The organism is Paenirhizobium selenitireducens ATCC BAA-1503 (genome assembly GCF_900492185.1).
Lineage (GTDB): Bacteria > Pseudomonadota > Alphaproteobacteria > Rhizobiales > Rhizobiaceae > Allorhizobium > Allorhizobium selenitireducens_A.
Map to the genome: position 1 here is coordinate 1 of NZ_UEYP01000002.1, position 113,069 is coordinate 113,069.

The following is a 113,069-nucleotide window of genomic DNA, read 5'->3' on the forward strand; positions in this document are numbered from 1 at the left end:
CGAGTGCCTGAACGAGACCCTGTTCTCGTCGCTCACCCAGGCCCGCGCCGCCATCACCGCATGGAAGGAGGATTACAACAAAAACAGACCGCACTCGTCGCTGGGCAATATCACCCCCAGCGAGTTCGCAATGAAAATGGCTATGGAAAAACAGGCCGCATGAGGCCAGATTAAAAACCCAAGACTCTCCCGAAAACTGGAGGAAGATTGGGTCTCAGGTCATACCGACAGAACGTACTTCGGCATGAGGTCAGGCGAGGGCAGCCCGGTTTTGGTGTTTCCGGGCAACAAGGATCAGTACCATATATCGGAAGCTCGGAGGGTCGAGAACGCTCACTTCCCTATGATGAGGCAAGTGGCCTATGAACTTGAGCAGTCGCTGATAGCCTTTGGTGATGTCACGTGAGATGGCATGGCAGCCGCTCGGCATGTACATGCGCAACGACGTTGGAACAGGGAGAACTGACCTGCTGCCGGTTTCCTGGGCACCGATTTAAGGTGTTCCGCATGTAACCGGAGAGGATGAATGCAAAGACGGGTATTCAGCCGCGAGCACAAGCTTTAGGCGGTGAAACTGGTCAGGAAATGGGGGTGCTGTTGCGCAGGCTCCTGTGATCTCGATACGCACGATAATGTGTGCAGCAGCTTGAGACCGAACGGCCCCGTCGTGAAGTAACCCGGCTCCCATGGGTCCGTCCCCCCAAACGACCGCCCCCGCTGCAAATTGTCGCCCGTCGATCGAACATGGGATTGACTCATATCAGCGGTTCGTCGGATGTGGCGGAGCGTAGAAAGACACGGAGACCTCATGCGCCGGGCGCTTATCGGAACGGCCATCATCAGCCTGGTGCTCAACCTTCTCGGTTTGACCGGGCCGTTCTACATGCTGCAGGTCTATGATCGCGTCATCCCGTCGCAAAGCGTGCCGACGCTGGTTGCCCTTTCGATCTTCGCCCTTTTGCTGTTTGCCTTTTCCGGCCTGCTCGACGTGCTGCGGGTGCGGATTCTCGCCCGGTTTGCCGGCATCGTCGATGCCTCTCTGACCGAGCGCGTCTTTGACGTGATCGCCGGCGCGCCGCTGAAGCTCAAGCTCGGGGGCGATATCCTGAGGCCGGCGCAGGATCTCGACCAGATCCGCCTGTTCCTCGCCGGGCCGGGGCCCGTCACCTTCTTCGATCTGCCCTGGTTGCCCGTCTATCTGGCCGCCTGTTTCTTCCTTCATCCGGCGATCGGCTGGCTGGCGACGGGCACGCTGGCGCTCCTGCTGGCGCTGAATTTCGCCGCCAGTTTCCAGACGCGCAAGCCGACCGCCGTTCAGGCCGCCGAGCTCTCCGCCCGCAACGCGATCGGCGAGGATGCCAGCCGCAATGCGGAAATCCTCGTTGCGCTCGGCATGCATGCAAGGGCCGCCGGACGCTGGAACGAGGCGGCCGACGCCGCCGCCGAGGCGCAGCGGCGCACGGGCGACATTGCCGGCCTCTATTCCGGTCTCTCCAAGACGATCCGCCAGGTGGTGCAGTCGGCCTCGCTCGGGCTCGGCGCCTATCTGGTGGTCGAAGGAAGCCTGAGCGGCGGCGCGATCATCGCCGGATCGATCATCGTCGCCCGCGCGCTGGCGCCGGTCGAGCAACTGGTGGCCAACTGGCGCGGGCTCTTGTCGGCGCAACAGTCGTGGAAGCGCCTGCAGCGGGCCTTTGCGACATTCCCGCAGCAGGAGGAACGCACGGCCCTGCCGCCACCGAGCCGCAGCCTGAGTGTCGAGGGGCTCTATGTCGGTCCACCGGCCGGCGGACAGCGGCTGACCGTGCAGAATGTCTCGTTCCGGCTGGAGGCGGGCACCGTGCTGGGGATCATCGGGCCGAGCGCATCCGGCAAGTCCTCGCTGGTGCGCGCGATCACCGGCGCCTGGCCGGCGATGCGGGGCAAGGTCTGCCTCGACGGCGCGAGCCTCGACCAATGGTCGGCCGAAGCGCGCAGCCGCCATGTCGGCTACATGCCGCAATTGTCGGATTTCTTCGCCGGAACGATCGCCGAGAACATTGCGCGGCTGGATCGCAACGCCGACCCCGCGCTCATCGTCGCCGCGGCAAAGGCGGCGGGTGCCCATGACATGATCGTCGCCCTGGCGGACGGCTACGAGACACGGCTCGGCGCCGGCGGCGAGGCCCTGTCGGCCGGCCAGCGCCAGCGCGTCGCGCTCGCCCGGGCGCTCTATGGCGATCCGTTCCTGGTCGTACTGGACGAGCCCAATTCCAATCTCGATGCCGAAGGCGAACAGGCGCTCGCCGCGGCGCTGCGTGGCGTCAGGGCCCGCGGCGGCATCGCCATCGTCGTGGCCCATCGCGACAGCGTGCTGGCCGTGCTGGACCGGCTGCTGATCATGGATCAGGGGGCGGTCAAGGCCTTCGGCCCGCGCGACGAAATCATCAAGCTGCTGACCCATGGGCGACCGGCGCCGCAGCGTCCGCCGTCCGCGCCGGCCCTCACCGTCGTCGACAACGAGGGCCAGCCATGATGCCCGTCCAGCGCAACAAGGGCCTTGGCCGCTCGCTCGACCGGCATCTCGCCGCCGGGCTGCTCTCGGCCATCCTGTTTCTGACGGCGATCGGCGCCTGGGCCATGACCACCAGTCTCTCCGGTGCCGTCATCGCCGGAGGCTTCCTGGTGGTCGAGGGCAATGTCAAGAAGGTCCAGCATCCCAAGGGCGGCGTGGTGGGCGAACTGCTGGTCGGCGAGGGGCGGGCGGTGGAAGCGGGCGAAATCCTGCTCAAGCTCGACGACACGGTGATCCGCGCCAAGCTCGATGCGACCAAGGCGACGCTCGACCAGCTCTACGCCCGCAAGGCCCGACTGCTGGCCGAACTTGGCGATGCGAGCGCGGTCGAGGTGCCGACGGCGCTGGTTGGGCGTCTGCCGCCGGATGGCCGCGACGCGATCATGCAGGCCGAGCGGCGGCTGTTTGCCGATCGTCGTGCCGAGCGTCAGGGGCAGAAGGAGCGGCTGGACGGCCAGGCGGTTCAGCTCGAGGAACAGGTGTCCGGCCTCACCGTGCAGATGACGGCGAAGCAGGACGAGATCGCGCTGATCGGCCGGGAGGCGGAGGCCCAGGACACGCTCTATGCGAAGAACCTGACCTCGCTCAGCCAGGTCCTGGCGCTGAAGCGCGAGGCCGTGCGGCTGAACGGCGAGTTCGGCCAGTTGAAGGCGCAGATCGCCGCGACCAAGGCCCGCATCGAGGAGATCGGCCTGCAGAAGATCCAGATCGACCAGGCCATGCGGGCCGAAGTCTCGACGGAATTGCGTGACCTCGAAACCCGCGAGGGCGAATTGCGCAGCGAAGAGATCGCCCTGATCGAAGACCTGCAACGGGTCGACATCCGGGCGCCGGTGGCGGGCGTCGTGCACAAGCTCGCGGTTCATACCGCCGGCGGCGTTGTTTCGCCGGCCGAGGGGCTGATGGAGATCGTGCCGCGCGAGGCGGAACTGGTGGTGCGGGCCCAGGTGCGGCCCGACGACGTCGACCAACTGGCCGTCGGCCAGCCGGCCAGGGTGCGGTTCACCGCCTTCAACCGCAATACCACGCCCGAGTTCGACGGCAAGCTGGTGCGCGTCTCCGCCGACCTCGAGGTCGACGAGCGCACCGGTGCTGCCTTCTACCGGGCCGACATCGGCGTGGACAAGACGGATGTGGCGCAGCATGCGGGCCTTGAGCTGGTTCCCGGCATGCCGGCGGAAGCCTATGTGCTGACCGGCGACCGCAACGTCCTGTCATGGCTGATGAAGCCCATCACCGATCACGCCGCCCGCGCCATGCGGGAGGAATGACGCGGCGGTAAACGGACGTCAGGAGAAAATGTGATGAAGCTGTCGTTCCTGTCCGGGCTCATTCGTGCCGCCAAGGCGCGCTGGTTCTTCCTGCTGGAGATGCCGGAGGGCAACCGGTTCGAGGACAAGGGGGCGGCCGGGCTGAAGGGGCGCGTGATCGTCAAGCGGGGAACCGGCAATACGATCACCATAGGAAGCGGCACCCGTTTCGATGGATCGATCGAAATCCTCGGCACCAAGAACACGGTCGTGATCGGCGACAACTGTCACTTCAAGGGTGACATCGTCGTCAAGGATCACGGGCAGACCGTGACGTTCGGCGACCATTCCACCTGCAAGAGCGTCTACATTCTCTGCCAGGAGGGCTGCAGCGTGCGGATCGGGCGATGGTGCATGCTGTCGCGCGACATCGAGATCCGCACCACCGATGCACATTCGCTTATCGATCGCCAGACGGGAAAGCGGCTCAACACGGCGGCCTCGATCGCCATCGGCGATCACGTCTGGGTGGGCGTGGGGGCGATCATCAACAAGGGGTCGCGCATCGCCGCGGACAGTGTTGTCGGTGCCATGGCCTTCGTCAACAGCGCTTTCGACGAGGAGGGCGTCGTCATTGCCGGCGTCCCTGCCAAAATCGTCAGACGGGGCGTGACCTGGCATCGGGGGAGAAAGAAGGCATTTTCATCCGCCGAAATGGATGCCTGGCGCGGATAGGGCGTCCGTGCCCGAAGCAGGTTCGCGGCAAGGCAATGTCCGGCCCCCTGGAGTGAAGGCCGAACACCGATCGCATTGCAAAGGTCAGTTCGACCGGGAGAGCAACGACTGGGCTTCCTCGAAACGGCGGCGGCGTTCCGGATTCTTTTCGTCTGCCGCATAGCAGGTGCCGTTGAGGCAGAACTTGACGAGCTTGAACGGCGCGGTTGCCTTTTCGAACTGGCACTCGATCGTGTCGGTGATGCTTGCTGGCTCGGCATCCAGTTCGGTCGAATAGGTCAGCCGGACGCCCGGCGGCGTCAGTTCCGGAAAGGACTGGACAACGCCTACCTTCACCGCAGTGGCCATTTCGAAATTGCGCGCAACGAGCGAGCAGGTTTCTTCCAGGCCGGGCGCCTGGGCGAAGGCCAGGGTTGGGGCGGCGAGCAGGGCGGCGGTGAGCATAATGGTCTTCATAGTCCCTCCAAGGGCAAAAGGCTGAGATCCACCAAAGGCTTGCGCAAGGGACATTGTTCCCTTGCATGTTTAGTCTAGCGCCAATTGCCACGCATGTCCTGTTCTGAAATAATCGCAGCCCAAGGATTTGAGTGGCGGATGTATGGCGAATTCGACTGCGAATGAGGTTTGGCCGGCATCCCGCCCAGTCATCGGGCCCGGCGATTTTCTGAAGGTTGGCGGAGCGAGCGGCGAGGAGATTCGTCGCTTCGACTGGGCGGCGACGAGTCTCGGGCCGATCGACGATTGGCCCCTTTCTCTGAAGACCACCATGCGCCTGGTGCTGTCGTCCAGACAGCCGATGTCTTTCTGGTGGGGCCCGGAACTCCTTCACTTCTACAATGACGCTTATGTGCCCATGCTCGGTCAGCGCGCCGGCAATGCGCTCGGACGGCCGTTCAAGGAAGTCTGGGACGACGTATGGGGGATGGTATTGCCGTTCGTGCGCAGCGCGCTCTCCGGCGAGGCGACCTGGATGGAAGACATGCCGCTCACCATGATGCGCAACGGATATCCCGAACAGACTTACTTTACCTTCTCCTACAGCCCGCTCTACGGTGACGACGGCGCCGTCGAGGGCCTGCTCAACATCGTGACCGAAACGACCCGGGCGGTGGCCGACCGTGCTGGGCTGCATGTGGCTTACGAGCTGGCGCAGGAGCACATCCGCGAGCGTGCGCGCCATGAGCGCGAACTCAAGCTCCTCAACGAGGAGCTTGCCCATCGGATGAAGAACACACTGGCGATGACCCAATCAATCGTCACGCAGACATTGCGCAGCGCGGAATCGATGAGCGATGCGATAGCCACCGTGACAGCGCGAATCGGCGCCCTTTCCAAGGCCCAGGATATTCTCACCGGCACGCCGGGGACGACCGCGAGCTTTGAGGAAACTGTCATGGCTGCGCTTTTGCCGCACCGCGACAGGGACGACCGCTTCGTCGTTTCCGGAGGGGAGACCTACCTGACGGCACAACAGGCGCTCGGACTGTCGCTCGCCATCCACGAACTGGCGACCAACGCGACCAAATACGGTGCCTTGTCGCTGCCGGAAGGGCGGATAGAGATCGGCTGGTCGGCCGCCGAAGACGGTTCGTTTTCCTTCAACTGGGTCGAGTGCGGCGGTCCGCCGGTGACGGCCCCTGTGCGCCGTGGCTTCGGCTCGCGCCTCACCGAGCGGATCATTTCTGAGATCTTCTCCGGCGAGGGGCGTATGACGTTTGAGCCGACAGGCCTCATATTCCGGCTCGTCGGCCGGCTCGACATGTCCACCGACGTTCCCGGATAGCGCGGCTCGCCGCACCGCGCCGTCGGTTCGCTCGCCGGTTGCGGCTTTGACAATGATCAAGGCCAGGTCCTGTCGGGTTATCTATCGTTGATCGAGTTTGACAGGGCCGCGCGATGGCAGACGTACTTTTTCAGGTGGACAATGTCACCAAGACCTATCGCACCGGCGATGTCGAGGTCTGGGCCCTTCGCGGCGTCGACCTGACGCTGGAGCGAGGCGAGATGGCGGTGTTGCTTGGCCCCTCGGGCAGCGGCAAGTCGACGCTACTCAACATCATGGGCGGGCTCGATCGGGCCAGCTCAGGCAGGGTCCGTTGCGCCGATCACGAGTTGACCGCGTTCTCCGAGCGGCAGCTGACGCAATTTCGCCGCGACCACATCGGCTTCGTCTTCCAGTTCTACAATCTGATCCCGAGCCTGACGGCCTACGAGAACGTCGCTCTGGTGACGGAGATCGCGGCCAATCCGATGGACCCGGGTGAGGCACTGGAGATGGTCGGGCTCAAGGACCGCATGGATCATTTCCCGGCGCAGCTGTCCGGCGGCGAGCAGCAACGCGTGGCGATCGCTCGCGCCATCGTCAAACGCCCGGACGTGCTGCTCTGCGATGAGCCGACCGGTGCGCTCGATTCGAAGACCGGCGTGCTCGTTCTCGAGGTCCTGTGCCGTGTCAACGCGGAATTCAACACGACCATGGGGATCATCACCCACAATGCCGCCATCCGGCAGATCGCCCATCGCGTCTTCTCCTTCCGCGACGGACGGATCGAGGAGTCCTCCACCAATGCGGTGCGGCTGCCGCCCTCCGCCGTGAGCTGGTAGCGCCATGTCGATGCTCGACCGCAAGCTCTACCGCGACCTGCTCAGGCTCTGGGCCCAGGTGCTCGCCGTTGCGCTGGTCATGGCCTGCGGGGTCGCGACGATCATCATCGCCATCGGCTCCTACCGCTCGCTCGAGGAGACCCGCGATGTCTTCTACGAACGCTATCGCTTCGCCAATCTATTCGCCGAGGCCAATCGTGCACCGCTGCACCTGCGCGACCGGATCGCCGCGATCGAGGGGATCGGCAGCGTCGAGCTTCGAATCGTCAAATATGTGATGCTCGACATCGAGGGCATGGTCGAGCCGGCGACCGGCGTGGCCGTCTCCCTGCCGGATAGTGGCCAGCCGGGCGTCAATCGTCTCTATATCCGCAGCGGCCGCCTGCCCGAACCGGGGCGGGCCAACGAGGCCGCGGTGCTCGACAGCTTCGCCAAGGCGCATCGCCTGAAGGAAGGAAGCCGGTTTGCCGCCGTGATGAACGGCCGCAAGCAGATCCTGACCGTGACCGGCATCGTGCTGTCGCCGGAATATATCTACACGATCGGGCCCGGCGACATGGTCCCGGATCCACGCCGCTTCGGCGTCTTCTACATGTCGCGCAAGGCGCTCGAAGGCATTTTCGACATGGGAGACGCCTTCAACAATGTCGTGCTGTCGACCCTGCGCGGCACGAACCTGGACGTGACGACAGCAGCGCTGGACGACTTGCTCGAGCCATATGGCGGGCGCGGCGCCTATGGCCGCGAAGACCAGATTTCCGACACCTTTCTCGCCAACGAATTGGACCAGCTGAGGGCGATGGCGGCGGTCATTCCGCCGATCTTCCTGTTCGTTGCCGCCTTCCTCGTCAACATGATCCTGACGCGGCTGATCACGCTGGAGCGCGAGCAGATTGGGCTTCTGAAGGCGCTCGGCTACCGCGAGACGGAGGTGGCCTGGCACTATCTCAAGCTCACCATCGTCATTGCATTGATCGGCGTCGCGATCGGTTTTCTAGCGGGAAACTGGACCGGGCGCGAGATGACCAAGCTCTATGCCCGCTTCTTCTCCTTTCCGTTCCTGATTTTCCGCGAGAGCTTCGACCTCTATGCCATATCGGCGGGGGTTTGCGTCGCGGCCGCGTTTGCCGGGGCGATCCGGGCGATCTGGGCGGTCGTCGTTCTGCCGGCGGCCGTCGCCATGCAGCCTCCGGCCCCTTTGCGTTTTCGCTCATTGTTCAAGCGCCGCTTGGGTGGGCCCAAATTCGTGTCGCAGCTCACCATCATGGCTTTCCGGCAGATCATCAGAGCACCGGTCCGCTCGTTCCTGACCTCGCTCGGTGTCTCCTTTTCCGTCGCGTTGCTGGTGGTTTCGATGTTCACCACCGATGCCGTCAGCAACATGGTGGAGGAGATTTTCTTCCGCATGGAACGGCAGGACGCCAGCCTGTATTTCGATCAGGACCGGCCCATCGCCGCGCTCGATTCGGTGCGGCAGTTGCCGGGCGTCCTGCGCGCCGAGCCTTTTCGGGCGATCTCGGTGACGTTGAGGAGCCGGCACAATGAGAAGGATCTGACGATCTTCGGCCTCAACTCCGAGACCGATCTCGGGCGCATCATGGACGCCGACATGCGTCCGGTCCCGCCGCCACCCAACGGCATTCTGCTGATCGGGCGCGTCGCCGATGAATTGGGCGTCAAGGTCGGGGACATGATCGAAGTGGAACTGGTCGAGCGCGACCATCGCAAGGTTGCGGTTCCGGTGACGGGCATCAGCCAGAGCCTGGTCGGCATTGACGCCCATATGCATATCGAGGCGCTCAACCGCCTAATCGGGGATGGGCGGCGGATTTCCGGTGCCCGTATTTCACTCGACGCCTTGCAGCGGGACGCGCTGTTCGCCGAGGTCAAGAACACGCCGGCGCTCGCCTTCGTCATGCTGATCGGGCTGTCGCGGGAACGTTTCCGGGCGACCATCGAGGAGAATATCGTGATGGTCCAGATCGTCTACACGACGCTGGCCGTCATCGTCGCCTTTGGCCTCATTTATAATTCGGCGCGCATCCAGCTTTCGGAACGGGCCCGGGAACTCGCCAGCCTAAGGGTGTTGGGCTTCACCCCGTCCGAAGTCTCCAGCGTGTTGATGACGGAGCTTGCCACCGTCATCCTCGCGGCACAGCCGCTCGGCTGGCTGCTCGGCTATTCCTTCGCCAGCCTTGTGGTCGATGGGATCGAGAGCCACCTCTTTCGCATACCGTTTTTTGTCAATGCTTCGACGTATGCCGTGGCGAGTCTCGTGGTCCTGGGGGCATCGCTTGCCTCGGCGCTGATCGTGCGCCGCAGGATCGACGAACTCGATCTCATCGCCGTACTGAAATCCAGGGAGTAGCCCGATGCAGGGAAAATGGTTCAAGCGTGTGATCGGTGTCGTCGCAGTCGGCGCGATGGTTGCCGGTTTTGCCTATGCACTCAGGGAAAAGCCGCAGATGGTCGACGTGGGCGCGGTGACACGCGGACCGATGCGGGTCACGGTGTCGCAGGAGGGCGTGACACGGGTGCGCGAGGTCTATGCGGTGTCGTCACCCATTGCCGGCCATCTCGCCCGCACGGTGCTCGACGAGGGCGACACGGTCAGGGCGGGCGTGACCGTGGTGGCGGCGATCCATCCGCTCGATCCGCCGCTGATCGACAGCCGCAGCCAGGCCGAGCTCATCGCCGCGCGCGATGCGGCGCGCGCTGCGGTGTCGATGGCCGAGATCGACCTGAAGCGCCTGCAATCCGACTTGCAGTTCGCGCGCGACAACCTGCAGCGGGCGGAGGCGCTGGCCAAGACCAAATTCCTCGCTCAGAGCGCGCTGCAGAAGGCGGGCACCGACGTCGAAGTGCTGGAAGCGCAGATCGGTTCGGCGCAGGCCGCGATCGAGTTGCGCAGGGCAGAGCTTGCCAGCGCCGAGGCACGCCTTATCCCCCCGAACGATCCCAACCGGAAGCCTGACGCCAGTTGTTGCGTCTACCTGACCGCCCCGGTCGACGGCGTCATCCTCTCGGTTTTCGCCAGAAGCGAGCAACCGGTGGCGGTCGGCACCAAGATCGCCGAGATCGGCGATCCGGCCGATCTTGAAGTGACCGTCGATCTTCTGTCGTCGGATGCCGTGCGCGTTGCGACGGGTTCGAAGGCGGAGATCTTCGACTGGGGCGGCGAAAAGGCATTGTCGGCCAAGGTCCGTCGCATCGATCCGGCCGGTTTCACCAAGGTCTCGGCGCTGGGTATCGAGGAGCAGAGGGTCAATCTCGTTCTCGATCTGGAGGAAAGCGATCCGCGTCTCGGCCACGGTTTCCGTGTCTATGCGCGACTCACCTTGTGGCAGAGCGACGAGACGCTGCAACTGCCGATCAGCGCACTGTTCCGCGATGGCCGGCAGTGGAGCGTCTTTGTCGTTCGCGGCGGTCGGGCACAGCAGGTCGCCGTCGAGATCGGGCAGATGAACGACGAGACGGCCCAACTGCTGGGCGGGCTTGCCGAAGGAGAGCGGGTCATCCTGCATCCGAGTGACATGATCAGCGCAGGCACGCTGGTCGAGGAGCGCAAGGAATAGGTCAGCGGCCGCTCCCGCCGTCAAGTTCGGTCAGCAATACATCAACCGTGAGCCAGGCGGGATCAGACGGCCCGGCCGGTTTCGCCAATCACGCGGGTCAGGCTTCCGGTTGCCGGGAAGAGCGGGATGAGGCAGGCCTGGAGCGCGTGGTAGATGTCGCCCTTGCCGGGGAAGAGCGTGGTCGAGGGGGCAAGATCCTCGGTCAGTTCCTCGTGCCAGCCGCCAAAGGCATGATCCAGGCTGTGATTGGCGATGAAACCCCAGATCCTGCGGTAGCTTTCCTCATGGAAGTCGCTCGGCAGATGCTGGTTGAGGAAATGCGCGGCGGCGGCTCCCTCGCAGAGCGGCCACCAGAGCTTCATCCGCTTGTCCGGCACGTTTTCCCAATCGAGCGTGTAGAAAAAGCCGCCCCGGTGCTTGTCCCAGCCGAGCGACATGGACTGGAAGAACAGGCCGCGCGCCGCTTCCGGCATCCAGTCGTGCTTCCTGTCGCCGAGCACCCACAACTGGAGCACCAGGCGGGCCCATTCCAGCCAGTGACCGGGCGTGGTGCCGGCCGGGCGGAACATTTCGTTCGGGTGGTAGTAGATGCGGTCAAGCGTCCAGTTCTCGTCGAAATGCTCGGGCACGCGATAGCCCTGTTCGGCGGCACGGCGACGGATCACGAGGTCGGCAATGGTCGTCGCCTTGTCGAGATAGTGACGCTCGCCGGTCGCCTCGAAGGCGGCCATCAGCGCTTCGGTCAGGTGCATGTTGGAGTTCTGGCCGCGATAGCCGGGCACGGGCTGCCAGTCGGATGAGAACTCCTCGGCGATCGCACCGTGGCGATCTTCCCAGAAGCGGGTCTCCAGTATTTCGGTGATGTCGGCGAGCATCCGGTCGGCAATCGGATGGCCGACCGTCTTTGCGGATGAGGCCGCCAAGAGCACGAAGGCGTGGCCGTAGCCCTGCTTCGAGGCGTCGGCGGCGCCATGGTCGTCGACCTGCCAGAAATAGCCGCCATGGGTCTCGTCGCGATGGCGGTTCCACAGGAACTGCATGCCGTGATCGACGATGTCGGCGGCACCGGGACGGCCGAGAAGGTCGCCGATGGCGAAGCAATGCACCATGCGGGCGCTGGCATGGATGCCACGCACGGGATTGTCGGTGGACAGAGGCTTGCCGTCGCGCGTCAGATCGAAGAAGCCGCCCTTCGGGTTAATGCTGGCATATTGGAAGAAATCGAACAGGCCGTTTGCCTGGTCCAGCAGCCATTTGCGGTGGTAGGGCCGGCCGGTCCAGTTCTCTGCCGGTGCCGAAGTTGCTGTGACCGCGGACATGACGCTCCTCCCGTCGTGCATCTAATCGTTTGAATGCCATAGCGGCAAATGTCGTGCTTGTCACCGCGGCCGGAGGCTTCGTCCACCGATGGCGGCGCGAAGGGTAAATGAGATCGGAATGTCATTCGTATGTTGACATAAACATATCTTTATGTGATTTCGCTGTAATGTCTTTTGTAAGGAAGGGGTAGGCCATGCTTGACACGCTGTTCGGTTCGCACGTCACGAAGCGGGATGGGGCCGAGGTCATGCGGGCACTGCGACAGGCGGCCAGCGAACGCATCCTGATCCTTGACGGCGCCATGGGGACGCAGATCCAGGGGCTGGGCCTTACCGAGGAGGCCTTTCGCGGCTCTCGTTTCATCGGCTGCGCCTGTCACCAGCAGGGCAATAACGACCTTTTGATCCTCAGCCAGCCGGACGCGATCGAGGAAATCCACTTCCGCTATGCGATGGCCGGCGCAGACATCATCGAGACCAACACCTTCTCGTCCACCCGCATCGCCCAGGCCGACTACCAGATGGAAGAGGCGGTCTACGACCTCAACCGCGACGGGGCACTGGTCGCCCGCCGCGCCGCGATCCGGGCCGAGCGCGAGGACGGTCGTCGCCGTTTCGTCGCCGGGGCCATCGGTCCGACCAACCGCACGGCCTCGATCTCGCCCGATGTCAACAATCCAGGCTACCGCGCCGTTTCCTTCGACGACCTGCGCATCGCCTATGGCGAGCAGATCGACGGGCTGATCGACGGCGGCGCCGACATCATCCTGATCGAGACGATCTTCGACACGCTGAACGCCAAGGCGGCGATCTTCGCCTGCGAGGAGCGCTTTTTCGCCAAGGGCGTGCGCCTGCCGGTGATGATCTCCGGCACGATCACCGACCTGTCCGGCCGCACGCTGTCGGGCCAGACGCCGTCGGCCTTCTGGTATTCGGTGCGTCACGCCAACCCGTTCACCATCGGGCTGAACTGTGCGCTCGGCGCCGATGCCATGCGGCCGCATCTGCAGGAACTGTCGGGCGTTGCCGACACCTTCATCTGCGCCTATCCGAATGCCGGCCTGCCCAATGAATTCGGCCAGTATGACGAAAGCCCGCAGGACATGGCGCGCCAGATTTCAGGCTTCGCCGAAGAGGGACTGGTCAATGTGGTCGGCGGCTGCTGCGGCTCTACGCCCGAGCATATCCGGGCGATCGCCGAGGCGGTGGCCGGCAAGGCGCCGCGCCGTCCGGCCGAACACCGGCCCTTCATGGCGCTTTCGGGCCTCGAGCCCTTCGTGCTGACCAAGGACATTCCCTTCGTCAATGTCGGCGAGCGCACCAATGTCACCGGCTCGGCCAAGTTCCGCAAGCTGATAACCGCCGGTGATTACTCCGCCGCTCTCGTGGTCGCCCGCGACCAGGTGGAGAACGGCGCGCAGATCATCGACATCAACATGGACGAAGGCCTGATCGACTCGGAAAAGGCCATGGTCGAGTTCCTCAACCTGATCGCCGCAGAGCCGGACATCGCCCGCGTGCCGGTGATGATCGATTCATCTAAGTTCCCGATCATCGAGGCGGGGCTCAAATGCGTGCAGGGCAAGGCGATCGTCAATTCGATCTCGATGAAGGAGGGCGAAGACGCCTTCGTGGCGCAGGCCAAGCTCGTCCGCAATTACGGTGCCGCCGTCGTCGTCATGGCCTTCGACGAGAAAGGCCAGGCCGACACCTATGAGCGCAAGGTCGAAATCTGCGAACGGGCCTACAAGCTCTTGACGGAACAGGCCGGCTTTGCCCCGGAAGACATCATCTTCGATCCCAACGTCTTTGCGGTCGCGACCGGCATCGAGGAGCACAACAATTACGGCGTCGACTTCATCGAGGCGGCCCGCACGATCCGCCAGAAGATGCCGCTGGTGCATATCTCCGGCGGCGTTTCCAACCTGTCCTTCTCCTTCCGCGGCAACGAGCCGGTGCGCGAGGCGATGCATGCCGTCTTCCTCTACCACGCCATTCAGGCGGGCATGGACATGGGCATTGTCAATGCCGGCCAGTTGGCGGTCTACGAGAGCATCGACCCCGAATTGCGCGAGGCCTGCGAAGACGTGGTGCTCAACCGCCGCAGCGATGCCACCGAGCGCCTGCTGGAAATCGCCGAGCGCTATCGCGGCACCGGCGAGAAACAGGCCCGCGCGCAGGACATGAGCTGGCGCGAACTGCCCGTCGAGAAGCGGCTGGAGCATGCCCTGGTCAACGGCATCACCGAGTTCATCGAGGCCGATACGGAAGAGGCGCGGCTCAAGGCCGACCGTCCGCTGCATGTGATCGAAGGCCCGCTGATGGCCGGCATGAACGTGGTCGGCGACCTGTTCGGCGCCGGCAAGATGTTCCTGCCGCAGGTGGTCAAGTCGGCGCGCGTGATGAAGCAGGCGGTTGCCGTTCTTCTGCCCTATATGGAAGAGGAAAAGCGCGCCAATGGCGGCACCGGCGAGCGCGAGGCCGCTGGCAAGGTGCTGATGGCCACCGTCAAGGGCGACGTGCATGACATCGGCAAGAACATCGTCGGCGTCGTGCTCGCCTGCAACAATTACGAGATCATCGACCTCGGGGTCATGGTGCCGGCGACGAAGATCTTCGAGGTGGCGCGTGAACAGAAGGTCGACATCATCGGCCTCTCGGGCCTCATCACCCCGTCGCTCGACGAAATGGTGCATGTGGCCGCCGAGATGGAGCGGCAGGGCTTTTCCATCCCGCTGCTGATCGGCGGGGCGACGACCAGCCGCGTGCACACGGCCGTCAAGGTCGCGCCGCAGTACAAGGCGGGCCAGGCGGTCTATGTGACCGACGCCAGCCGCGCCGTCGGCGTCGTCTCGGCGCTGCTGTCGCCCGACACCAGGCAGGCCTACAGCGATGGCATCCGTGCCGAATATGCCAAGGTGGCCGAAGCTCATGCGAGGGCGGAAGCCGAAAAGCAGCGACTGCCGCTGGCGCGGGCCCGCGAGAACGCGGCCAGACTCGACTGGTCGGCTTACCGACCGGTTAAGCCCGGCGTCAGCGGAACGCAGGTGTTCGACGACTATGACCTGGAGGAACTCGCCCGCTATATCGACTGGACGCCGTTCTTCCAGACCTGGGAGTTGAAGGGCCGCTATCCGGCGATCCTTGAGGACGAGAAGCAGGGCGAGGCGGCACGGCAGCTCTTTGCCGACGCGCAAGCCATGCTGTCCAAGATCATCGCGGAGAAATGGTTCCGGCCGCGGGCGGTCATCGGCTTCTGGCCGGCCAATGCGGTCGGCGACGACATCCGCCTGTTCACAGACGAAAGCCGAAGCGAGGAGTTGGCGACCTTCTTCACCCTGCGTCAGCAACTGTCGAAACGCGACGGGCGGCCCAACGTCGCCCTGTCCGATTTCGTCGCGCCGGCTGATAGCGGCGTTCAGGACTATGTCGGCGGTTTCGTCGTGACTGCGGGCTTCGAGGAAATCGCCATTGCCGAACGCTTCGAGCGGGCCAATGACGATTACTCCTCGATCCTGGTGAAGGCGCTGGCCGACCGTTTCGCCGAAGCCTTTGCCGAGCGGATGCACGAGCGCGTGCGGCGTGAATTCTGGGGCTATGCGCCGGCGGAGAACTTCACGCCGGACGAACTGGCGGCGGAGGCCTATGCCGGCATTCGGCCGGCGCCCGGCTATCCCGCCCAGCCCGATCATACCGAGAAGGTCACGCTGTTCCGCCTTCTCGACGCCGAGGCCAAGACGGGCGTCAAGCTCACCGAAGGCATGGCCATGTGGCCCGGTTCGTCCGTGTCGGGGCTCTATATCGGACATCCGGACAGCTATTATTTCGGCGTCGCCAAGGTCGAACGCGATCAGGTCGAGGACTATGCGCAGCGCAAGGGCATGGCCATTCGCGAGGTCGAGCGCTGGCTCGGGCCGGTTCTGAACTACGTCCCGCCGGCCAGTGGCGAAGAGACGGTCTGATCGCCGTCTCGCTTGTCGGCCAGCCATCGGGTTCAGTCGATTTGCAAACGTTGTGCGCGTTCAGGAGTCGGTTCAGCGCCTTGAGGCGCTGATTCAATTGCTTCCCGTATCGATTCAGATGGGGCGGGTAAAGCATTGGCGCAGAATCGAAAAGCGATTGCGCGCGTGCGGTTGTCCGGCCGCTCGCAACCCGGGTCTCAAGTTCTGCTGCCTGTGCGCCGTCCGAGCCGTCAGGCCGCCTTGAAGCGCGCCATGAGGTCGGCGCGGCCGGGATCGGTCAACGTCACCGCCGCGCCGAATTCCAGTGGGGTGAGGGCGGCTTCGTCCGGATAGATGATCCGGTTGGACCTGATCTCCTCCGGCAGAAGCTCCATGACCCGGCGATCGGTGGTTGGGGCGCCGTTGGTCATGTGTTCGCGTGCCGCCACGGCGGGGTCCAGCAGGAAGTCGAGCAGGGCATAGGCCGCCGCCTTGTTCGGCGCGGATTTCGGAATGGCGAAATAGTCCGTCCAGATCTCGCCGCCATCGCTTCCAAGGGTGAACTCGATTTCCGGCATGTCACGGTTCAATTGCAGGCCGTCATTGGTCCAGCACATGGTGAGCCATGCGTCACCGGCACGCATGGCGGCCTGATAGTCGCTGTCGATCGCCAGCAGATGCGGTTTGACCGCGAGCAGCAGTTCCTCCGCTTCTGCCAGTTCTGCCGGGTCGACGGAATTGAACGAGTGGCCGAGGGAGACGAGCGCGCTGCCGATGGTCGTCATCTGGTAATCGTGCACGATGGTGCGCCCGCTGCCCTCGTTCATCGCCGTGGCGAAAAAATCCTTCCAGCTGGAAATGCCCGTTCTCAGCTCGCCCGTGTTGACGGCGATGCCGGTCGTTCCCCAGTTCTTCGGCACGGCATAGGTCCGGCCGGACACCTGGCCGGCCCAGGTGAAGAGCAGGTTCTGGCTGGCGGCGTCGTAATGCCTGAGACGGGCGAGGTCGAGTTCTTCTATCAGATTACGTTCCACATAGGTGGAAATCGTATGATTGGTCGGGATGAAGAGGTCCCAATTGGCGGTGCCGGTGCTCAACGCCCTCAACATCGTCTCGTTCGAACTGGTGACGCTCAGATCCACGGCAATCCCGGTCGCTGCGGTGAACGCTTCGAAGGTCGCCGGGTCGTGATAGTTCGGCCATGAGTTGAGATGGATGAGCCGTCCGGCGTCCTGTGCCGCGACTGGACCGACGAAGGGGTTGCCGCAGGCGCCGCCGAGAGCTGCCGTTGCAAGGCCGAGGCCCGTGGCGCCGAGGAAATGGCGCCGGCTGATCGAGCCGCGCTTCAGGCGCATGAATTGGGCCATGAATTGCGTTGCAGAAACCGGCAGATCCTGTCCGTCGTGCTTCCCCATGCGTCGATCCTCACACATCCCGTCGAGCCGATCCTCATGTTTCCATGATTTTGTAAACAAAGTGGATCGCAGGCGTGCAAATCTCACGCGCGGGCATCGGTGTCCCGTGTCCGCACCGGCATGGTGCTCCTGCCCGGGACGCGTGCCTCACGCCTGGAGGATAATGAGATCGGCGGAATCGATTTTCAGCGAGACGTTGTCGCCGATCGCCGGCGGCGCCATGTTCGGATCGTTGAACATGTCGAAGGACACGGTATTGCCGGCGACATCCATCCGCGTCCGGATGACCGAGCCGAGAAAATGGCTCGACACGACCTGGCCGGTGAGCGTTGTATTGCCGGTCGCTCCAGGCAAAATGGAGCCGGCTTCCGGGCGCATGGCCAGTTGCACCGCGCTGCCGGCGGCAAGGTCGATCTTCTCTCTGAGCACAATCATCTGGTCGCCGATCGCGACGGTGCTCTTTTGCGCGTCGACGACCTTCGCCTCGATCAGGTTCAGCGTGCCGACGAAGGAGGCGACGAAGCGGGTGGCCGGTCGGTTGTAGATCTCGAAGGGCGTGCCGATCTGGTCGGCACGGCCGGCATTCATCACGACGACGCGATCCGAGATCGACAGAGCCTCTTCCTGGTCGTGGGTGACGAAGATCGTGGTGATCCCGAGCTGGCGCTGGATGTGGCGGATTTCCTCGCGCAGCGACACGCGGATCTTGGCATCGAGGGCCGAGAGCGGTTCGTCGAGCAGCAGGACCTGCGGCTTCGGCGCCAGCGCGCGGGCGAGCGCCACGCGCTGCTGCTGGCCGCCCGACATTTGATAGGGGTAGCGGTCGGCGAGATGCTCGAGATGGATGAGCTTCAGCATTTCCGTGACACGCGCCTGGATTTCGTCCTTGGGCTTGCCCGCCACCTTCAAGCCGAAGGCGACGTTGTCGAATACGTTCATGTTGGGAAACAGCGCATAGGCCTGGAACACCATGCCGATATTGCGCTGGTTCGGCTTCAGCCGCGACTGGTCCTTGCCGTCGATCGTGATCGTGCCACCCGACGGGGTCTCGAAGCCGGCGACCATGCGCAGGATCGTCGTCTTGCCGCAGCCGGAGGGCCCGAGAAAGGACACGAACTCGCCCTTGTCGATCGACATGTCGAAGTCGTGGACGACTTTGACTGCGCCAAAGGACTTCTGGATATTCGTCAGGGTCAGGAATGCCATAAATTTGTCCTCAGGCGGGGCGTTGGGCGGTCTTTTGCAGGCGCGAGACGAGCTGGATCAGCACGAGGCAGCCCCAGGTGATGCCGAAGGCGATCACTGACAGTGCGAAGGGTTCATAGGCCTTGTTGGCGCCGATCCGTTGCAGGTAGGGACCGAAGGCGGGCCGGTCGAGCAGGGCGGCAAGGGTGAACTCGCCGATGACGATGGCAAAGGTCAGGAAGGCGCCCGACAGGACGGCCGGGATGACATTGGGCAGGATGACCCGCCCGAGAATGGTCACCCATCCGGCGCCCAGGCTCTGGGCCGCCTCGGTCAGCGTGGCGACGTCGATGGTTCTCAGTCCCGTGTCGACCGCACGGTACATGTAGGGCAGGGCAAGGATGGTATAGCCGAAGGCAAGCAAAAGGTTGGTGCCCATCACCGATCCCGTCAGCGGCAGGAAGCTCGACGTGTTGTAGAGTCGGATATAGCCGAAGACGATAACGATGGCCGGAATGACCAGCGGCATCAATGTCAGGAACTCGACATAAGGTCGGGCCCAGGGCATTTTCAGCCGCACCCAGAAGGCGGTCGGCACGACCAGAACCACGCCGATGGCGATGGTGACCAGGGCCATGACCACGGAATAGGTGAAGGTCTGCTGGAACTGCGGGTCGGCGAGAACCTTGGCATAGGCGTCGAAGGAGTAGACGCCGCGACGCGCCTTCAGCGAGAATTCGAACAGGCCGCCGAGCGGCACGAAGAAATAGAGCAGGCCGAAGATGAGGGCGCTCCAACCGGCAATGCGTGTCCACAAGCTCATTTCAGCCACCTTTCGGCGCGCACCCGCAGCCAGATATAGGCGATGTTGGCGATGGCGGTGACGACGATCATGCCGAAGGCCATGGCATAGCCGAGATGCGGATTGCCGAGCACGTCGCCGCGGATCTGGGCGTAAAGCTGGATCGGCACGATGTTGAGGCTCGATCCGGTGAGCGCGATCGCGGTCGCAACCGCGCCGAAGGCATTGGCGAACAAAAGGGCGAAGGTGCCGAGGATCGACGGAAAGAGGATCGGCAGGGCGACCATGCGCCAGTATTGCAGGCCGGTCGCCCCCAGAACCTCGGCCGCCTCGCGCCATTCGCGCCTGAGGCCCTCGAGTGCCGGCGTGATGATCAGGATCATCAGCGGGATCTGGAAGAACAGATAGGTGATCGTCAGGCCCCAGAAGCTCAGGATGCTGAAACCGAGATCGCGCTGCAGGACGATGCCGAAATTGTTGCGCAAGAGCACGGTGACGAGGCCGACAGGACCGAAGGTCGCGAGGAAGGCGAAGGCGAGCGGCACGCCGGCAAAGTTCGAGGCGACGCCGGAAAAGGTCAGCAAGGGGGCCTTGAACCAGCGCGGCACGGCGCCGAAGACGACGGCCGCAGCCATGCCGAAACCGATCACGCAGCCGAGTGCTGCGGAGGCGACGGAGATCTTCACCGAAATCCAGTAGCTCGACGGGATCGTGCCGGAATTGAGGTCCAGGATGTTCTGCAGCGTGAATGCACCGTCACGGGTCTGGAAGGCGCCAATAACGATGTGCATGGTCGGAAGCACCAGGAACATCACGACGAAGATCACAAAGGGCAGCAGCCCTACCCATGTCAGCGGCAGGCGCAGTCGGGGCGCGTGAGGTTCCTGTTTCATGTTTGCGGGTCTTAGCTTGAGGGCATCGATGCAAGGCGCCCCGAGTATGGCCGGCGCTTCTGACTTGGCAAGCCCCGGCCCGAACGAGTCGGGCCGGGGCCTGGTTTTTTCCAGGGTTTACTGGACGTTGGCGCCGACGACGCTGTCCCAGCCGCCGGTCACGACGGTCTTGTTGGCGTTCTGCTCTTCGACGGTCGGGAAGATGGCGGCTTCATAGCTTTCAGCCGGCGGCAGGGCGTCCAGGAGTTCCTTCTGGATCTTGCCGGCCTTGGCCATGGCGTTGAAGCGGGCCGGGTGGCAGTAGCCCTTCAGCCACAGGTTCTGGCCTTCGTCGGAGTAGAGGTATTCCATCCACAGCTTGGCGGCGTTCGGATGGGGAGCGAAGGCGGAAATGCCCTGGACGTAAACGCCGGCGAGAACGCCGGTCTTCGGAACGACGACTTCGACCGGCGGGTTGCCGGCAAGCTCATCGCGCCATGCGAGCACGTTGTAGTCCCAGGCGATGGCGATCGGGGTGGCGCCCTGGGCGATCGTGCCAGCCTTGGCGATGACCGGAACGAAATTGCCGGCCTTGTTCAGCTCGGCGAAGTATTCGAGGCCGGCCTTGCCGGATTCCTCGCCAGCCTTGGCACCCTTGTGCAGGCCGGCGGCGAGAACGCCGAGGATGGCCTGGTTGGAGGCGCGCGGGTCGCCGGCGAGCGCGACCTGGCCGGCATATTCCGGCTTCAGGAGATCGGCCCAGTCGGCCGGGGTGTTCTTGACCAGGTCCTTGTTCACGACGAAAGAGAGAACGCCGTAATAGTCGCCGTACCAATAGCCTTCGGCGTCCTTGATCGTGTCCGGGATCTCGTCCCAGGTGGAGACCTTGTAGGGCTGCAGCAGGCCTTCGGACTTCATCTGCGGGCCGAAGGCCAGACCGACGTCGACAACGTCCGGAGCCTGCGGGCCCTTGTTGTCCTTGTTGGCCTTGATGGCTTCGACTTCGTCGGCCGAGCCGGCATCCGGGTTCAGTTCGTTGACCTTGATTTCCGGGTACTTCGCCTTGAAGCCGGCGATGACGTCGCCATAGCCGCACCAGCTGTGGGGCAGGGCGATCGTGGTCAGCATGCCTTCCTTCTTGGCGGCTTCGATCAGTTCGGCACTCGGCTCGGCGAAGGCGAGCGAGGTGGAGGCGACGACCATTGCGGTCGACAGCGAGAGCATGCGACGAAGATAAGTGTTCACTGGATTTCTCCTTGTTGGTTCTAGTGTACCGATGCGGACTGTTATTCAGCTTGCATGATAGTTATGTGACGGTCCCGGCTGGGGAAAAATCGCGATGAAAATCGTCGCGTCTGGATGCTCCGGGCTCGTCTTCGTCTCTTCTCCACTCCCCTTGCTCTTGGTCAGTGCGGCTTGCGAAACAGCCGCGCCTGCTCGAAAAGCCCCTCCAGCGTGTTCATGCGTTCGCGGGTTTCGTCCCAGGCCGAGCTCTGGACGGCTTCGATCAGCGCTTCTACCACGAACAATGTGACAACCGAGCTGTCCCATGCAGAGGGTGCCTCGATATCGATCCTGAAGCAGTGGCTGGCATGCTTGGCGACCGGCGAGCTCCAGGGGTCGGTAAAAAGGATGATCTCGACCCCGCTGGCCTTTGCCACCTCGGCGAGCGTCTCCATGTCGGCCTCGTAGCGGCGGATGTCGAAGATCACCAGCACGTCGCCGGCGCTCATGTTGAGCACGTTCTGTGGCCAGGCGCTGGTATTCGACGACATCAACGCCGTCTTCGGGCGGATGACCTGCATGTGGGTGAAGAAATATTCGGCCAGCGCACCGGTGATCCGCCCGCCGACAAAATAGACGTTGCGCTTGCGATCCGAGAGCAGCCGCGCCGCGCCATCGAACGACCGCGTGTCGAGCGCGCTCAAGGTCTGGCGCATATTGTTGATTACCGCATCGGCGAAACGGTTGAGGATATGCGTGCCCGGTGCGTTGGATGCCCAGCGATCGTGCTTGGCGATCGGGTTGGAAAGGGTCGCTTCCAGTTCGTGGTGAAGATGGGCCTGGAATTCGGCATAGCCCTTGTAGCCGAGCTTTTGCACCATGCGCGCCACGGTCGGCGTCGAAACGCCGGCATTGTCGGCGACGGTGGTGATGGAGCCGAGACCGGAGACCGGATAATTGTCGAGCAGGCTCTCCGCGAGCTGCCGTTCAGCGCGCGTCAACCCATCGAAATGGGCACGGATCACGTCCGACACTGTCTTCGGCGTCTTGTTCAAGCTCAGCATTTCCCCTCGGACCGATCTTTCGCCGGTCTGTGGCCAAGTTAAACTTCTCTGTCACAATTCTGTCAATGCGCAATTTGAAGAGAAATTTTCAAGACCCCGTTGACAGGGCGTTAATCGTGAAGAATTCTCTTCGCAACGATAAAAGCTGCCGCAAAGGCGCCGGGGGAATTCCGCATGCTGATGAGGTCGGACATACTGACTGAGGCGGACGGCGAAGCCGTGGCCGTCGACAATGCCGAAGCGGCGGGCGCCTGCCTGTTCGTCTGCGAACACGCGTCCCGCCGCATGCCGGAGAGAGTGGGCGATCTTGGTCTGGATGCGCAGGCGCTTGCCAGCCACATCGCCTGGGACCCGGGCGCTTTGGCGGTGGCGCGCCGGCTTTCGTCCCTGCTCGACGGGACGCTTGTGCACCAACGCTTTTCCCGGCTCGTCTATGACTGCAACCGGCCGCCGGAATCCTCTGGAGCCATGCCGGAAAAGAGCGAAATCTACGACATTCCCGGCAACCGCGACCTTTCGCCCGCCGAGCGCTATGCCCGAACTGCTGCTCTCTACATTCCGTTCCACGACAGGATATCCGCCATTCTCGCCGAGCGTCGTGCGCAAGGCCGAGAAACGGTGGTGGTCACGGTCCACAGTTTCACGCCGATCTACATGGGCAAGCAGCGCGATGTCGAGATCGGCATATTGCACGATGCCGACAGTCGGCTGGCCGATCCGCTGCTGGCCGCCGCCGCCGGCGGACCTTATCGGGTTGCGCGCAACGAACCCTATGGACCGGAAGACGGTGTTACCCATAGCCTGAGGCTGCACGCATTGCCCTACGGCCATCGGAACGTGATGATCGAGATCAGAAACGATCTGATTGGCGACGAGGATGGTCAGCGGGTTGTCGCCGGCTATCTGGCGGACCTGCTGCTCCGCGGCCTGGAGGCGAGCGCGCCCGAAGAAGACTGAGACGAAATCTGGCACGGTTTGAACAAAAAGAGGGGAACGGATGCCGATTGAACGCGAGAGGAAGACTGAGCCCCGCCGCTCTGCAATGGGACGCGTGACCGGCGGAGGTGGCGGACATGCCTGACGCCCTCAAGACTTACGTGCGCGTGGTTGACGCCTTCAACCGGCGCGTCGGCCGGATCGTGATGTACGGCATCTTCGTGCTGATGGGCATTCTGCTCTACTCGTCAGCCTCCAAGATGATGTTGCTGCCGGCGAACTGGACGCTGGAGATGGCGCAGTTCGTCATGGCCGCCTATTTCCTGCTCGGCGGCGCCTATTCGCTGCAACTCGACAGCCATGTCCGCATGGACCTGCTCTACAGCAAGTGGTCGCCGCGAACCAAGGCGGCGGTCGATGTCGTGACCATCCTGATGCTGTTTGTCTATCTGTTCTTCATGCTCTACGGCGGCGTATCCAGCACGGCTTACGCGCTGAAGTTCGGCGAAACCAGCTACTCGGCCTGGTCGCCCTACATGGCGCCGATCAAGATCATCATGGTGGTCGGCATCTTCCTGACATTCCTTCAAGCGACGTCGATCCTGATCAAGGACGTGGCAACGGCGATCGGGAGGCCGCTCGCATGAGCTATGAAATGATCGCTCTCCTAATGTTCTCGTCGATGATGATGTCGATGCTGACCGGCCAGCGCGTGTTCGCGGCCATCGGCGTGGTCGGCGTCGTCGCGGCCGCGCTTCTCTGGGGCAATGGCGGCTTCGAGCTCGGCTTCTCCGCCAATATGAAGCTGTTGAAATGGTATGCGCTGCTGACGCTGCCGATGTTCATCTTCATGGGCTACATGCTGTCGGAATCGGGCATCGCCGAGGATCTCTACAAGGCCTTCCATGTCTGGTTCGGCGGGGTCCGTGGCGGCCTGGCGCTCGGAACGATCGGTCTGATGGTGGTCATCTCTGCCATGAACGGGCTTTCCGTCGCGGGCATGGCGATCGGTGCGACCATCGCGCTGCCGGAACTGCTGCGGCGTGGCTATGACAAGATCATGGTGTCCGGCGTGATCCAGGCGGGCAGTTCGCTCGGCATTCTCGTGCCGCCGAGCGTCGTCATGGTGCTTTACGGCATGATCGCCCGCCAGCCCGTCGGCCAGTTGTGGCTTGCGGGTGTGTTCCCGGGCCTGCTGCTCGCTCTCCTGTTCGCGATCTACGTGGTGATCCGCTGCTGGATCAACCCGGCGCTCGGCCCGGCGCTTCCCCCGGAAGAGCGGGACATGCCGCTCATCGAAAAGCTCAAGCTGGCGCAAGCCGGTGTGCTGCCATTCCTGATCTTCTTCCTGATGATGGGTCTGTTCCTCATGGGGATTACCAGCCTCGTGGAAAGCTCGGCCGTCGGCGCTCTCGGCTCGCTGTTCGCCGCCTGGTTCAAGGGGCGTCTCACCTGGGAAATGTGGAACCGCGTCCTGGAGCAGACGCTCGGCATCACCTGCATGTTCATGTGGATCATCATGGCGGCCCTTTGCTTCGGCGCGGTGTTCGACGGACTTGGCGCGGTGAAGGCGATCGAGGGCCTGCTGGTCGGCGAAATGGGGCTTGGTCCCTGGCAGATCCTGATCCTGATGCAGGTCTCCTTCCTGATTATGGGCGCCTTTCTCGACGACACGGCGATGCTGGTGATCGTCGCGCCGCTCTACATTCCGCTGGTGGGTAAGCTCGGCTTCGATCTGGTCTGGTACGGCGTGCTCTACACGATTACCTGCCAGATCGCCTACATGACCCCGCCGTTCGGCTACAACCTGTTCCTGATGCGGGCCATGGCCCCGCCGGAAATTTCCTTGATCGACATCTACCGTTCGATCGTGCCGTTCGTGCTCATCATGATCCTCGGCATGATCATCATCATGGCTTTTCCGCAGATTGCGCTGTGGTTGCCGCAGCATGTCTATGTGCGGGGGTGAGTGGAAAGCAACAATGCAAAGAGGTCCGATCAAACGGTCCCGTCTAAGTGCATGATCCGCCGATGACCGGCGGGGCCAGTTCACACAAACAAAAGAGGGAAACAGACATGAACAGCAGAAGACATTTTCTCAAGAAAGCCGGCCTGGTCGCCGCCGCATCGCCGGTCGCGCTCGCCGCTCCTTACGTCAAGGCGCAGGATAAGAAGATCACCTGGCGTCTCCAGACCTATGCGGGTGCTGCGCTCGCCGAATTCGTCATCCGTCCGGCCGTCGACGCCTTCAACAAGGCGGCCAATGGCGAAATGGAAATCCAGCTCTACACTGCCGACCAGTTGGTACCGACGGGCGAACTGTTCCGCGCCATGCAGGCCGGCACGATCGACGCCGTGCAGTCGGACGACGATTCCATGAACTCGCCGGTCGACATCAAGGTGTTCGGCGGCTATTTCCCGTTCGCCTCGCGCTACAGCCTCGACGTGCCGACCCTGTTCTACGAATACGGTCTCGCCGAGATCTGGGATCAGGCCTACACGGAAGTGGGCGTGAAGTGGCTGTCCGCCGGTGCCTGGGACCCGTGCAACTTCGCCACCAACAAGCCGATCAAGGCGCTCGCCGACCTCAAGGGCCTGCGCGTCTTCACCTTCCCGACCGCCGGCCAGTTCCTGTCGCAGTTCGGCATCGTGCCGGTCACCATTCCGTTCGAGGACGTGCCGGTGGCCATGCAGACCGGTGAAATCGACGCGATCGCCTGGTCGGGCATCACGGAAGTGTTCACCTCCGGCTGGGTGGACGTGACCAAGTACTTCCTGACCAACAACGTCTCCGGCGGCTGGGCCGGCTCGTTCTTCGCCAATGCCGACCGCTGGAACGAGGTGCCGGAGCACCTGAAGACGCTCTTCAACCTGTGCATGGACAGCTCGCACTATCACCGCCTGCACTGGTACTGGGGTGGCGAGGCCAAGCTGCGTGCCGAGGGTGGCCGTCTCGAGCTCACCAGCATTCCGGATGCCGAGTGGAAGACCGTCGAGGATGCGGCGCATGTCTTCTGGGACGAAGTGGCCAAGCAGACGCCGCGCACGGCGAAGGTCGTCGAGATCCTCAAGAAGTACAATGCCGACATGGAAAAGGCCGGCAAGCCCTATCGCTACGGCTGATAGGCCTTCACGCGTACAAGGACCGGGGCAGTCTCTGCCCCGGCTTCCCTTATCGGCAACCCCGCCCAGATCGGCGCAGAGACCGCCCGACAGGATAGACAGATGACCGCGCAATATACGTTCGACGAATTGAAGAAGGATGTCGCCGAGGGGCGCATCGATACCGTTCTCGCCTGCATGGTCGACATGCAGGGGCGCCTGATGGGCAAGCGCTTCCATGCGCAGTTCTTCGTCGACAGCGGCTGGAAGGAAACGCACAGCTGCAACTACCTGCTGGCCACCGACATGGAAATGGAAACAGTGCCGGGCTATGCGGCGACAAGCTGGGAAAAGGGTTATGGCGACTACGCCCTGAAGCCGGACCTCGGCACCCTGCGCCGGGTTCCCTGGCTCGATGGCACTGCACTCGTGCTCTGCGACGTGCTGGACCACCATACCCACGAGGACATTCCGCATTCGCCGCGCGCCATCCTGAAAAAGCAGGTCAAGCGGCTGGAAGCCATGGGCCTGAAGGCCTTCATGGCGACGGAACTCGAATTCTTCCTGTTTGACCAGACCTATGACGACGCACGCGCGTCGGGTTATCGCGACCTGCAGTTGGCCTCCGGGTACAACGAGGACTACCACATCTTCCAGACCACCAAGGAAGAGGATGTGATGCGGGCGATCCGTAACGGGCTTCAGGGTGCCGGCATTCCGGTCGAGAACACCAAGGGCGAGGCATCGGCGGGGCAGGGCGAGGTGAATGTGCGCTATGCCGACGCGCTGACCATGGCCGACCGCCACGTGATCATCAAGAACGCCTGCAAGGAAATCGCCTGGCAGCGCGGCAAGGCGATCACCTTCCTCGCCAAATGGCACTACAACGCGGCCGGCTCATCCTCGCATATCCACCAGTCGCTCTGGAGCGTCGACGGCACGACGCCGCTGTTTTTCGACGACAAGGGCGAACACGGCATGTCGGAGCTGATGAAGCACTACATGGCGGGCCTATTGTCGCACGCCAGCGAGATCACCTATTTCCTGGCGCCCTACATCAACTCCTACAAGCGCTTTATGGCCGGCACGTTTGCGCCGACCAAGGCGATCTGGTCGAAGGACAACCGCACCGCCGGCTATCGCCTGTGCGGCGAGGGCACCAAGGGCATTCGCGTCGAATGCCGCGTCGGCGGTTCGGATCTCAATCCCTATCTCGCCATGGCGGCGCTGCTGGCGGCCGGCATTGACGGGATCGAGAAGAAGATGGCGCTGGAACCCGCCTTTACCGGCGATGCCTACAGCGCGAAGGACGTCAGGGAAATCCCGCGCACGCTGCGCTTGGCCGCCGTGGCGCTCAATGGCTCGGCCATGCTGCGACAGGCGTTTGGTGACGATGTCGTGGAGCACTATGTGCGCGCCGCCGAATGGGAGCAGGAGGAGTACGACCGCAAGATCACGGACTGGGAGGTGGCGAGAGGCTTCGAGAGAGCATGAGAAAATCGCAACGCTCATCCGGATGATTGTCGAAAAATCAATATTGCGCTACCATGGCGCGTATTGAGCTGGAGGCTTTGTGATGGCGATCGACAGCGAATGGTTCTACCGCGAGCTTGACCATAAGGGTGCGTCGGCGCGGGAGTTGGCCGCTTTTCTCGGCCTCGACCCGAGTTCTCTCTCCCGAATGCTGAAAGGCGAGCGTAAAATGAGCGCGGAAGAGCAGGATGGCATTTCGGACTTTCTGGGCGTGCCTCTTGAAACCGTGGCGATGCACCGCCGCGGCGAGAGGGCGGGCACCGGATTTGAGGAGGAGAAGCAGTCCTATGAAGCCTATCCCGGTAGCCCTCCTGGGTGGAAGCCGGCGGGCAGGATGTTCACTGCGGATGACCTCATCTACAAGGACGGCAAGCGATGGATGGAGAAGGAAGACGGCACACTGATTGAGCTCCATCCAGCCTACGGCTGCATGGCGGGTACCATCACGATCATGCCCGGGGTCGATTTGACCGCGCCTTTGGATTGGGACGAGGAATGGGGTGAGAAGCTTTACAATGAGTAGTGGCTTCCTGCTCGACACATGTTTCGTCATCTGGATGTCGCGTCAGGAGATGTTGGCGCCGTTGTCCCTGGAGATGTTGGCTGAAAGCAGGGTGCGTGCGATTCCTTCCTACGTATCCACGGCCACGGCCTGGGAGATGGCCATGTTGCTGTCAAAAGGGCGCATTCGAGAGACACGCGACGTGGACCATTGGTATCGTGACTTTTTGCGGGATGGAGGATTCGCAGAACAACCGGTAACGGCCAGGACCTTCATGGCTTCCTGTTTTCTGCCGCAGCCTATCCACAACGATCCGATCGATCGCATCCTGATCGCCACGGCACGCGAGAACGACTTGACGATCATTACCCGGGACCGCGCCATTCTGTCCTATGGCGCGCTCGGACATGTAAAAGTACTGGCCTGCTAGGCCTATCTGGAGAAGAAAAATGACGATGATCAAATGTATTTCGCCGATCGACGGATCGGTCTATGCCGAACGTCCGGCCATGTCGCTGGAGGCCGCCAGCGAGGCGGTGGCGCGTGCGCGCAAGGCGCAGAAGGCCTGGGCGCGCCGGCCGCTGGAAGAACGCGTACAGCTTGTGCTGAAGGGAGTCGCGCGCCTCAACGAGATGAAGGACGAAGTGGTGCCGGAACTCGCCCACATGATGGGCCGCCCGGTGCGCTATGGCGGCGAGTTCAAGGGTTTCAACGAACGCTCCAACTATGTCGCATCGATTGCGGCCGACGCGCTGGCGCCGCTGATCATTGAAGAGAGCGCGACTTTCGAGCGCCGTATCGAGCGTGAGCCGCACGGCGTCGTTCTCGTCATCGCGCCGTGGAACTACCCCTACATGACGGCGATCAACACGGTGGCGCCCGCCCTGATGGCCGGCAATACCGTCGTCATCAAGCATGCGACGCAGACGCTTTTGGTCGGCGAGCGCATGGTCCGCGCCTTCGTCGAGGCCGGCGTGCCGGATGACGTGTTCGTCAACCTGTTCCTCGACCATTCCACGACCTCGGCGCTGATCGCCACCGGCAAGTTCGACTTCATCAACTTCACCGGTTCTGTCGAGGGCGGGCGCGCCATCGAGCGGGCGGCGGCCGGCACGTTCGCCGGCGTCGGGCTTGAACTCGGCGGCAAGGATCCGGGCTATGTGATGGAGGACGCCGATCTCGACGCCGCCGTCGATACATTGATGGATGCTGCCACCTACAATTCCGGCCAGTGCTGCTGCGGCATCGAGCGCATCTACGTCAACGAGAAGCTTTACGACGCCTTTGTGGAGAAGTCTGTCGCCTGGGTGTCGAACTACAAGCTCGGCAATCCGCTTGATCCAGAAACGACGCTCGGCCCGATGGCGCATCGCCGCTTTGCCGCGCATGTGCGCGAGCAGATCGCCGCCGCCGTCGCCAAGGGCGCCAAGGCGCTGGTCGATCCGAAGCTGTTCCCGCAGGACGACGGCCACGCCTATCTGATGCCGCAGATCCTGGTGAACGTCGACCACTCCATGTCCTTCATGAAGGACGAGACCTTCGGTCCCGCCGTCGGCATCATGAAGGTCAAGAGCGACGAGGAAGCGCTCGCGCTGATGAACGACAGCCCCTACGGCCTGACGGCTTCGCTGTGGACGCAGGATCCGGCCCGCGCCGCCCGCATCGGCCGCGAGATCGAGACCGGCACGGTATTCATGAACCGCGCCGACTATCTCGATCCGGCATTGTGCTGGACCGGCTGCAAGGAGACCGGCAAGGGCGGTTCGCTCTCGGTCCTCGGCTTCCAGAACCTCACCCGTCCGAAATCCTACCACCTGAAGAAGGTCACGAAATGAACATCGTCGCAAACTGGAGCTATCCGACCGCCATCAAGATGGGACGCGGCCGGATCAAGGAACTGGCGGATGCCTGCAAGTCGCTCGGCATGAAGAAGCCGCTTCTCGTCACCGACCGGGGTCTCGCGCCGATGCAGATCACCCAGGCGGCGCTTGATGTTCTGGAGGAAGCCGGTCTTGGTCGCGCGATTTTCGCCGACGTGGACCCGAACCCGAACGAGATCAACCTCGAAGCCGGCATCAAGGCCTACAAGGACGGCGGCCATGACGGTGTCGTCGCCTTCGGCGGCGGTTCGGGGCTGGATCTTGGCAAGTGCGTGGCCTTCATGGCCGGGCAAACGCGTCCGGTCTGGGACTTCGAGGACATCGGCGACTGGTGGACGCGGGCCAATTCCGACGGCATCGCGCCGATCGTCGCTGTGCCGACCACGGCTGGCACGGGCTCGGAGGTCGGCCGCGCCTCGGTCATCACCAATTCCAAGACCCATGTGAAGAAGATCATCTTCCATCCGAAGTTCTTGCCGGGCGTCGTGATCGCCGATCCGGAACTGACCGTCGGCATGCCCAAGATGATCACCGCCGGCACCGGCATGGACGCATTCGCCCATTGCCTCGAGGCCTATTCCTCGCCTTTCTACCATCCCATGAGCCAAGGCATCGCGCTTGAAGGCATGCGGCTGGTCAAGGAATACCTGCCGCGCGCCTATCATGACGGCACGGACATCGAGGCGCGCACCAACATGATGTCGGCCGCCGCCATGGGCGCAGTCGCGTTCCAGAAGGGGCTTGGCGCCATCCATTCGCTGTCGCACCCGATCGGCGCGGTCTACAATACCCATCACGGCATGACCAATGCCGTCGTCATGCCGCCGGTGCTCAAGTTCAACCGCTCGGCGATCGAGGAGAAGATCGCTCGCGCGGCGGCCTATCTCGGCATTTCGGGCGGGTTCGACGGCTTCTACGACTATGTCCTGTCGCTGCGCGCTGAACTGGGCGTGCCGGAAAACCTGACGGCCATGGGCATCAAGTCCGACCGCGTCGATGAACTGACCGCCATGGCGATCGAGGATCCGAGCTGCGGCGGCAACCCGGTGAAGATGACGCTGGAGAATACCAAGGCCTTGTTCCTCGACTGCTTCTGAGGGCTTGCAAAACTGACAATCATCAAGCCTGCGGCGCTCTCTAGCCCGCGGGCTTTTTTCTTATCTGGATCAGCAGGATGGGGGACGGGACTACCATTTTTGGGGAGGCGGGCGCTCGGCGTTCTTTCCGTTTTGTTAACCATAATTAGCAATGATGAATTTACCGGCACCATGAGCCAAGGGTGCCTGCGAGAGCGATCAGACGCTCGGCCCATAGCCTTTCGAGGAAGAAGCATGCCAGTCATCTCATTCGCTAATGCCAAGGGTGGTGCCGGCAAGACCACCGCGGCCCTTTTGCTTGCGACCGAACTCGCCCACCAGGGCTACCGCGTGGCCATCCTCGATGCCGATCCGCAGCGCTGGATCACCCAGTGGCACGAGCTTTCCGGACCGCAGCACAATATCGAGGTGATTTCGCAGGTCTCGGTTGCGTCGATCCAGGGCCACCTGCGCGAATCGTCGCGGAACGCCGACTACACGATCATCGATCTCGCCGGGGCCAGGGATGCCATCGTCACGACGGCCATCGGTCTTTCCGATCACGTGATGATCCCGGTGCAGGGCTGCGCGATGGACGCCAAGGGTGCCGCGCAAATCCTCGACCTCATCACGCTGATGGAAGAGACCGGCCGGTTGAAGATCGCCCATTCCGTGGTGCTCACACGGGTTGCCTCGATGGTAACGACGCGCGCCCTTCTGACCATCAAGGGTCTTCTCTCCGCTCGCGGCGTCAACGTCGTGGATACGCCGATCGTCGAGCGTTCCGCTTTTCGCGAGATCTTCGACTGTGGTGGCACGCTCTACGACATGGATGCGTCACGGATCAGCAATCTCGACAAGGCACGCGAGAATGCCCAGGCCTTTGCCGGGGAAGTCCGACGCCTGCTGCCGGTCAAGGTCATTCGGAGCCAGGAGCCAAGGCGACTGTTCCGCATCGTTCGCGACGCTGCTTGATCCTCCCGATCCTCCCGAGCAGTGCGAAAAAAGAGCCGCCAGATGATCGTCTGGCGGCTCTTTTGTATTCTCATGTGCCGTGGGTGGTGAAGCTGGCGTAAGGTCAGTCGATGAATTCGACCGTCACGCCGGCCTTGGTCATCTTGGCCAGTTCGGTGGCGTCCCAATTGGTCATGCGGATGCAGCCGTGGCTCTGGGTGCGGCCGATCTTCGACGGTTCGGGCGTGCCGTGAATGCCGTAGGTCGGCTTGGAGAGCGCCATCCAGACCGTGCCGACCGGACCGTTCGGACCCGGCGGGATCGACAGGACCTTGTCGTTCGCGCCCTGCTGGAAATTGATCTTCGGATTGTAGGTGTATCCGGGATCAAAGGCGATGCGCTCGACTGTGACGGTACCCGAGGGCGACGGAGTGTCGGTAGAGCCGATGCTGGCCGGATAGGCCGCTATCAGCGAGCCGTCGGCGCCGTAGGCAAAGATCTGCTTCAGGCCCTTGTTGGCGACGATCCGTGCGACCTCGCCCTTCTTCGTCTGTCCAGGATCGACGACCTTGATGATGGTGCCCGGAATGGTGAAGTCGACACCCGGGTTGAGCGCGCGCAGATAGGCCTCGTCCATGTGGAACTTCTCGGCCAGCATTTCGGCAGTCGAGGTGAATGACAGCGCCGGGAGTTGCGCCTTGTGGGCGTAGTCCTCGGGGATGGCCGCGACGTAAGGGCCGGCCGCGTCGCCGGGCGTGATGGTGTAGGACGTGATCGCCAGGCCGCCGGAGAGACGGAGGCGCTCGAGGATGTCCTCGGCATTGTTCGGATCGATGGTCTCCCCGGTGATCTGCTGCCAGGCGACCAGCGCCTTGTTGACGTTCTGGCCCATCTTGCCGTCGATCACGCCGGGGGAGACGCCCTCCCGGTCGAGGAAAACCTGCAGCGCGGTGATTTCCAGTTGCGAAAGATTGCTCTTCACCGGGATGTCGGGGGTCACCGTGCGGGTCGGGGGCTGTTCGGCGGGCGGTGCCATGTCCGGTCCACCGGAGGGCATGCCGGGCAGCGGTTCGTCGAGCGGCTGGCGATCGATCACGCCGGGGCCGGGGATGGCACCGGTGACAATGCCGTCATCCTCCCAGCCGGGTTGCGGCGCTCCGAAATCGTCGTAGGCGTCTGGAGCCCGGGCCTGGCGTTGCCGCGGGAAATAGGTCTCCGCCGGGATTTCCGTGGCAATGAGATTGCCGAATCGGTCGATGAGCACCCGGCGGCCCATATTGTCCCGACTGATCACGACTTCGCCCTCTTCGGGCATGTAATCGAGAAGATCACCCTCAGGGGAGACCAGCAGAACCTGGCTGTTGCGATAGCCATAGGGATCATTGGCAAGGGCGGGTGCGGCGACGGCCGCCAAAAGGGCGGCGACGGAGGCAACCATCACTCCAGCTTTGATCATATCGGCCACGATTCACTCCTTCTTTTCTGACTGAACCTACAACGCGCCAAATTTGACACTAGTGTGGAAAAGGTGAATTCATGGTGAATATTGTTTTAAAATCCGCTCGCTAGAAAGATTTGAAGCGGAGGAGGCGGGGCCGGCTGGGGTGGTACTGCCGTAACATCGTGAGGGGGACGATGCAGAACGATTTCGAGATAGATCATTTCCTGCCGTATCGGCTTGATCGCGCGGCCGAGCGGATGAGTTCGCATTTCATGCGCTTCTGCGGCGAGAGCGAGGAGATTACCTGGGCGGAGTGGCAGGTCTTGTGGTCGCTCGGCGAGAAGGTGCATGCGACGGCAAAGGCAATCTGTGGCCATTCCGGACTGAGCAAGACCAAGATCAGCCGGGCGGTGAAGGCGCTCGAGGATCGCCGCTGGCTGGAGCGCCATCGTGATCGCGCGGACCGCCGATTCGAGCTTCTGACCCTCACACAGGCCGGCATGGAAGGTTATCGGCGGCTCAAGCTTCGCGCCGGGGACTATCAGCGCTGGCTTGAGGGAAGTCTCGATTTGCCGTACCTCACAGCGATCGACGACGGATTGTCCGGCGTCGAGACGATGATCGCCAGCGGGCAGCTTCAATCGCTTCTGCCGCCGGTCGAGGAGCCTGCCGCATGATGAAATTCAATGGGTCCAAAGGGCCGGTGCTTTCGCTGGACGAGGGCTCGGTGCTCGATATCGGCGGCTGCATGGTCGATGGTGTCGATCTCGCGCCCGGCCGCGCCATTCCGGACGATGGCGATCCGCGCATCGATCACTCGCTCGAGGGTTTTCTGTTCACCTGCGGTCCCGATCATATTCGCCATCCTGAACCGATCCGAGGAGGCAAGGCAGGCTCATATCCGCTGCACGGCTCCTTCTCCTCTAATCCGGCGCGTGAGGTGGCGGTCTCGGGCGAAGGAAACGACCTCGAATGCCGCGCCGTCGTCGATGTGGCGTTGGCGGACGGCGGAAGCGCGCGTCTCGACCGCCTTTGGCGCATCAACGGGACCACGGGCGAAGTCGGCCTCGCCGATACGGTGACCAATACCGGGTTGAGGGCTTTCCCGGCCTTCCTGATGTACCATATGAACCTTGGGGCAAAGCACCTTGACGACGGCGTGCGGCTCGAAGGTGCCATGCTCGACGGCGGCGGCTTTCCCTGGGCCTTCGGCGAGGGCGATGGCGGCGTGTTCTGCGTGCCGGCCGGAAAGGGCGGATGGGCCGAGGTCCGGCTCGGACCGATCGCCGCGATCGGCGGCAAGACGCTTCTGGTGCGCTTCCGCACCGATACGCTGCCCTTCCTGCAGGTCTGGCGCAATCAGGCGGCGCCCGCCCATGTGCTCGGCATAGAGCCGGTCTCGCATCGCTGGGAGCCGCGCGCCAAACTCGCCGAGCGCGGCGAACTCGTCGATCTCGCACCGGGCGAAAGCCGCGAATACGCGCTCTCCTTCGCCTTCGTCTGACACTGCCATGGCCCGTGGAACGGGGCGGTCGGCAATTGACGACCGCGCATGCCCATCGTAGATGTTTGCCCCTCGCAAGCAGGGAGCACGCCATGAACATTTCGCAGATCAACGACGAATATTCCGTGACCGGCCAGATCTCAGTCGATGATCTCGACACGATCAAGGCGCTCGGCTTCAAGTCCATCGTCTGCCATCGGCCCGACGGTGAAGAGGCCGGCCAGCCGTCCTTCGCCGAGATCGCGGCGCGCGCCGAAGAACTGGGCCTCAAGATTGCCCATGTTCCCGTCGGCCCGATGGGTGTCACGCCCGAGGCCATTTCCGGCATGGTCGATGCGCTCGACGATTTTGACCGACCGATGCTCGGCTATTGCCGTTCGGGGGCGCGTTCGACCGCAGTTTACCAGAAGAGCCAGCACCTGCGCGGCTGAGCGCGCTAGGACCGCTTTGGCGGGTCGTGCCGCCTTTCCATCCCATCACCTTCAACAGGAGTATTTCCATGACCATCAAGCGTATCGAGCCGGGCGCCCGCATGAGCGGCGCCGTCGTCCACGGCAACACCGTCTATCTGGCCGGCCAGGTCGGCGACGGCACGTCCGTCACCGAACAGTCGAAGTCGGCGCTGGCCGAAGTCGAACGCCTGCTGGCGCTGGCCGGCTCGGACAAGTCGAAGATCCTGCAGACGATCATCTATCTCTCCGACATGTCGACCTTCGGCGAAATGAACGCCGTCTGGGAAGCCTGGATCGACCCGAAGAACCCGCCGGCCCGCGCCACCAGCGAAGCCGCGCTCGCGACCCCGGACTACAAGGTCGAATTCATCGTGACGGCTGCTATCTGATCGCCTTCACTATCCGAAACAAGAAAAAGGCCGGGATCGCTCCCGGCCTTTTTCGTTTGTTCTGAACGACTTGTCAGGTCTTCTCGCGAATCTGCGTCAGCGTCTTCATCGGCGTTATCGCTTCCGGGTCGAGCTTGATCTCGATGATCGATGGCTTGCCGGAGGCGCGGGCGCGCTCGAAGGCTCCGGCAAAATCCTCCGTCGCCTCGACGGTCTCGCCGTGGCCGCCATAGGCGCGGGCGAAGGCGGCGAAGTCGGGGTTGGTGAGGTCGGTGGCGCTGACGCGGCCGGGATATTCGCGCTCCTGGTGCATCCGGATCGTGCCGTAAATGCCGTTGTTCACCAGGCAGACGATGATCGGCAGGTCATAGCGGATGGCGGTGGCGAATTCCTGGCCGTGCATCATGAAGCAGCCGTCACCGGCAAAGCAGATGACTTCGCGGTCCGGATGCAGCGCCTTGGCGGCGACGGCGGCGGGCAGGCCGTAGCCCATCGAGCCGGAGGTCGGGGCGGCCTGGGTGGCGAAGTCGCGGAAGCGATGGAAGCGGTGGACCCAGGTGGCGTAATTGCCGGCGCCGTTGGTGAAGATCGTGTCCTCGGCCGTGTTGGCCTCGATCCAGTCCATGATCGGCCCCATGCGGACCGGGCCGGGGCCTTGCGTCGGTGGCGTCGACCAGGAGAGATAGGCGGCGTGCATGGCCTCGGTGCGGGCGGCCCAGACGGGCTGTTCCGGCGCCTTCAGCGCCTTCAGCGCGCCGACGAACTCGACCGGAGCGGCACAGATGGCGAGGTCCGGGCGATAGACGCGGCCGAGCTCGGAGGGGTCCGGATAGACATGGACGAGCGTCTGCGACGGGTAGGGCACGTCGAGCAGCGTGTAGCTGGAGGACGGCATTTCCGAGAAACGGCCGCCGATCAGCAGCACGAGATCGGCCTCCTTGATCTCCCTCGACAGCGCCGGATTGATGCCGATGCCGACGTCGCCCGCATACGAGGCGTTCAGGTGGTCGAACAGCATCTGGCGGCGGAAGGAGCAGCCGATCGGCAGCTTCCAGCGGTTGGCGAAATCCTCGAACTCGGAAACGGCCTGCTTGGTCCAGCGTGTGCCGCCGAGAATGGCAATCGGGCGCTTGGCGGCGCTCAGCATCTCGCCCAGCCGCTCGATCTGCGACGGTCCGGGATGGGCTTCGACCGGCATGGCGGGTTTGGCTGCCGGCGCCTCGACTTCGTCCACCAGCATGTCTTCCGGCAGCGACAGCACGACCGGGCCGGGGCGGCCGGAGGTGGCGACGGCAAAGGCGCGGGTGACGAATTCCGGGATACGGCGGGCGTCGTCGATCTCGCCGACCCATTTGGCGAATTCGGTGAAGGCGCGGCGGTATTCGACCTCCTGGAAGGCCTCGCGTTCGCGCATGTCGCGGCCGACCTGGCCGATGAATAGGATCATCGGGATCGAATCCTGGCGGGCGATGTGCAGGCCGGCGGAAGCATTGGTCGCGCCCGGGCCGCGGGTCACCATGCAGATGCCGGGCTTGCCGGTGAGGCGCCCCCAGGCGTCGGCCATCATCGCGGCCCCGCCTTCCTGGCGGCAGACAAGCGTCTCGATGCCGCTGTCGTGCAGCGCATCGAGAACGGCCAGATAGCTCTCGCCCGGCACGCAGGAGACGCGTTCGACCCCGTTCGCCTTCAGTGCCTCGACGATCAGTTCCCCGCCGGTCTTTTTCATCGGTCTCTCTCCCTTTCGATCTTAGCCAGTTCGGCGAGTATTTCTTCCTGGTGTTCTCCCACGCGCGGGCTCGGGCGTTCGTAGCGCAGCGGCGTTTCGGACAGTACGATCGGCGTGCGGACACCCGGAATGACGTTGCCCTCGGCGTCCTCGAGGTCGATGCGCAGTTCGCGGGCTTTCACCTGCGGGTCGTCGAACATCTCGGCGATCGAGTTGATCGGCCCGGCCGGAACGGCATTGGTCTCGCAGGCGGTCAGCAGGTCGCGCTTGGCCCATTTCACCGTCTCGCCGGTGACGATGCGGCGGACTTCCACCTTGTTGGCGACTCGGGCCTTGTTGGTGGCAAAGCGTTCGTCCTCGGCCGCGGTTTCGATCCCGAGAATGGCGCAGAGGCGCCTGAACTGGCCGTCATTGCCGACGGCAAGAATCAGGTGGCCGTCGGCGGTCGGTACGACCTCGTAGGGGCTGATGTTGGGATGGGCATTGCCGAGCCGGACCGGGGCCCTGCCGGAGATCAGGTAGTTGAGGTTCTGGTTGGCCAGCACCCCGGACATGACGTCGAGCAATGCCATGTCGACGAACTGGCCTTCGCCGGTCTTCATCGCGTGGATGAGTGCCGCCTGTATGGCGGTCACCGCATAGATGCCGGTGAAGATGTCGGCGATCGCCACGCCCGCCTTCATCGGCTGGCCGTCCGGCTCGCCGGTGATCGACATGAAGCCGGACATGCCCTGGACGATGTAGTCATAGCCGGCGAACTCGGCGTAAGGCCCGTTCTGGCCGAAGCCGGTGATCGAGCAGTAGACGAGCTTCGGATTGACCGCCTTCAGGCTTTCATAGTCGAGTCCGTATTTCTTCAGGCCGCCGAGCTTGAAGTTCTCGATCACCACGTCGGAGGTGGCGGCGAGGCGTCGGACGATCTCCTGGCCTTCCTCGGTCTTCAGGTCGACGGCGATCGAGCGCTTGTTGCGGTTGGTCGAATGGTAATAGGCGGCCGACAGGTTCTCGCCGTCCTTGCCCTCGACGAAGGGTGGCCCCCAGGCGCGGGTGTCGTCTCCGCCTTCCGGGTTTTCCACCTTGATGACGTCGGCGCCCATGTCGGCCAGCATCTGTCCCGCCCACGGGCCAGCCAGAACGCGGGCGAGTTCAAGGACACGGATGCCGGCAAGCGGCGGTTTCTTCGGTTGCGTATCGGTCATGGAATGTCCTGTCATGGCGCAAGCGTGGCGTTCTCGGAGACCGGCTTCGAGGAGAAGCGGCGCTCCCGCCAGATGATGAAGAGGCCGGACCCGACGATGATGGCGATGCCCAGCCATTTGATGGCATCGGGGAAGTCGCGGAAGACCAGCCATCCGAAGATCGTGGTGGTGACGATCTCGAGATATTGCAGCGGCGCGAGCGTCGAGGCCGGCGCCGAGCGATAGGCATAGACGCCGAATATGCCGGAGACCGCCGCGGCCAGGCCGACGCCGGTCATCCACACCAGGCTGGTGAGGTCGGGCAGGCTCGGCGCGAAGGTCGCCGGCAGGCTCCGGCCGAAGAATGCGATCGCCGCAAGCGAGATCAACAGCCCCCAGAAGCCCGTTTCGATCTGCATCGACCAGGGGTCCTCGCGATGGGCGAGCCTGCGGGTGAGGATGGCGAAGATGGCGACGCAGAGCGCCGAGACCGCCGGCAGCAGGGCGATGAAGCCCACCTGCTCGAAGGTCGGCTGGATGATCAGGAGCGCGCCGCCAAATCCCACCGCGCAGGCGCTGTAGCGGCGCCAGCCGATGGTTTCCTTGAGAAATATGCTCGACAGGATGGTCAGGATGATCGGCTCGATGAAGAAGATCGCCAGCGCGTCGGCAACCGACATGACCGAGAGCGCGGTGACGTAGCAGACCATCGAGAGCGCGATCAGGCCGCCGCGGGCGATATGGGAGCCGGTATTGGCCATGGAGAAACGCGGCAAGCGCCTGCGCCAGACGAAGATCGGCAGCATGAAGACCATCTGGAGCAGGAACCGCACCGCGGTGATCTCCATGGGCGAGGTGGTCTCGGTGGCGAGCTTGGAGAAGATGTCGATGAAGGGCGCGATCAGCACCGCGGCGACCATCAGTAGCAGGCCGATCGTCACATCCGGGGACGGGGCGGGCAGGGCCGGCGCGGATTGTCCGGGTGGGGTGGTCATCGCTGCCTTGCTCTTTTGCGGTGCGGCCCGCGTACAGCTTTGCGCCTGCGGTGCTTCGGACAAATTACGTTGAACTATCTATAACTTCGCACCGAGCCGGAAGCACTTGAATTTCTCTCATGGGATCATTCCGTTTCGGCATCGCGAGCGCCTCGGGCCTTAACTGTCGCGGCAGACGCCGTTACCGTGTCACACCATGCGACGAAATCGGCGGTGGCCTCTTCACGTCCGATTTCATTCAGGGTTTCGTGGCGCATGTCGGGATAGATCCGCGTCGTGACCGCCGAAAAACCAAGCCGGGCGAGCCGCCGGCTCAGCCATTGGACGGCCCTGGCATTGTCGGTCGCGGGATCTTGTCCGCCGCCGACCAGATGAATAGGCCTCGCCTCTGGCAGCCGGTTCAACTGCTCGACCGACGCACCGCGAAAGGTCAACGTAAAGACGTCGCGCCACATCGAGACGCTGGCGTCGAAGCCGCACAGCGGGTCGTTCACGTAGGCATCGACTTCCCGTGGATCACGCGACAGCCAGTCGGCGTCGGTCCGGCGGTTGGGGATGCGCTTTCCCCAGGCGAGGAAGGTGGCGCGGGGGAGGATCTGGCTCGGCACGTCGGAGCCCTTGAGCATGCGCTCGATCGCCAGCACCAGCAGGGCCAGCCGTCCGGCGGGGCCGGGATGGAGATTGGAATTCCACACCGCCAGCGCATCGAAGGCGTCAGGATGATCGGTTGCGGTGTTGAGCGCAATGAGGCCGCCCATGGAATGGCCGAACAGGATGACGGGCAGGCCGGGATATTGCCCGGCCGCGAAGTCTCGCAAGGCCAGCGTATCGGCGATCACCAGCCTCCAGCCTTCGCGCCTGGCAAAGCGTCCGGGGGGCGCGTCGGGCGCCGTGGTTTCTCCGTGGCCGCGGTGGTCATGGGAAAAGACGTGATAGCCCGCGGCCGACAGCGCTTCGGCGAATCGGCCGTAGCGGCGTGAATGTTCCGCAAGGCCGTGGCAGACCACCAGGATGCCCCTGGCCGGCGAAGTCGCCGGCAGATGGCGGTAGCTCAGTTCCGCGCCCGTGACGGTCGCGATCCGCCGAGTGGTTTCGAATGCCATTCCCGTTCTCCTTGGCCCGGGGTCAAGGGTTTAATGGCATCGGCCCCTGTCGCAAAGGAAATCTTTAGACAGGTCGGTCAGGATGCGCACGAGCCAACGGGGGAAGTATGATGAACGGCACGAAAGGCGTCGTGGCGGATCGGGCAGCATGGCCGCTCGGTCCCTTCCTGCTGTTTGTGGCCGTCCTTTCCGGTCTGATCGCGCTCGACATGGCCGATGGCAGCTCGATCGTCGCCGACATCGACGACCAGATGCGTTATCTGCAGCTTCGCCATCTGATGGACGCCGGCGCATGGTTCGACATGCGGCTGCCGATGATCACCATGCCGGACGTCTATGTCTCGCCCTGGTCGAGGCTCGTCGATCTTCCTTATGTCCTGCTCACCTCGCTGTTCGGATTGTTCGTTGCGCCCGAGGTCGCTCTCAAGTCCGCGACGCTCGCCTGGCCGCCGATCCTGTTCCTGCCGTTCGCCGCCATCTCCTTCCTGGCGATGCGGCGGCTCAACGGTCGTCGAGAGATGAAGCCTATCGGGCTGATGGCGGCGGTGATCGCCATGGCGCTGGCGGCGAGCGAGTTCGCGCCCGGCCGCATCGATCATCACAATGTCCAACTGGTGCTGATGGTCACCCTGCTCTGGGGACTCGCCGCATGGTCGTCCGCAGGTGCGGTGGCGGTCGGCCTATCCGCAACCCTTTCCGTCGTCGTCGGTCTCGAATGCCTGCCCTTCGTCGTCATCGCCTTTGGCGGAATGGTTGTCGCCTATGGCCTCGGCTGGCCGGGGGCTGCAGGTTTCCTGCGCCGCGCCAGCGCCTCCATGTTTGTCACCACGATCTTCTCGTCGCTCGCCTTTGCCGGGCCGACGGGCATGACATCGGTCCAATGCGATGCATTCTCCGCTCCCTACATCAGCGCGATGGCCGGATTTTCGGCCATTCTGTGGGGGGCGGCGCGCTTTCTGCCGGAGCGGACTCGACCCCTCCCGCGTTTCCTGCTGCTGGGGGGGCTCGGGCTTGTGGGCTGTGGGGCGCTGGCCTTGGCCTTTCCGCTGTGCCTTTCCGGCCCCTATCAGATGATCGATCCGGTCTCGAGGGCGCTGTGGCTCGACCGAGTGGTCCAGGAGCATGATATACTTTATTTCCGTCAGCAGGGACGGATCGGGCTGATCATGCTGATCGTGCTTTCCGCACTCGGCCTGGTCGCCTGGCGAAGTCTGCCGCTTGCGCGGGAAGTCGGGGGAAACTGGCCGGGTTATCTGGTGGCATGGCTCGTTGCGCTGTTGTCGCTGGTGCTGACCATGGCTCTCATCCGCTATATCCGCTTTCCCGCTTCGCTGATGGCGCTTTTCATTCCCGCCGTCGTCGACAGTTTCGTCTCCGGCCGGACGACGAGAACGGCGGGGCAGAAACTGGCCTGGCTGGTGCCGGGCGTCCTGGCGGCCCTCGCGCCGATCCTGATCTTTCTCATTGTGCCGCAGGAAGCGACCCGCATGGACGCCGTCCATCTGATGTCCGCGGATGATTGCCGCGACGAGGATTTCTCCGTGCTTCAGGGTCTTGCGCCCGGCATTGTCATGGCACCCATCGGCCTGTCCCTCAATCTGATCGAGCGGGCGCCGGCGGGCATCTCCGTGGCGGCGGTTCCCTTCCACCGGGCCTCGCCCGGTATCCGGCGGAGCCTGCTTGCCTTCACCACACAGGACCCCGACGTGCGCCGCTCAGCGCTTGAACCGTTCGATTATGTGGCGATCTGCCGTTTTCCGCTCGATCCGGCACAAGAGACGGCGCCGCTCTTTGCCGCTTTGGCTTCCGGCGGCACATGGCCGGGCCTGGTGCCGGTCGCCGGTCCGACCGAAACCCGGCTGCAGGTCTTCTCGATCGACCACGCCGCTTTGAACTAACGCAATTGCGGCCTGGCCGGACGAGAAAAGCGGCTCCTCGACGCCCATGCGCATTGCCCCGTGCGGCGCTTTCGCCTACATAGCGGCAAAATCCCTTTACGCCTGCGGAGCAATTCAACACGATGGCACGCCAGTTCATCTATCACATGTCGGGACTGAACAAGTCTTACGGCGCCAAGAAGATCCTCGAAAACGTCAACCTGTCCTTCTATCCGGATGCCAAGATCGGTATTCTCGGCCCGAACGGAGCGGGTAAGTCGACCGTGCTGCGCATCATCGCCGGCAAGGACAAGGAATTCACCGGGGAAGCCTGGCTCGCCGAAGGCGCGACCGTCGGCTATCTGGAGCAGGAGCCGCACCTCGACCCGACCAAGACCGCCTTCGAGAACGTCATGGAAGGCGTGGCCGACAAGCAGGCCGTGCTCGACCGCTACAACGAACTGATGATGAACTATTCCGACGAGACGGCGGATGAAGGCGCCAAGCTCCAGGACATCATCGACAGCCAGAACCTCTGGGACCTGGAACAGCAGGTCGAAATGGCGATGGAAGCCTTGCGCTGCCCGCCGAAGGATGCCGACGTGACCCTGCTTTCGGGCGGTGAGCGTCGTCGTATCGCGCTCTGCCGCCTGCTGCTGTCGCAGCCGGACCTGCTGCTGCTCGACGAACCGACCAACCATCTGGACGCCGAGACGATCGCCTGGCTGGAAAAGCACCTGCGCGACTATCCCGGCGCCGTGATGATGATCACCCACGACCGCTACTTCCTCGACAACGTCACGGGCTGGATCCTTGAGCTCGACCGTGGTCGCGGCATCCCTTACGAAGGCAACTACTCCGCCTACCTCGCCGCCAAGGCCAAGCGCATGCAGCAGGAATCACGCGAGGAAGCCGGTCGCCAGAAGGCCCTGTCGCGCGAGCAGGAATGGATCGCCTCCAGCCCGAAGGCCCGTCAGGCCAAGTCGAAGGCCCGTATCAAGGCCTATGAACAGCTGGTGGATGCCGCCGAAAACATCCGGCCCGGCGATGCGCAGATCATCATCCCGGTCTCCGAGCGTCTCGGCAACGTGGTCATCGAGCTGGAAGGCATCACCAAGGGTTTCGAAGGCCGCACGCTGATCAAGGACCTGTCGATCAAGCTGCCGCCGGGTGGCATCGTCGGCGTCATCGGCCCGAACGGCGCCGGCAAGTCGACGCTGTTCAAGATGATCACCGGCCAGGAAAAGCCGGATGCCGGCACGATCCGCATCGGTGATACCGTACATCTCGGTTATGTCGACCAGAGCCGCGATGCACTCGACGGCAACAAGACCGTCTGGGAGGAAATCTCCGGCGGGGCCGAAGTCATCAAGCTCGGCAAGTTCGACATGAATTCCAGAGCCTATTGCGGCGCGTTCAACTTCAAGGGCGGCGACCAGCAGCAGAAGGTCGGCAATCTCTCGGGTGGTCAGCGTAACCGCGTTCACCTCGCCAAGATGCTGAAGGCCGGCGGCAACGTCCTGCTGCTCGACGAACCGACCAACGACCTCGACACCGAAACGCTGGGGGCGCTGGAAAGCGCGCTGGAAGCCTTCGCCGGCTGCGCGATCATCATCTCGCACGATCGCATGTTCCTCGACCGCCTGGCGACCCACATCCTGGCCTTCGAGGGCGACGGCCACGTCGAATGGTTCGAAGGCAACTTCGAAGACTACGAAGAGGATAAGGTCCGCCGGCTCGGCCCCGATGCCCTCAACCCGGGCAGCCAGGCTTACAAGCGCCTGACGCGCTAAGCCTGCAAACCCTCACAGAAACCCCGGTTCGCCGGGGTTTTTTGTTGTCGCCTTGCAGGTAGGGCCGGGCAACGCCGCCGGGGTTGCGAGCGCGTTAGTCGTGACCTGTGGTTCACCTCAACCACTGTCTGTGCATTTTGCCCTTGCACAGGAATTTCAGTCGATATAAAGATATCTTTATATCTTGATTGGATGCGACATGGCGGCAAGCATGAAATTCGGCGTCGATGCCCTGGTGGAACTCTTGAAAGCGGCCGGCGAGCCGACGCGGCTGCGCTTGCTGGCTCTGCTTTCCGCCGGCGATCTCACGGTCACCGATCTCACCGATATTCTCGGCCAGTCGCAGCCGCGCATTTCGCGTCATCTCAAGCTCTTGACCGAGGCCGGTCTCGTCGACCGCTATCAGGAGGGGGCCTGGGCCTATTTCCGGCTCAAGCAGGACGGTGATGCGGCAGCACTGGCCAATGCCCTCCTGGGGGCGACCGACGTGAACGATGCGGTTCTGGTGCGCGACGGCGAACGTCTCGCGGCGGTCAAGCGGAACCGGGCCGAGCGCGCCCAGGAATACTTCAATCTCAACGCGTCCGAATGGGACGAATTGCGCCGCCTGCATGTGGATGATGGCGCAGTCGAGGCCAAGCTGCTGGAACTGATCGGCAGCGATACGGTCGATGCGCTGCTCGACCTCGGCACCGGCACCGGGCGCATTCTCCAACTCCTGCAAAACAGCTATCGCCGGGCGACCGGCATTGATGCCAGCCGCGACATGCTTGCCGTGGCGCGCGCCAATCTCGACAAGGCCGGCGTCGTCAAGGCCTCGGTGCGCCACGGCGACATCCTCAACCTGCCGCTCGACGGCAACGAATACGATATCGTCATCATCCACCAGGTGCTGCATTTCCTCGTCCAGCCGGAAATGGCGCTTGCTGAAGCGAGCCGCATGCTGAAGCCGGGTGGGCGGCTGATCATCATCGACCTCGCGCCGCATGCGCTGGAATATCTGCGGGAGGAGCATGCCCATGTGCGGCTCGGCTTCTCGCACCAGACGATGGCCGAGTGGCTGACGAAATATGGGCTGACGGTCGAGAAGTCCGTGGACCTGCCGCCGGAGAGCTCGGCAACAAAGGGACTGACCGTCACCATCTGGCTTGCCCGACAGGGCGCCAATTCCTCCGCAACCCCCATCAACGGGTCCGCCGACCAGACCGGGAGCAGGTGAATGGCTATCAAGCATGATCGTAACGTCCCGCCCGCCCAGCGCCTGCGCTACTCCTTCGAGTTCTTCCCGCCGAAGTCGGAGGACATGGCCGACCAGTTGTGGAAGACGGTGGACGAGCTTTGCCTCTGGGACCCCGACTTCGTCTCCGTGACCTACGGCGCGGGCGGCACGACGCGCGAGCCGACTCTATCGACCGTCAGGCGGCTGATCGCCGAGACACCGCTTCGTACCGCCTCGCACCTGACCTGCGTGGGAGCGACGAAGGAGGAGGTGCATCAGGTCGTCGAGCAATTCCGAGCCGTCGGCGTGAATCATTTCGTGGCGCTTCGCGGCGACCCGCAGGACGGCATGGGTACGGCCTACCAGCCGCATCCGGGCGGTTATGCCAATGCCGCCGAGCTGGTCGCGGGTTTGCGTGAGCTGGGTGATTTCGAGATCTCGGTATCGGCCTATCCGGAAAAACACCCGGAAAGCCCGGACGAGGCAGCCGACATCGACATGTTGAAGCGCAAGGTGGACAATGGCGCCTGCCGCGCGCTGACCCAGTTCTTTTTCGATAACGATGTTTTCGAGCGCTATCTCGAGCGGGTGAGGGCGGCCGGGATATCGATCCCGATCGTTCCGGGCATCATGCCGATCCAGAATCTCAACCAGTTGAAGCGTTTCGCCTCGATGTGCGGCGCGACCATTCCAGGCTTCCTGGACAAGCGGTTCGCCGGTCTCGACGAGCAACCGCAGGCGCGGGCCGAGGTTGCAGCCGAGGTCGCGGCCGAGCAGATTGCCGATTTGTCGGCGCGTGGCATCGCCGATTTCCATCTCTACACGATGAACCGCTCGGCGCTGGTCAATGCGACGCTTCGCAATCTCGGCCTCGAGCCGAAAGGCCGGCGGAGCGAAGGAACGGGTGCCGCGGCCTGATGCGGCGGTCATCGGCGGCAAAAAAAGGCGCATCTCCGAAGGGATGATGCGCCTTTCTTTGTGAAACTGGAAAGCTCTACTGGCTTGTTTCGGGCCTGACCGCTGACGGTTCCTTCGAGGCCTTGTTCAACTCATGTGGTTCAGATGAACAGCATTGTGGCGATGAACACAAACGCCGCACCGACGATCAGGACATTGAGAGAGTTCGTAAGTCCCATGTCTGCCTCCTTGTGTTGACCGTTAGATAATATGTCGGATTTGTGTCGCAAGGAAAGCGATTAATGTGCTGCAGTGCCGTCGAAGACGGTGGAAAACTTGTCGCACCCCCGCGCAGTTGTAGAAAATTCAACCGCTTGGCGCATTTCAGCGTTTGTTAATGTTGCTTAACAAGCGTGATCGGCAGGGCGGGCGACCGCCTCCAAAGAGCACAGTTGGCCACCGTGATCGCCTCTATGCTGCGCTGCGGTGGAATACCGGCAGGCGACCGTCGAGGACCAAAAGGGCGATGCCGATCAGCAGCATTCCGACCAGATCCATAAGCTGAAGAGTTTCCCCGAGGAACAGCGCGCCAAGCAGAATCGCGCTCGGCGGCACCAGCAGCGTGACCAGGGACGCATTGGTGGCGCCGGCCTGCGCCATGATGCGGAAGAAGAGGATATAGCCGAAGGCGGTCGAGATCAGCGCGAGCGCGAGGATCGCGGCTGCCGCTTTGAGCGGGGGAAAGGGGATCTGCCAGGAGTGGTCCACCAGAAGCGCGGTCGGTAGCATGACCAGCGAGGACGCCGTCAACTGACCGGTAGCGGTGACGGGTGCTGGCAGGTCGCGGAAGCGTTTACCATAGGTCGCGGCAAAGCCATAGGAAATCGCCGCGCCGATGGGCAGAAGGACGGCCCAGAGCGGGATGTCGCTGGCGTTCAGCGCACTCGGGCCGATCAGCACCGCGGTGCCGGCAAGTCCCAGCAGCGTGCCGGCGAGCTTGGCGGGCGAGAGCTTCTCGTCCGACGTCAGGCGGTTGGCAATCAGCATGGTCCAGATCGGTGTCGTGGCGTTGAGAATGGCGGCAAGGCCTGCGCCGATTTCCGTCTGGCCGAAGAGAATCAGCGTGTGCGGGATCGCGTTGTTGATCAGGCCGAGCAGCAGGAAGGCCGGCCAGCGTTGCCACAGCGACCGGTAGAGGTCCATGCGGCCATGCAGGTAGACATGCAGTGCCACAGCGGCGATCGACAGACGCAGGAAGGCGAGCGTGACGGGTGGTACATAGGGGACGGCCACCCGGCCGAAGAAGAATGAACCGCCCCAGATCAGCCCGAGCAGGGCCAGCAGCGACCAGGTGGTGGCATTGAGGCGTGGCGGTGTTACGGCGGACATTTTGGCTCCATGAAACTCTCTGGAGCGAGGTTTAGGCGAAGGGCGCTCCTCGGGCCACCCGAAACATGTCGCCTGCCGGCGATCTTCGTGTGGTGGGCTTTGTCGGCCGTTTTGTCCCAAAGCTTGCGTCGATCTGGGCGAGAAGAACCTTCCGCCGGCCGCGATGGATCGCCACGCGGACAAGAAGCGGGCGGCGCAAGTGCTTGTGCCGCCCGTGACCTGGTTAAAGGGCGGCGAGCAGGGCCGGGGTCGCCCAGCCATCCGCCGGCATGCCGAGGCGCTGCTGTTCCTTCTGGATGGCGATGCGGGTGCCGGAGCCGAGAATGCCGTCGATCTTGCCGACGTCATGGCCCATCGCCTGCAGCTTGGTCTGCAGCGCCTTCATCTCGGTATCGGCGAGTCCCGGTTCGGGATTGCCCTTCTGATACGGCTCGGCACCCATTAGCCGGGTGGCGAAATAGGCGGCCGAGGTCGTGTAGATGAACGACTGATTCCATTCGAGATAGATGTTGAAGTTGGGATAGGTGATGAAGGCCGGTCCCTTGCGGCCCTGCGGCAGGACGATCGAGGCCGGCAGCGCGCCAAAGGCGGTGTTGCCGTCGCGCGGCTTGACGCCGAGTGCGAACCAGTCGCCCGCCGTCATGCTGCTGCCGAAGCCGGTCTTCTCCCAGGGCAGGTTGTCGGGTACCACGACTTCCTGGATCCATGGCTCGCCCCGGCGAAAGCCGAGATGCTCGATGAATTTCGCGGCTGTCAGGATGGCATCCGGGGAGCTCTTCTTGACGTTCACATGGCCATCGCCGTCCCCGTCGACCCCGAAGGCGACGATGTCCTTCGGCAGCATCTGCACCTGGCCGATCTCGCCGGCCCAGGCGCCGGTATTGCTGGCCGGATCGAGGTCGCCGTGCTGGACCATGGTGATGAGGTTCAGGAGCTGCGGGCGGAAGAGTTCCGGACGGCGGCAGTCGTGGGCCAGCGTGACGAGGGCGTTGCGCGTGTTGAAATCGCCCTGCACGGCGCCGAAGTCAGTCTCCATCGCCCAGAAGGCGGCGACCACGCCGGCCGGCACGCCGTATTCCTGTTCGGCACGGCCGAAGACTTCGGCATATTGCTTGATCTTCTGGCGGCCGATGTCGAGCCGCGACTGGCTGACGGTGCGCTGCGAGAATTCGAGGAAGGTCTGCTTGAACACGCCTTGCGAGCGGTCGCGCGACAGGACCTTCTGGTCGATCTGCGCGCCGGCAAGCGCCGCATTGGCGGCCTCGGGAGATGCACCCGCGGCGATCGCCTCGGCCTTCACGCCGTCGAGAAATGCGCCAAGGTCACCGCCGCATTGCTGGGCTGTGGCAAAGGAAGTCGTGGCGAGAAGGGCGGTCAGGGCAAGAGCGAGGCGGGAGGCGGTCTTCATGGGGTCATCCTTGCGGTTCTGCGGTGATCTGGCGCTGTGGATCGAGGAAACACCCCGGCCATGACGGCGCCGTGAATGGTTTGACGGAATCCGTACGGTCGCAAACGGCGACCGGCGGAGCGTTCGGGTAACGATATCGGCCGACTTTTTGACCAAAGCGAGATCGTCGCGCGAAAACCGCGGTGTCCGCAGCCTTTTTCGTCTCCAGATCGCGTCGGTCAGCGGTTCGACACGGCCGCCACCCAGTTCTTCCAGTTTTTCTCGGTGCCGGCGAAGACGTTGATGTCGGTGTCGCCCTTGATGCCCGGAACGACACCGGTCGACGTATATTGCCAGAAGGCCCAGCGCCGTGCCGGATAGATTTCTTCCGGATGCTGGGCCACCGCCCGAACCCAGAAGTGATGATCCTGGAAGGCACCCTCAAGATTGTCGCGGTGGAAGTCGACCGAGGTGTAGATGATCGGCCGCTTTCCGTAATGCGCCTCGATGCGGTCCATGAAGCGTTTCATCGCGGCCCTGACGGTCGCCTGATCCGGGCGCAAGGTGCAGGTGGGCGAGGTGGGGTTCCACTCCACGTCGAGCACCGGCGGCAGGTGCATCGACGCCTTCGGCACGTTGCGGATGAACCAGTCGGCCTGTTCGTCGGCCGTCGAGCAGAAATAGTAGAAGTGATAGGGTGCATGCGGAAGGCCGGCGGCGGCGACCTTGCGCCAGTATTCATCGAAGCGCGAATCGATCCTGTCCTTGCCCTCGGTCGCCTTGATGAAGACGAAGGAAACCCCGGATTTCTTCACCTTCACCCAGTCGACGTCGCCGTTCCACTTCGAGACGTCGATGCCGTGCACCTTGTGGTGATGAGGCGTCTTGTCGCCGAAATCCTGCGGGTCCTTGTCCGCAAAGCGCGGAGCCTGGACCGACGCGGTTTCCATCAGGTCATAGCTTGCGGAGGTGCAGCCGCTGACGGCGAGCGCGATCGGCAGGAGGGCAGGGAGAAGCCACCGCATGGAACATCCATTCTCGATTTCGAAGTCATGCCAATCATGCGACGCGCGCATGCGATCGGAAGGGAGCCGACGCATCCCTTCTCTTTCATCATCCTTAAATATCCGTGATTTTCAACTGGCCTGTTGGCAGTTCAGGTGCGAATGACCGCATGCCAGGCGTAGCCGTGACCGATCGGCTCGAATTCCAGCCTTCCATTCACCGATTCTGCCTTGGCCGCCAGAACCCGTTGAAGCGTCGCGCGCGGGGTCACATGGAAACGGGCGAGCCAGCCCTGCAGCAATCGCTTGAACCAGCGCGGAAGCCGTTCCTGCTGGCCGAAGTCGACGACGTGCAGCGATCCGCCGGGCTTGAGTGCCGCAAGCGATGCGTCGATCGCCTTCTCCCAGTCGGGTATCATCGACAAAGCGTAGGAGATCATGATCCGGTCGAAGCCCTCGACCACAAAGACGGCCGGGGTGAAGGCCGTGGCATCCGCCACCTCGAGCTTCGGCATGACCGGCTTGCCGCGGAAATTGGCCTTGGCCGAGACCAGCATTTCGGCGGAAATGTCGAGCCCGAAGAGCCGAGCCGTCGGATAAATCTGGTGAGCCAGCAGGAGATTGCGGCCCGTTCCGCAGCCGACTTCCAGAAGGGTGCCGTCACGCGGCACGTCGAGACGGCCGATCATCCGGTCGCGGCCGAAGAGATAGTATTTGCGCGTCAGGTCGTAAATGTGCCGCTGATAGCGATACATCCCGTCCATGCGCTCGGCATGTTCGGTATCGATGACGGGAGCGACGGTCGGCTCGACGGCCATCAGGCCGTCCTTTCGTAGATATGGAAGCCGCCGTAGATCGCCGACCGGTCCTGCTTGTTGAGTTCCTGCGACCGTTCAGCGTGATAGGTCCAGCGGCTGAGCAGGCCGTCGGCTAGGCGCCCGTCGAGCACGCTCTTTTCGGCCGCGGTGCGGAAGATGACGCGGGCGCCAGGGGCGGCGGTCCGGGTGATCTCGGTCCACAGGTCGGCGAGTTGATCGTCGTTCATCCAGTCCTGGGCGTCGAGCAGGATGTAGCGGTCGACACTACCGGCTGGCTTCGAGGCCAAGAGTTCGGTGAAGCTGGCATGATGAACCGTGACACGCTGCGCATTGGCACGGATCGCCGGGTAGTTCTCCGCCTGGAGATAGGTCGGCAGAATGCCTTCGTGCGGCTTCGGATAGCGCCGGGCAAAGGCCTGCCAGGCAAAGTAATTGTCCTTCATCGGGAAGTGACAGGTGAGCTTTTCCAGCCGGTGACGCAGCACGGGGGCGATCGTGCCGCCCTCGGAAAGGCTCGCCAGTTCGTCATATTGCTGCGGCGGAATGCCGAGCCCGAAGAGAGAGCTCTTGCGGCTGGTCATCCAGCGGATCAGCGGCTTCTCGAACAAGGGCGCGATGCGGTCATCGAAGAACTGGCGCTGCTCGCGCAGCGATTTGGTCCTGGTGATTTCGGTGAGGTCGACCCCGTGCAGCCGTGCCACGAGGTGCCCTGCGCCGATGAAGCGGCCGAGCAGGCCAGTGCGGCAGAAGTTGTGGTCGAAGGCGGTGATCCGGCGCTTGCCGTCGAGGCCACGCCGGTTCCAGTAGGATCGCGTCCAGTCATCGAGATTGGCGGCGATGTAGCGGTCGAAGTTGCGGCTGTTGGTGCGGTTCTTCTCGCCGGCGAACTGGCGCACCACGGTTTCGTGGTCCGGCAGGTGGCGGAACGCGGCAAGCTTCAGACGGTTCAACGCCACATGGTTCGGATTGAGATCGACGACGTCGATGCGGGAGGGGTGGCGCGACAGGTAGGCGAGCATGTTGCAGCCGCCTGAGCCGATCGCGACGATCGAATGGCCCTCGGCAAGCTCCATGGCCTCCATGTCGACCACGGGGTCCTCCCAGATCTGGGCATAGACGAGACCGGAGAACAGCAGCTCGAACAGTCGCTCCGAAAGGCCGTCGCGGCTCAACGGCTTGTGCTGGAGAAGAGCATTCTTCAGCTTGTGGTTCTTGCGAAAGCCGGCATCGGGCGCAACATCGGTCATCTTTGTCAGCCATCCATTGAACGTTGATGGCGTTTAGCCGGGCACTGCTACAGTTTAATGACGTGGCCTGTTGGCCAAGGCCGACCGCTCTCGCTTCGCCAAGAAAGGCGTGCGCAAGCGGTGCGCAGGTGGCTTTTCCGGCTTTCGTGCTTCGGCAGTTCCATGCTTCCATGGCCCAAGACAGGCGGAGGAGACGCGCATGCGACTGTTCGGGAGCATATTGAGGGGAGCCGCTCTTGCGGTCTTCATGCTGGTGGCGGGCGTCATGGTCTGGCTGTCGGTCGCACCACCCGAGCTGCTTCGGGTGGGCACGGGCTATGCGGCGAAGATCGTCTGTTCCAATGTCTTCCTCGCCGGGCGTGATCCCGAGGCGGTGCTGGCGCTCGACGTGCAGGCGCCGGGCCACCCGCTGCTCAGGCTGGTCGGCGTCGATGTCGACACAAAGAGCGGAGTGGTCACGGCGCGCATGCTGGGCGCATTCGCCAGGGGAACCGCGGTCTACCGCGAAGGGCTCGGCTGCGCCAGCGTGCCGGACGGTAACGTCGAGGCGGCACTCGCCTTCTCCGCGCCGGCGGCCGGTTCACCTGCCGTGACGGATGCCGCTGCCACCTGGCCCGAAGGGGAGAAGACCCTGCCGGCCGACCCGCGCATTGCTCCGCTTCTGTCCGACCCGGCCCTTGTCGGTCCCGGCATGCGCGCCGTCGTTGTCGTCAAGGACGGGCGGATCGTCGGCGAGACTTATGGTCCGGGCTTTTCCCCCACGACCCCCTTGCTCGGCTGGTCGATGGCGAAGACCGTCAATGCGGCGATCCTCGCCCGGCTGGTCGAGGAGGGACGCCTCGCTCTCGACGATACCCGGCTTTTGCCCGAATGGAGCGACGAGCCCCATGCGTCGATCCGGCTGCGCGACCTTCTGGCGATGGAGAGCGGGCTCGAATTCAACGAGGACTACGGTGACGTCGCCGATGTCACCCGCATGCTCTATCTCGAACCGGACATGGCGGGCTTCAGCCTGGCGAAGCCGGTGCTCGCCGGCACGGGCCAGCGATTCGGCTATGCCTCGGGCACCAGCGTGCTGCTTGCCCGCATCTGGATGAGCCGGTTTGCCGATCCGGCGCAGGCGCTCGCCTATCCGCGCCAAGCCCTGTTCGATCCGCTCGGCATGACCAGTGCCGTGCTGGAGGCCGACGCCTCGGGCACCTTTGTCGGCAGTTCCTATCTCTATGCCACGGCCCGCGACTGGGCGCGATTCGGCCAGTTGCTCGTCGATGACGGCGTGTGGAATGGGAAACGCCTGCTGCCGGAGGGGTTTGTCGCGGCGATGCAACGGCCGACGGCCGCATCCGGCGGGCGCTATACCGAGATCCAGGCCTGGCAGGTCGGTCCGGGCGACGAACCAGACGAAAGCTTCGGCCTGACGCCCGAGACCTTCTGGCTGCAGGGGCATGACGGGCAGGTGGTCGCCGTCATCCCATCGCAGCGGCTGGTCGTCGTTCGCCTGGGCCTCACCCCGTCTCGGCTCGGCTACAGGCCGCAGAATCTGGTGAAGGCGGTTTCGGATACGACAAGATGATCGGCGGTGGGCAGCACCCGCGCATGGATCGATCGCGCGACGAGGAACCATCCGGCGTCAGCGGGAGGTATCAAAGGCGCGCACCGGCCGGGACCGGTGGCATGGCGCTTACATGAAGTCCGGCTGGAGCACGTGGAGCATGCCCTTGCGCTTGGCGTCGTAGTAGAAACCGCGCGAATAGTGCCGCACCGCGCCATCGGGGCTCTTGTCGGCGACCAGCCAGGCACCCTTCAGGTACTTGATCGCGTATTTCAGATTGGTTTCGGCGTCGAACAGGCCGGAGGCCGGGCCATCGTAGCCCATCGATTTGGCAGTCGCATATTTGATCTGCATCAGGCCGTAGTGGCCGTTGTTGTAGGCGGTGGGCTTGTAGGTGCTCTCGCGGTTGACGACGCGGTGGATCAGCGATTCGGGCATCTGGTAGATCGCGGCATATTTCTTGATCAGCGCATTGATCACCGTCGGACCTGAGGTGGCCGGCTTGGTCGCTTCCATTAGAGGGGCTGGACCCGGCGGCGTGACGTCGAATTGCGAATCCAGTGCGGCGAGCGATGTCGCGGCGGACGGTGACGCATAGGCGAGGGCACCACCGGCGGGCTTGGCGACCGGCACGATCGTCTGCTGCGCGGTCACTTCGGGCGGCAAGACGGCGGGATCGGCTGTGTCCGTCGACAGGGGCAGCGTGGTCACCGTATTCGGGGACGACGGCATGGCTGCGGTCTGGATGGCGATATTCTCCTGCCCCGCCGCCATGGCCTGAGCCGCAGGGGTTGCCGCGGAATTTGTCAGTGCGACGGCCTTGAAGGTCGGGATCGGCGCAGGGGTGGCAGTGCCGGGAATGATGGGCGCCGGCTCGGCCACTGCATTGGGATCAACGGGCGCCGGCAGTGTGCTCGCCGCTTCGGCGGACGCCGTCTGGGCCTGGCTGGCCGCGCTGCCGGCGACCGGATTGGCCTTCAGTTCCTGCTTGGCGGCTTCTTCCATGCTGCTGGTGCAACCGGCCAGACCCGCAAGCAGAGCCACTGCGAGGCCGAGGTGCAATCCGTGGTCTCTCTTTGCGATCATGCCGACTTCCCAATCAATCCCCGAGGAGCAAGCAAAGCGAGCGCCCTCCATTTGTATTCCGTTGTCATAATGGATGGGCTAAATTGCGGCAAGCTGACCTTGGATTCAGGCGGCGAGCTTGCGATAGCCGGCCGTCACCGAGGCCGAGGCGATCAGAACCGGGTCGTGACGGCGGCTCGTCACGCGCCGCGGGATGCGCCGTCGCATATGGCGATGAATGGCCTGCGCGCCGAGCGCCTCGGCGATCCAGGTGACAAGGGCGAGCGCGAGGAAGATGCCGACAAGCATTGCCGCCTCCTGCGGCAATGATGTGCCGGAGCGCAGGAATTGCGTCAGCAAGACGGCGGCGAAGACATAGTTCCAGCGATCAAGCGCGACGACGACAAAGGCGTGGCGCATGATTCGCAGCGGCTTTTTTTCGGGAAGGTTGTCGTTGTCCGCGAGCGTCGCACGTCCGTGATGCGGGCGCCACAGGCGGATAAGAACGAGCAGGAGAAAACCGGGTCCGAGCCAGCGCACGGGGTCGAGGATCTCCGGCACGGTATTGAGCAGCCCGGCAAGGGCGAGCAGCGTCAGACTCGAAACGAACAGTACGGCCACAGCCAGCGCGGGAAGCGTGGCGAGGATCGACCTCGGCCCGCGGGCGCGGGCCTGGGACATGACGGCAAACGTCACCCGATTGGGCGATGCCAGGAAGGCCGCCGAGACGGCGGCGAAAGCCAGCCAGGTTTCAAGTGACATCGATGCTACTCCTCCACCCGAAGAGCAAGCCAGCTTTCGCCCGTGCCGTCAATTGGCCGGGTGGAATTTCTGGCCCATATAGTCCATCACCTCGTGGAACCACGGGGTGTTCAGATCAAACGCCTTGCCGCCCTTGATGCGGGGGAATTCGATGACCCGCAGGCGGCCGTCCTGGTCCTCGTCATGACCGGTGACGCCGGAGATCTTGTTCAGGCCGCTTTCGACGGCGAGGTCGACCATGCTCTGGATGAGCCGCAGGTCTTCATAATTGGCCGGCGCCGAGCGTGCATAATAGCCCGACTTCTGCACCATGGAACGGTCGGCCTTCAGCAGCTTGGCGAAGTGCTTCTGGAACCAGTTGCCGACATTGATCGTGTCGATCTTCACGTGGCCGAAGGCGTCGCGCTTGACTTCCTCGCCGGCCGCCTCGCGGTCCGCGACGATCTCATCGAGGCAGGCGCCTTCCGAGACGAACAGGGTGACATAGCCGCTCTTGTCCATGATCTCCTTCAGGCGCTCCGCCTCGGAATCGAGATCGAAATGGGTTTCCGGCAGGTAGAGGCCGTCGATATTCTTGAGCTCGGTGTTCATCATCAAGCCTTCGACATACTCGTTGTTGCGCGTCCGGTTGATGTAGGCGCGCGCCGTCGCGGCGGTCAGCCATCCGCAATGGCGGCCCATGACTTCATGGATGACCAGCGTGCGGGGCGCGGCGCTCTGCTCGTTCGAGACGTGGTCGAAGAAGCGGGCGCCGACCTCGGCCGCCGTCCAGGCACCGAGCGACTGCCTGATCGGCACGACGTCGTTGTCGACGGTCTTCGGCAGGCCGACGACGGTCAGATTATAGCCGTTGGCGCCGAGATAGGCGGCAAGATCGGCGGCGGTGGTGTTGGTGTCGTCGCCGCCGATGGTGTGGAGGATGGTGACGCCGTCCTCGGCCAGGCGTTCGGCGGCGACCCTGAGCGGGTTTTCGCCTTCCTTGGTCAGGCCCCGCTTCGCACAGTCGGCCGCATTGGTGAGCTTGACGCGGCTATTGCCGATCGGCGAGCCGCCGTAGCGATGCAAAACATGGGCCTTCTCGCGCATGTCCTTGGTGATCTGGATGCTGTCTCCCAACAGCACGCCCTGATAGCCCGACCGGTAGGCGATCATGTCGATCTCCGGGGCGATGTCCGTGTAGCGCTCGATCAATCCGCCGACGGCGGATGAGAGGCAGGGCGCCAGGCCGCCGGCGGTCAGCATTGCAACTTTCTGTTTGGCCATCGATCCTCCTTCGGCGCCACATCCGGTGCCGTTGTCTTGCGGGTTTCCGGGCGAATGGATGCGACGAGCGGATGGCCTTGTAAAGGGAAAAGTTCAGGAAATACGGGCCTTTCGGCCGAGCCAGACGACGAAGGCGACGGCGATCGCGAATATAATCGTTTCAATGCCGATGTGCTCGCCGAGCAGGATCGTGGAAAACAGCAGCGTGACGAAAGTCTGCATCAGTTGGATCTGCGCGACGCGCGAAATGCCGCCGATCGCCAGCCCCGCGTTCCAGAAGATGAAGCCGCCGAACATCGACAGCAGGCCGTGGTAGAGGAGGGCGCCGATCGCGGCATGGCCCGGCGCCGTGACACCGCTCGAATAGGTCAGAGCCGCCCCGATCAACGAGAGCGGCAGCATGACGACGAGCGCCCAGGAAATGACCTCCCAGCCCGAGAGCCGGCGTGCCAGCCGGGCGGAGAGCACGTAGCCGAGCGAGGCCGAGATCGCGGAGGCGAGCAGCCACAGATCGCCGACCTCGAGATGGAAAAAGCTCTGGCGGGCGGAGAAGGCGACGACGAGGGCCGCACCGGCCACGCCGCACAGCCAGAACAGCGGGCTCGGCCGTTCGCCGTCGACGATCACGGCGAAGATCGAGGTGAGCAGCGGCAGCAGCCCGAGCACGACGCCGCCATGGGCGGCCGGCAGGCTCTGCATGGCGATCGAGGAGAAGATCGGAAAGCCGAAGACCAGGCAGATGCCGGCGAGGAACAGGGCCGGGAAGGCGCCGCGCGGCCAGCGCTTGCCGAGCACCAGAAGCGCCGTGCCCGCTGCCGCCGAGGCGATCACCGCACGGCCGAAGGTGATGAACAGCGGCGAGAAGCCGTCGAGGGCGATGCGGGTCATCGGCAGGGTGAGCCCGAAGATGGTGACGCCGATCGCGCCGAGGACGAGGCCGAGCGCGGGAGAGGGGATTGCCGATTTCATGCGGGCTCCGCTGGGAGGAAATGCGGCGGTGGTCGCATGAGACAGACGAATAGTCCAATCAATCCGCGAGATGGACCGGCGGTCGTGCCAAAGGGATCCGATGGCCGCCGGCCTGGCCGAAGGGGAGCGATACATGGTCGCGATTCAGCGTTTCGCAATCGAACGTGAATAAAGTTTAATGTCCGGCAGGGCCTGTCCGGCTTGCTTTTTCCGGTGATATTTGGTCAACCTCGCTGATGATTATCGATTTCGCCTGCGAACAGATCGCGTCGTTGTGGGATCGTCTGCTGGGCGCTATCGGCGATGCGGCGGGCAGCGTCCTGTCGGGCATGGTCGAGGCGGTCCGCACGGTTTTCGAGGGCGATCCCGAAACCCGCCGTCGTGTGTCCTTCTCCGTTGCGATCATCGCCTTGTCCGCCAAGATGGCGAAGGCCGACGGAATTGTCACCGTCGCCGAGGTCGATGCCTTCCGCAGCATCTTCGATTTCCCCGAGGAGGAAGCCAAGAACGTCGCCCGGCTTTACAACCTGGCGCGCCAGGATGTTGCCGGCTACGAAGCCTATGCCGAGAAACTCGCGAAGCTCTGCCGGACATGCGAAAACTTCTGCCCCGTGCTCGAGGACATTGTCGACGCGCTGTTCCACATCGCCAAGGCCGATGGCTTGCTGCACGAGAAGGAAATGGATTTCCTGGCGCGCATCGCTGAAATCTTCGGGATAACCGAGGAGCGCTTCCAGACGATCACCGAGCGGCACGTGCACCTCGACGGCGATCCCTATGGCGTGCTCGGCGTTCAGCGGTCTGACGATTTCGCCACCATCCGCAAGCGTTACCGGGCGCTGGCCGCGGAGCACCATCCCGACCGGCTGCATGCCCGCGGCGTTCCATCGGAGTTCCACGCCGTGGCGCATCATCGCATGGCCAAGCTCAACGCCGCCTATTCGGCAATCGAGAAAGAGCGCCGCGCCGCATGACGCCGTTCACCGCCGATTTCGCCGGCGCAACCGTCATGCCGTCGCCCAATTGCGGCGAACGGGTAGGCGGCGATCGCCCCGACATGATCATCCTGCACTATACCGGCATGCCGGAGCATGAGGCGGCTCTCGCCTGGCTGCGCAATCCCGAAAGCCAGGTTTCCAGCCACTACTTCGTGCATGAGGACGGACGGATCGTTCAGATGGTGCCGGAGCAACGGCGTGCCTGGCATGCGGGCAAAAGCTTCTGGGCGGGTGAGACCGACATCAATTCACGCTCGATCGGCATCGAGATCGCCAATGCCGGGCATCCGGCCGGGCTCCCGGGATACCCTGATCGGCAGGTCGAAGCGGTCATCGAATTGTGTCGTGATTGCGGCGAAAGGCTTGGAATCGCCCCGGAACGCGTGTTGGCCCACTCCGATGTGGCGCCGGTTCGCAAGGTCGATCCGGGCGAAAATTTCCCCTGGGGACGACTTCATGCGGCGGGCGTCGGCCACTTCGTCGAGCCGGTGCCGGTGCAGGGCGGACGGTTTTTCCAGAACGGCGACCATGGGCAACCCGTCGAAGCCTTGCAGTCGATGTTGTCGCTTTATGGTTACGACATTGATATTACCGGAGAATATTCCGACAAGACCGAAGGCGTCGTGGCTGCGTTCCAGCGCCATTTCCGCCCCGAACGGGTGGACGGGATCGCCGATATGTCGACCATCGAGACACTGCATCGGCTGCTCGCGACGCTGCCGCGCTACGCCTGAAATTTGGGCCGCGAGCGAGCGCCTTTTGGCCGGCCGGCCAAACGCGCGAAACGCTAATTTGTTGCATCGCCACACGAATTCCCTATTTCGCCGCTCTAAAGAACGAACTGAACGGCGGCACGGGCACCCAGATTTTGCGGACCGTGTTTGCGAATATCAACGATGAGAGCATGGGCGGCGCCTGACCGGACGGTTGGGCGAACGAGGAAGATTGCGTCCTGAGCGGACGTTCGCCCACCTTTCTGGTTCGGAGACTGACTTTTACATGATGAAGCGAATTGTTGCTGCTGCGGCATGCCTCGGTATTCTTTTGTCCTCGTCTATGACGGCCTTCGCCGGCGATGACGAGCGTAGCTTCAAGGCTTCGATCAAGACGGTGGAGCGGGAGGCCGGCTATCCGGCGCCTTCCTTCTCCAAAAGCCCCTATACGAGCCTGATCTCCAAATACGCCAAGACCTACGGCGTTCCGGTGGCACTCGCCCACGCGGTGGTCAGGGTCGAAAGCAATTTCAATCCCAAGGCGCGCGGCAGCGCCGGCGAGATCGGTCTCATGCAGATCAAGCCGGCCACGGCCCGGATGATGGGCTATTCGGGCTCTTCCAAGGGGCTGTACGACCCCGAAACCAACATCCGCTACGGCATGAAGTATCTGTCGATGGCGCATGACCTGGGCAATGGCCAGACCTGCTCGACCATTCTGAAGTACAATGCCGGCCATGGCGCCAAGCGGATGAACCCGGTCTCCAAGCGCTATTGCGGCAAGGTGCAGGCCCTGTTGGCGTCGTAATCCCATCGTAATCCCCCCTGGCGGCGCGACGAGCGGTCGCGCTGCCTTCACTCCTGCCCGAGGGGCGCCCGCCGATCCGGTCTCGCGGCAGGCCCTGCGATATGCAAACGCCCTCAAAGATTCGGCTCTTGCCGACAAGGTCATGATCGGCAAGAAGCTTGTCGCGATGTTTCGACAGGGATTGCGACATGACCGACAGGTTCAAATTCATCATCATCGGCCGCGGCATGCTGGGCTCGGCCGCCGCCCGCCATCTTGCCGGGCGCGTGGACGGGGTGGCCCTGATCGGCCCCGATGAGCCTAAGGACGCCGCCCGGCACGAAGGTGTGTTCGCCAGCCATTACGACGAGGCCCGCATTACCAGGACGATCGACACCGATCCGGTCTGGGCGCTGCTGGCGAAGCGATCGATCGCCCGTTACGGCGCGATTGCCAAAGACAGCGGCATCGATTTCTTCCAAGAAGCCGGTTGCCTGATGGTCGGGCCGAGGCGCGGCGGCACCGATCCCTATGTCGCCGACATCTGCCGTGCCGCCGAGCAGGTCGGCGCTCAGGCGCGCATTCTCGATGCAGCCACCCTGAGGGAAGGCTTTCCATACTTTGACTTCGGTACGGGCTGCGAGGGCGTGTTCGAGGCGGTCGGGGCCGGCTACGTCAATCCGCGTCGTCTGGTCGAGGCGCAGTCGGTGCTGGCGCGGCGCGCGGGCGCGACACTCATTTCCGCAACGGTCGTCGCCACGCGCGAGACCGACGACGGGGTCGTGGTCACGACGGCGGACGGGCAGGAGATCCGCGGCGAAAAGGTTCTGGTCGCGGCCGGCGGATTCTCCATTGCGGAGAATCTCTTGCCCAAGCCGGTTGATCTGTCGGTTTATGCTCGCACCGTCGCCTTCTTCGAGATCCCGGATGACGAGCTTTCCCGCTATGCCGGCATGCCGTCGCTCATTCATCAGCCCGACGATCCGCATGACCACATCTATCTCCTGCCGCCGGTGCGCTACCCGGACGGCAAGACCTATCTGAAGATCGGCGGCGATCCGGACGATCTGGCGCTTGCAACCGAGCCGGAGATCCGAGCCTGGTTCAGGAGCGGCGGACGGGAGAGCACGCGCGACCATCTCAAGCGAATCATTGACCGTCTCATTCCGGGCCTTTCCGCGGCGCCCCTCAGCATGGGCGCATGCGTCACGACTTTCACCCCGAACAACTACCCGGCGATTGGCTATGCCAGCGACCGGGTCGCCGTGCTGACCGGCGGCTGCGGAGCGGCCGCCAAGAGTTCGGACGAAATCGGCCGGCTCGGCGCGGAACTGCTGATCGGCGGCGGTCTGGACGAGGCCGCCTATGGCGATGTTTTTCGACCCTCTTTCCGCTGATTGTTCACCATCTGCGGCCATGCGCGCCGCCGGGACCTGTTTTTGGTGGCAATCGCCCGGCCGCTCGGTTAAGGACGCGGTGCCAGTTGGCCGGGCAGCCGCGCTTTACCAATGCCGAAAGGCGGTAGGGTGAGGAAAGTCCGGGCTCCACGGAAACACGGTGCCGGATAACGTCCGGCGGGGGCGACCTCAGGGAAAGTGCCACAGAAAGCAAACCGCCTCGCTCGCGAGGTAAGGGTGAAAGGGTGGGGTAAGAGCCCACCGCGTCGCTGGCAACAGGGACGGCACGGTAAACCCCACCGGGAGCAAGACCGAATAGGGATGACGCGGGTCACGCGCAAGCGTGGCCACAGCCTGTTTCCGGGCCAGTCATCCGGGTGGGTTGCGTGAGGCAGCGTGCAAACGCTGTCCCAGATGAATGGCTGCCACGTTCCGGGAAACCGGAGCCATACAGAACCCGGCTTACAGGCCAACTGGCAATTTTCCCCCCGTTTTCGTCGCGAATTCTTCGCAGAATCAGCCGGGGAATCCAATGCGCTGAAAAAGCTTCACAATTTCGTCTCAACCCTGACCAGCTTCGGTCAAGGTCGAGCGTGATAAAGCATTGGTCCGACGGGCATTTCTAACCATTCGTTAAGCTTAACCGCTTATCAATATTTGATCCCGTTCAGGGTCGTGAAGTCCTCAGTCCCATTGACGCCCATATAGTCCCATGTTATCCCATAATCGTACCGTTGAGGGGTCGATCAAGGTCCCGGAAATCGCAATCGGAAACGGGTCGGCCGCCAGTTACGACGGGTGGCCTGCGGTTCGGTTTGGCGGATCGGCGGTGCGGGTGGTGTCGAGTTCGCAAGGGTGGCCTGGCCATTCTCTGCAAGAAGGGGGTGCGGTCGGCAGTCATGAACCGCTTCCTGTCCAGCGCGATAAACAGGATCGATGCGAAGGGGCGGGTTTCCGTGCCGGCGGTATTTCGTGCCGTGCTCGCGCAACGCGATATCCAGGAGCTGTACTGCATCCAGGATTTCGTCTTTCCGGCCATCAGTATCGGTGGTCCGGACCTGCTGGAGCGCTACGAGCGGCAGATTTCGGCGGGGGACCCCTTCTCGCGGGAAGGCAACGAGATGTCGCTGCTGGTGCATGGTGGCGGGGTCTTCATGAAGCTCGATGCCGAGGGGCGTCTCATGGTCACGGATTTCATCCGCGACTTCACCGGCATCACGGCGGAGGTTTGCTTCGTCGGGCGCTCGGATCATTTTCAGCTTTGGCAACCGCAGGCGTTCCACGAGGCGCAGGTGGCGGCGAGGGAAGCGCGCAGGCTGCGAGGGCTGCATGCTTCATAAGACGGGGAAACGGAATGGCGGCGAATCCAGGCGGAGGTTCTTCTGATGCCGGTGGCGGACCGGTTCGCCACATTCCGGTCCTCCTCGGCGAGGTTCTGGCCGCGCTCGAGGCGGGGCCGGGCAAGGTCATTCTTGACGGCACCTTCGGTGCCGGCGGCTATACCGCTGCGATTCTCGAGGCTGGCGCCGACGTCATAGCACTCGATCGCGACCCGACGGCGATCGCCGCGGGGCAGGCGCTCGTCGCCGCGCATGGCGGTCGTCTCAAGCTCCATCACACGCAATTCTCTCATCTGGCGGACTATGCGCCGCAAGGCGGTCTTGACGGCGTCGTGCTCGATATCGGTGTCTCGTCGATGCAGATCGACGAGGCCGAGCGCGGCTTCTCGTTCCAGCGGAACGGCCCGCTCGACATGCGCATGTCGGGCGCCGGCGTTTCCGCCGCCGACGTCGTCAATCGCGCCAAGGTCGGCGACCTCATTCGCATCTTCGGCTTCCTCGGCGAGGAGAAGCAGGCGGGGCGCATTGCCCGCGCCATCGAGAAACAGCGCCTCAAGGAACCGTTCCGCACCACACGCGACCTCGCCGGGCTGATCGAGATCGTCACGCCGCGCAAGGCGAAGGACAAGATCCATCCGGCGACCCGCGTCTTCCAGGCGCTGCGGGTCTTCGTCAATGACGAGCTCGGCGAGCTTGCCCAGGCGCTGTTTGCCGCCGAGCAGGTGCTGAAGCCTGGTGGGCGGCTGGTGGTCGTCACCTTCCACTCGCTGGAAGACCGGATCGTCAAGAAGTTCTTCTCCGAACGCTCGGGCAAGGCCTCCGGCTCGCGGCACCTGCCGATGGTGCATGAGCGGGCGGCAACCTTCGAGCCGATCGGCAAGCCGATGGTGGCGGCCAGCGAGGCCGAGGCGGAGATCAATCCGCGGGCCCGTTCGGCCAAGCTGCGGGCGGGGTTGCGCACGGCCGCGCCCGCCGAACGCCCGGACATGGCGATCTTCGACCTGCCCGATCTGGCAAGCCTCGAAAAGCTGGGAGTATGACCGATGATTAGGACATTCGATCTCCTACTGATCGGCGCGATGGCGGCCGCCGCCGCCGTGACCTACCAGATCAAGCATCTCGCCGATAACAAGCTCGAGGAGGTCCGGCGGCTGGAGGCCGAGATCAAGCTCGAGAAGGATACGATCGACCTGCTTAAGGCCGACTGGGCGCTCCTGACCCAGCCCAACCGGCTGCAGCGGCTGATCAACGTCTATGGCGCGGAACTGGAGCTCCAGTCCACGGCGCCGGACCAGTTGGCGCGGCCCGTAGAACTTCCCATGCCGAAGGATCAACTGCCCAAGCCCGAGGTGGCCGAAGGCACGAAGAGCCAGGATCCCGTCAAGGATCTCATCACAACCGGATCGGTGAAGCCCTGATGACATTCCTCTCGCGAATCATGCTGCTGAAGAGCCAGGCGCATTTCTCGACCGACGTGCAGCGCGGCGGTGGGCCGACGATGAATGGGGCCGCGTTCAAGGGTACTGGAAAGCGCAAGACCGAACTTGCCCGCAAGCGCGTCGGCCTGATGATCGCCGGTTTCGTCGTCGCCTATGGCGTGATCGGTGGACGCCTCGTGCAATATGGCTATGCCCAGCCAGAAGTGACGTCGAGCATCCTTCCGGCCGACCGGCTTATGGCGTCGCGTCCCGACATTCTCGACCGCAATGGCGAGGTCCTGGCGACCGACATCCGCACCGTCTCGCTGTTTGCCGAGCCGCACAAGATCGTCGATCCGGACGAGGCGGTTGAGAAACTGGCCACGGTCCTCACCGACATCGATATCAAGGGCACCTACAAGAAGCTCTCCAACCCCAACTCGCATTTCCAGTGGCTGCGCCGCCAGTTGACCCCCAAGCAGCAGAGCCAGATTCTCGCGCTCGGCATTCCGGGCATCGGCTTTCGGCCGGAGAAGCGCCGCTTCTACCCCGGCGGTTCGACCGCCTCGCACATCGTCGGCTATGTCAACATCGACAATCGCGGCATGGCGGGCATGGAGAAGTACATCGACAACCAGGGGCTCGCCGACCTGCGCGACCTCGGCATGACGAGCAATGCGCCGCTCGAGCCGGTCAGGTTGTCGATCGACCTACGCGTGCAGAACATCGTGCGTGACGTGCTGGTCAACGCGATCGACAAGTTCAAGGCGCTGGGCGCCGGCGCCATAGTCATCGACGCGAATACCGGCGAGGTCCTCGGCATGGGATCGCTGCCGGACTTCGACCCGAACAATCCGGCCGCCAGCGCCCAGGAAGGCTGGCTCAACCGCATGACGAACGGCACGTTCGAGATGGGATCGACCTTCAAGACCTTCACCATCGCCATGGGGCTCGATTCGGGCAAGATCTCGATCAACGACAGCGTCGATGCCCGCTATCCGATCCGCATCGGCGGTTTCACCATCAAGGATTTCCACGGCAAGCACAGGATCCTGACGATCCCGGAGGTCTTCCAATACTCGTCGAACATCGGCACCGCCAAGGTCGCCGACCTGGTGGGGACGGAGGGCCACAAGGAATTCCTCACCCGCCTCGGCCTGCTGTCCAAGGTCCGCACCGAACTCCCGGAAGTCGCCATGCCGTCTCAGCCGCGGGAATGGAAGAAGATCAACTCGATCACCATTTCCTTCGGCCACGGCGTCTCGACCACGCCTTTCCAGACGGCCGTTGCCGGCGTGGCCATGGTCAATGGTGGCAGGCTGATCGAGCCGACCTTCCTGCCGCGCACGCGCGAACAAGCCGAGCAATTCTCCACACAGGTCATCCAGCCGTCGACCAGCAAGGACATGCGCTTCCTGTTCGAAACCAATGGCGTCAAGGGGTCGGGCCGCAATGCGCGCGTCGAAGGCTTCAATGTCGGCGGCAAGACCGGTACGGCCGACAAGGTGGTCAACGGCCGCTATGTCGGCGACAAGAACTTCAATGCCTTTCTTGCCGCTTTCCCCATCGATGACCCGAAATATGTGGTGCTGACCTTCATCGACGAACCGAAGACCGACAAGGGCAATGGCGCGGCGCTGGCCGGTACCTCGGCCGCGCCGATGGCGGGCGAGATTATCCGCAGAAGCGCCGCAATTCTCGGTGTAGAACCCAAATACGGGGAAGACGGTTCGGCCTTGCTCGTCTCTTATTGAGCCAATTTCAAATCAGGCGGCGATTCTATCAGAAACGCCTCCCAGCAGTGGATGAATGATCGATGTTGTTGCGGGATCTGGCGGGCGCGGAGTTTCAGGAACAGGTGGAGAAGGCCGGTGCTGCCGCCGGCGCCATCGAGATTTCCGGGCTCTCCGCCGATAGCCGCAGGGTCGAGAAGGGCACGCTCTTCGTCGCGCTGTCCGGCACCAAGGCCGATGGGACCGCCTATGTCGCCGATGCCGTTGCGCGTGGTGCCGTCGCCATCGTCGCCGGCCATGCCGTCGATTCCTCCGTTCCTGTTGTCATCGTCGAAAACCCGCGCCGGTTCCTGGCGGTTGCGGCGGCCGCCTTTTTCGGTCGCCAGCCACCCACCATGGTGGCCGTCACCGGCACGGCCGGCAAGACATCCGTTGCCTCGTTCACGCGGCAGATCTGGGCCGAAGCCGGTCATCTCGCCGCGCAGATCGGCACGACCGGCGTCATCTCGCCGAGCCGCAACGACTACGGCTCGCTGACCACGCCGGATCCGATCGGGCTGCACAGGCTGCTTGCCGAACTCGCCGACGAGGGCGTCACCCATGCGGCGATGGAAGCCTCCAGCCACGGCCTCGACCAGAGCCGCCTTGACGGCGTCAGGCTCGCCGCGGCCGCCTTCACCAATCTCGGCCGCGACCACATGGACTATCACCCGACGGTCGAGGACTACATGGCCGCCAAGATGCGGCTGTTCGACACGCTGCTGCCCAAGGGGGCGCCGGCGGTGATCTTCGCCGATGATCCGTGGTCGGCCGAGGCGATCCGGGTGGCGACCGCGGCCGGTCACAAGGTGTTGACGGTCGGTCGCAACGGCCAGTTCCTGGCTTTGAAGCGGGTCGAGCACTTCCGCCACAAGCAGGTTGCCGAAGTGCATTTCGGTGACGCGATCTTCGAGGTGCACATCCCGCTCGCTGGCGATTTCCAGGTCGCCAATGCGCTGGTCGCAGCCGGTCTTGCCATTGCTACCGGCGTCGATGCGGCCGTGGCGATGAAGGCGCTGGAAAAGCTGAAAGGCGCATCCGGCCGTCTCGAACTGGTCGGACAGACGAAGGCCGGGGCGCTCGCCTATGTCGATTACGCCCACAAGCCGGATGCGCTGGAGAACGTGCTGGCGTCGGTCCGTCCCTTCACCACCGGCCGTGTGATCACCGTCTTCGGCTGCGGTGGCGACCGCGACAAGGGCAAGCGGCCGATCATGGGCGAGATCGCCTGCCGGCTTGCCGACATCGTCATCGTCACCGACGACAATCCGCGCTCCGAGGTCCCGGCGGTCATCCGCTCGGAGATCATGGCGGCCGCACCCAAGGCGATCGAGATCGGTGACCGGGCGCAGGCGATCCGCGCCGCGGTTGCCATGTTGTCGGCGGGGGACACGCTGATCGTCGCCGGCAAGGGGCATGAGGAGGGCCAGACCGTCGGCGATGTCACGCTGCCGTTCTCGGATCATGCGGAATTGCGCAAAGCACTGGAGGAGTTTGACCATTGACCTTTCTTTGGACGGCGCAGGAAATGATCGAGGCCATGGCGGGGCGCCCGTTCGGGTCGCTGCCCGCGGGGATCACCGGCATATCCATCGACAGCCGGACGATCGCGCCGGGTGAAGCCTTCTTCGCCATCAAGGGCGATCGGGTGGACGGCCATGACTTTGCCAGTCTCGCGATCGCCAACGGCGCTTCGCTTCTTGTCGTTGCCGAATCCAAGCTTCCCGCCCTCGGCCGCCTGACGGTGCCGATGATCGTTGTCGACGACGTGCTGGGCGCCCTGCAGAAGCTGGCGCAGGCGGCCCGTGACCGGAGCTCGGCAACGATCATCGCGGTCACCGGCTCGGTCGGCAAGACGACCACCAAGGAAATGCTGCGGCTGGCGCTCGCTCCCTCCGGCAAGGTGCATGCCGCCGTCGCATCGTTCAACAATCACTGGGGCGTGCCGCTGACCCTTGCCCGCATGCCGGTGGACACCCGCTACGGCGTGTTCGAGATCGGCATGAACCATGCGGGCGAAATCGGCCCGCTGTCGCGCATGGTCCGCCCCGACGTGGCCATCATCACCACGATCGCCCCCGCCCATCTCGGCAATTTCAAGGACATCGAGGAGATCGCCGCGGCGAAGGCGGAGATCTTCGAAGGCGTCGTGCCGGGCGGCGATGTCATCCTCAATCGCGACAACAGCCAGTTCGACTTTCTCGAACAGGCTGCGCAGGCGGCCGGCATCGACAATGTTCACAGCTTCGGCCAGCATGCCAAGGCGGAGTTCCAACTGGCCGAGTTCGACGGCGCGGCCGAGCTTTCGACCGTCTGGTTCAATCATGGTGGAGAAACCCGCGAGGTCGTCATCGGCGCGCCGGGGCAGCACATCGCGGAGAACGCCATGGCGGTGCTCGGAACGGTCTTGCTGGTCGGCGCCGACATCGACGCCGCAATCGAGGCACTGGCGCAGCTTTCCGCCGTAAAGGGCCGCGGCGCGCGCCATCGCCTGTCGATCGGCAATGCGAGCTTCACGCTGATTGACGAGAGCTACAATGCCAACCCGGCCTCGATGCGCGCGGCGATCGCCGTGCTGGCGGCAGCCCAGCCGGAAGGCGAGGGGCGGCGGATCGCGGTCCTCGGCGACATGCTGGAGATGGGGGCTTTCTCGCCTGCGGTTCACGCCGAGCTGGCGAGCCCGCTGCTGGCGGCCGGCATCGAGCATGTCTGGCTTGCCGGTTCGGAAATGGCCGCGCTGCGCGACGCCTTGCCCGAGAGCGTCGACATCGAATATCGCGCGACCACGGATGAACTCGTTTCCTTCGTGACCGGCGCCGTCGCTCCCGGCGACGTGGTCATGGTCAAATCCTCGCTCGGCCTCGGTTTCGGCAAGATCGTCTCCGCTCTCCTTGACAAGTATCCGGCATTCCCCGACACGGGGCGCCAAATTTAATCCGGGCTTTTGGAAAGGGCTCCAATGCTGATCTGGCTTGTGGAACTGTCGGACAATTTTCAATTCTTCAACCTGTTCCGTTACATCACGTTCCGCACGGGAGCCGCGCTCCTGACCTCCGCCCTCGTCGTCTTCCTCTTTGGCCCGACGATGATCGCCTCGCTGCGCGTCCGTCAGGGCAAGGGCCAGCCGATCCGCGCCGACGGACCGCAGACCCATTTCAAGAAGGCCGGGACGCCGACCATGGGCGGGCTGATGATCCTCGCCGGCATCGTCGTCTCCTCGCTTTTGTGGGCCGATCTTTCCAGCGTCTACGTCGTCTCCACCCTGCTGGTCACGCTCGGCTTTGGCGCCATAGGCTTCTATGACGACTATCTCAAGGTGACGAAGCAGACGGACAAGGGCTTTTCCGGCAAGGCGCGCCTCGGTATCGAATTCGTCATTGCCGGTATCGCCGTCTACTTCATGATGACGACGGCGCTCAGCTCCGGACCGCAGGGCTCGACCTTCGGTTCCTCGATCGCCTTTCCCTTCCTCAAGGACTTCAGCATCGATCTCGGCCTGTTTTTCATCGTTTTCGGCGGCTTCGTCATCGTTTCGGCGGGCAATGCGGTCAACCTGACGGACGGCCTCGACGGTCTGGCCATCGTGCCGGTGATGATTGCGGCCGCCTCCTTCGGCATCATCGCCTACCTCACCGGCAATGCGGTGTTCTCCAACTACCTGCAGATCAATTTCGTTCCCGGCACCGGCGAGCTTGCCGTCGTGCTCGGCGCCGTCATCGGGGCTGGCCTCGGCTTCCTGTGGTTCAACGCCCCGCCGGCGGCGATCTTCATGGGCGATACCGGTTCGCTGGCGCTCGGCGGCCTGATCGGTTCGGTCGCGGTCGCAACCAAGCACGAGATCGTCATGGCGATCATCGGCGGGTTGTTCGTCGCCGAAACGCTGTCGGTCATCATCCAGGTCGGCTATTTCAAGCTGACCGGCAAGCGCGTCTTTCTGATGGCGCCGATCCACCACCATTTCGAAAAGCTCGGCTGGACCGAGAGCCAGGTGGTGATCCGCTTCTGGATCATTGCCGTCGGCCTCGCCATGCTCGGCCTTTCGACGCTGAAGCTGAGGTGAGGGCGCAATGATCCCGGCCACCACGTTCAAGGGCAAAAGGGTAGCGCTGTTTGGCCTCGGCGGCTCGGGCCTGGCCACGGCGAAGTCGCTGGTGGCCGGCGGTGCTGACGTCGCCTGCTGGGACGACAATCCGGACAGCGTCGCCAAGGCCAAGGCCGAAGGCATCCCGACCGAAAACCTGCGCGGCATCGACTGGAAGGCCGTCTCCACGCTGGTCCTGTCGCCCGGCGTGCCGCTCACCCATCCCAAGCCCCACTGGTCGGTCGACCTTGCCCGGGCGGAAGGTGTGGAGGTGATCGGCGACGTCGAGATTTTCGTGCGCGAGCGCCGGGCGCATGCGCCGGACTGCCCGTTCATCGCCATCACCGGCACCAACGGAAAGTCGACCACGACGGCACTGATCGCCCATATTATCCAGTCTTCGGGGCGCGACACCCAGCTCGGCGGCAATATCGGCCGCGCCGTACTCACTCTCGATCCGCCGAAGGCCGGGCGCTTCTTCGTCGTCGAGTGCTCGTCCTACCAGATCGATCTGGCCCCGACGCTCAACCCGACTGCCGGCATCCTGCTCAATGTGACGCCCGATCATCTCGATCGTCACGGCACCATCCAGCATTATGCCGATATCAAGGAACGCCTGGTCGCTGGGAGCGGCACCGCGATCGTCGGCGTGGACGACAGCTACTCGGAACGGATCGCCGACCGCGTCGAGCGGGCCGGCACGAGGGTCGTGCGCATTTCCAAGCGCCAGCCGCTGGCCGACGGCCTCTACAATGAGGGGCATCGCATCATCGAGGCGCATGGCGGCGCCACCGCCGTGATCGCCGACTTGAACGGCATCCAGACGCTGCGCGGCGCGCACAATGCGCAGAATGCGGCAGCCGCCATCGCCGCCTGCCTCGCCGTCGGCGTGTCGCCCGACGAGGTGAGGGCGGGACTTAAATCCTTTGCCGGCCTGAAGCATCGCATGCAGCCGGTCGGACAGCGTGGCCGGGTCGTCTTCGTCAATGATTCGAAAGCAACCAACGCGGAAGCGGCGGCCCCGGCGCTGTCGAGCTATGATAGGATCTATTGGATCGCCGGCGGCCTGCCGAAGGAGGGCGGGATCTCCAGCCTGTCGCCGCTCTTCCCGCGGATCGCCAAGGCCTATCTGATCGGCGAGGCGGCGTCCGCCTTCGCCTCGACGCTCGGCAATGCCGTGCCTTACGAAATCTCCGGGACACTGGAAAAGGCTGTCGCCCATGCGGCGGCCGATGCGGCCATGGAAAATAACCCGGTTGCCGTGATGTTATCCCCGGCTTGCGCAAGCTTCGACCAGTACAAGAACTTCGAAGTTAGAGGTGATGCCTTCGTCGGCCACGTCGCGGCCCTCGACGGAGTGACGATGCTGGTCGACGTGCCCAAGGGAGGCAATTGACATGGTAAGCCGCGTTGAGAGAGGTCCGGTCGCCGACTGGTTCTGGACAATCGACCGCCTGTTCATGATCACCTTCATCCTCTTGATGGGGATCGGGTTCATGCTCTCCTTCGCGGCGTCACCGGCGGTCGCCGAACGCCTCAATCTCGACAGTTTCCACTTCGTCAAGCGACATGCCGCCTTCATGCTGCCGGCGCTCGGCGTGATGATCGGGCTTTCCTTTCTCACCCCGCGCCAGGTGCGCCGCACGGCCATGGTTATCCTGGCTATGTCGCTGCTGATGATGGTGGCGGCGCTGTTCTTCGGCATCGAGGTCAAGGGCGCGCGGCGCTGGATCACCCTTGCCGGCATCTCGATCCAGCCGTCCGAATTCATGAAGCCGGCCTTTGTCGTCATCTGCGCCTGGCTGTTTGCCGAACACGCACGCCAGCCGGAAATCCCCGGCAACCTGTTCGCCATCATCCTGTTCGGCATTGTCGGAGCGCTGCTCGTCGCCCAGCCCGACCTTGGTCAGACCATCCTGATCTCGGCCGTCTGGGGCGGCATGTTCTTCATGGCCGGCATGCCGTGGCTGTGGATCACGCTGCTCGGCGGCATCGGCGTTGCCGGTGTGTTCGGCGCCTATCTGACGCTACCCCACGTCGCCGGTCGTATCGACCGCTTCCTGACCGGTGAGGGCGACACTTTCCAGGTGGATACCGCCCGCCAGGCGATCATCCGCGGCGACTGGTTCGGCCAGGGGCCGGGCGAGGGGATCGTCAAGCGAATCATCCCGGACAGCCACACCGACTTCATCTTTTCGGTCGCGGCGGAAGAATTCGGCATCTTCTTCTGTATGGTCCTCGTTTCGATCTTCGCCTTCCTCGTCATCCGCGGCCTTAGCCACGCCTTCAAGGAGCGCAATGACTTCAACCGTTTCGCCGTCGCCGGTCTGGTGCTGCTGATCGGCACGCAGTCGATGATCAATATCGGCGTCAATCTCGAGCTGCTGCCGGCCAAGGGCATGACGCTGCCGCTCATCTCCTATGGCGGCTCGTCGATGGTGGCGATCTGCGTCACGGCCGGCTTCATCCTGGCCCTGACGCGACGGCGGCCGGAAAAGCGCGCCCAGGAGCGCAGCCTGTTTCGCGCCGTTCACGGCGTTCCGGCGGAGTAAGTCGTCATGACAAAAGGCATCATCCTGCTTGCCGCCGGCGGTACCGGCGGCCATCTCTTTCCGGCCGAGGCTTTAGGGCACCTGCTCGCCGAGCGCGGCTACTCGGTCCACCTCGTCACCGACAGCCGCGCGGAGCGCTATGCCGGCACCTTCCCGGCCGAGGCGATCCACATCGTTGCCTCCGCGACGATCGGTTCGAAGAATCCGGTCGCGGTGGCCAAGGCCCTGCTGTCGCTGTGGACGGGATTTCGCCAGGCAAAACAGTTGATGCGCCGGTTGAAGCCGGTTGCCGTGATCGGCTTCGGCGGCTATCCGACCGTGCCTCCGCTTCTGGCCGCTGCCGGTCTCGGCGTACCGACGCTGCTGCATGAGCAGAACGCGGTCATGGGCCGCGCCAACAAGGCGCTCGCCACGCGGGTCAAGGCGATTGCCGGCGGCTTCCTTCCCGAGGGCGGGACCTATGCCGACAAGACGGTGGTGACCGGAAATCCGGTTCGTCCGGCGGTGATTGCCGCTTCGTCCATCCCCTACAGCCCGTCGCAGCCCGGCAGCCCGTTCCGCCTCGTGGTGTTCGGCGGCAGCCAGGGTGCGCAATTCTTCTCCTCGGCCCTGCCGAACGCCATCAGTCTCCTGGACGCCTCGCTGCGCAACCGCCTGAGCGTCACGCAGCAAGCCCGGCCCGAGGATGCCGAGCGCGTGAAGGGCTGTTACGAGAAGCTCGGCGTTCCTGCCGAGGTGTCGCCCTTCTTCAACGACATGGCGGCACGCATCGCCGCCGCCCATCTGGTCATTTGCCGCTCCGGCGCCTCGACCGTGTCCGAGCTTTCGGTCATCGGGCGGCCATCGATCCTCGTCCCTTATCCCTATGCGCTCGATCATGACCAGGCGGCCAATGCGGCGGCATTGGCGGCGGCCGGCGGTGCCAGCGTGATCGCCCAGTCGGAGCTTTCGCCGGAGCGTCTGGCGCAGTTGCTGACCAGCGCCATGCAGGAGCCGGAAAGGCTGGCGCGGATGGCGGATGCGGCGAAAACCGCGGGAAAGCCGGATGCAACGCGCTTGCTCGCCGATCTGGTTGAGTCTATTGCCGCAGGCAAGAATATCGCTCACGTGAAGGGAGCCAATTCATGAAGATGCCGACCTCCATCGGGCTCGTCCATTTCATCGGCATCGGTGGGATCGGGATGAGCGGCATTGCCGAAGTGCTGCACAATCTCGGCCATCGCGTGCAAGGGTCGGACCAGTCCGACGGGGCCAATGTCCAGCGCCTGCGCGCCAAGGGCATCGAGGTCTTCGTCGGGCATAAGGCCGAGAACCTCGGTGATGCGGAAGTGGTGGTCGTTTCGACCGCGATCCGGAAGGACAATCCCGAACTCGTCGCGGCCCGCGAAAAGCTGCTGCCGATCGTGCGGCGGGCGGAAATGCTGGCCGAACTGATGCGATTCCGCAATGCCATCGCCATCGGCGGCACGCATGGCAAGACGACGACAACCTCGATGGTTGCAGCATTGCTCGATGCCGGCGGGCTCGACCCGACCGTCATCAACGGCGGCATCATCAATGCCTATGGCACCAATGCCCGCATGGGCGAGGGCGAGTGGATGGTGGTGGAGGCCGACGAATCGGACGGCACTTTCCTCAAGCTCCCGGCCGAAGTGGCGGTCGTCACCAATATCGATCCCGAACACCTCGACCACTACGGCAATTTCGATGCCGTTCGCGCCGCCTTCCGGCAATTCGTCGAGAACGTGCCGTTCTACGGCTTCGGCGTGATGTGCCTCGACCATCCGGAAGTGCAGGCACTGGTTGGTCGCATCGAGGATCGCAAGGTCATCACCTATGGCGAAAACCCGCAGGCCGACGTGCGCTATTCCAATGTGAGGCTCGAGGGCACGCATTCGATCTTCGACGTCGAGATCCGCCGCCGCCGCACCGGCCGGGTGTTCAATTTCAAGGATCTTCGGCTGCCCATGCCGGGTCGCCACAATGTCGCCAATGCCTGCGCCGCGATCGCGGTCGCCAACCGGCTCGACATTCCAGAAGAGGCGATCCGCAAGGGCCTTTCGTCCTTCGGCGGCGTCAAGCGCCGCTTCACCTTGACCGGAACCTGGAACGGCGTGCAGGTGTTCGACGACTACGGCCACCATCCGGTCGAGATCAAGGCGGTGCTCAAAGCGGCGCGTGAAGCCTGCCAGGGCCGCATCATCGCCGTCCACCAGCCGCATCGCTATTCGCGCCTGTCGAGCCTGTTCGAGGATTTCGCCAACTGCTTCAACGATGCCGACACGCTGTTGCTCGCTCCGGTCTATGCCGCGGGCGAAGACCCGATCGAAGGCGCCACCGCAGAAGCCCTTGTCGAGCGTATCCGCGCCGGTGGCCATCGCGACGCGCGCTATTTGCCGTCGTCCGACCAGCTTGCACCGATCGTGGCGGGCATTGCGCAACCGGGTGATTTCGTGATTCTGTTGGGAGCAGGTAACATCACGCAATGGGCGGCGGCTCTGCCCCGCGAACTGGAAGCGTTGTCAGGAAAGTCTTGAAATGAAGCAGGTGGATGGGGAAAAGCTGCTGGCCTCGCTCGGGCCGGGTGTGGATCAATTGCGTGGCCGTCTGACGCCCGACGCCCCGATGGATCGCGTCACTTGGTTCCAGGCCGGCGGTCTTGCCGAACTGATGTTCCAGCCGCACGACACGGATGACCTCGTCGCCTTCCTGAAACTGCTGCCCGAAGAGGTCCCGCTCACCGTGGTTGGCGTCGGCTCCAACCTTCTGGTGCGTGACGGGGGTATTCCGGGCGTTGTCATACGCCTGTCGGCCAAGGGTTTCGGCCAGGTCGAACTTGCCGGCGAAAACCGTATCCGCGCCGGCGCGATCTGCCCGGACAAGCACGTCGCCGCGATGGCCATGGACCACAATATCGGTGGTTTCCACTTCTACTACGGCATTCCCGGCTCGATCGGCGGAGCGATCCGCATGAATGCGGGCGCCAACGGCGGCGAGACCGCCGAGCGTCTGATCGAGATCGAGGCCGTCGACCGCCAGGGCAACATCCATGTCCTGTCTAAGGCCGAGATGGGCTACAGCTATCGCCATTCGGCGGCACCGGAGGGGCTGATTTTCACCAGCGCGCTGTTTGAAGGCTATCCGGAAGAAAAGGCCAAGATCCGCGCCGACATGGATGCCGTGCGTCACCATCGCGAGACAGTGCAGCCGGTCAAGGAAAAGACCGGCGGCTCGACCTTCAAGAACCCGCCCGGTCACTCGGCCTGGGAACTGATCGACGAAGCCGGTTGCCGCGGGCTGATGATCGGTGGGGCGCAGATGTCGTCGCTGCACTGCAATTTCATGATCAATGTCGGCCATGCCACGGCCTATGATCTTGAATATCTCGGCGAGACCGTGCGCCAGCGCGTGTTCGAGCATGCCGGCATCAAGCTCGAATGGGAAATCAAGCGCATCGGCATCTTCATGCCGGGCCGCGAGGTCAAGCCCTTCCACGGCGTCACGACAGCCTGAGATAAGGGGCAGGGCGGGGCACCCCGTCCATCCCGGTGCCCGGCGTTCGGCTGTCGCAGGTCGGCGAATAAAATCGAATCGCCTGCCTCCCCGCGACGAATTGTTAAGCGGCTCCCCCTATGCTTTCATGGGTTTGCGGAGTGGCTCATGGAAAATGCAACGAAGAACTGGATCGTCGGCCAGCTGACGCTCGGGGAGTTTTCCAGCCGCAGCGCAGTGGTTTCACGCGCGGTGTGGATGGCGGCGAAGATCGCGGTCCTCGCCTATGTCCTGAATGTCTGCGCCCATTTCGCCCTCGTCGCCTTCGACCTTCTGCCTTACGATCTTGCGCCGGCGCTGGTGATCGCCACCGTGCTGACGCCCCCGGTCTCCTTCGTTGTCGCGGTCATCGCCTATGCGGTCGTCGGTTTTGCCATCTACGATCTCGGCATCTCGCGTGCCGAATTCGAGCGGATCAGCCGTATCGACATGCTGTCTGGCCTGCTCAACCGCCGTGCCTTCCAGAGGGCCTTCGACGACGGAAAGGGCGATGTCTCCCTCGTCCTTTTCGACATCGATCGCTTCAAGACGATCAACGATACCTTCGGTCATTCGGTCGGTGACGAGGTGATCGCTGCCGTGGCGGAGGTCATCCGGGAAGGGTTCGACGAGTCGGAGGTCTGCGCGCGGATCGGCGGCGAGGAATTCGCGGTCTTGTGGCCGGCTTCGGGTGTCGAGACGATCACCGAACGGGCCGAGCGTGTCCGCCGCCGGGTCGCCGCACTCGACATTCCCTGCAACGGTCGTCGCGTCAAGGTGACGATTTCGGGCGGCGTTGCGGACCTGCCGAATGGTCGCAGCTTCAACGAAATCTTCTCCGAGGCCGATCGTGCGCTCTATGTGGCCAAGGCCGGTGGGCGCGACAGAATCGTCTGCCACCGCGACATCGACTCGCTTTCGACCGGCATGATCATGCTGCCGACGGCTCTCGCCGGTGCCGAGCCAAGCCGCCGGGCCGGCTGACCCGCCATCGGCACTTTCTGGAAAAGTGGTTGATACGCAAGGGTTTGTGATCCTGATCGCCTGGGTCGCGCGGCAAAAAAATCGAGCCGTCGGGCCCTCCGGTTAACGAAAGTAAACACTTCATTAACCTTAATGTCGTCTAACTGATGCAAAGGACGGCGCCCCTCCCAACCGAGAAATCCGGCGCCAGGTGTCCGGTTGGTGTTTCGCGATATGCGGGGGGCGTTGATGAGTGGCAAACATGTAGCCGTCCTGATGGGTGGCCTTTCCTCCGAAAGGCCGGTGTCGCTTTCCTCCGGGAAGGCGTGCGCCGAGGCCCTCGAGGCTGAGGGCTACCGCGTCACGCGCGTCGACGTTGACCGCAATGTCGGCCAGGTTCTCGCCGAGTTGCGTCCGGACGTCGCCTTCAATGCACTGCATGGGCCGTTCGGTGAGGATGGCACGATCCAGGGTGTGCTCGAATACCTGCAGATCCCCTATACACATTCCGGCGTGCTCGCCTCGGCGCTCGCCATGGACAAGGGGCAGGCGAAGATCGTCGCCGGCAGTGCCGGCGTGCCGGTCGCCGAAGCGCGCGTCATGTCGCGTTTCGAAATCGGCAACGAACATCCGATCGCGCCGCCCTATGTGGTCAAGCCAGTGTGCGAAGGTTCGAGTTTCGGTGTCGTCATCGTTCGCGAGGACATGGCGCATCCGCCGCAATCGCTGACCTCGAGCGAATGGCGCTACGGCGATCGCGTGATGGTCGAGCACTATGTCGCCGGTCGCGAGCTGACCTGCGGCGTCATGGGTGGCAAGGCGCTCGGCGTGACCGAGATCGTGCCGCAGGGTCACAGCTTCTACGATTACGACTCGAAATATGTCGCGGGTGGTTCGCGGCATGTGCTTCCTGCGGAAATTTCACCGAAAATTTACCAAAAAATACAATCATTGGCCATTGCGGCGCATCAGGCAATCGGGTGTCGCGGGGTGAGTCGCTCGGACTTCCGTTACGACGATCGCTTCTCCGAGGATGGCGAGCTCGTCTGGTTGGAAATCAACACTCAGCCCGGCATGACCCCGACCTCGCTGGTGCCCGAAATGGCGGCGCATGCCGGTCTTCGTTTTGGTGAATTCTTGCGTTGGATGGTGGAGGACGCGTCTTGTTTGCGGTGAGCGGCGATAGATCTGCGGATATGGGTGGGCACCACAACGTGGCCTCCGGTTCTGCCGGCGAGGGGCGGGTTTTGCCTCGTCCGATGCGCCGTGTCGTGCGCTTCGTCGTCAGCCTCTGCTCGGGCCGCATCGTTATTCCGGCCCATGCCGGAAAGGTTTCGCTCGTAGGTTTCTATTCCGCCGTGGCGCTCTACGGGATCGTCGTCGGTGGTCATGGACCCGCGGTCGTCCAGGCGATGACGACGGGTGCGGGATTTGCCGTCGAGGATGTTCACGTCTCCGGCAATCAGCACACGTCCGAGATCGACATTCTCCAACTGCTCGGCCTGGATGGTTCTACCAGCTTGCTGGGTCTCGACATTGCCGCTGCCCGTAAGGCCCTGGCGGAGATGCCCTGGGTCGAATCGGCCGAGGTTCGCAAGGTCTATCCTCGGGCGGTCGAGGTCGTGCTGCGCGAGCGTCAGGCCTACGGCATCTGGCAACACGGCACCGAGCTTTCGCTGATCGAGAAGTCCGGCAGCGTGATTGCTCCTTTGCGCGACAATAAGTTCGCCTCCCTGCCGCTGTTCGTCGGGCGCGATGCCGAGACGGCCGCCGCGACGGTCGAGGCGCAGTTCGCAAGCTTTCCGGGCATCGCCTCGCGGGTGAAGGCCTTCGTTCGCGTCGCTGGTCGTCGCTGGGATATTCATCTGGACAATGGCGTCATCGTCAAGTTGCCCGAGGACAATGTCGATGCGGCCCTCGCCAAGCTGGCGCGTCTGGATGCCGAGCAGCAGCTCCTGGCGCGCGACATCGCAGCCGTCGATCTGCGGCTTCCCGATCGCACCACCATCCGGCTGACGCCGGAGGCCCAGGAACGTCGTCTTGCAGCGGTTGAAGAGCGGCGCAAGATGCTCAAGAAGGCGGGGCAGAACATATGAGCCTGTTCGGAAGCTCCCACTTCGGTCTGCCGCGCATGAAGCCGCTTTCGTCGAAGCGGGTGCATGTCGTGTCGGTGCTCGACATCGGTTCGACCAAGGTCGTCTGCATGATCGGCCGCCTGACGCCGTGCAAGGAAAGTTCGGTCCTGCCGGGTCGCACTCATAATGTCGAGGTCATCGGCATCGGCCACCAGCGCTCGCGCGGCATCAAGTCCGGCGTGATCTCCGATCTCGACGCGGTCGAAGGCGTCGTGCGGCTCGCTGTCGATGCCGCCGAGCGCATGGCGGGTCTCACCGTCGAAAGCCTGATCGTCAACGTCTCGGCCGGTCGCATCGGCTCCGACGTCTACACGGCCACCATCGATCTGGGTGGCCAGGAAGTCGAAGGCAGCGACCTGAAGAAGGTTCTCGTCGCCGCCGGGCAGCAGTCCCAGGGCAATGACCGTGCCGTGCTGCATTCGCTGCCGACCGGCTTCTCGCTCGACGGCGAGCGCGGCATCCGCGATCCGCTCGGCATGTATGGCGATGTGCTGGGTGTCGATATGCATGTCGTGACCGCCGAGCGCGCGGCGCTGCGCAATCTCGAACTCTGCATCAATCGCGCGCACCTGACCGTGGAGGGCGTGGTCGCCACCCCTTACGCCAGCGGCCTTGCTGCCCTGGTCGATGACGAGGTCGAACTCGGCTGTGCCGCCATCGACATGGGCGGCGGCATGACGACGATCTCGGTCTTTGCCGAAGGCAAGCTCATTCACACCGATGCAATCAGCATAGGCGGGCATCATGTGACGACCGATCTGGCGCGTGGCCTGTCGACCCGCATCGAGGATGCCGAGCGTCTCAAGGTGGTGCATGGTTCGGCGCTCGCCAACGGGGCCGACGAGCGCGAAGTGGTTTCCGTTCCGCCAATCGGCGAGGACGACCGTGACCAGCCTCTGCAGGTGCCGAAGGCGCTGTTGACCCGAATTATCGGCGCCCGCATCGAAGAGACTCTTGAACTGTTGCGCGATCGGATTCAGAAGTCGGGCTTCTCGCCCGTCGTCGGCAAGCGAGTCGTCCTCACGGGCGGCGCCAGCCAGCTGACCGGCATGCCCGAGGCGGCTCGCCGCATTCTGGCCCGCAACGTGCGAATCGGGCGCCCGATGGGTGTCGCCGGCCTCCCGGCCGCGGCCAAGGGCCCCGCTTTTTCGACCGCAGTCGGATTGATGATTTATCCGCAGGTCGCCGATCAGGAAACGCATGCCGGGCAGGGCGGGTTGTTCTCTCCCTTCGGCAACGGAAACAGCCGGATGGCCCGCATGGGCCAATGGCTGAAGGAAAGCTTTTGAATTGACTCCAGGCCGCTGATTGCGGTCCGGCCTGGGGCGAAACGGTTGAAATGACAATGGCCGGCGTGGCGCTGTGGCCGGAGAAAGAAGGAAGTCTGAAATGACCATCAAGCTGCAAAAGCCAGATATCACCGAGCTGAAGCCTCGGATCACCGTGTTCGGCGTCGGCGGCGGCGGCGGAAACGCTGTCAACAACATGATCACCGCCGGTCTGCAGGGCGTCGACTTCGTCGTCGCCAACACGGACGCCCAGGCACTGACCATGACCAAGGCCGATCGCGTCATCCAGCTCGGCGTCAGCGTCACCGAAGGCCTCGGCGCCGGCTCGCAGCCGGAAGTCGGCCGCGCCGCCGCTGAAGAGTGCATCGACGAGATCATCGATCACCTGAACGGCACCCATATGTGCTTCGTCACCGCCGGCATGGGCGGCGGCACCGGCACCGGTGCGGCACCCGTCGTTGCCCAGGCTGCCCGCAACAAGGGCATCCTGACCGTTGGAGTCGTCACCAAGCCGTTCCACTTCGAAGGCCAGCGCCGCATGCGGCTTGCCGAGGCCGGCATCGAGGAGCTGCAGAAATCGGTCGACACGCTGATCGTGATCCCGAACCAGAACCTGTTCCGCATCGCCAATGACAAGACGACGTTTGCGGACGCCTTCGCGATGGCCGACCAGGTGCTCTATTCGGGTGTCGCCTGCATCACCGACCTGATGGTCAAGGAAGGCCTGATCAACCTCGACTTCGCCGACGTCCGTTCGGTGATGCGCGAAATGGGCCGTGCGATGATGGGTACCGGCGAGGCTTCGGGTCAGGGCCGCGCAATGCAGGCTGCGGAAGCCGCTATTGCCAACCCGCTGCTCGACGAAACCTCGATGAAGGGCGCACAGGGCCTGCTGATCTCGATCACCGGCGGTCGCGACATGACCCTGTTCGAAGTCGACGAAGCCGCAACCCGCATCCGCGAGGAAGTCGATCCGGACGCCAACATCATCCTCGGCGCGACCTTCGACGAAGCGCTGGAAGGTCTCATCCGCGTGTCGGTCGTCGCCACCGGCATCGACCGTGCCGCTGGTGCCATGGCAGCCCGCGACGCCGCTCCGGCAGCAAGGCCGATTGTCCGTCCCTCCGCGGCCGTTGCTTCGGCTCCGGCCGCAGTGCAGCCTGCAATGGCGCAGGCACCCAAGACCATCGACCCGGTGGCAGAAACCATCCGTTCGGCCGAAGCTGAAATGGAACGTGAACTCGAAATCGCCATCGCTCGTCAGGCAGCCGTCGCCCCGCAGCCGGCCGCCGAGCCGGACTTCCGTCCGCAGAGCCGGTTGTTTGCGACGCCTGCTGTAGCCGAGGCACAGCCTGCCGTTCGCATGCCGGTCGAGCCGGTTGCAGCTCCGGCACCGGTCATGAGCCGTCCGGCTCCGGCAATGCACATGCCGGCTGCCGAAATGCAGGCGCCGGTCGCTCCGGCTCCGGTACGCCACGAGCCGGTTGCTCCGGCCATGCGTCAGGCGGCCGAGCCGGTGCGCATGCCGAAGGTGGAAGACTTCCCGCCGGTCCTGCGTGCCGAACTCGATCACCGCGCCCAGCCTGCGGCTCCGGCCGCCCAGGACGAGCGTGGTCCGATGGGTCTCCTGAAGCGGATCACCAACTCGCTTGGCCGCCATCAGGAAGAAGAACCTGCCTCCGACATGACCGCCTCTGCGCCGGCCCCGGCCGCTCCGCAGCGTCGCGCTCTTTCGCCGGAAGCCAGCCTCTATGCGCCGCGTCGCGGCCAGCTCGACGACCAGGGTCGCGCCACGCCCCCGTCGCGTTCGAGCCACGAGGACGACCAGCTGGAAATCCCGGCCTTCCTTCGCCGCCAATCCAACTGATCGAACGCTTTCAGTGATCAGGGGCCCGGGTCTTGCGACCCGGGCCCTTTGTCTTTCAACATCCTCGCTGGCGTCTATTTTTCATTTGAAATTCAGAGGCTTGGTTTCGTTACAATGCGAAACGAACAGTGATTTGGCAGGACCCCGGCCAGTGCGTATGTAGGGGCTAGGAATTGGGTTCGGCGCGTTTGCCGCGTGATTCTCCACTTCCGGACAAGACAAGAGCAGCCGCACATTGATCGAGCCCGAAGGTCGGGTCGGCTGCATCGCTTAAAGGCAGATTTCATGGCAATCGCATTGCTGGGTTTCCAGACCACCATCGCAGCTCCCCTCAGCCTGACGGGTATCGGCGTCCATTCCGGCCGCACGGTCACCATCAACATGCTTCCGGCCGAGGCCGGGACGGGGATCGTGTTCGTGCGCCAGCACGACGATGGCAGTTCCACGGAGCTCAAGGCGGTGTCCTCGCAGGTCGGCAATACGGATCTGTGCACGGTTCTCGGCTTTTCGCCGGCCCGTTCGATCGCCACCATCGAGCATGTCATGGCGGCCATCTATGCGCTCGGCCTCGACAATCTGGTGATCGAGGTCGACGGCGCGGAAATGCCGATCATGGACGGCAGTTCGGAAGTCTTCATCGATGCGATCGAGCAGGTCGGTATCGTCAATCTCGGCGTCAAGCGCCGCTACATCCGCGTCATCAAGCCGGTCCGGATCGAGTCGGGTGCGTCCTGGTCGGAGTTTCGCCCCTATGACGGCACGCGCTTCGAGGTGGAGATCGATTTCGACACGCCCTTGATCGGCCGCCAGAAGTGGGAAGGCGACCTGACCGCCTCAACCTTCAAGAACGAGCTTTCGCGCGCCCGCACCTTCGGCTTCATGCGGGACGTCGAACGCCTTTGGGCCGCCGGCTTCGCGCTCGGCTCTTCGCTGGAAAATTCCGTCGTCATCTCCGACGACAACACCGTCATCAATGTCGAGGGCCTGCGCTACGAGAAGGACGAGTTCGTCCGTCACAAGACGCTCGATGCTGTCGGCGACCTGGCACTGGCCGGCGCGCAGTTCATCGGCTGCTACCGCTCCTATCGCGGCGGCCACAAGATGAATGCCAATGCGCTCAAGGCCCTGCTCAGCGATCCGACGGCCTACGAGGTCGTCGAGGCGCCGTCACGCAGCCTCAAGGCGCGGGCGCGCGAATTCGTCCCCGTCAATGTTCCGGAATTCGCGCCCTGGTCGGCGTGACCACTCCATTACCTCCAAGCTAGGGCCGGGGCATTGAAACCTCGGCCCTTTTTTCGTCTTGAAGAATGTGCGGCATTCGACCGGCGTTGCGCTTTGGGCCAATTGTCGTATTTCCCGACAGCCGCCACAAAAATGCGTTAAATCGCCATCATTGCGTTGCTCTCATACTGCTTTTATGGCTAGAAACGCGTGTTGAAAGCGACGGTTTTCTAGCGGCGCTGCAATCGGGAACTGTCGAATGAGTCATGTAGGGTCGGTCGTTGTGAATAAAGCCGCGCGTATTGCCAGTATATGTGTGATGATGACGGTGTCCGGCGCGCTGCTGGCTGCATGCCAGTCGGATCCCGACATCGACATCACCAAGCTCGGCATCGAGACCGATCCGCCGGAAACGCTCTACAACCAGGGTCTGGCGAACATCAAGGCCGGTAACATCGTCGAGGCGTCGCGCAAGTTCGATGCGATCGACGCGCAGCATCCCTTCTCCGAATGGTCGCAGAAGGCGCTGGTGATGAGCACGTTTACCAAGTATCGGCTGGCCCGCTACACCGATGCCGTGGCCGCCGGCAACCGTTACCTCAATCTCTATCCGCGCTCGGACGATTCGGCTTACGTGCAATATCTCGTCGGCCTTTCCTACTGGAAGCAGATCGTCAACGTGACGCAGGACCAGAAGACCTCGCTGCAGACGATCGATGCGATGCAGAAGGTGATCGATAACTATCCCGACTCAGAATATGTCGACGACGCGCAGGCCAAGATCCGTTTCGCGCGCGACCAGCTGGCCGGCAAGGAAATGCAGGTCGGTCGCTACTATCTCGAGCGCAAGGAATATCTTGCGGCCATTTCCCGCTTCCGCGCCGTGGTCGAGAAGTATCCGAACACCAACCAGATCGAGGAAGCGCTGGCGCGCCTCGTCGAGGCCTATTTCGCCCTCGGTGTGGTGCAGGAAGCCCAGACGGCCGCAGCGGTGCTCGGACACAATTATCCCGACAGCCAGTGGTATGCCGATTCCTACAAGCTCCTGAAGTCGGGCGGTCTCGAGCCGCGCGAGAATACGGGTTCGTGGATCGCAAGGGCCGGCAAGAAGATCCTTGTCGGGAGCTGACCCTCTTTCCTAGACGCGAGATGAGTGTTCCATGCTGGTCCAGCTGTCGATCCGCGATATCGTTCTGATCGAGCGTCTGGATCTTGCCTTCGAGGCCGGACTGTCGGTGCTGACCGGCGAGACCGGCGCCGGCAAGTCGATCCTGCTCGACAGTCTGTCGCTGGCGCTCGGCGGGCGCGGCGACGGTTCGCTCGTTCGCCACGGTGAGGGCAAGGGGCAGGTCACCGCCGTCTTCGACGTCGCGATCAGCCATCCGGCCCGCACCCTTCTGCGCGGCAATGGCGTGGATGACGACGGCGACCTGATCTTCCGCCGCATCCAGTCCGCCGACGGCCGCACCCGCGCCTATATCAACGACCAGCCCGTTTCGGTGCAACTGATGCGCCAGGCGGGGCAGCTTTTGGTCGAGATCCACGGCCAGCACGACGACCGTGCGCTCGTCGATACCGATGCCCACCGCATGCTGCTCGATGCCTTTGCCGGCCTCTCCGACGAGGCGGTCAGCCTCGGCGAGAGCTATCGCCGCTGGCGCGAGGCCGACCGGGTGCTGAAGGCCCATCGCGCCCGCGTCGAGGCGGCCGCGCGCGAGGCGGACTATCTGCGGGCGTCGGTCGAGGAACTGGAAAAGCTTTCGCCACGCGACGGCGAGGAGGACGAACTGGCCGAACGGCGCGCCGTCATGCAGAAGTCCGAACGGATCGCCGGCGACATCGCCGAGGCCTCGGAATTTCTCAACGGCCACGCCTCGCCAGTGCCGCTGATCGCCTCGCTCGTCCGCCGGCTGGAGCGCAAGAGCCACGAGGCGCCGGGCTTGCTCGAGGATACGGTCCAGCTGCTCGATTCGGCGCTCGACAACCTCTCCAACGCACAGATGGAAGTCGAGGCAGCTCTTCGGCGCACCGAATTCGATCCGAACGAGTTGGAGCGGGTCGAGGAGCGGTTGTTCGCCTTGCGCGCCGCGGGCCGCAAATATTCCGTGCCGGTGACCGGGCTTCCGGCGCTCGCCGAAAAGATGATCGCCGATCTGGCCGAACTGGATGCCGGCGAGGAGAAACTCGGCGCGCTCGAGGCCGAAGTGGTAGAGGCGAGGGCGCATTATGACCACCGGGCCCGGGCGCTGTCGGACAAGCGGCGCAATGCCGCCTCTGCGCTTTCCGACGCGGTGATGGCCGAGCTTCCGGCGCTGAAACTGGAGCGCGCGCGCTTCATGGTCGAGGTGACGAGCGATCCGGAGGCGGCCACGGCCGAGGGGATCGATACGGTCGAATTCCACGTCCAGACCAATCCGGGAACACGTCCGGGGCCGATCATGAAGGTCGCCTCCGGCGGCGAGCTCTCTCGCTTCCTTCTGGCGCTCAAGGTGGCGCTCGCCGACCGCGGTTCGGCGCCGACCCTGGTGTTCGACGAGATCGATACGGGCGTCGGCGGTGCCGTCGCCGATGCCATCGGCCAGCGCCTCAAGCGGCTGTCCGCCAAGGTCCAGGTGCTCTCCGTCACCCATGCGCCGCAGGTCGCGGCTCGCGCCGCCACCCATCTGTTGATCTCCAAGGGACCGACGGGCGAGGGCGGCGAGAAGATCGCCACCCGCGTCGCCACCATGGAGCCGGAACATCGGCGCGAGGAGATCGCCCGCATGCTCGCCGGTGCCTCGGTCACCGACGAGGCGAGGGCCGCTGCCGCGCGTCTGCTGGCCGGAGAAAACTGAGGCACGGCGGACCTTTGGGCCGGCGATTGCATTCAACGCCGAAACCTGTTTCCCTCGGTGCACGATGTTCGAAGCCCTGTCTCCCTACTGGCCGCATATTCTCGCTTTCCTGTCGATCACGATGGGAGCGGCTGCGGCAATCCATGCGGCGATGACCAAGCGCGAGGTCCGCTCGGCGATCGGCTGGGTCGGCGTCATCGTCCTTTCACCGCTGCTCGGTGCCTTGATCTATGCGGTCGCCGGCGTCAACCGCATCCGCCGCAAGTCGCTGATTTCGCGCCGGGCGCTGCATCTCGACGAGCTCTGGCGGTCGCTTTCGCATTACGGCGTGTCGCGCGACGAGGTGGAGGCAGGGTTCGGCAGCCGAATGGCAGGGCTGAAGACACTCGGCGACCGGGTCGCCAGGCATGCGCTCTCTTCCGGCAACCGGATCGAGATGCTGTCCTCCGGCGACGAGACCTATGCGGCATTCTGCGCGGCGATCGATGCGGCGGAACGCAGCATCATTCTCGAGACCTATATCTTCGACAGGGACGCTGCCGGGCTCAGGGTCGCCGACCGGCTGATCGCGGCCCACAGGCGTGGCGTTTCGGTCCGCGTGTTGATCGATGCGGTCGGCGCCCGCTACAGCGTGCCCAGCATCCTTGGTTATCTGGCCGAGGGCGGTGTCACGGTCGCCGCCTTCAACGGCAAGGTGGTCGCCGGCCTGAGGCTGCCCTATGCCAATCTGCGCACCCATCGCAAGATCCTGGTGGCCGACGGCGCCGTCGCCTTTCTTGGCGGCATGAACATCCGCGCCGCCTTCGAAGGCGACGAGGCGGCGCGCGACACGCATTTCCGCCTGACCGGGCCTGCCGTCGCCGACATCTTCGCGGTGGCGGCCGAGGACTGGCATTTCGAGACGGGCGAGATCCTGAACGGCGAGGTCTGGAGCGTCGCGCCGTTCACCGCCGATCCCGGCACGCCGAGTTTCGTGCGCACCGTCGTTTCGGGTCCCGATGCCAATCTCGAGACGAACCACAAGATGATGATGGGAGCCTTTTCCGTGGCGGAGAAGTCGATCCGCATCATGTCTCCCTATTTTCTCCCCGACAATATCCTGCTCGGCGCGCTTGCCACGGCCGCCCGGCGCGGGGTGGCGGTCGACATCGTCATCCCGGCGCGGAACAATCTGGCCATCGTCAGCCATGCCATGGCGGCCCAGTTCGACCAGATCCTCAAAGACGGCAGCCGGATCTTTCGCGCGCAAGGGCAGTTCGATCACTCAAAGCTGATGACCGTCGACGGGCAATGGGCCTTTGTCGGCTCGTCCAATCTCGACTCGCGATCGCTGAGGCTGAACTTCGAGATCGATCTGGAAGTCTTCGACCCGGATTTCGCCGCGACGATCGACGCGCGCATCGACGCCGCCCTCGACGGCGCCGAACCTGTCACACTGGAGGAACTGAGCCGGCGCCCGTTCGTTTTCCGTCTGTTCGACCGTGTCCTTTGGCTCGGCTCGCCCTATCTGTGATGGAGACCTGTCTTGTTGAAATCCTGTCGTCATCCCGGAGCGGGCGTGGTCATTCCCGCGACATGCCCTATGCTTCGGGTCGGTCCGGCGATGGTGCAGTCCGCATGGAAGTGAAATGACGAAGACCAACAACACCCTGGCTTCCGCAGTCATCGCCTCGATCAAGAACCGGTCCAATCGCATCTACAATCCGCTGAGGCGGGACGTGCGCGACGGCTCGATGCTCGTCGCCTCCTACAATGTCCACAAATGCGTCGGCACCGACGGCCGCTTCGACCCGGAACGGATCATCGAGGTCATCCGCGAGATGAACCCCGACGTGATCGCCCTGCAGGAGGCCGACCAGCGGTTCGGCGAGCGATCCGGGCTCCTCGACCTGCCAAGGCTTCGGCTGGAGACCGGGCTGATGCCCGTGCCCGTCCTGCACAAGCCGAAATCGCATGGCTGGCGTGGCAATGTGCTGCTGTTCAGGGAGGGCGTGGTGCGCGACGTCCACCAGGTGGCGCTGCCGGGGCTCGAGCCGCGCGGCGCGCTGGTTGCCGAGATCGACATCGAGGCGCGCGCGGGATTGCGAATCATCGCCGCCCATCTCGGTCTCCTGCGCTGGGCGCGCCGCCAGCAGGCCGATACTATCCTCGACATCATCGGCCGGCGCGAGGAGCGACCGACCTTGTTGATGGGCGATTTCAACGAATGGCGCCTCGGTCCCGGATCGGCGCTCACCCGCCTCGAATCGGTGTTCGGACCACTGCCGACGCCGATCCCCAGCTATCCGGCCCGCATGCCGGTGCTCTCACTCGACCGGATCATGGCCAATCGCGCCGACCTGATCGCCGAAATGGCGGTGCACGACACTCCTCTCGCCCGCAAGGCCTCCGATCACTTGCCGCTTCTGGCGCGGATCGATCTTGGCGCCGGCAGTCTTGGCTGATTCAACCGTGCGAATGCTCGGACGAGGTTTTTCACGCCGTGAATCTCGGCTAAGACCGACGAATGAAATTCGGAGCAGGGGCAATGGCAGAGCAGATGATCGCAGTCGAGGACCTGAGCGAGGAACAGGCGAGAGCCGAGCTCGCACGGCTGGCCGAGGAGATCGCCCGCCACGACGCGCTCTATCACGGCAAGGATCGCCCGGAGATCTCGGACGCCGACTATGACGCACTGAAGCGCCGCAACGACGCGATCGAGGCGCGGTTCCCGGCCCTCATCCGCCCCGACAGCCCGTCGCAGCGGGTCGGGGCCGCGCCTTCTGTGACCTTCGCCCCGGTCGTCCATGCACGACCCATGCTGTCGCTCGACAACACGTTTTCCGACGAGGACGTCGCCGATTTCGTCGCCTCGGTCTATCGCTTCCTCGGGCGCCTGCCGGATGATTCGATCGCGTTCACCGCAGAGCCGAAGATCGACGGGCTGTCCATGTCGATCCGCTACGAGAACGGCCGGCTCGTGACCGCTGCGACCCGCGGCGACGGGACGACCGGCGAAAACGTCACCGCCAATATCCTGACCATCCCGGAGATCCCGCGGCAATTGCCGGCCGGTGCGCCGGCCGTGGTCGAGGTGCGCGGCGAGGTCTACATGGCGAAAAGCGCCTTCCTGGCGCTCAACGCCCAGATGGAGGCCGAGGGCAAGCCGCTTTACGTCAATCCGCGCAACACCGCGTCCGGGTCGCTGCGCCAGCTCGACCCGAAGGTGACGGCGAGCCGCAAGCTGAAATTCTTCGCCTATGCCTGGGGCGAGATGTCGGACATGCCGGCCGACACGCAGATGGGCATGGTGGAGAAATTCCGCGAATGGGGTTTTCCGGTCAATCCGCTGATGAAGCGCCTGACCTCGACGGCCGAAGTGCTCGACCACTACCGCCAGATCGGCCTGATGCGCGCCGATCTCGACTACGACATCGACGGCGTCGTCTACAAGGTCGACCGGCTCGACCTGCAGGAGCGCCTGGGTTTCCGCTCGCGGAGCCCACGCTGGGCGACCGCCCACAAGTTCCCGGCCGAGCAGGCGTTTACCACCGTCGAGGCGATCGACATCCAGGTCGGCCGCACCGGCGCGCTCACCCCTGTGGCGCGGCTGGAGCCGATCACGGTCGGTGGCGTGGTGGTCACCAATGCGACGCTGCACAATGCCGATTACATCAAAGGCATCGGCAATTCCGGCGAGCGCATCCGGCCTGAAGATCACGACATCCGGGTCGGCGACACAGTGATCGTTCAGCGCGCCGGCGACGTCATTCCGCAGGTGCTCGATGTCGTGCTCGAAAAGCGCCCTGAGGGTGCCGTTCCTTACGCGTTCCCGACGAAATGCCCGGTCTGCGGCAGCCATGCCGTGCGGGAAAAGAACGAGAAGACCGGCAAGCTCGATTCAGTCACGCGCTGCACGGGCGGCTTCGTCTGCTCGGCGCAAGCCAAGGAACACATCAAGCATTTCGTCTCGCGCAACGCCTTCGACATCGAGGGGCTCGGCACCAAGCAGGTCGACTTCTTCTTCGAGGCCGAGGATCCGGCGATCCAGATCCGCACCGCGCCCGACATCTTCACCCTGAAGCGTCGGCAGGAGGCTTCGCCGCTCGTCAAGCTGGAGAATATCGAGGGTTTCGGCCGGGTCAGCGTCAGAAAACTGTTCGACGCGATCGACGCCCGCCGCGAAATCGCCCTGCACAGGCTGATCTTCGCGCTCGGTATTCGCCATGTCGGCGAGACGACCGCCAAGCTCCTGGCGCGCTCCTACGGCTCCTACGTCGCGTTTGCCGAGGCGATGAAGGCGGCTGCGCCGATGTTCGGCGATGCCTGGAACGAGCTCAACGCCATCGACGGCATCGGCGAGGTGGTCGCCGCCTCGATCGTCGAATTCTTCAAGGAGCCGCGCAATCTCGAAGTGGTCGACAGGCTGCTGCAGGAGATTACGCCGCTCGACGCCGAGGTTCTGGTCACCAGCGGCAGTCCCGTCGCCGGCAAGACCGTCGTCTTCACCGGATCTCTGGAAAAATTCACCCGTGACGAGGCGAAGGCGCGGGCCGAGAGCCTCGGCGCCAAGGTCGCCGGATCGGTGTCGAAAAAGACCGACTATGTCGTCGCCGGCGCCGATGCGGGCTCCAAGCTCGCCAAGGCGCAGGAACTCGGGATTTCCGTTCTCACCGAGGATGAGTGGCTGACGCTGATCGGCGGGTGAGGGGACCGCTCAGTCTGTGAGACCGGGCGGTTCGGGCTTGGGCCCTTGTCACGTTTCTTTGCGCAGGGACGGCAATTTGGCGCGTCCGTCTCGACAGAAGCCCCCGCATCAGCTTCCCCACCATCATCATTCACTGATCTGCGCGGCAATGCTGCGTCGGCGTGTCTGACTGGTCGGGTGCGAGCTGGTCCAAGGTCACCTGTCCGAACCGCTCGATGAGTAGAGACTCGGCCTTTGCCATCGTGTTCGACAGCGCGGCGTTGACATTCTTCTCGATCACACAATGGGGATGGTCCGTGCGACTACCGATGGCAAAGAGGGTCGGCCGATCGAGGGCCTCGTAGACGGCGAGCAAGGTGATCTCTTTCAGCGGACGGGTCAATTGCCAGCCGCCGCCGTGACCCTTGCCGGAGCGCACATAACCGGCCTTGCGCAACCCGGCCATCGTTCTTCGGAACACCGCCGGATTGGTGCGCATGCTTTTGGCCAGAACATCCGAGGTCAAAGGCCGCTCGTCCTCGGCCATGTGGAGGAGCACGTGCAGGACGTCTGAAAGCCTGGTGTCCTTGTTCATTTCATCTCCCGTGCGCGGCGATCGCCATCGGAGCACCCGGATGGGGGACTGCGCGGCGATAGGATTATCATGAATCAGTTGTTGATCCATGATAGTTGTACTCTTATGTAACTTTAATTGATACGAGAGGGGGCGGCCTGTCCAGCCATGGCAACGCACCCTCTATCGAGAGTTCCGGTCGAACGTCTGGCGAGGTCATCCTTGCCCAGGCCGATGAAAGCGGGGCGAAGGGCGGCTGGCCGCTCACTCTTATCCGAGGAGAGACGCATGGAAGACAATCTCACGCCGTTCCTCAATCCGAATGCGGTTGCGACCTACACGCAGGATACGCAGCGCAAGGTGCCGGGACTGGCCGCCCTGCACCGGATGGCGACCATCCTGCTCGGGGAGGGGGCGCCTGACGCTGCCCATATCCTCGTCGTCGGGGCCGGTGGCGGTCTGGAGCTGAAGGCAATGGCGGAACTGCGGGCCGGCTGGCAATTCACCGGCGTCGATCCGTCCCCCGCCATGCTCGATATCGCCCGCCAAACGACCGCCCCTCACAAAGATCGGATCGAACTGATTACGGGAACGATCGATCAAGCGCCGTCCGGTCGGTTCGACGGCGCGACCTGCCTGCTCATGCTGCATTTTCTCGACAGGAACGAACGGTTGCGCACCCTCAAGCAAATCCATGCCCGGCTGAAGCCGGGCCGCCCGCTGGTGGTTGTCCATCATTCCATGCCGGAATCTGAGCGGCGGCAATGGCTGACGCGGTCCGTCGCCTTTGCCGGCGACATTGATTTCGATCCGAAGAGCGCCGCGGGCTCCGTCAAGGCGATGGCCGAGCGACTGCCGCTACTCACCCCGTCTGAGGATGAAGCGCTTTTTCTCGAAGCAGGCTTTTCGGAGCCGGCCCTGTTCTACGCCGCCTTCTCGTTTCGAGGCTGGCTGGCGCTCGCGGGCCAGCCGTCCACGACGTGATGCAGGGGGCAGGTGGCATCGGTCCAGTGTGACCTCGGCTCACGGATCGGTATAGCCGACCGCGTGCAAGGTCAGTTGGGCGCTGCCCGGGTCGGTGGTGAACAGGATCGCGCCGCTCGACTGGGATTCGCCGGGCACATAGTCGAAGGTGACGTCGACCGTCTCGACACTCTCTTCGCCCCGCAGAAGTTCCCCACGGACGACAACGGCCGCGGCTGTGCTATTGGCGCGATTCTCGATGTCGAAGGTGATGCGATAGCCGCCCGTCATGCGCTCCATGCCGGTCGCCTCGATGGCGAATTCCGGCGGTTCCATCTGCTCGGTCAATGCATTCCAGCCGACATAGCCGATCAGCGTGGCAATGAGGGCGGCCGAGACGAGGCCGGTCAGCCACTCCATCCAGTGCGGATTGTCGGCTTCGGTGTGGCGGGGGCGATGGGTGGGGCTCATATGTTCCTCACAATATCAGCCGGGCGGCGGCGGCGCCGATTGCGGCGGGAAAGGCCAGTACGATCACGGCGAAGATCAGCGGGGTCAGCGCCGTGCCGTCGACCTGCTCGAAGATCCACAGGCAGAACAGGCTGATCGAGAGCGCGATGACATAGCCGGGCAGGGTGAAGCGGATCAGCGCGTGCCACCAGGGCGTCTCCGGCGAAAGCTCGTGCCCGCCCTCGAAGGAGACCGCATAGACGAAGCCGTGCATCAGCGCGATCGACAGGGCAATGGCGGCGAGCGCGTGCCAGGCCGTCATCTTGTAGGAGAGCAGGATCATCTCCTCCGTCGGCGCGACGTTGAGCGACAGGAACAGCGCGCCGACCGCCATGAGGAAAAGCTCGCCGAAATAGGTGGCCGGGCGCTTGCGCAGTTCGGGGTTTTCACATTCCTCGTCTTCGTCGCGGGTCAGCTGGCTGCGGCCGAGCATGGCACCGATGCTGGCGGGCACCGCCTGCACGGCGATCTTGCCGAACAGTTCGCTGATCGGCATCTCGGCCTTCAGCAAACCGAACAGGGCGAGGATCAGGGCGCTCGCTGCGATGCCGATCCCGTAGGCGACGATTGCGTCGCGAAGATCTTCACGCCAGCCGAAAGTCTCCTCGAAGCCGATATGGTGGGAAAGGATGAGCAGGAGTGGCAGGTTGATGACCAGCAGCAGGAGCAGCTTCTCCCGGTCTATGTGAAAGCCGAGCTGCCACATTTCCATGGTCATCAGCATGGGAAGGGCAAACAGCAGGGCTCCGGCGAGCCCGCGCCCCATGCCGGCGAGAAAGGCCGTCCTCGCCCGTCGCCGCTGAACCAGGTCGCGACCGCGCGCTGCTAGTTCCGACATATCGCCCCCTGCTCCATTCCTGCGCGCTCGACAACGCGGTGGAGGGGCAATTGTTCCCGTGCTCCCGCCGCCCTCGGCGGAGGACGAGGACGAGGGTGAGGGGCAAAGGCCATGATCGCAACCGCTGCCCGCTGAGCGAACGAGGCTTCAAATGCAACAAGGCCCGCGCATGCAGCGCGGGCCTTGTTGCAAGATTACGTTCGCAGGGATCAGCCCTTCGGCTTGAAGCTCTTCTTCTTCGGTCCCGCTGCCGGGCCGCGATCGTCGAACTTGCCCTTCGGCTTGCCGGCATAGGCCGGCTTGTCGCCCTTTGCCGCATAGGCGGGCTTTTCGCCCTTGGCTGCATAAGCGGGCTTGCCGGCCCAGTCGGGCTTGGCCGGCTTGTCGTAAGCGTTCGAGGCGCCCTTCGGCTTCTTCTTGAAGGCGGGTTTATCGCCGCTCCAGTCGTCGCGGGCGGGCTTGGCCGGGGCATCGCCCCAGACCTCGGCATCGGCCTTGGCCATGTCGTCCGGGAACTGGCGGCTCGATGCCGGTTCGCGCTTGTCGGCCCAGGCCTTCTTTTCGCCCTGCGGCTTCTTGTCCGCGTAAGGCTTCTTGTCGCCGAACGGCTTTGTCTCGGCAAAGGGTTTTGCGTCGCGCACAGGACGCTCCTTCGGCGGAGCGTTGAAGTTGGGCGTGCCCTCCAGGCGCTTGACGATGATGCCGCGCTCCAGCGTCTTGTTCGGGCCGATCGCCGCGACGAAACCCTCGACGCCGCTGTCTGCGATCTCGACGAAGGTCTCTTCCGGCTGCATCTTGATCGCGCCGATCGCCGCCTTGGTGATGTTGCCGTTGCGGCAGAGCATGGGGATCAGCCAGCGCGGCTCGGCATTCTGCCTGCGGCCGACGGAAAGCGAGAACCAGGTGCTGGCGCCGAAATCGGAGCGCGGTTGGGTGGCGGGGCTGGATGGATTGGCGTAGTCGGGCTCGCGGCGCTTCTTGGCAGCCTCCAGACTGACCGGGATCAGGTCTTCCGGGGCCGAGCGGTTGCCGCGCTGGAGGCGCAGGAAGGCGGCGGCTACCTGTTCGGCGCCATGGGTCGCCAGCAGGGTGGCGATGAACGGAGCCTCGTCCTCGTTGATCTTTTCCGAAAGCGCCGGATCGGCGAGCAGTCGCTCGTCGTCGCGCGCCAGCACTTCGTCGGCCGAAGGCGGCAGGACCCAGGTCGGCTGAACATTGGCGCCGGCGAGCAGGCGCTCGGCCTTGCGCCTGGCGCTCATCGGCACGATCAGCGCCGAGACACCCTTGTTGCCGGCGCGGCCGGTACGGCCCGATCGGTGGAGGAGGGTATCCGAATTGGTCGGCAGGTCGGCGTGGATGACGAGCTCGAGGCCGGGCAGGTCGATGCCGCGGGCGGCGACGTCGGTGGCGATGCAGACGCGGGCGCGGCCGTCGCGCATGGCCTGCAGCGCATGGGTGCGTTCGTTCTGCGACAGTTCGCCCGACAGCGCCACCACCGAGAAGCCGCGATTGTGCAGCCGGGCCGTCAGGTGGTTGACGGCGGCGCGGGTCGAGCAGAACACGATGGCGTTGCGCGCCTCGTAGAAGCGCAGCACGTTGATGATGGCGTTCTCGCGGTCGGGATTGGCGACCGTCAGCGCGCGGTATTCGATGTCGACATGCTGCTTGCGCTCGGAAACGGTCTCGATCCGCTTGGCATTGCGCTGGTAGCTCTTGGCCAGGTCGGCGATCGAGCGCGGCACGGTGGCCGAGAACATCAGCGTGCGGCGGTCGTCGGGTGCCGCTTCGAGGATGAACTCCAGATCCTCGCGGAAGCCGAGGTCGAGCATTTCGTCGGCCTCGTCCAGCACGACGGCGCGCAGGGCGGAAAGATCGAGTGCGCGGCGGGTGATGTGGTCGCGCAGGCGGCCCGGCGTGCCGACGACAATGTGGGCGCCACGCTCCAGCGCCCGGCGCTCGTTGCGTATGTCCATGCCGCCGACGCAGGAGGCGATCACCGCACCGGTCTTCTCATAGAGCCATTCCAGTTCGCGCATGACCTGCATGGCGAGTTCCCGGGTTGGCGCGATGGCGAGCGCCAGCGGTGCGCCGGCCCGACCGAAGCGGTCTTCGCCGGCCAGCAGCGTGGGGGCGATCGCAAGGCCGAAGGCGACCGTCTTGCCCGAGCCGGTCTGGGCCGACACCAGCGCGTCGGCGCCTTCGAGGTCCGGGTCGAGCATGGCCTGCTGCACGGGGGTCAGCGTCGCATAACCGCGCTTGGACAATGCCTCTGCGATCGGCGCCACGATGCCGTTGAATTCTGTCATGGAGAAGGTCTTTCGAACTGGATGTGTTAAGCGGGCCAATGCGCCGCGCCCGCCGATTGCGGGTATGTTTGGCGCGTTCCTATCCGGCAAATGCCGAAATGTATAGGGGGAGGGACGAAAAAGGCGAGAGATGCGGGCGAATCCGAGTGCCGAATCGCGCTCGCTGCGTCATGCTGCGAGGATATGTCGTATTTGCTTCGCCTGGGTGGAAGCCCTATGACCGGACAGCGCCAACGAATCCGTAGAGTCCTTATCCCTTGAAAACCATCGCCATCGATTTCGAGACAGCCAGCGAAGAACGCGGCAGCGCCTGTTCGGTCGGCCTTGCGTGGATCGAGGGCGGCGAAGTGGTGCGGGTCGAGGAGCGGCTGATCCGGCCGAAGTCCATGCGGTTTTCGCCGTTTAACATCGCAATCCACGGCATCAGGCCGGAGCAGGTCGAGGATGCGGGCGAATTTCCCGAGGTGATGGACGAGTTTGCCGAGGATTTCTCAGGCGCCATGATGATCGCCCATAATGCCGCCTTCGACTTCTCCGTCTGGCGCTCTGCACTCGACGCCTATCGCCAGCCCTATCCGGAACTGTCCTATCTGTGCAGCGTCAAGCTGGCGCAGCGCATGTGGCCGCAACTCGGGTCGCATCGACTGAACAGCCTGGCTGCCCATCTCGGCCTGATCTTCAACCATCACAATGCCGCCGATGATGCCCGGGTCTGCGCGCTTGCCTCTCTTGCCATGGTGCGCGAGGCGGGGGTCGCGCATCTGGCGGAACTTCCCGGCGCGATCGGCATTGCTCCCGGTCGGCTTTTTCGCGGCGGCTACGAAGCCTGCTCGGTGCGCCGCATGCGAAAGCCCGTGCCCGCCTTGTAAGGTGGTCGCTCGCCCTTATCTAGATCGCAGTCACTCCTGATCGCCGTCACTCCTGGAGATTTGCCATGTCTTTCCGATCCGCCCTTCTGTCCGCCTCTCTCTCTCTCCTGGCCCTCGCTGCCCCGGCCTCTGCCGAAACCGTGGGAAAGGTCGGCGTCGACTGGGTCGGCAACGACATCGTCGTCGAGGCGGTGACCGATCCGAAGATCAAGGGCGTTACCTGCCACGTCACCTATTTCGACCGTTCGATCATCGACCGTCTGTCGAAGGGCAACTGGTTCGAGGATCCGTCCAACAATTCGATCGCCTGCCGGCAGACCGGACCGATCGAGATCGGCGACATCGATCTGTCGAAGGAGGGCGAAGAAGTGTTCCGCGAGGGCATGTCGCTCATCTGGAAACAGCTGGTCGTCAACCGGATCTACGACAAGGCGAACGATACGCTGATCTACCTCATCCACTCGCGCCAGGTCGTCGACGGCTCCGCCAAGATGGCCATTTCCACTGTGCCGCTGTTCGATCAGCCGGTGACCTGGGCCAACGGCAAGCCTTGAGACGATGCCGGACAGCAGTGGCCGGTTAATCGTTTATGGCCGGCCGGCTGATATTGCGCCCAAAATTGGTCAGCTCGGCGGCGGAAAAATGTTCATTTTTCCGCGTCACGTCACTTTCGCTACAGGCTAAAGTTTGGCAAGCTTCATGAGGGCATCAGAAAACGAGCGTATCACCCCAACACGCTCGCCTGTTGTGCCTGTCTTGCCAGTCGAGGGTTTGCAGCCTCGAATACTCAATAAAGTTGCGCTCCGTGCTTTCCTGGGCCCGGAGCGCAACTCGTTTATGGACGGTGCATCGGCAGGTGCGAATCGGCGGGGCGGCGGGGCGGCGGCTGCCGCGTGAAGGCCGTTGGCGTACACCAAAACGCCGATGACCCCGCAGACGGCGGGGTCATATTGGGGAAGATCTGAAGAGTTCGGACGATCAGGCCGCCTGGGCGAGTTCGTCGGCGATCACGGTGTCGAGGTTGAGGAAGCAGACCATCGACTTCTCGAGCGCGACAATGCCGCGGCAGAAGGCGCGCTGGGCTTCCGGGATGATTTCCGGCGCCGGCTGCAGGTCTTCGCCCCTGATGGTCATCATGTCGGATACCTGTTCGACCAAGAGGCCGACCAGCTTTCCGGCGATGTCGGTGACGATGATGGCGGCGCGCTCCGACGGCTCGGTCATCTTCATGCCGAGGCGGCAGGCCATGTCGATGACCGGAATCACCGCGCCGCGCAGGTTGATCAAGCCAAGCACGTAAGGCGGGGTGTGGGGCATCGGCGTCACCGGCGCCCAGCCGCGGATTTCGCGGATCGCCATGATGTCGATGCAGAATTCCTGGTCGCCGAGATGGAACGAGACGATCTCGAGGTAGGCGCCGGATTGCTTGATTGCGTTGCTCATCTTCAAATCACTTCCCAGTTTGCGGCTGCCGCACCCTCACTCGAACCGGGTGGCGGCATGTCGGTTTAATCTTCCAGCGACCTTGTCGACGTCCCGCGTCGACCGCAGTGTGCATGCTGAGCCCAAGGAAATGGTTAACGCATTCCGGCGGACGTGATGTCCGTATGACCGGTCCGGTCATCTCGCGATCGAATGATGCCAAAGAGCCGTTAAGCAATGGATAATGTATTCGTCCAGGCTGCGTTGCCCGCGAAGGCCGGGCGACGCGCCTTGTCGTCAACCTCGATCGCTCAACCGATGGAAATGGCCCGGCGATAGAGGTGCCAGGTCGCGTGGCCGAGGACCGGCAAGGCGATGAACAGGCCGGCGAACAACGGCAGCAGCGAGAGGAAGGCGCCGGCCCCGACGATCAGGCCGAAGGCGAGCATCGGGCCGGGGTTTTCGACAACCGTGCGGATGCTCAAAAGCATGGCCGTGACGAAGTCGATGTCATGGTCGAGCAGCAGCGGCATGGAGATGACCGTGAGCGAAAAGAGGACCGTGGCGATGACGCCGCCGACGAGTGTTCCGACCAGCAGGAACAGCATGCCTTCGGGGGTCGTGGTCACCACCGTGGCGAAGGCCGCGAGCGAGGCGGGGATCTTGAAGCCGAGGAACAGGGCAAGCAGCAGCCGGACCTGGTAGATCCAGATCCAGAAGACGAACAGGACAGCAAATGCCATCCAGGAGAGCTGTCGCTCCCGCTGCCGGAAGACCTCGGTCAGCACCCCGCGCCAGGTGATGGGCTCGGCCCGTTCGTGGCGGCGGCTGATCTCGTAGAGGCCGACCGCGACGAAGGGGCCGATCAGCGGAAAGCCGATGGCGACCGGGATGATCATCCACGGCTGATGATAGAGGCTGAGGATCACGACGATGAAGAGGCCGCCGAGGGCATAGATGCCGCCGAAGAACAGGCCGAATAGCGGGTAGCGGCGGAAGTCCGCCATGCCCTGCGCGAGCGCTGCCGTCACATCTCGTACCTCAAGTCGATTGATCCGCATTTTCGGCTGCGGCGCCGCGTGCATGACCTGCTCTTCCATTCGTCCCTCCCAAGACGTTCGGCCAGAATGCCTGATGGACCCAAGCTGGCAGAACTATTCCTAAGATTCATCAGGTTTCTTGCGCGAGGGTGCGAATCTTTTTCCTTCCACCGGGGGTGAGCACATATTATGTAGGAGAAATGGATCATGTCGCCCCGAAGACCACGAGCCACCTGTTGACCTCAGCCGTTATTCTGGCGGGCGGGATCGTTTGTGTTCTCGCCTTTGCCGGCTGGATGCGATTCGGCGCGGACATCGTGCTGACCTATGCCGAGAACGGTCTGTCGTCCTGCCTTTGAGCCGACGGAAGGCGCTCTGCCCTGAGGCAAATCGGCGCGCCGGAGCGAAGAAACAACGAGTTGATTTGCACTTTGCCTCCTGAGCCTCTATCGCCGGGTGCATATTTGCCACGTGTGCGACAGGGACCAGACCACCGATGAAGACTTTGCGCATTATCCTTTGGGCCGGCGTCATTCTGCTTGCCGGCGTTCTCGGCTGGCTGACTTTGGCGGTGACGGACACCAAGGACAAGATCGCCGAGGCGCCATTCGGCGTGCCGTTCCAGCTCGTCGACCAGAACGGCAAGCCGATCACCGAGCAGGCCTTTCGCGGCAAGCCGACGGCGCTGTTCTTCGGCTTCACCCATTGCCCGGAAGTCTGCCCGACGACCCTGTTCGAGCTGAACGGCTGGCTGACCACGGTCGATCCGGACAAGACAAAGCTGCAGGCCTATTTCGTCACCGTCGATCCGGAACGCGACACCCCGGACATGCTCGGCGCCTATATTTCCAACGTCACCGACCGAGTGATCGGCATTGCCGGCGATCCGGAGAAGGTGGGCGAGGTGATCAAGGGCTTCCGTGTCTATGCCAAGAAGATCCCCCTCGACGAGAAGGACCCGAACGGCGACTACACCATGGACCACACGGCCTCGGTGTTCCTGCTCGACAAGGATGGACGTTTCGTCGGCACGATTTCCTATGGGGAGAACCCCGACGTGGCGATCAAGAAGCTCGAAAACCTCGCCAAGGGCTGACGCGCCGCGCTTGCCGAACGCTCGCCTGTTGCCATCGGCTGCGCCGCGTTGTACCGCAGGCGCCAGCGCCGGGCGGCGTGTCAATGCCGTGCCGCTCTCTCCCTTTGCGACAGGATGACCGACCGTGAGTGAAATCCGCCTCTATGTTACCACGACCGAAGCGCTGGCGGGCGAGATCCTCGATCTCATGACCGTGTGCTTCGGCGAAGAGGATCTGGCAATCGCCACCACCGAGGTGGACGAGAAGAACGACGTCTGGGAAGCCTCGGTCTACATGCTGGCCGATGAGGAAGAGGCGATCCGGGCCCGGCTCGAAGACCTGTTTTCTGCCGATTTCGCCGATCTGGAGATCCAGCGCGAGGTTCTGCCGGACATCGACTGGATCGCCAAGTCGCTGGAGGGTTTGAAGCCGGTCCGGGCAGGGCGGTTCATCGTCCACGGCTCGCATGACCGCGACAAGGTCAGGGTCAACGACCTGGCGATCGAGATCGAGGCAGGGCAGGCCTTCGGCACCGGCCATCACGGCACGACCGCCGGCTGCCTGGAGGTGATCGGAGACGTGGTGCGCTCACGGACGGTGCGCAACGCCCTTGACCTCGGCACCGGCAGCGGTGTCCTGGCGATTGCGGTCCGCAAGCTCAAGCGCGTGCCCGTGCTGGCAACCGATATCGACCCGATCGCAGTTGCCGTCGCCGAGGGAAACGCCCGCAGCAACGGGATCGTCGAGGGTATCGAGTTCCGCGTCGCTCCCGGCTTCCATTCGACGGCGTTCGGCGAGTACGGCCCCTTCGACCTGATCATCGCCAATATTCTCGCCCGGCCGCTGATGAAGATGGCGCCGCAGCTCGTCGCCCATCTGGCGCCCGGCGGCTCGGTCATCCTGTCGGGTATCCTCGCCAGCCAGCGGTGGAAGGTCATCGCCGCCTATAATGGCGCGGGCCTTGCCCATGTCCGGACGATCTGGCGCAATGGCTGGGTGACCATCCACCTGCGGCACGGTCGGGGTCTGGTTTGATGGCTTGACATTTTGCATCGCACCATTGCGTCAGGTGCATGGCGATGCCCTAAATAACGGAAAACGAAAAAGGCGGCATCAGGGATGCCGCCTTTTTCGGATCAGTCGCCTGATCGGAGCCTGCGAGCTTTGGGAGGAGAGCTACGAGCAGGTAAGGTCTGGTGCCGCCGCGAGGGCTGCCTCATGGCTTGAGCCGGATCAGAATGCGGTGGCGCGGGTGCCCTTGCGGCGCAGTTCTTCGCGGCTGGTACCCATGGAACGCAGGGTCTCGTCGTCGAGGTTCATCAGAGCGCCGTTGACATAGCGGCTGGCCTGCAGTTCGCGCGCTGCGACAAAGCGCTGATAGGCATTGCGGAGAATTGAGTTTGCCATTGTCGTGGTCCTTCCCGGTTGCGATTTCGTTTGTTCGATGATGCAGATATAGGCGCTGCAAACGCTTTGAGGCAGGGGGGATGCTACATGGGTGTCATGCGCATTGTGCATGGGTGCGACCAAAATACCTTCCTTCTGGCAATCTTTTGACCAAAATTTATGCGTGATGCCGCCGTCATTGTGCATTGCCGCATAAACCCTTGCGGGGAGTGTCGGCCGAGGCTTTGCGGTGGTGCGGCACGGGCAGGGCTTGCTATAAGGTGCTCTCCAGATTCCGGTGATAAAGGCGCAGACCATGTTTCAGTCGTTCGATGTGACATCCACCCCGCAATTCGGTCGTGAAAGGGTCGAGGCCCTAAGGACCCGGTTCGAGGCGCTCGGCATCGACGGTTTCCTGGTGACGCGGGCCGATGAGTATCAGGGCGAATATGTGCCGGCTTCGGCCGAGCGTCTCTCCTGGCTCACCGGCTTTACCGGATCGGCCGGGCAGGCGCTGGTGACTGCTGACAAGGCGATCGTCTTCGTCGACGGGCGCTATGTGACGCAGCTCGCCGAACAGGTCGATCCCGCCGTCTTCACCGCCGGCGATCTGGTGGGCGAGCCGCCGCACAAGTGGATCGCCGCGCACGCGCCCAAGGGCTTTCGCCTCGGCATCGATCCGTGGTTGCACACGAGCCAGGAGGTGGAACGGCTGGAGAAGGCGCTTGCCGGGCAGAACGGTGCGCTGGTCGTGTTGGCCGCCAATCCGCTCGACGCGATCTGGACGGATCGTCCGGCCGAGCCGCTTGGTCTGGTCTCCATCCAGTCGATCGCCTATTCCGGCATGCTGGCCAAGGACAAGATCGCCCGGATCGCGTCCGATCTTGCCGACAAGGGCATCGACGCCGCGCTGATTACCGATCCGTCGTCGGTCGCCTGGATCTTCAACATTCGCGGCAGCGACGTGCCGCACACGCCGCATCCGCTGGCGCGCGCCATCATCAAGTCCGACGGAACGGCCGAACTGTTTCTCGACAAGCGCAAGACCGGCATCGAGGCCGAGGCCTATCTCGGGCAGATGTGCCGCCAGCTCGATCCGCGCCTGCTGGTGGCGCATCTGGAGAAGCTCGCGGTCGAGGGCAAGCGCGTGCTGGTCGACCCGGAGCTTGCGCCGTTTGCCCTGGTCGAACTCATCCGGGGTCATGGCGGCACGGTGGTCAAGGGCGATGATCCGGCCAAGATCGCCCGGGCGGTGAAGAACAGCGTCGAGCTCAACGGCTCGGCCGCGGCCCATCTGCAGGACGGGGTGGCGGTCGTCGAGTTCCTCGCCTGGCTCGACGACCAGCATCCGGGCAGTGTCACCGAAATCGGCGCAGCGAAGGCGCTGGAGGCGGCCCGGGCCCGCGTCGGCGAGCGGATGCAGAACCCGCTCAGGGACATTTCCTTCGATACGATCGCGGGCGCCGGCGAGCATGGCGCGGTGATCCATTATCGCGCCACCACCATGTCCGACCGACCGATCCATTCGGGTGACCTCTTCTTGATCGACAGCGGCGCGCAATATGTCAACGGCACGACCGACATCACCCGGACGCTGGCGATCGGGGCGGCGTCGGACGAGCAGAAGCGTTTCTTCACCCTGGTGCTGAAGGGCATGATCGCCATCAGCACGGCGCGGTTCCCCAAGGGGACGCGCGGCTGCGACCTCGATCCCCTGGCGCGCATCGCGCTGTGGAAGGCCGGTGCCGACTATGCGCATGGCACGGGCCACGGCGTCGGCTCGTTCCTCTCGGTGCACGAGGGGCCGCAGCGCATTTCGCGGTTGTCGACGCAGGAGCTGCTGCCGGGGATGATCCTGTCCAACGAGCCCGGCTACTACCGGCCCGGCGCCTTCGGCATCCGCATCGAGAACCTGGTCTATGTCCGGGAGGCGGAACCGGTCGAGGGCGGAGACATGCCGATGATGAGCTTCGAGACGCTCACCTATGCGCCGATCGACAAATATCTCGTCGTCACCGAGCTTCTGACCCGCGAGGAACTGCGCTGGCTCGACGACTATCACGAAAAGACCCGCACAGAACTCATGCCACTCATGCATGACGACAAGGCACGGGCCTGGCTGGAGCGGGCGACCGAGCCGTTCAGCCGACCAGGTGGCGCATGATCATCACGGCGATCCAGCCGCCGACCAGCATGGGGATGGAGGAGAAACCGAGGCCGATCGCCAGCGCCACGGCCATGGCTACCGTCACGTCTATGCCGCCGGAGAAGAAGGCGGGGGCAACCAGCGTGGTCAGCACGGCCGCCGGCACGGCGTTCAGCGCCGCGTCGACGCGCGGCGGCACGTTCTTCAGCCGGCTCATCAGCAGATAGCCGCCGATCCTCGTCAGGTAGGTGGCAACCGCGCCGGCCAGGATGAGCAGCGTCATATGCGGGGTGAAAAGCTCGCTCATGCGCTGGTCTCCGATTCGGCATCGACCCCGGTCGCTATGGGCTTCGGCGGCAGGAGGGCGGCGAGAAGCACGCCGGCAAGCGCCCCGATGCTGACATGCCAGGGGGAACCGACCAGCTTCTGCGCCAGGATCGAGATGGCCGCACTGACGATGACCACGCCGAGGAAATTCGCCCGCTTGCGGAAGCCGAGCACCAGGCCCATGAAGTAGATGGGCAGAAGAACGTCGAAGCCGAGCGCCCTCGGATCGCCGACGAGCTTGCCGAAACCGGCGCCGATCGCGCTGACCCCGACCCAGCCGACATAGATGGTCGTGGCAAAACCCATGTACCAGGCAAAGGAAACGCTTCTTCCGGTCTCCCCGCGTGTCAGGGTCTGGGCAAACTGAGGATCGGTCAGCAGGAAGAATGACAGAGCTTTCTGCGCCGGGGAAAAGTGCGTGATGAAGGGCGTGATCGCCGCCGAATAGAGGATGTGGCGGAAGTTGACGGCGAAGATCGACAACACGATCACCCAGACCGGCACGGAATGGCCGAACAGTTCGATGCCGACGAGCTGGCTTGCGCCGGCGAAGATGATCGCGCTCATCAGGGTCGCTTCGGCGACCGTTTGGCCGTTGCTGACGGCGATGGCGCCGAACAGGGCGGCAAAGGGGATCGTGGAGACGAGGATCGGCACGCTGCCGCGCAGGCCCTCGGTATAGTCGGATTTCATCTGTCGTCGCACCTCGTTTGATCTGAGCCTTTAGAGCCAAGCCCTTCGCTTAACAAACGAATAAGCCTGATGGGTCGATTGATTCCCCTGACATGTCGCTCGAGGGTTTCCGTTCGAGGGCGAGACGCCGCACCGCTCTCTCGTGTCTGTCGTGCACCTTCTGATGGCAAAACCGCTTCCCACTCAGGCTCGAAATGCACTAGTCTCGCACGGTTCCCGACGAGGGGGATGTCACAAGGAACGCGTCTTTGCCGAAACTCGATTTTTCCAACGAAGACCAGGCGGCGATCGTCGCCAAGGTGCAGGACTATTTTCTCACCGAATTCGAGCTCGATGTCGGACGGTTCGAGGCCGAGGCCATGCTGCAGTTCTTCGCCAAGGAGATCGGCGCGCATTTCTACAACCGCGGCCTTTACGATGCCCAGGCGGTGATCACCGGCCAGATCGACGCGATCAACGATGCGATCTACCAGCTGGAACAGACACCCGGCAGCTGAGCCGCCGGGTCTGCACACAGTTGGGCTATTTCTTCGGCCGCACCTGGAAGGTGTGTTCCGGGCCGGGGAAGCTGCGGGCGCGGACTTCTCCCGCATAGTCTTCCGCGGCCTTGGAGATTACGCCGGCGAGGTCGGCGAAGTGCTTGACGAAACGCGGCTTGAAATCGTTGAACAGGCCGAGCATGTCGTCCGAGACCAGAACCTGGCCGTCGCAGGCCGGCGAGGCGCCGATGCCGATGGTGGCGGCGGCAATCGTCCCGGTGATCTCACGGGCCAGCGGCTCGACCGTCCCCTCGATGACGATGGCGAAGGCACCGGCCTGATCGATGGCGCGGGCATCGCGGCGGATCTTCTCGGCTTCCGCGTCGCTATGGCCCTTGGAGCGATAGCCGCCGGCGGTGTTGACCTGCTGCGGCATCAGCCCGACATGGCCGAAGACCGGCACGCCGCGCGACACGAGGAAGGCGACGGTTTCCGCCATTTCCTCGCCGCCCTCCAGCTTGACGCCGTCGCAGCCGGTTTCCTTCATGATGCGAGCGGCGGTTCGAAAGGCCTGTTCCTTCGATTCCTGGTAGGAGCCGAAGGGCAAATCGACGATGACGCAGGCATGGGACGCGCCGCGCATTACCGCCTGGCCATGGGCGATCATCATCTCCACGGTGACGCCGACCGTCGTTTCCATGCCGTACAGCACCATGCCGAGGCTGTCGCCGACGAGAAGCAGATCGCAATGCGGGTCGAAGAGCCGCGTCATGGGCGTGGTATAGGCGGTCAGGCAGACGGCAGGGCGAACACCCTTGAGCGCGGTGATGTCGGTGGGCGTCAGCCGCTTCTGGCGGGGCGGGGTGCTCATGTCAGGCGGCCTCCATGCCGTTTTCGGATGCGATGTCGATCACCCTGTTGTCGAGAAGCCGGGTCTGGCCGATGCGCACGAAGAGCAGCAGCAGGACCGGACCGGAGACGGTGTCGATTGCGGCGAGCGTCTCGGGGTGGCGGAGCGCCACGACCTCGGGCTCGGCCAGCGGCTCTGTGCGGATGAAGCGTGTGATCTGGGCTTCGATCGCGGCGACATCCTTGAGGCCAGAGCGGATCAGCCGGGCGGCTTCGTCGAGCGCCTTTGGCACGATCACGGCCGCGGCACGCTGTTCGGGGCTGAGATAGACGTTGCGCGAGGAGCAGGCGAGGCCGTCCTTCTCGCGCACGGTCGGCACCGGGATGATCTTCACAGGCTGGGCAAGATCCTCGACCATGCGACGGATGATCGCCACCTGTTGATAGTCCTTCTCGCCGAAATAGGCGGCGTCCGGCTGGACGATGTTGAACAGCTTGGTGACGACGGTGGCGACGCCGGCGAAATGGCCGGGGCGGGCGGCGCCCTCCAGTTCCGAACCGAGCTTTGGCACGTCGACCACGGTTTCCATCGGTTTCGGATACATGTCGGCCACGGTGGGCGCGAAGAGGAGGTCGACGCCGGACTGTTCCAAGAGGGCGCTGTCGCGCTCAAGGTCGCGCGGGTATTTCGCCAGATCCTCGTTTGCGCCGAATTGCAGCGGATTGACAAAGATCGATACCACGGTCACCTCGTTTTCCGCCCTTGCCCGGCCGACCAGCGTGAGGTGGCCCTCGTGCAGGTAGCCCATGGTGGGTACGAAACCGATGGTCCGGCCGGCCCGGCGATGGGGGGCAAGCCGTTCTCGCAGTTCGGCGATGGTGGTGACGGTCTCCATATCGGTCCTCCGCAATACCTTATGGCGCGCCGGTCCCGTAGCGTGGATGGCCGGGGAAATCAATCGGCGGGAAGAAGGGGGAGGGGCGAGTTGCCTGGTCCCACGTGACGGATGGTTCAACCGCCGAGGACGTCTCTGCTCGATATAATGGCGACACCGGCGGACTTCATCTCCTCGATCGCGGCCTCGACGCCTTGCGGGTCGATGCCGCGCGAGCCGTCCTCGATGAAGCGGACGCTGACGCCGGGCAGCATGTCGACCGCGTCGAGGGCGGAAAATTTCACGCAGTAGTCGGTGGCAAGGCCCATGAGGTCGAGTTCGGTGACGCCCTTGTCCTTCAGATAGTCGGCAAGGCCGGTGAGGGCCGCACGGTCGTTGTCGCGAAAGGCGGAGTAGCTGTCGACCGCGGGGTTCTCGCCCTTTCTCTGCACATGGGCGATGGCCGTGAGGTCGAGACCGGGGTGGAATTCGGCGTCGCCGGTGTCTTGCACGCAATGGTCGGGCCACAGCACCTGCGGCAGGCCGTTGAGTTCGCCCATGTCGAAGGGCTTGGCGCCAGGATGCTGCGAGGCGAAGCTGCCGTGGTTGGCGGGGTGCCAGTCCTGCGAGGCGACGATCAGGTCATAGTGTCCGCTCTTCATCAGCGCATTGGCGACCGGCACGACCTTGTCGCCATCGGCGACCGGCAGATTGCCGCCGGGGCAGAAGCCGTTCTGGATATCGATCAGCAGCAGGGCCTTGGTCATGGTCGTCGTCCTTTCAATCGGTGCGGCGCAAGATGGCAAGGGGGAGCGGCGGGAGCAAGCGGGAAGACATGCCTTTGCGTTCCACGCGGGCGTCAGCTCTCCCCCTGGGGGCTCGCCGGGGGACGGTCATGCCGAAGGGTAAAATTTCAGCACGCCGACCACGCCCCCGGAGCCGCCGTCAGAGGGGTGGAGGACCCCGTCCGAAACCGGCACCTCGGCGAAATCGAACGGGCTCACGCCCTCCAGGCATGCGACGTTGACGCCAAACTGGGAGGGGTCCGAACGGCGTTGATGGTGGGTGTAAATGCCGCATGTCCTGCAGAAATAGTGCTTCGCGGTGCCGGTGTTGAATTGATAGAGCGTCAGATTGTCTTCGCCGCTGACGAATTCGATGTCACCCAGCTTCGCGGTGACCGCGACGGCGCCGCGCATCCGACAAAAGGAACATGTGCAGCGCCGGATGGTGTTGAATTCGTCGGTCAGTCTGACCCGGAACCTTACGGTGCCGCAGTGACAGGCGGCTTTGTGTTCCATTCTCTCGTCGCCCATCGGTCGCTCTCCGGTCGTTCGCATCACGACAAGATAGCGTGGATTGCGGCAGCGGCAATGTCGGCTGCGGCAAGCGGATCCGCGTGAAAGACGGAACCATTTTTTCCGCCGGGCGTTTGCGGGAAGGCGGGAGCTCCCAAGCCCGCACAGTCCTTTTCAGAACCTAACGGAATTTCACCATGCTCAACCTCTTCACCGCCATCGTCTTCGGTGCGCTCGGGCTGATACTCGCCGTGGGTGGCGCGCAGCTCGTGGCGCTCTCCGGCAGCCCCTATTATCTGGCGGCCGGCATTGTCCTGATGATCACCGCCGTTCTCATCGTCGCCCGCCGCGCCGAGGCGCTGTGGCTGCACGGATTGCTGATCCTCGCCAGCCTCGGCTGGGCGGTCTACGAGGTCGGATTCGACTGGTGGCAGCTCGGCACGCGCGGCGGTCTGATCGTGCTGCTGGGCCTGTGGCTGATGCTGCCGGCGGTGCGCCGGTCGCTCGCCCGGCCGCGCCGCGCCGAGGACCTCGGCAGAGCGGCGAATGTGTGGCCGGTTGCCATTCCGGCTGTCGTTTCCTTCGCCGTCGCTGGTTATGCGTTGACCATCGATCCCTATGATCGGGCAGGATCTCTGCCGACCGACAAGGTCACGCAGGCGCCGTCCTATGGCGGCGACGTCCCGAACGGCGAATGGCACCAGTACGGCCGCACGCCCTACGGCCAGCGCTATTCGCCGCTAGCCGAGATCACCACCGAGAATGTCGACAAGCTTGAGGTCGCCTGGACTTACCAGACGGGCGACGTCAAGCTGCCGGACGATGTCGGTGAGACGACCTACCAGGTAACGCCGCTGAAGGTCGGCGACACGCTCTATCTGTGCACGCCGCACAATTGGGCCATCGCCGTGGATGCGGCGACCGGCAAGGAGAAGTGGAAGTTCGATCCGAATGCGGGCCTCAATCCCGACCGCCAGCACCAGACCTGCCGGGGCGTCACCTATTATGCCGATCCGGCGGCGACCGCGGGGGCCGAATGCGGCGCGCGCGTCTATCTGCCGACCTCGGATGCGCGGCTGATCGCGCTTGACGCGGCAACGGGCAAGGTGTGCGAGAGCTTTGCCGATCGCGGCACGCTGAGGCTCGAGGCCGGCATGCCATACAATCCGGCCGGCTATTACTACTCGACCTCGCCGCCGGTCGTCGCCGGGGATAAGATCATCATTGGCGGGGCGGTCAACGACAATTATTCGACCAAGTCGCAGTCCGGCGTCATCCGCGCCTTCGACGTCAACACCGGCGCGCTGGTGTGGAACTGGGACAGCGGCAATCCGGCTGAGACCGCGCCGATCGGGCCGGGCGAGACCTATACCGCCAATTCACCGAACAGCTGGTCGGTGTTCTCGGTCGACGAGCAATTGGGGCTTGTCTATATTCCGCTCGGCAACCAGGTGCCGGACCAGATCGGCATCGGCCGCAGCGAGAGCGTCGAGAAATACTCGTCGTCGATCGTCGCGCTGGACATCAATACCGGGGCGGATCGCTGGGTGCGCCAGACGGTGCATCACGATCTGTGGGACATGGACGTGCCGGCCCAGCCGGTGCTGCTCGACATCACCACGAAGGACGGAACCGTCGTTCCGGCGCTCGTCGGCCCGACCAAGCAGGGCGACATCTACGTGCTCGACCGGCGCACCGGTGCGCCGATCCTGCCGATCGACGAGATCGCGGCCCCCGGCGGTGCCGTCGAGGGCGATTTCACCGCGCCCACCCAGCCGATCACCAAGCTGACCTTCCGCCCCGAGCGGCTGGAGGAGAAGGACATGTGGGGCGTCACGCTGATCGACCAGATGCTCTGCCGCATCGCCCTCCACAAGCTGAAATATGACGGCCAGTACACGCCGCCGTCGCTCGAGGGCACGCTGGTCTATCCCGGCAATTTCGGCACGTTCAACTGGGGTTCTGTCGCGGTCGATCCGGAGCGGCAGGTGATGTTCGGCATGCCGACTTACCTCGCCTTCACCTCGCGGCTGGTGCCGCGCGACCAGATTCCGCCGAAGGAGCAGTCGCAGAAGGGCTCGGAACAGGGGCTGAACCGCAATGACGGCGCGCCCTACGGCGTCTACATGGGCCCGTTCCTCTCGCCGCTCGGCATTCCCTGCCAGGCCCCGCCGTGGGGCACGGTTGCCGGCGCCGACCTCAGGACCGGCGAGATCGCCTACCAGCACCGCAACGGCACCGTGATGGACATGACGCCGCTGCCGCTGCCCTTCAAGGTGGGCGTGCCGGGGATCGGCGGACCGATGATCACCAAGGGCGGCGTCGTCTTCCTCGGGGCCGCGGTCGACAATTATCTGCGGGCCTATGATCTCACGACCGGGAAAGAGCTGTGGAAGGCCCGCCTTCCGGCGGGCGGTCAGGCGACGCCGATGACCTATGAGCAGGGCGGCAAGCAGTATGTCGTCATGGTGGCCGGCGGCCACGGCTCGGTCGGCACCAGGCCGGGCGACTATGTGATCGCCTACACGCTGGCCGAATAAGAGCTACGAGGAGCCGAGGCCTCCGGGCGCGAATGCCCGGGGGCTTCATTCGTCCCTTTCCGGGACGTTGGTGCGGCGCCGAAACGGAACATTAACCACGCTGATTCTACACGTGTTTTGTAAACGTGAGGATGTAGCGCATGCGTAACGACGCCCCGACCGAAAAGGCCACCCCGTCCATCGCCTTTTTCCCGCTCGCCAGCCGCCGCGACCTCGTTCGCCGCTCGGCCGAGCTGCTCGACAATTGCCACGGCCCGGCCGCCGTCGACTTCTGGCGCACGACCTGCCGGGCGCTCGGCGCCGAACTGCTGGCACTTGGCTGCCCGGAAGAAGAGATGCGCGCCGAAATCCTGGATTTCCAGGCGGCGGTGCAGATGGAACTGATGTGGTTGCATCGGGGGCAGGCGGTCGCGGAGGGGTGAGGGGCTTGGTTGCTGCCGTCTGCAGGAGCGACACCGTGGGTCATTCGTGGCTTTCACCACCGACCGCCCGGACAATGTGTGAGCATACATCGTCGAGGTGACGGATCGCCTCGTCATTGGTCACGCGGATCACCTTCCAGCCCAATATCGAAAGCCTTTCGTCCCGTGTCGCGTCTCGCGAAATTTCGTGGTCGTGGCTATGCGTGCTTCCGTCGATTTCTACGACGAGCTTGTGTTCGGGGCAGGCGAAATCGACGATGTAGCCGGCGATCGGCAACTGGCGGCGAAAGCTCAAGCCCATCAGCCGGTGTGCACGAACGGCATTCCAGAATTTCAATT

General features: G+C 63.8%; 101 protein-coding genes and 1 other RNA gene (1 of these 102 running past the window's edge). 66 read left to right on the forward strand and 36 right to left on the reverse strand.

Annotated features, from left to right (window positions below; genetic code table 11):
- The 4 genes from RHIZ70P_RS23220 to RHIZ70P_RS03820 form a co-directional block, all read left to right on the forward strand.
- Nucleotides 1-163 (forward strand): integrase core domain-containing protein (locus tag RHIZ70P_RS23220; RefSeq protein WP_147293960.1); only part of this gene is annotated, 163 nt, incomplete at its 5' end.
- 645 nt (nt 164-808) lie between these two features.
- Complete coding sequence (locus RHIZ70P_RS03810; protein ID WP_210209728.1) at nt 809-2,515, forward strand: type I secretion system permease/ATPase; 1,707 nt, start codon at nt 809-811, stop codon at nt 2,513-2,515.
- On the forward strand, nt 2,512-3,825 hold the full coding sequence (locus tag RHIZ70P_RS03815; RefSeq protein ID WP_210209729.1) for an HlyD family type I secretion periplasmic adaptor subunit: 1,314 nt from the start codon (nt 2,512-2,514) through the stop codon (nt 3,823-3,825). The genes RHIZ70P_RS03810 and RHIZ70P_RS03815 overlap by 4 nt, the downstream gene beginning before the upstream one ends.
- A 33-nt stretch (nt 3,826-3,858) precedes the next feature.
- Nucleotides 3,859-4,539, forward strand: a complete 681-nt coding sequence (locus RHIZ70P_RS03820; protein ID WP_115669075.1) for an acyltransferase — start codon at nt 3,859-3,861, stop codon at nt 4,537-4,539.
- Nucleotides 4,540-4,623: 84 nt separating this feature from the next.
- Here RHIZ70P_RS03820 and RHIZ70P_RS03825 read toward each other — a convergent pair whose 3' ends face one another.
- A complete protein-coding gene (locus RHIZ70P_RS03825) occupies nt 4,624-4,995 on the reverse strand; it encodes a hypothetical protein (RefSeq protein ID WP_115669076.1) in 372 nt (123 codons plus the stop codon).
- Between the two features lie 142 nt (nt 4,996-5,137).
- On the opposite strand from RHIZ70P_RS03825, the gene RHIZ70P_RS03830 reads away from it, so the two are divergent.
- The 4 genes from RHIZ70P_RS03830 to RHIZ70P_RS03845 all read left to right on the forward strand — a co-directional run bounded on the left by RHIZ70P_RS03830 (nt 5,138) and on the right by RHIZ70P_RS03845 (nt 10,718).
- On the forward strand, nt 5,138-6,322 hold the full coding sequence (locus RHIZ70P_RS03830; protein WP_235842137.1) for a PAS domain-containing sensor histidine kinase: 1,185 nt from the start codon (nt 5,138-5,140) through the stop codon (nt 6,320-6,322).
- Nucleotides 6,323-6,435: 113 nt separating this feature from the next.
- Entirely contained in the window at nt 6,436-7,143 is a 708-nt protein-coding gene (locus tag RHIZ70P_RS03835; RefSeq protein WP_115669077.1) for an ABC transporter ATP-binding protein, read from the forward strand.
- Nucleotides 7,144-7,147: 4 nt separating this feature from the next.
- On the forward strand, nt 7,148-9,511 hold the full coding sequence (locus RHIZ70P_RS03840) for an ABC transporter permease (protein ID WP_115669078.1): 2,364 nt from the start codon (nt 7,148-7,150) through the stop codon (nt 9,509-9,511).
- Between the two features lie 4 nt (nt 9,512-9,515).
- Nucleotides 9,516-10,718 carry an efflux RND transporter periplasmic adaptor subunit gene (locus tag RHIZ70P_RS03845; RefSeq protein WP_115669079.1) on the forward strand — a complete coding sequence of 401 codons (1,203 nt, stop codon included), beginning with the start codon at nt 9,516-9,518 and terminating at the stop codon, nt 10,716-10,718.
- Between the two features lie 62 nt (nt 10,719-10,780).
- Here RHIZ70P_RS03845 and RHIZ70P_RS03850 read toward each other — a convergent pair whose 3' ends face one another.
- Nucleotides 10,781-12,037 (reverse strand): AGE family epimerase/isomerase, encoded by a 1,257-nt coding sequence (locus RHIZ70P_RS03850; protein WP_115669080.1) that lies wholly within the window; start codon nt 12,035-12,037, stop codon nt 10,781-10,783.
- A gap of 194 nt (nt 12,038-12,231) precedes the next feature.
- On the opposite strand from RHIZ70P_RS03850, the gene metH reads away from it, so the two are divergent.
- Nucleotides 12,232-15,999: a methionine synthase gene (metH, locus tag RHIZ70P_RS03855; RefSeq protein ID WP_115669081.1), complete on the forward strand. Its 3,768-nt coding sequence runs from the start codon at nt 12,232-12,234 to the stop codon at nt 15,997-15,999.
- 230 nt (nt 16,000-16,229) lie between these two features.
- Here the strand turns inward: metH and RHIZ70P_RS03860 are convergent, their stop codons facing one another.
- The 6 genes from RHIZ70P_RS03860 to RHIZ70P_RS03885 form a co-directional block, all read right to left on the reverse strand.
- Nucleotides 16,230-17,393: a polyamine ABC transporter substrate-binding protein gene (locus tag RHIZ70P_RS03860; protein WP_115669082.1), complete on the reverse strand. Its 1,164-nt coding sequence runs from the start codon at nt 17,391-17,393 to the stop codon at nt 16,230-16,232.
- A gap of 147 nt (nt 17,394-17,540) precedes the next feature.
- Nucleotides 17,541-18,599: an ABC transporter ATP-binding protein gene (locus tag RHIZ70P_RS03865; protein ID WP_115669083.1), complete on the reverse strand. Its 1,059-nt coding sequence runs from the start codon at nt 18,597-18,599 to the stop codon at nt 17,541-17,543.
- Nucleotides 18,600-18,609: 10 nt separating this feature from the next.
- A complete protein-coding gene (locus RHIZ70P_RS03870) occupies nt 18,610-19,401 on the reverse strand; it encodes an ABC transporter permease (RefSeq protein WP_115669084.1) in 792 nt (263 codons plus the stop codon).
- On the reverse strand, nt 19,398-20,273 hold the full coding sequence (locus RHIZ70P_RS03875) for an ABC transporter permease (RefSeq protein WP_115669085.1): 876 nt from the start codon (nt 20,271-20,273) through the stop codon (nt 19,398-19,400). Before RHIZ70P_RS03875 ends, RHIZ70P_RS03870 begins: the two co-directional genes overlap by 4 nt.
- A 117-nt stretch (nt 20,274-20,390) precedes the next feature.
- Entirely contained in the window at nt 20,391-21,476 is a 1,086-nt protein-coding gene (locus RHIZ70P_RS03880) for an ABC transporter substrate-binding protein (protein WP_419178273.1), read from the reverse strand.
- A 182-nt stretch (nt 21,477-21,658) separates the two neighbouring features.
- Entirely contained in the window at nt 21,659-22,531 is an 873-nt protein-coding gene (locus RHIZ70P_RS03885) for a MurR/RpiR family transcriptional regulator (RefSeq protein ID WP_419178266.1), read from the reverse strand.
- A gap of 183 nt (nt 22,532-22,714) precedes the next feature.
- On the opposite strand from RHIZ70P_RS03885, the gene RHIZ70P_RS03890 reads away from it, so the two are divergent.
- The 10 genes from RHIZ70P_RS03890 (at nt 22,715) to RHIZ70P_RS03935 (ending at nt 32,544) form a co-directional block, all read left to right on the forward strand.
- On the forward strand, nt 22,715-23,497 hold the full coding sequence (locus RHIZ70P_RS03890) for an N-formylglutamate amidohydrolase (protein WP_115669088.1): 783 nt from the start codon (nt 22,715-22,717) through the stop codon (nt 23,495-23,497).
- A 116-nt stretch (nt 23,498-23,613) separates the two neighbouring features.
- Entirely contained in the window at nt 23,614-24,123 is a 510-nt protein-coding gene (locus RHIZ70P_RS03895) for a TRAP transporter small permease subunit (RefSeq protein ID WP_115669089.1), read from the forward strand.
- Nucleotides 24,120-25,445, forward strand: a complete 1,326-nt coding sequence (locus RHIZ70P_RS03900) for a TRAP transporter large permease (protein ID WP_115669090.1) — start codon at nt 24,120-24,122, stop codon at nt 25,443-25,445. The genes RHIZ70P_RS03895 and RHIZ70P_RS03900 overlap by 4 nt, the downstream gene beginning before the upstream one ends.
- Before the next feature lie 107 nt (nt 25,446-25,552).
- Nucleotides 25,553-26,599 (forward strand): TRAP transporter substrate-binding protein, encoded by a 1,047-nt coding sequence (locus RHIZ70P_RS03905; protein ID WP_115669091.1) that lies wholly within the window; start codon nt 25,553-25,555, stop codon nt 26,597-26,599.
- 102 nt (nt 26,600-26,701) lie between these two features.
- On the forward strand, nt 26,702-28,072 hold the full coding sequence (locus RHIZ70P_RS03910) for a glutamine synthetase family protein (RefSeq protein ID WP_115669092.1): 1,371 nt from the start codon (nt 26,702-26,704) through the stop codon (nt 28,070-28,072).
- An 82-nt stretch (nt 28,073-28,154) separates the two neighbouring features.
- The gene (locus RHIZ70P_RS03915) at nt 28,155-28,634 is read left to right on the forward strand and encodes a helix-turn-helix domain-containing protein (RefSeq protein ID WP_235842138.1); all 480 of its coding nucleotides are present in this window, start codon (nt 28,155-28,157) and stop codon (nt 28,632-28,634) included.
- A complete protein-coding gene (locus RHIZ70P_RS03920) occupies nt 28,627-29,043 on the forward strand; it encodes a type II toxin-antitoxin system VapC family toxin (protein ID WP_115669094.1) in 417 nt (138 codons plus the stop codon). The genes RHIZ70P_RS03915 and RHIZ70P_RS03920 overlap by 8 nt, the downstream gene beginning before the upstream one ends.
- Nucleotides 29,044-29,062: 19 nt before the next feature.
- The gene (locus RHIZ70P_RS03925) at nt 29,063-30,448 is read left to right on the forward strand and encodes an aldehyde dehydrogenase family protein (RefSeq protein WP_115669095.1); all 1,386 of its coding nucleotides are present in this window, start codon (nt 29,063-29,065) and stop codon (nt 30,446-30,448) included.
- Nucleotides 30,445-31,590, forward strand: a complete 1,146-nt coding sequence (locus RHIZ70P_RS03930; protein WP_115669096.1) for an iron-containing alcohol dehydrogenase — start codon at nt 30,445-30,447, stop codon at nt 31,588-31,590. Before RHIZ70P_RS03925 ends, RHIZ70P_RS03930 begins: the two co-directional genes overlap by 4 nt.
- Before the next feature lie 234 nt (nt 31,591-31,824).
- Nucleotides 31,825-32,544 carry a ParA family protein gene (locus RHIZ70P_RS03935; RefSeq protein WP_115669097.1) on the forward strand — a complete coding sequence of 240 codons (720 nt, stop codon included), beginning with the start codon at nt 31,825-31,827 and terminating at the stop codon, nt 32,542-32,544.
- A 103-nt stretch (nt 32,545-32,647) separates the two neighbouring features.
- Here the strand turns inward: RHIZ70P_RS03935 and RHIZ70P_RS03940 are convergent, their stop codons facing one another.
- Nucleotides 32,648-33,979 (reverse strand): L,D-transpeptidase, encoded by a 1,332-nt coding sequence (locus RHIZ70P_RS03940; protein WP_115669498.1) that lies wholly within the window; start codon nt 33,977-33,979, stop codon nt 32,648-32,650.
- A 179-nt stretch (nt 33,980-34,158) separates the two neighbouring features.
- Between RHIZ70P_RS03940 and RHIZ70P_RS03945 the strand changes: the two genes are divergently transcribed.
- The 4 genes from RHIZ70P_RS03945 (at nt 34,159) to RHIZ70P_RS03960 (ending at nt 36,309) form a co-directional block, all read left to right on the forward strand.
- On the forward strand, nt 34,159-34,641 hold the full coding sequence (locus tag RHIZ70P_RS03945; RefSeq protein WP_115669098.1) for a MarR family winged helix-turn-helix transcriptional regulator: 483 nt from the start codon (nt 34,159-34,161) through the stop codon (nt 34,639-34,641).
- Nucleotides 34,638-35,468, forward strand: a complete 831-nt coding sequence (locus RHIZ70P_RS03950; protein ID WP_115669099.1) for a DUF4432 family protein — start codon at nt 34,638-34,640, stop codon at nt 35,466-35,468. Before RHIZ70P_RS03945 ends, RHIZ70P_RS03950 begins: the two co-directional genes overlap by 4 nt.
- Before the next feature lie 92 nt (nt 35,469-35,560).
- Nucleotides 35,561-35,899, forward strand: coding sequence for a TIGR01244 family sulfur transferase (locus RHIZ70P_RS03955; protein WP_115669100.1), 339 nt, complete (start codon nt 35,561-35,563; stop codon nt 35,897-35,899).
- A gap of 68 nt (nt 35,900-35,967) precedes the next feature.
- Nucleotides 35,968-36,309 (forward strand): RidA family protein, encoded by a 342-nt coding sequence (locus RHIZ70P_RS03960; RefSeq protein WP_028735589.1) that lies wholly within the window; start codon nt 35,968-35,970, stop codon nt 36,307-36,309.
- A gap of 73 nt (nt 36,310-36,382) precedes the next feature.
- Here RHIZ70P_RS03960 and RHIZ70P_RS03965 read toward each other — a convergent pair whose 3' ends face one another.
- The 4 genes from RHIZ70P_RS03965 to RHIZ70P_RS03980 form a co-directional block, all read right to left on the reverse strand.
- Nucleotides 36,383-38,035 carry a thiamine pyrophosphate-binding protein gene (locus RHIZ70P_RS03965; protein WP_115669101.1) on the reverse strand — a complete coding sequence of 551 codons (1,653 nt, stop codon included), beginning with the start codon at nt 38,033-38,035 and terminating at the stop codon, nt 36,383-36,385.
- Entirely contained in the window at nt 38,032-39,234 is a 1,203-nt protein-coding gene (locus RHIZ70P_RS03970) for a CaiB/BaiF CoA transferase family protein (protein ID WP_115669102.1), read from the reverse strand. Before RHIZ70P_RS03970 ends, RHIZ70P_RS03965 begins: the two co-directional genes overlap by 4 nt.
- Nucleotides 39,235-39,245: 11 nt before the next feature.
- Nucleotides 39,246-40,208, reverse strand: coding sequence for a DMT family transporter (locus RHIZ70P_RS03975; protein ID WP_115669103.1), 963 nt, complete (start codon nt 40,206-40,208; stop codon nt 39,246-39,248).
- A gap of 125 nt (nt 40,209-40,333) precedes the next feature.
- On the reverse strand, nt 40,334-41,311 hold the full coding sequence (locus tag RHIZ70P_RS03980) for an alpha/beta hydrolase (protein ID WP_115669104.1): 978 nt from the start codon (nt 41,309-41,311) through the stop codon (nt 40,334-40,336).
- Nucleotides 41,312-41,421: 110 nt separating this feature from the next.
- Between RHIZ70P_RS03980 and RHIZ70P_RS03985 the strand changes: the two genes are divergently transcribed.
- From RHIZ70P_RS03985 to metF, 4 genes are all read left to right on the forward strand, one after another.
- Complete coding sequence (locus tag RHIZ70P_RS03985) at nt 41,422-43,209, forward strand: hypothetical protein (protein WP_147293961.1); 1,788 nt, start codon at nt 41,422-41,424, stop codon at nt 43,207-43,209.
- A 122-nt stretch (nt 43,210-43,331) separates the two neighbouring features.
- Nucleotides 43,332-44,981 (forward strand): energy-dependent translational throttle protein EttA, encoded by a 1,650-nt coding sequence (ettA, locus tag RHIZ70P_RS03990; protein WP_115669106.1) that lies wholly within the window; start codon nt 43,332-43,334, stop codon nt 44,979-44,981.
- A gap of 211 nt (nt 44,982-45,192) precedes the next feature.
- Entirely contained in the window at nt 45,193-46,200 is a 1,008-nt protein-coding gene (locus RHIZ70P_RS03995) for an ArsR/SmtB family transcription factor (RefSeq protein ID WP_115669499.1), read from the forward strand.
- Nucleotides 46,201-47,118 (forward strand): methylenetetrahydrofolate reductase [NAD(P)H], encoded by a 918-nt coding sequence (gene metF / locus RHIZ70P_RS04000; RefSeq protein WP_115669107.1) that lies wholly within the window; start codon nt 46,201-46,203, stop codon nt 47,116-47,118.
- A 450-nt stretch (nt 47,119-47,568) separates the two neighbouring features.
- On the opposite strand, the gene RHIZ70P_RS04005 is transcribed toward metF, so the two are convergent.
- The 5 genes from RHIZ70P_RS04005 to RHIZ70P_RS04025 form a co-directional block, all read right to left on the reverse strand.
- A complete protein-coding gene (locus tag RHIZ70P_RS04005) occupies nt 47,569-48,486 on the reverse strand; it encodes a DMT family transporter (RefSeq protein WP_115669108.1) in 918 nt (305 codons plus the stop codon).
- A 223-nt stretch (nt 48,487-48,709) separates the two neighbouring features.
- Nucleotides 48,710-49,894 (reverse strand): lytic murein transglycosylase, encoded by a 1,185-nt coding sequence (locus RHIZ70P_RS04010; RefSeq protein ID WP_115669109.1) that lies wholly within the window; start codon nt 49,892-49,894, stop codon nt 48,710-48,712.
- A 218-nt stretch (nt 49,895-50,112) separates the two neighbouring features.
- Nucleotides 50,113-50,898, reverse strand: coding sequence for a GH25 family lysozyme (locus tag RHIZ70P_RS04015; RefSeq protein ID WP_115669500.1), 786 nt, complete (start codon nt 50,896-50,898; stop codon nt 50,113-50,115).
- A 131-nt stretch (nt 50,899-51,029) separates the two neighbouring features.
- The gene (locus tag RHIZ70P_RS04020) at nt 51,030-51,695 is read right to left on the reverse strand and encodes a class I SAM-dependent methyltransferase (protein ID WP_115669110.1); all 666 of its coding nucleotides are present in this window, start codon (nt 51,693-51,695) and stop codon (nt 51,030-51,032) included.
- The gene (locus tag RHIZ70P_RS04025) at nt 51,695-52,942 is read right to left on the reverse strand and encodes a DUF3419 family protein (protein ID WP_115669111.1); all 1,248 of its coding nucleotides are present in this window, start codon (nt 52,940-52,942) and stop codon (nt 51,695-51,697) included. The genes RHIZ70P_RS04020 and RHIZ70P_RS04025 overlap by 1 nt, the downstream gene beginning before the upstream one ends.
- Before the next feature lie 199 nt (nt 52,943-53,141).
- Between RHIZ70P_RS04025 and RHIZ70P_RS04030 the strand changes: the two genes are divergently transcribed.
- Nucleotides 53,142-54,515 (forward strand): serine hydrolase domain-containing protein, encoded by a 1,374-nt coding sequence (locus RHIZ70P_RS04030; protein WP_115669112.1) that lies wholly within the window; start codon nt 53,142-53,144, stop codon nt 54,513-54,515.
- A gap of 108 nt (nt 54,516-54,623) precedes the next feature.
- On the opposite strand, the gene RHIZ70P_RS04035 is transcribed toward RHIZ70P_RS04030, so the two are convergent.
- The 4 genes from RHIZ70P_RS04035 to RHIZ70P_RS04050 form a co-directional block, all read right to left on the reverse strand.
- On the reverse strand, nt 54,624-55,580 hold the full coding sequence (locus tag RHIZ70P_RS04035; protein WP_115669501.1) for a lytic transglycosylase domain-containing protein: 957 nt from the start codon (nt 55,578-55,580) through the stop codon (nt 54,624-54,626).
- A 105-nt stretch (nt 55,581-55,685) separates the two neighbouring features.
- Nucleotides 55,686-56,321, reverse strand: a complete 636-nt coding sequence (locus RHIZ70P_RS04040) for a LysE family translocator (protein WP_115669113.1) — start codon at nt 56,319-56,321, stop codon at nt 55,686-55,688.
- Between the two features lie 48 nt (nt 56,322-56,369).
- Entirely contained in the window at nt 56,370-57,584 is a 1,215-nt protein-coding gene (locus RHIZ70P_RS04045) for a pyrophosphate--fructose-6-phosphate 1-phosphotransferase (protein ID WP_115669114.1), read from the reverse strand.
- Nucleotides 57,585-57,677: 93 nt separating this feature from the next.
- A complete protein-coding gene (locus RHIZ70P_RS04050) occupies nt 57,678-58,553 on the reverse strand; it encodes a DMT family transporter (protein ID WP_115669115.1) in 876 nt (291 codons plus the stop codon).
- Nucleotides 58,554-58,789: 236 nt separating this feature from the next.
- Here RHIZ70P_RS04050 and RHIZ70P_RS04055 point away from each other — a divergent pair, with 236 nt between their 5' ends.
- The 28 genes from RHIZ70P_RS04055 to ligA all read left to right on the forward strand — a co-directional run bounded on the left by RHIZ70P_RS04055 (nt 58,790) and on the right by ligA (nt 92,138).
- Entirely contained in the window at nt 58,790-59,527 is a 738-nt protein-coding gene (locus tag RHIZ70P_RS04055) for a J domain-containing protein (protein WP_115669116.1), read from the forward strand.
- Nucleotides 59,524-60,285, forward strand: coding sequence for an N-acetylmuramoyl-L-alanine amidase (locus tag RHIZ70P_RS04060; RefSeq protein ID WP_115669117.1), 762 nt, complete (start codon nt 59,524-59,526; stop codon nt 60,283-60,285). Before RHIZ70P_RS04055 ends, RHIZ70P_RS04060 begins: the two co-directional genes overlap by 4 nt.
- Nucleotides 60,286-60,550: 265 nt before the next feature.
- Nucleotides 60,551-61,072 (forward strand): lytic transglycosylase domain-containing protein, encoded by a 522-nt coding sequence (locus RHIZ70P_RS04065; protein ID WP_115669118.1) that lies wholly within the window; start codon nt 60,551-60,553, stop codon nt 61,070-61,072.
- A 188-nt stretch (nt 61,073-61,260) separates the two neighbouring features.
- Nucleotides 61,261-62,448, forward strand: a complete 1,188-nt coding sequence (locus RHIZ70P_RS04070; RefSeq protein WP_115669119.1) for an FAD-dependent oxidoreductase — start codon at nt 61,261-61,263, stop codon at nt 62,446-62,448.
- Nucleotides 62,449-62,530: 82 nt separating this feature from the next.
- Nucleotides 62,531-62,929: RNase P RNA component class A (rnpB, locus tag RHIZ70P_RS04075), an RNA gene on the forward strand.
- Nucleotides 62,930-63,347: 418 nt separating this feature from the next.
- Nucleotides 63,348-63,788 (forward strand): division/cell wall cluster transcriptional repressor MraZ, encoded by a 441-nt coding sequence (gene mraZ, locus RHIZ70P_RS04080; protein WP_115669120.1) that lies wholly within the window; start codon nt 63,348-63,350, stop codon nt 63,786-63,788.
- A gap of 14 nt (nt 63,789-63,802) precedes the next feature.
- Nucleotides 63,803-64,828, forward strand: coding sequence for a 16S rRNA (cytosine(1402)-N(4))-methyltransferase RsmH (rsmH, locus tag RHIZ70P_RS04085; protein ID WP_115669121.1), 1,026 nt, complete (start codon nt 63,803-63,805; stop codon nt 64,826-64,828).
- 3 nt (nt 64,829-64,831) lie between these two features.
- Nucleotides 64,832-65,206: a cell division protein FtsL gene (gene ftsL / locus RHIZ70P_RS04090; RefSeq protein ID WP_115669122.1), complete on the forward strand. Its 375-nt coding sequence runs from the start codon at nt 64,832-64,834 to the stop codon at nt 65,204-65,206.
- Complete coding sequence (locus tag RHIZ70P_RS04095; RefSeq protein ID WP_115669123.1) at nt 65,206-66,960, forward strand: peptidoglycan D,D-transpeptidase FtsI family protein; 1,755 nt, start codon at nt 65,206-65,208, stop codon at nt 66,958-66,960. The genes ftsL and RHIZ70P_RS04095 overlap by 1 nt, the downstream gene beginning before the upstream one ends.
- 62 nt (nt 66,961-67,022) lie before the next feature.
- The gene (locus RHIZ70P_RS04100) at nt 67,023-68,483 is read left to right on the forward strand and encodes a UDP-N-acetylmuramoyl-L-alanyl-D-glutamate--2,6-diaminopimelate ligase (protein ID WP_115669124.1); all 1,461 of its coding nucleotides are present in this window, start codon (nt 67,023-67,025) and stop codon (nt 68,481-68,483) included.
- Nucleotides 68,480-69,913, forward strand: a complete 1,434-nt coding sequence (locus tag RHIZ70P_RS04105; protein WP_115669125.1) for a UDP-N-acetylmuramoylalanyl-D-glutamyl-2,6-diaminopimelate--D-alanyl-D-alanine ligase — start codon at nt 68,480-68,482, stop codon at nt 69,911-69,913. The genes RHIZ70P_RS04100 and RHIZ70P_RS04105 overlap by 4 nt, the downstream gene beginning before the upstream one ends.
- Nucleotides 69,914-69,937: 24 nt before the next feature.
- Nucleotides 69,938-71,038, forward strand: a complete 1,101-nt coding sequence (gene mraY, locus RHIZ70P_RS04110; protein WP_115669126.1) for a phospho-N-acetylmuramoyl-pentapeptide-transferase — start codon at nt 69,938-69,940, stop codon at nt 71,036-71,038.
- Between the two features lie 7 nt (nt 71,039-71,045).
- The gene (gene murD, locus RHIZ70P_RS04115; protein WP_115669127.1) at nt 71,046-72,455 is read left to right on the forward strand and encodes a UDP-N-acetylmuramoyl-L-alanine--D-glutamate ligase; all 1,410 of its coding nucleotides are present in this window, start codon (nt 71,046-71,048) and stop codon (nt 72,453-72,455) included.
- Nucleotide 72,456: 1 nt separating this feature from the next.
- On the forward strand, nt 72,457-73,611 hold the full coding sequence (gene ftsW / locus RHIZ70P_RS04120; RefSeq protein WP_115669128.1) for a putative lipid II flippase FtsW: 1,155 nt from the start codon (nt 72,457-72,459) through the stop codon (nt 73,609-73,611).
- Nucleotides 73,612-73,617: 6 nt separating this feature from the next.
- Nucleotides 73,618-74,739 carry an undecaprenyldiphospho-muramoylpentapeptide beta-N-acetylglucosaminyltransferase gene (gene murG / locus RHIZ70P_RS04125; protein WP_115669129.1) on the forward strand — a complete coding sequence of 374 codons (1,122 nt, stop codon included), beginning with the start codon at nt 73,618-73,620 and terminating at the stop codon, nt 74,737-74,739.
- Entirely contained in the window at nt 74,736-76,148 is a 1,413-nt protein-coding gene (murC, locus tag RHIZ70P_RS04130; protein ID WP_115669130.1) for a UDP-N-acetylmuramate--L-alanine ligase, read from the forward strand. The genes murG and murC overlap by 4 nt, the downstream gene beginning before the upstream one ends.
- Nucleotide 76,149: 1 nt before the next feature.
- A complete protein-coding gene (gene murB / locus RHIZ70P_RS04135; protein ID WP_115669131.1) occupies nt 76,150-77,124 on the forward strand; it encodes a UDP-N-acetylmuramate dehydrogenase in 975 nt (324 codons plus the stop codon).
- Between the two features lie 147 nt (nt 77,125-77,271).
- Nucleotides 77,272-78,126: a GGDEF domain-containing protein gene (locus RHIZ70P_RS04140; RefSeq protein WP_115669132.1), complete on the forward strand. Its 855-nt coding sequence runs from the start codon at nt 77,272-77,274 to the stop codon at nt 78,124-78,126.
- Nucleotides 78,127-78,354: 228 nt separating this feature from the next.
- Nucleotides 78,355-79,281 (forward strand): D-alanine--D-alanine ligase, encoded by a 927-nt coding sequence (locus RHIZ70P_RS04145; protein WP_115669133.1) that lies wholly within the window; start codon nt 78,355-78,357, stop codon nt 79,279-79,281.
- A 20-nt stretch (nt 79,282-79,301) separates the two neighbouring features.
- Complete coding sequence (locus RHIZ70P_RS04150) at nt 79,302-80,201, forward strand: cell division protein FtsQ/DivIB (RefSeq protein ID WP_115669134.1); 900 nt, start codon at nt 79,302-79,304, stop codon at nt 80,199-80,201.
- Nucleotides 80,198-81,529: a cell division protein FtsA gene (gene ftsA / locus RHIZ70P_RS04155; protein ID WP_115669135.1), complete on the forward strand. Its 1,332-nt coding sequence runs from the start codon at nt 80,198-80,200 to the stop codon at nt 81,527-81,529. The genes RHIZ70P_RS04150 and ftsA overlap by 4 nt, the downstream gene beginning before the upstream one ends.
- A gap of 100 nt (nt 81,530-81,629) precedes the next feature.
- On the forward strand, nt 81,630-83,396 hold the full coding sequence (gene ftsZ / locus RHIZ70P_RS04160; protein ID WP_115669136.1) for a cell division protein FtsZ: 1,767 nt from the start codon (nt 81,630-81,632) through the stop codon (nt 83,394-83,396).
- 285 nt (nt 83,397-83,681) lie between these two features.
- A complete protein-coding gene (gene lpxC, locus RHIZ70P_RS04165) occupies nt 83,682-84,638 on the forward strand; it encodes a UDP-3-O-acyl-N-acetylglucosamine deacetylase (protein WP_115669137.1) in 957 nt (318 codons plus the stop codon).
- A 298-nt stretch (nt 84,639-84,936) separates the two neighbouring features.
- Nucleotides 84,937-85,746 (forward strand): outer membrane protein assembly factor BamD, encoded by an 810-nt coding sequence (locus RHIZ70P_RS04170; RefSeq protein WP_419178267.1) that lies wholly within the window; start codon nt 84,937-84,939, stop codon nt 85,744-85,746.
- Between the two features lie 31 nt (nt 85,747-85,777).
- A complete protein-coding gene (gene recN, locus RHIZ70P_RS04175) occupies nt 85,778-87,451 on the forward strand; it encodes a DNA repair protein RecN (protein WP_115669139.1) in 1,674 nt (557 codons plus the stop codon).
- A 64-nt stretch (nt 87,452-87,515) separates the two neighbouring features.
- Nucleotides 87,516-88,964 (forward strand): phospholipase D-like domain-containing protein, encoded by a 1,449-nt coding sequence (locus tag RHIZ70P_RS04180; protein WP_115669140.1) that lies wholly within the window; start codon nt 87,516-87,518, stop codon nt 88,962-88,964.
- 115 nt (nt 88,965-89,079) lie between these two features.
- Nucleotides 89,080-89,895: an endonuclease/exonuclease/phosphatase family protein gene (locus RHIZ70P_RS04185; RefSeq protein ID WP_115669141.1), complete on the forward strand. Its 816-nt coding sequence runs from the start codon at nt 89,080-89,082 to the stop codon at nt 89,893-89,895.
- 83 nt (nt 89,896-89,978) lie between these two features.
- Nucleotides 89,979-92,138 (forward strand): NAD-dependent DNA ligase LigA, encoded by a 2,160-nt coding sequence (gene ligA / locus RHIZ70P_RS04190; protein ID WP_115669142.1) that lies wholly within the window; start codon nt 89,979-89,981, stop codon nt 92,136-92,138.
- A gap of 130 nt (nt 92,139-92,268) precedes the next feature.
- Here ligA and RHIZ70P_RS04195 read toward each other — a convergent pair whose 3' ends face one another.
- Nucleotides 92,269-92,712 carry an Rrf2 family transcriptional regulator gene (locus RHIZ70P_RS04195; protein ID WP_115669143.1) on the reverse strand — a complete coding sequence of 148 codons (444 nt, stop codon included), beginning with the start codon at nt 92,710-92,712 and terminating at the stop codon, nt 92,269-92,271.
- A gap of 267 nt (nt 92,713-92,979) precedes the next feature.
- On the opposite strand from RHIZ70P_RS04195, the gene RHIZ70P_RS04200 reads away from it, so the two are divergent.
- Nucleotides 92,980-93,675 carry a class I SAM-dependent methyltransferase gene (locus RHIZ70P_RS04200; RefSeq protein WP_115669144.1) on the forward strand — a complete coding sequence of 232 codons (696 nt, stop codon included), beginning with the start codon at nt 92,980-92,982 and terminating at the stop codon, nt 93,673-93,675.
- Between the two features lie 39 nt (nt 93,676-93,714).
- Here RHIZ70P_RS04200 and RHIZ70P_RS04205 read toward each other — a convergent pair whose 3' ends face one another.
- From RHIZ70P_RS04205 to RHIZ70P_RS04215, 3 genes are all read right to left on the reverse strand, one after another.
- Entirely contained in the window at nt 93,715-94,125 is a 411-nt protein-coding gene (locus RHIZ70P_RS04205; protein ID WP_115669145.1) for a TIGR02588 family protein, read from the reverse strand.
- Nucleotides 94,126-94,132: 7 nt separating this feature from the next.
- Nucleotides 94,133-95,002 carry a TIGR02587 family membrane protein gene (locus RHIZ70P_RS04210; RefSeq protein ID WP_115669146.1) on the reverse strand — a complete coding sequence of 290 codons (870 nt, stop codon included), beginning with the start codon at nt 95,000-95,002 and terminating at the stop codon, nt 94,133-94,135.
- Nucleotides 95,003-95,211: 209 nt separating this feature from the next.
- Nucleotides 95,212-97,308, reverse strand: coding sequence for a DEAD/DEAH box helicase (locus RHIZ70P_RS04215; protein ID WP_115669147.1), 2,097 nt, complete (start codon nt 97,306-97,308; stop codon nt 95,212-95,214).
- Between the two features lie 257 nt (nt 97,309-97,565).
- Here RHIZ70P_RS04215 and RHIZ70P_RS04220 point away from each other — a divergent pair, with 257 nt between their 5' ends.
- Nucleotides 97,566-98,177, forward strand: coding sequence for a 3'-5' exonuclease (locus tag RHIZ70P_RS04220; protein ID WP_115669148.1), 612 nt, complete (start codon nt 97,566-97,568; stop codon nt 98,175-98,177).
- A gap of 65 nt (nt 98,178-98,242) precedes the next feature.
- Nucleotides 98,243-98,731 (forward strand): CreA family protein, encoded by a 489-nt coding sequence (locus RHIZ70P_RS04225; RefSeq protein ID WP_115669149.1) that lies wholly within the window; start codon nt 98,243-98,245, stop codon nt 98,729-98,731.
- A 424-nt stretch (nt 98,732-99,155) separates the two neighbouring features.
- Here the strand turns inward: RHIZ70P_RS04225 and RHIZ70P_RS04230 are convergent, their stop codons facing one another.
- On the reverse strand, nt 99,156-99,620 hold the full coding sequence (locus RHIZ70P_RS04230) for a chemotaxis protein CheW (protein WP_115669150.1): 465 nt from the start codon (nt 99,618-99,620) through the stop codon (nt 99,156-99,158).
- Nucleotides 99,621-99,910: 290 nt separating this feature from the next.
- On the reverse strand, nt 99,911-100,699 hold the full coding sequence (locus RHIZ70P_RS04235) for a DUF2189 domain-containing protein (protein WP_115669151.1): 789 nt from the start codon (nt 100,697-100,699) through the stop codon (nt 99,911-99,913).
- Between the two features lie 140 nt (nt 100,700-100,839).
- On the opposite strand from RHIZ70P_RS04235, the gene RHIZ70P_RS22905 reads away from it, so the two are divergent.
- The 3 genes from RHIZ70P_RS22905 (at nt 100,840) to RHIZ70P_RS04245 (ending at nt 102,750) form a co-directional block, all read left to right on the forward strand.
- A complete protein-coding gene (locus tag RHIZ70P_RS22905) occupies nt 100,840-100,998 on the forward strand; it encodes a hypothetical protein (RefSeq protein WP_181903938.1) in 159 nt (52 codons plus the stop codon).
- Nucleotides 100,999-101,135: 137 nt separating this feature from the next.
- The gene (locus tag RHIZ70P_RS04240; RefSeq protein WP_115669152.1) at nt 101,136-101,735 is read left to right on the forward strand and encodes an SCO family protein; all 600 of its coding nucleotides are present in this window, start codon (nt 101,136-101,138) and stop codon (nt 101,733-101,735) included.
- Between the two features lie 124 nt (nt 101,736-101,859).
- Nucleotides 101,860-102,750, forward strand: a complete 891-nt coding sequence (locus RHIZ70P_RS04245) for a 50S ribosomal protein L11 methyltransferase (protein WP_115669153.1) — start codon at nt 101,860-101,862, stop codon at nt 102,748-102,750.
- 198 nt (nt 102,751-102,948) lie between these two features.
- Here the strand turns inward: RHIZ70P_RS04245 and RHIZ70P_RS22910 are convergent, their stop codons facing one another.
- Nucleotides 102,949-103,122, reverse strand: a complete 174-nt coding sequence (locus tag RHIZ70P_RS22910; RefSeq protein ID WP_181903939.1) for a hypothetical protein — start codon at nt 103,120-103,122, stop codon at nt 102,949-102,951.
- A 295-nt stretch (nt 103,123-103,417) separates the two neighbouring features.
- Between RHIZ70P_RS22910 and RHIZ70P_RS04250 the strand changes: the two genes are divergently transcribed.
- A complete protein-coding gene (locus RHIZ70P_RS04250) occupies nt 103,418-105,265 on the forward strand; it encodes an aminopeptidase P family protein (RefSeq protein WP_115669154.1) in 1,848 nt (615 codons plus the stop codon).
- Here RHIZ70P_RS04250 and RHIZ70P_RS04255 read toward each other — a convergent pair.
- Both RHIZ70P_RS04255 and RHIZ70P_RS04260 read right to left on the reverse strand, forming a co-directional pair.
- The gene (locus tag RHIZ70P_RS04255) at nt 105,243-105,554 is read right to left on the reverse strand and encodes an AzlD family protein (RefSeq protein ID WP_115669155.1); all 312 of its coding nucleotides are present in this window, start codon (nt 105,552-105,554) and stop codon (nt 105,243-105,245) included. The genes RHIZ70P_RS04250 and RHIZ70P_RS04255 overlap by 23 nt on opposite strands.
- Nucleotides 105,551-106,267 (reverse strand): AzlC family ABC transporter permease, encoded by a 717-nt coding sequence (locus tag RHIZ70P_RS04260; RefSeq protein WP_115669156.1) that lies wholly within the window; start codon nt 106,265-106,267, stop codon nt 105,551-105,553. Before RHIZ70P_RS04260 ends, RHIZ70P_RS04255 begins: the two co-directional genes overlap by 4 nt.
- 248 nt (nt 106,268-106,515) lie before the next feature.
- On the opposite strand from RHIZ70P_RS04260, the gene RHIZ70P_RS04265 reads away from it, so the two are divergent.
- Complete coding sequence (locus RHIZ70P_RS04265) at nt 106,516-106,764, forward strand: DUF2164 domain-containing protein (protein WP_115669157.1); 249 nt, start codon at nt 106,516-106,518, stop codon at nt 106,762-106,764.
- 25 nt (nt 106,765-106,789) lie between these two features.
- Here the strand turns inward: RHIZ70P_RS04265 and panB are convergent, their stop codons facing one another.
- From panB to RHIZ70P_RS04285, 4 genes are all read right to left on the reverse strand, one after another.
- Nucleotides 106,790-107,617, reverse strand: a complete 828-nt coding sequence (panB, locus tag RHIZ70P_RS04270; protein ID WP_115669158.1) for a 3-methyl-2-oxobutanoate hydroxymethyltransferase — start codon at nt 107,615-107,617, stop codon at nt 106,790-106,792.
- A gap of 1 nt (nt 107,618) precedes the next feature.
- Nucleotides 107,619-108,491, reverse strand: coding sequence for a pantoate--beta-alanine ligase (gene panC / locus RHIZ70P_RS04275; RefSeq protein WP_115669159.1), 873 nt, complete (start codon nt 108,489-108,491; stop codon nt 107,619-107,621).
- Nucleotides 108,492-108,607: 116 nt separating this feature from the next.
- Complete coding sequence (gene pncA, locus RHIZ70P_RS04280) at nt 108,608-109,237, reverse strand: bifunctional nicotinamidase/pyrazinamidase (RefSeq protein WP_115669160.1); 630 nt, start codon at nt 109,235-109,237, stop codon at nt 108,608-108,610.
- A gap of 126 nt (nt 109,238-109,363) precedes the next feature.
- Nucleotides 109,364-109,786, reverse strand: a complete 423-nt coding sequence (locus tag RHIZ70P_RS04285; RefSeq protein WP_115669161.1) for a GFA family protein — start codon at nt 109,784-109,786, stop codon at nt 109,364-109,366.
- 179 nt (nt 109,787-109,965) lie between these two features.
- Here RHIZ70P_RS04285 and RHIZ70P_RS04290 point away from each other — a divergent pair, with 179 nt between their 5' ends.
- The gene (locus RHIZ70P_RS04290; protein WP_115669162.1) at nt 109,966-112,308 is read left to right on the forward strand and encodes a glucose/quinate/shikimate family membrane-bound PQQ-dependent dehydrogenase; all 2,343 of its coding nucleotides are present in this window, start codon (nt 109,966-109,968) and stop codon (nt 112,306-112,308) included.
- A 140-nt stretch (nt 112,309-112,448) separates the two neighbouring features.
- Complete coding sequence (locus RHIZ70P_RS04295; RefSeq protein WP_115669163.1) at nt 112,449-112,730, forward strand: DUF6074 family protein; 282 nt, start codon at nt 112,449-112,451, stop codon at nt 112,728-112,730.
- A 40-nt stretch (nt 112,731-112,770) separates the two neighbouring features.
- On the opposite strand, the gene RHIZ70P_RS04300 is transcribed toward RHIZ70P_RS04295, so the two are convergent.
- On the reverse strand, nt 112,771-113,069 hold the 3' portion of the coding sequence (locus tag RHIZ70P_RS04300; RefSeq protein WP_115669164.1) for an endonuclease domain-containing protein. Its footprint extends 73 nt past the window's final position; the window shows 299 of its 372 coding nt (coding positions 74-372); its start codon lies beyond the right edge, outside the window; its stop codon occupies nt 112,771-112,773.

What these genes read in the sequence shown, in the direction of transcription:
- RHIZ70P_RS03810 (WP_210209728.1), top strand. Translation starts at nt 809, where the DNA reads ATGCGCCGGGCGCTTATCGGAACGGCCATCATCAGCCTGGTGCTCAAC.
- RHIZ70P_RS03815 (WP_210209729.1), top strand. Translation starts at nt 2,512, where the DNA reads ATGATGCCCGTCCAGCGCAACAAGGGCCTTGGCCGCTCGCTCGACCGG.
- RHIZ70P_RS03820 (WP_115669075.1), top strand. Translation starts at nt 3,859, where the DNA reads ATGAAGCTGTCGTTCCTGTCCGGGCTCATTCGTGCCGCCAAGGCGCGC.
- RHIZ70P_RS03825 (WP_115669076.1), bottom strand. Translation starts at nt 4,995, where the DNA reads ATGAAGACCATTATGCTCACCGCCGCCCTGCTCGCCGCCCCAACCCTG.
- RHIZ70P_RS03830 (WP_235842137.1), top strand. Translation starts at nt 5,138, where the DNA reads ATGGCGAATTCGACTGCGAATGAGGTTTGGCCGGCATCCCGCCCAGTC.
- RHIZ70P_RS03835 (WP_115669077.1), top strand. Translation starts at nt 6,436, where the DNA reads ATGGCAGACGTACTTTTTCAGGTGGACAATGTCACCAAGACCTATCGC.
- RHIZ70P_RS03840 (WP_115669078.1), top strand. Translation starts at nt 7,148, where the DNA reads ATGTCGATGCTCGACCGCAAGCTCTACCGCGACCTGCTCAGGCTCTGG.
- RHIZ70P_RS03845 (WP_115669079.1), top strand. Translation starts at nt 9,516, where the DNA reads ATGCAGGGAAAATGGTTCAAGCGTGTGATCGGTGTCGTCGCAGTCGGC.
- RHIZ70P_RS03850 (WP_115669080.1), bottom strand. Translation starts at nt 12,037, where the DNA reads ATGTCCGCGGTCACAGCAACTTCGGCACCGGCAGAGAACTGGACCGGC.
- metH (WP_115669081.1), top strand. Translation starts at nt 12,232, where the DNA reads ATGCTTGACACGCTGTTCGGTTCGCACGTCACGAAGCGGGATGGGGCC.
- RHIZ70P_RS03860 (WP_115669082.1), bottom strand. Translation starts at nt 17,393, where the DNA reads ATGGGGAAGCACGACGGACAGGATCTGCCGGTTTCTGCAACGCAATTC.
- RHIZ70P_RS03865 (WP_115669083.1), bottom strand. Translation starts at nt 18,599, where the DNA reads ATGGCATTCCTGACCCTGACGAATATCCAGAAGTCCTTTGGCGCAGTC.
- RHIZ70P_RS03870 (WP_115669084.1), bottom strand. Translation starts at nt 19,401, where the DNA reads ATGAGCTTGTGGACACGCATTGCCGGTTGGAGCGCCCTCATCTTCGGC.
- RHIZ70P_RS03875 (WP_115669085.1), bottom strand. Translation starts at nt 20,273, where the DNA reads ATGAAACAGGAACCTCACGCGCCCCGACTGCGCCTGCCGCTGACATGG.
- RHIZ70P_RS03880 (WP_419178273.1), bottom strand. Translation starts at nt 21,476, where the DNA reads ATGCTCTCGCTGTCGACCGCAATGGTCGTCGCCTCCACCTCGCTCGCC.
- RHIZ70P_RS03890 (WP_115669088.1), top strand. Translation starts at nt 22,715, where the DNA reads ATGCTGATGAGGTCGGACATACTGACTGAGGCGGACGGCGAAGCCGTG.
- RHIZ70P_RS03895 (WP_115669089.1), top strand. Translation starts at nt 23,614, where the DNA reads ATGCCTGACGCCCTCAAGACTTACGTGCGCGTGGTTGACGCCTTCAAC.
- RHIZ70P_RS03900 (WP_115669090.1), top strand. Translation starts at nt 24,120, where the DNA reads ATGAGCTATGAAATGATCGCTCTCCTAATGTTCTCGTCGATGATGATG.
- RHIZ70P_RS03905 (WP_115669091.1), top strand. Translation starts at nt 25,553, where the DNA reads ATGAACAGCAGAAGACATTTTCTCAAGAAAGCCGGCCTGGTCGCCGCC.
- RHIZ70P_RS03910 (WP_115669092.1), top strand. Translation starts at nt 26,702, where the DNA reads ATGACCGCGCAATATACGTTCGACGAATTGAAGAAGGATGTCGCCGAG.
- RHIZ70P_RS03915 (WP_235842138.1), top strand. Translation starts at nt 28,155, where the DNA reads ATGGCGATCGACAGCGAATGGTTCTACCGCGAGCTTGACCATAAGGGT.
- RHIZ70P_RS03920 (WP_115669094.1), top strand. Translation starts at nt 28,627, where the DNA reads ATGAGTAGTGGCTTCCTGCTCGACACATGTTTCGTCATCTGGATGTCG.
- RHIZ70P_RS03925 (WP_115669095.1), top strand. Translation starts at nt 29,063, where the DNA reads ATGACGATGATCAAATGTATTTCGCCGATCGACGGATCGGTCTATGCC.
- RHIZ70P_RS03930 (WP_115669096.1), top strand. Translation starts at nt 30,445, where the DNA reads ATGAACATCGTCGCAAACTGGAGCTATCCGACCGCCATCAAGATGGGA.
- RHIZ70P_RS03935 (WP_115669097.1), top strand. Translation starts at nt 31,825, where the DNA reads ATGCCAGTCATCTCATTCGCTAATGCCAAGGGTGGTGCCGGCAAGACC.
- RHIZ70P_RS03940 (WP_115669498.1), bottom strand. Translation starts at nt 33,979, where the DNA reads ATGATCAAAGCTGGAGTGATGGTTGCCTCCGTCGCCGCCCTTTTGGCG.
- RHIZ70P_RS03945 (WP_115669098.1), top strand. Translation starts at nt 34,159, where the DNA reads ATGCAGAACGATTTCGAGATAGATCATTTCCTGCCGTATCGGCTTGAT.
- RHIZ70P_RS03950 (WP_115669099.1), top strand. Translation starts at nt 34,638, where the DNA reads ATGATGAAATTCAATGGGTCCAAAGGGCCGGTGCTTTCGCTGGACGAG.
- RHIZ70P_RS03955 (WP_115669100.1), top strand. Translation starts at nt 35,561, where the DNA reads ATGAACATTTCGCAGATCAACGACGAATATTCCGTGACCGGCCAGATC.
- RHIZ70P_RS03960 (WP_028735589.1), top strand. Translation starts at nt 35,968, where the DNA reads ATGACCATCAAGCGTATCGAGCCGGGCGCCCGCATGAGCGGCGCCGTC.
- RHIZ70P_RS03965 (WP_115669101.1), bottom strand. Translation starts at nt 38,035, where the DNA reads ATGAAAAAGACCGGCGGGGAACTGATCGTCGAGGCACTGAAGGCGAAC.
- RHIZ70P_RS03970 (WP_115669102.1), bottom strand. Translation starts at nt 39,234, where the DNA reads ATGACCGATACGCAACCGAAGAAACCGCCGCTTGCCGGCATCCGTGTC.
- RHIZ70P_RS03975 (WP_115669103.1), bottom strand. Translation starts at nt 40,208, where the DNA reads ATGACCACCCCACCCGGACAATCCGCGCCGGCCCTGCCCGCCCCGTCC.
- RHIZ70P_RS03980 (WP_115669104.1), bottom strand. Translation starts at nt 41,311, where the DNA reads ATGGCATTCGAAACCACTCGGCGGATCGCGACCGTCACGGGCGCGGAA.
- RHIZ70P_RS03985 (WP_147293961.1), top strand. Translation starts at nt 41,422, where the DNA reads ATGAACGGCACGAAAGGCGTCGTGGCGGATCGGGCAGCATGGCCGCTC.
- ettA (WP_115669106.1), top strand. Translation starts at nt 43,332, where the DNA reads ATGGCACGCCAGTTCATCTATCACATGTCGGGACTGAACAAGTCTTAC.
- RHIZ70P_RS03995 (WP_115669499.1), top strand. Translation starts at nt 45,193, where the DNA reads ATGAAATTCGGCGTCGATGCCCTGGTGGAACTCTTGAAAGCGGCCGGC.
- metF (WP_115669107.1), top strand. Translation starts at nt 46,201, where the DNA reads ATGGCTATCAAGCATGATCGTAACGTCCCGCCCGCCCAGCGCCTGCGC.
- RHIZ70P_RS04005 (WP_115669108.1), bottom strand. Translation starts at nt 48,486, where the DNA reads ATGTCCGCCGTAACACCGCCACGCCTCAATGCCACCACCTGGTCGCTG.
- RHIZ70P_RS04010 (WP_115669109.1), bottom strand. Translation starts at nt 49,894, where the DNA reads ATGAAGACCGCCTCCCGCCTCGCTCTTGCCCTGACCGCCCTTCTCGCC.
- RHIZ70P_RS04015 (WP_115669500.1), bottom strand. Translation starts at nt 50,898, where the DNA reads ATGCGGTGGCTTCTCCCTGCCCTCCTGCCGATCGCGCTCGCCGTCAGC.
- RHIZ70P_RS04020 (WP_115669110.1), bottom strand. Translation starts at nt 51,695, where the DNA reads ATGGCCGTCGAGCCGACCGTCGCTCCCGTCATCGATACCGAACATGCC.
- RHIZ70P_RS04025 (WP_115669111.1), bottom strand. Translation starts at nt 52,942, where the DNA reads ATGACCGATGTTGCGCCCGATGCCGGCTTTCGCAAGAACCACAAGCTG.
- RHIZ70P_RS04030 (WP_115669112.1), top strand. Translation starts at nt 53,142, where the DNA reads ATGCGACTGTTCGGGAGCATATTGAGGGGAGCCGCTCTTGCGGTCTTC.
- RHIZ70P_RS04035 (WP_115669501.1), bottom strand. Translation starts at nt 55,580, where the DNA reads ATGATCGCAAAGAGAGACCACGGATTGCACCTCGGCCTCGCAGTGGCT.
- RHIZ70P_RS04040 (WP_115669113.1), bottom strand. Translation starts at nt 56,321, where the DNA reads ATGTCACTTGAAACCTGGCTGGCTTTCGCCGCCGTCTCGGCGGCCTTC.
- RHIZ70P_RS04045 (WP_115669114.1), bottom strand. Translation starts at nt 57,584, where the DNA reads ATGGCCAAACAGAAAGTTGCAATGCTGACCGCCGGCGGCCTGGCGCCC.
- RHIZ70P_RS04050 (WP_115669115.1), bottom strand. Translation starts at nt 58,553, where the DNA reads ATGAAATCGGCAATCCCCTCTCCCGCGCTCGGCCTCGTCCTCGGCGCG.
- RHIZ70P_RS04055 (WP_115669116.1), top strand. Translation starts at nt 58,790, where the DNA reads ATGATTATCGATTTCGCCTGCGAACAGATCGCGTCGTTGTGGGATCGT.
- RHIZ70P_RS04060 (WP_115669117.1), top strand. Translation starts at nt 59,524, where the DNA reads ATGACGCCGTTCACCGCCGATTTCGCCGGCGCAACCGTCATGCCGTCG.
- RHIZ70P_RS04065 (WP_115669118.1), top strand. Translation starts at nt 60,551, where the DNA reads ATGATGAAGCGAATTGTTGCTGCTGCGGCATGCCTCGGTATTCTTTTG.
- RHIZ70P_RS04070 (WP_115669119.1), top strand. Translation starts at nt 61,261, where the DNA reads ATGACCGACAGGTTCAAATTCATCATCATCGGCCGCGGCATGCTGGGC.
- mraZ (WP_115669120.1), top strand. Translation starts at nt 63,348, where the DNA reads ATGAACCGCTTCCTGTCCAGCGCGATAAACAGGATCGATGCGAAGGGG.
- rsmH (WP_115669121.1), top strand. Translation starts at nt 63,803, where the DNA reads ATGGCGGCGAATCCAGGCGGAGGTTCTTCTGATGCCGGTGGCGGACCG.
- ftsL (WP_115669122.1), top strand. Translation starts at nt 64,832, where the DNA reads ATGATTAGGACATTCGATCTCCTACTGATCGGCGCGATGGCGGCCGCC.
- RHIZ70P_RS04095 (WP_115669123.1), top strand. Translation starts at nt 65,206, where the DNA reads ATGACATTCCTCTCGCGAATCATGCTGCTGAAGAGCCAGGCGCATTTC.
- RHIZ70P_RS04100 (WP_115669124.1), top strand. Translation starts at nt 67,023, where the DNA reads ATGTTGTTGCGGGATCTGGCGGGCGCGGAGTTTCAGGAACAGGTGGAG.
- mraY (WP_115669126.1), top strand. Translation starts at nt 69,938, where the DNA reads ATGCTGATCTGGCTTGTGGAACTGTCGGACAATTTTCAATTCTTCAAC.
- murD (WP_115669127.1), top strand. Translation starts at nt 71,046, where the DNA reads ATGATCCCGGCCACCACGTTCAAGGGCAAAAGGGTAGCGCTGTTTGGC.
- ftsW (WP_115669128.1), top strand. Translation starts at nt 72,457, where the DNA reads ATGGTAAGCCGCGTTGAGAGAGGTCCGGTCGCCGACTGGTTCTGGACA.
- murG (WP_115669129.1), top strand. Translation starts at nt 73,618, where the DNA reads ATGACAAAAGGCATCATCCTGCTTGCCGCCGGCGGTACCGGCGGCCAT.
- murC (WP_115669130.1), top strand. Translation starts at nt 74,736, where the DNA reads ATGAAGATGCCGACCTCCATCGGGCTCGTCCATTTCATCGGCATCGGT.
- murB (WP_115669131.1), top strand. Translation starts at nt 76,150, where the DNA reads ATGAAGCAGGTGGATGGGGAAAAGCTGCTGGCCTCGCTCGGGCCGGGT.
- RHIZ70P_RS04140 (WP_115669132.1), top strand. Translation starts at nt 77,272, where the DNA reads ATGGAAAATGCAACGAAGAACTGGATCGTCGGCCAGCTGACGCTCGGG.
- RHIZ70P_RS04145 (WP_115669133.1), top strand. Translation starts at nt 78,355, where the DNA reads ATGAGTGGCAAACATGTAGCCGTCCTGATGGGTGGCCTTTCCTCCGAA.
- RHIZ70P_RS04150 (WP_115669134.1), top strand. Translation starts at nt 79,302, where the DNA reads ATGGGTGGGCACCACAACGTGGCCTCCGGTTCTGCCGGCGAGGGGCGG.
- ftsA (WP_115669135.1), top strand. Translation starts at nt 80,198, where the DNA reads ATGAGCCTGTTCGGAAGCTCCCACTTCGGTCTGCCGCGCATGAAGCCG.
- ftsZ (WP_115669136.1), top strand. Translation starts at nt 81,630, where the DNA reads ATGACCATCAAGCTGCAAAAGCCAGATATCACCGAGCTGAAGCCTCGG.
- lpxC (WP_115669137.1), top strand. Translation starts at nt 83,682, where the DNA reads ATGGCAATCGCATTGCTGGGTTTCCAGACCACCATCGCAGCTCCCCTC.
- RHIZ70P_RS04170 (WP_419178267.1), top strand. Translation starts at nt 84,937, where the DNA reads ATGATGACGGTGTCCGGCGCGCTGCTGGCTGCATGCCAGTCGGATCCC.
- recN (WP_115669139.1), top strand. Translation starts at nt 85,778, where the DNA reads ATGCTGGTCCAGCTGTCGATCCGCGATATCGTTCTGATCGAGCGTCTG.
- RHIZ70P_RS04180 (WP_115669140.1), top strand. Translation starts at nt 87,516, where the DNA reads ATGTTCGAAGCCCTGTCTCCCTACTGGCCGCATATTCTCGCTTTCCTG.
- RHIZ70P_RS04185 (WP_115669141.1), top strand. Translation starts at nt 89,080, where the DNA reads ATGACGAAGACCAACAACACCCTGGCTTCCGCAGTCATCGCCTCGATC.
- ligA (WP_115669142.1), top strand. Translation starts at nt 89,979, where the DNA reads ATGGCAGAGCAGATGATCGCAGTCGAGGACCTGAGCGAGGAACAGGCG.
- RHIZ70P_RS04195 (WP_115669143.1), bottom strand. Translation starts at nt 92,712, where the DNA reads ATGAACAAGGACACCAGGCTTTCAGACGTCCTGCACGTGCTCCTCCAC.
- RHIZ70P_RS04200 (WP_115669144.1), top strand. Translation starts at nt 92,980, where the DNA reads ATGGAAGACAATCTCACGCCGTTCCTCAATCCGAATGCGGTTGCGACC.
- RHIZ70P_RS04205 (WP_115669145.1), bottom strand. Translation starts at nt 94,125, where the DNA reads ATGAGCCCCACCCATCGCCCCCGCCACACCGAAGCCGACAATCCGCAC.
- RHIZ70P_RS04210 (WP_115669146.1), bottom strand. Translation starts at nt 95,002, where the DNA reads ATGTCGGAACTAGCAGCGCGCGGTCGCGACCTGGTTCAGCGGCGACGG.
- RHIZ70P_RS04215 (WP_115669147.1), bottom strand. Translation starts at nt 97,308, where the DNA reads ATGACAGAATTCAACGGCATCGTGGCGCCGATCGCAGAGGCATTGTCC.
- RHIZ70P_RS04225 (WP_115669149.1), top strand. Translation starts at nt 98,243, where the DNA reads ATGTCTTTCCGATCCGCCCTTCTGTCCGCCTCTCTCTCTCTCCTGGCC.
- RHIZ70P_RS04230 (WP_115669150.1), bottom strand. Translation starts at nt 99,620, where the DNA reads ATGAGCAACGCAATCAAGCAATCCGGCGCCTACCTCGAGATCGTCTCG.
- RHIZ70P_RS04235 (WP_115669151.1), bottom strand. Translation starts at nt 100,699, where the DNA reads ATGGAAGAGCAGGTCATGCACGCGGCGCCGCAGCCGAAAATGCGGATC.
- RHIZ70P_RS22905 (WP_181903938.1), top strand. Translation starts at nt 100,840, where the DNA reads ATGGATCATGTCGCCCCGAAGACCACGAGCCACCTGTTGACCTCAGCC.
- RHIZ70P_RS04240 (WP_115669152.1), top strand. Translation starts at nt 101,136, where the DNA reads ATGAAGACTTTGCGCATTATCCTTTGGGCCGGCGTCATTCTGCTTGCC.
- RHIZ70P_RS22910 (WP_181903939.1), bottom strand. Translation starts at nt 103,122, where the DNA reads ATGGCAAACTCAATTCTCCGCAATGCCTATCAGCGCTTTGTCGCAGCG.
- RHIZ70P_RS04250 (WP_115669154.1), top strand. Translation starts at nt 103,418, where the DNA reads ATGTTTCAGTCGTTCGATGTGACATCCACCCCGCAATTCGGTCGTGAA.
- RHIZ70P_RS04255 (WP_115669155.1), bottom strand. Translation starts at nt 105,554, where the DNA reads ATGAGCGAGCTTTTCACCCCGCATATGACGCTGCTCATCCTGGCCGGC.
- RHIZ70P_RS04260 (WP_115669156.1), bottom strand. Translation starts at nt 106,267, where the DNA reads ATGAAATCCGACTATACCGAGGGCCTGCGCGGCAGCGTGCCGATCCTC.
- panB (WP_115669158.1), bottom strand. Translation starts at nt 107,617, where the DNA reads ATGAGCACCCCGCCCCGCCAGAAGCGGCTGACGCCCACCGACATCACC.
- panC (WP_115669159.1), bottom strand. Translation starts at nt 108,491, where the DNA reads ATGGAGACCGTCACCACCATCGCCGAACTGCGAGAACGGCTTGCCCCC.
- pncA (WP_115669160.1), bottom strand. Translation starts at nt 109,237, where the DNA reads ATGACCAAGGCCCTGCTGCTGATCGATATCCAGAACGGCTTCTGCCCC.
- RHIZ70P_RS04285 (WP_115669161.1), bottom strand. Translation starts at nt 109,786, where the DNA reads ATGGGCGACGAGAGAATGGAACACAAAGCCGCCTGTCACTGCGGCACC.
- RHIZ70P_RS04290 (WP_115669162.1), top strand. Translation starts at nt 109,966, where the DNA reads ATGCTCAACCTCTTCACCGCCATCGTCTTCGGTGCGCTCGGGCTGATA.
- RHIZ70P_RS04295 (WP_115669163.1), top strand. Translation starts at nt 112,449, where the DNA reads ATGCGTAACGACGCCCCGACCGAAAAGGCCACCCCGTCCATCGCCTTT.